Genomic DNA, 115,343 nt, shown 5'->3' with positions numbered 1-115,343 from the left:
GAGTCGGTGCTGATGCGCTACCCGAACCGCATCACCCTGTGCATCTCTTCGCAGTGCGGCTGCGGCATGAACTGCCCGTTCTGCGCCACCGGCCAGGCGGGTCTGACCCGCAACATGTCCACCGCCGAAATCCTGGACCAGATCGTCCAGGCTAACCGCGTCATCGCGGAAGGCGGCCTGGGCGGGCAGAAGCATCCGGACGAGCGCGTGGGCAACATCGTGTTCATGGGCATGGGCGAGCCGCTGGCCAACTACAAGCGCGTCATGAACGCGGTGCACCGCATGGTCGCCGACGTTCCCGAAGGCTTGGGCATGAGCGCCCGCGGCATCACCGTCTCCACCGTGGGCCTGGTGCCGGCCATCCGCAAGCTGGCCGACGAGAACGTTCCTGTCACCTTCGCGCTGTCGCTGCATGCTCCGGATGACGAGCTGCGTGACGAACTGATCCCGGTGAACTCGCGCTGGAAGGTCGACGAGGCGCTGGATGCCGCCTACGACTACTACGTGAAGACCGGACGCCGCGTCTCCATTGAGTACGCGCTGATCAAGGACATGAACGACCACGAGTGGCGCGCCGAAATGCTTGCCAAAAAACTCAATGCCCGCGGCCGCGGCTGGGTGCATGTGAACCCGATTCCGCTGAACCCGGTGCCGGGCTCCATCTGGACCCGCAGCGAGCCTGACATCACGTCCAAGTTCGTGCGCCGCCTTGACGAGCTGGGCGTCCCAACCACGCTGCGCGACACCCGCGGCAAGGAGATCGACGGCGCCTGCGGCCAGTTGGCCGCCGACGGCGACAAGTAGTTTTATACAACAATGGCAGGGCAGAAGATTAATTCTTCTGCCCTGCCATTGTTGTTGCTGCGGAAGGGGTCTACTTCTCCACGGTGATCTTCAGATCCTTGGATTCTTCCTTGTAGGTCTTCTTTGAATCCTTCATTGCGAGCCGGGAGTAGTTCGCGGTGAGGTTGTCGGTGGTTGGATTCGGGACATAGTAGAGGCACCATCCCTCGGTGCTTTCGCCCTGGCGCACTGTTCCCATTGGAGTCAGCCCGGCCTTTTCCATTGCCTTCTTCTGGATGCTGGTTGAATCTCCGCGAGGGTATGGCGAGTCGGTGGAAGCCAGCTTGGTGTTGGTGCAGGAAGTGCCGTTGAAGTACTTGTCGCCGGCGGTGACCTTGTACTGTACTGCGACGTAGGTGTCCTTGCCCGGTGCTTCGGCGAATTCACCTTCGCCCTTGAAGTCCAGGGCGACCCCGGTGACCTGGAACTTATGGCCCATGACGGTGTCGGTGTAGCTCGGAGAGGTCGCCTTGTAGATCTTCAGTTTGCCGTTGTCCGCCTGCTTCGCATCAGCCTCGGCGGACTCAGTGCTCGATTCGCTTGCCGACTCGGTGGGGGAGCTGCTCTCGGTCGGGGAAGCATCGGTAGTCACGGGGCTTTCCGAAGTCGTCGAGGAAACAGTTGGCGAAGGAGTCGTGCTTTCACCAGCTTTATCCCCGCTGCCTGAACAGCCTGCCAATGCCAGTGCAGATGCCAGCGCCAGCGAAGTGAAACCTAGTGCTTTGGTACGTTTCATGTTTCCTCCAACGAGTAAGATCGTGTCGCAATTATTCATCTCAATGGATGGAAGCGATAAATTGATCTTACACACAAGAGAACTGTGATTGATCTATTTCGCAGATATATTAAAAGAAAATTTCTGCTGGATCCCAAGTGGCAGGGAAACCTAGAAGCCAACGTCCTGGGCGGCCTTGAGTGCTGAGGTGATTGCCGAGCCAAGGCCAAGAATGAAGCACAGAATTTCGACAAGGATCAGCAGCGGATGAATGGTGAAAATCCCGATGGCGGCCAAGGCGGCGCCGAAGAAGCCAAACACCGAAGGACGGTAGGCAGCTTCGTGTCCGGCCTTCCAAGCTTTGTCAGACGCTAATAACGCAGGGAAGCGGTAACCCGCAAGATGGTTTTGCGTCAGTTTTCCCGAGGCTGCCGCCCGGCAGGAGACTGCCGAGAAGAACAGCACCAGAGGCATGATTATGATCAGTGGAAGTAACCCGTTGGGTATCTGCATGGCGTTCACCGGCTTCTCTAACTTTGCTGCCTAGTGCCAAGGTAACGCCGGGTGAAGTGAAACAGCTATGAATATTAATGGCCAATCGTTGCATCTGGATGCTAAATGGCTGGAATGTCAGCGCCACAGGTAAGGTTCAGGTATGGCAGTCTCAGACCCACTATTTCTCGACAAGACCAACCCCGAATTGTGGAACTCCATTGGGAAGTTCGCCAATCAGGTCACCAAGTCCTACCAAGCGGCCGGCATTAGCGACCGCATCGCAGAACTCGTCAACCTCAGGGTTTCGCAAATCAACGGGTGCGCTTTTTGCCTTGACTTACATGCCCGCCGCGCCATGGCCGCCGGTGAGAGCATGCAGCGGATCAACCTGTTGAGCACGTGGAATGAGTGCGGAGGGCTGTTCGACGAGGAAGAGTGCGCAGCCCTTGGCCTGGCCGAGGCAGCCACCGATCTGCCAAGCTCTGAAGAACGCGTTGCCGCCGTGGCCACCGCACGCTTGGTGCTCAGCGACGAGCAGGTTGCCGCAATCCAGTGGATTGCGGTGGCGATGAATGCCTTTAACCGCATCTCGATCCTTTCGCGCCACCCCGTCAAGGAGCGCGAACTGGGGAAGTCGGCCAAGTAATGAAGGTTTCACAGCGCGGCCAGGTGCCACCGTTCGAGGTCATGCAGATTGTCGAGGAAGTTGCGCACCTGCGTGCCGCCGGGCATGACGTGATCTCGCTGTGCGTCGGGGAGCCGGGCGGCGGGGCACCCACGGCAGTTAACCAGCTGGCCGCTCAGCTGCATGAGCAGGGTGCCGACTTCGGCTACACGGCGACTGCGGGGTTGGCGCAGACCCGAGAGGCGCTGGCTTCACACTACTTCCGCAGCTATGGCGTTCAAATTCCGGCACGGAATTTTGTCATGACGACCGGTTCTTCCGGAGCGTTTCAGTTGGCCTTTCTGGCGGCCTTCGACGCCGGAGACAAGGTAGCGCTGGCGCGTCCAGGCTACCCGGCCTATGCGAATATCCTCGGAGCGTTGGGGCTGGATGTCATAGACCTTCCTACCGGTCCCGAGCAGAGATTCCAGCCAACAGTTGAAATTCTTGAACGGGCCTATGCCGAACATGGTGGTCTGGACGGGCTGGTGATTGCCTCTCCGAACAACCCCACGGGAACCATGTTCAGCGCCCAAGAGCTGGAGGCGTTGAGCGACTGGTGCGAAGAACACCAGGTGCGCCTGATCAGCGATGAAATCTATCACGGTATCGAGTTCGTCTCTGAGCGGCGGGGACACACCTCATGGGAGTTTTCCCGCAACTCGATCGTCGTTTCATCATTCTCCAAGTACTGGGGCATGACCGGATGGCGCCTGGGATGGATGATCGTTCCTGACGACCTCGTGACAACGGTCGACGCGTTGGCCTCCAACCTTGCCCTCTGCGCGCCGGCCCCTGCCCAGTGTGCAGTGGTAGCGGCGTTTGAGCCTGCGAGCATCGCGGAGGCCCAGCGCAGGGTCGCAGATTTTGCCGCAACGCGCGACCTGGTTTTGGGAAACTTCGACAAGTTCGGAATTGAAGAGGCTGCCCCGGCCGACGGGGCCTTCTACCTCTATGGCCGGCTCGGTCCGAAAATCCTGGATCGTTTTGGCTCTGCCAGTGCATTTTGCCGCGCAGTCCTGGAAGCTGTGCATGTCGCGTTGACTCCGGGCGGCGATTTCGATCCCTTTGAGGGCCAGCACTTCATTCGCCTGTCGTTCGCGGCAGGCTATGACAGGGTGGCCGAGGCACTTGAACGCGTCGACGGTTTTATCTCCCAGTCATTGCAGCCTGAGCATTAACTATTACCTGATCAGCCAGTAGCCAGCCACCGAAAGGACGGCTGGCTACTGACGTTAATGCGGACCTTGCGAACGGAAAATCCGTCTCCAAAAAAACTTTCAAAACCATTGTCAGCGCTTTGCAGTGTTATGTACCATTTTACATGTTGTGATCCAACTTACTCTCACAAGCGTCTTACCTCGATGCGACATCTTCGAATGCTCAGAGGAAATCTATGGAAACACTTACCGCGATCAGCGATGGATTATGGAACCCCATGGCGTATTTCGCCTTGGCTGTCGGACTCTTCTTCACGGTTCTCACCTACGGCGCGCAGTTCAGGCTGCTGCCCCATACGCTCACGCTCATCTTCAAGCCCAAGGTTGACGACTCTGGCATTGCGCCGCTGCAGGCGCTGCTGTTGACCATCGCCTCACGCGTCGGCGTGGGCAATATTGCCGGCGTGGGCACCGCCATCGCCGCCGGCGGACCCGGCGCCCTTTTCTGGATGGTCGTCTGCGCACTGCTCGGCGCTGCCAGCTCCTTTGCCGAATCCTGCCTGGCTCAGGTGTTCAAGCGCAAGATTAACGGCGAGCACCGCGGAGGCATGCCCTTCTATGTGAAATTCGGCCTGCGCATCAAATGGCTCGCCGCAACCCTCGCTGTCATGACGGCGGTGGGATATGGCGTCGTTTTCCCCGGCGTCCAGTCCAATAACATCGCCGCCGGGATGAAGAACGCCTTTGGGGTCTCCCCATGGGTCAGCGCCGTGGTGGTGACGGGCATTCTCGGCGTGGTGATCTTCGGAGGTACCAAGCGCCTAGTCAAGGCGGTGGACCTGATGGTGCCGTTCATGGCCCTGGGATACATTCTTGTTGCCTTGATCGTTGTCTTTGCGAACTTCACCGAAATCATCCCAGCGCTCCAATTGATCTTCGAAAGCGCTTTTGGTCTACATGAAGTGTTCGGCGGCATGGCCGGCATGGCCATCGCCTGGGGCGTGCGCCGCGCAGTATTCTCCAATGTGGCAGGCGTCGGCGAGGGTACCTATGGCTCGGCCGCCGCTTCGGCCAACCACCCGGCGACCCAGGGCCTGCTGCAGGGATTCTCCATCTTCATCGACACCGTGGTGGTCTGCTTTGCCACGGGCATCATGATCGTCATTACCGGTTCGTATAACGTGTTGTCTTCCAGCGGCGGCACGGTCGTTGAAAACCTTCCGGGAGTGGAGGCGGGAGCCGGCTACACGCAGAACGCCGTCGACCAGGTGCTTCCGGGCTTTGGCCCAAGCTTTGTCGCAGTGGCGCTGTTCTTCTTCGCCTTCACCACGCTGGTGGCCTTCTACTATATTGCGCATACCAATCTGGTGTTCCTCTTTGGCAGGGAGCCGGGCAGGGTGATGGCGCTGCTGCTCAAGCTCGGCATGCTGGCGATGACCTTCTACGGTTCGGTGGAGTCGGCCGCCGTGATCTGGACGCTTGGCGACATCGGCTACGCATCGCTGGGCTGGGTCAATATGGTCTGCCTGCTGTTCCTTGCGCCGATTGTGCGCAAGGTGATCCGCGACTACGACCGCCAGCGCAAGCTGGGCGTGGAGGTCCATTTTGACCCTCGGCCGCTGGGCATCGAGGGCGCGGAGTACTGGAAGGTGCGCTCGATCGAGCGCGAGCGCGGCTATGCGACGACGGAGCATGCGCCGCTTTTGGATAGCGAGGACCGCTGACGGGAAAGCGACAAAAATAATCAGCTTTTTCTATTGCACTGTAAAATTGTACATAGTACCTTTGGTGTAGCGGATCACAAACAAAGCTCCCGGTGGCGAGGTGCAGCCCCACCGTCCGCAACATGAACTTCATTGAAAGGAAGAACAAAGATGTCTCAGACTCGCAAGCCATGGCAGGGTGTACACGTTGCCTCCTCGCTGCAGTTCAACGAAGATTTCAGCATTGACTACGACGCCTTCGCAGAGCACGTGGCATTCCTGGCAGCCAACGGCTGCGACGGCATCGCCCCGAATGGTTCGCTGGGCGAGTACCAGGCGCTGAGCGAAGAAGAGCGCGCCCGTGTCATCACCACCGCCATCGACGCGGCCCCGGACGGCTTCACCGTCATGGCAGGCATCGGCTCCTACGGCGGCCTGCAGGCCCGCCACTGGGCTAACCAGGCCGCAGAAGCCGGCGCCTCCTCGGTCATGCTGCTTCCGCCGAACATCTACCGCGCCAACGACGACGAAGTCGTTGAGCACTACCGCCTGGTCGCCGAGGTGGGCATCCCGGTGGTTGCCTACAACAACCCGATCGACACCAAGGTGGACCTGACTCCTAAGCTGATTGCCCGCCTGTTCGAGGCCGGCTACATCGTGGGCGTCAAGGAATTCACCGGCGACGTGCGCCGCGCCTACGAAATCAGCGAGCTGGTCCCGGAACTGGACCTGCTGATCGGCACCGACGACAGCGTGCTGGAAATGGGCGTCGCCGGCGCTGTGGGCTGGGTATCGGGCTACACCAACGCCTTCCCGCAGACCATGATGGAGCTCTACCGCCTGTCCACCAGCGGAGACTTGAACGACCTGGAGAAGGCCAAGTCCCTCTACCGCGAATCGCACTCGCTGCTGCGCTGGGACACCAAGACCGAATTCGTCCAGGCCATCAAGCTGTCCATGGACCTGGCAGGCCTGAAGGGCGGCACCTGCCGTCCGCCGCGCGGCCCGCTGAGCGCCGAGTACCACGCTGCAATCACCGCAGACACCGAAGCCGCCCTGGCCCGCGGCTACAAGTAAAGAGCAGCACTTGCCCAGCCGGTGCCATGAAGATGAGAATTCTTTGTGGCACCGGCGCCGCCCACCAATCTCCAAAGGACGTCAATGCGCACCACCCGTGTATTCCACGCTGTTGATTCCCACACCGAAGGCATGCCCACCAGGGTCATCACCGGGGGAGTGGGAACCATTCCGGGCAAGACCATGGCTGAACGCCGGCTTTGGTTCATGGAAAACAGCGACCACATCCGTAAGCTGCTGATGAACGAACCACGCGGGCATGCGGCCATGAGCGGCGCAATCCTGCAGCCTCCCACCCGCGAGGATGCAGACTACGGCGTGCTCTACATTGAGGTTTCTGGCCTGCTGCCGATGTGCGGACACGGCACCATCGGCGTGGCCACGGTGCTGGTGGAAACCGGCATGGTGGAGGTGGTTGAGCCGGTCACCGATATCCGGCTGGACACCCCTGCCGGCCTGGTGGTCGCCTCGGTCCAGGTTGAAGATGGGCACGCTAAAGCGGTGACCATCCGCAATGTGCCGTCCTTCGTAGACCGGCTGGATGCCACCGTCCAGGTTCCCGGCTTTGGGGAAGTGGGCTACGACCTGGCCTTCGGCGGAAACTTCTACGCCGTGGTGGACCTGGAATCCCTGGGCCTGCCCTTCGAGCGGGAGAGCAAGCAGCAGCTGGTCGAGGCCGGGCTTGCCATCATGGAAGCCATCAACCAGCAGGACGAACCGGTGCACCCCGAGCGCAGCGACATCCGCGGCTGCCACCACGTGTACCTCAAAGCTCAGGGTTCCAACGCGCAGCACTCGCGCCACGCGATGGCCATCTACCCCGGCTGGTTCGACCGTTCGCCCTGCGGCACCGGAACCAGCGCCCGCATGGCCCAGCTGCACGCCCGCGGCGAGCTGGCCCTGGAGACCGACTTCCTCAACGAGTCGTTCATCGGCTCGCAGTTCACCGGCCGGCTGGTGGGAACGACCACCGTCGGGGACAAGGAAGCGGTGATCCCCACCGTCACCGGACGCGCCTGGGTCACCGGCACCGCACAGTACTTCTTGGACCCCACCGATCCGTTCCCGGAAGGATTCATCCTATGAGCCTGCCCTACCTTGATGCAGACACCCTGTACTCCCAGATCGGCCCCGCCGCCGCGGTGCAGATCCTGGGCGATGCGCTGGCGGCGGGGCTTGACCCGGAAGCCGATTCGCCCCGCCTGTTCGCGCCTACTCAGCGCGGAGAATTCCTGATCATGCCGGCGCTGGGTACCGAGCGCAACGGCGTGAAGGTGCTGACTGTCGACCCGCAGAACACCGCCGTGGGGCTGCCGAAGATCCAGGGTTCCTACCTGCTCTTCGACGCCGCCACCAGTGCAGTGATCGCGGTGCTGGACGGCACTGCCCTGACGGCCCTGCGCACCCCGGGCACCACCGTGCTGGCACTGCGCGAAATGGCCAAGGCCACGCCGTTCTTCAGCGCCAAACCGCAGGTATTGGTCTACGGCACCGGTATCCAGGCCAAGAACCATATCCGCTACTTCCATGCCCTGTTCGGCCAGTCCGAATTCGTGCTGGTAGGCCGCGCGCTGGCCAAGGCCCAGGCCGCGGCCGCAGAGCTGGCGGCCGAGGGCATCTCAATTCACGCCGAGGAAGACCCCGCGGTGGAGGAAGCGGATGTCATCATCTGCGCCAGTTCCTCGCCAGCTCCGCTCTTTGACGGTGCGCGGGTGGCGGGCCACGCACTGGTGGCGGCCATCGGCCAGCATGGGCTGGAGCACCGCGAGCTTGATGCGCAGCTGATGCTGCGGGCTGAGGTCATCGTGGAGGGCCGCGCCTCGGCGCTGCGCGAAAACGGCAACACCGTGGATCTGCACGCAGGCGGCCAGTGGCTCGGTCCCGCGCCGCTGAATGTCAGGGAACTGGCGGCGGGCCAGTTCACGCGTACCAAGGGCAGGCCAGCGGTGTACACCGGGGTGGGCATGGCCTGGGAGGACCTGGCGATGGCCAGTGCCGCTGTGGATTTATGCAATGTAGCATTGCAGTAAGTTGACAGTACCTATGGATGGGGAGCCATGAACGCCTTAGCGCTTGAACCACTGAATGAACGCCGCAGCCTGCGCGAAACCGTCGCGGAGAAGCTGCGCGCCGCCATCATCTCCGGAGACCTGGTCGAGGGCCAGCTGTACTCGGCGCCGGTGCTGGGCGAGGCGCTGGGCGTCTCCGCCACCCCGGTGCGCGAGGCGATGATGGACCTGACCCGCGAGGGCCTGGTGGAAACCATCAAGAACAAGGGCTTCAGGGTCACCGGCATGACCGACAAGGAACTTGAGGACATCGCCGCGATCCGCCTGCTCATCGAGCCGGAAGCCACCAGGCTGGCCGCCGAAAACCACAAGGCCGCCAACATCGACAAGCTCTCCGCCATGGCCCAGGACATCATCGCCGCCGCCGCGGCGAATGACATTGACGGCTACCTGAGCGCAGACCGCGCCTTCCACCACGAACTGATGGGACCCTGCGGCAACGCCGAACTGGTGGACCTGGCCACCAGCTACCGGATGCGCACCCGCCAATACGGGCTCAAGTCCCTGATGCGCGAGCGCAAGCTGACCACCATGGCCGCCGAGCACCTGGACATGGTCAAGCTCATGAAGAAGGGCGACAGCGCCGCCCTGCACACCCTATTGATCAAGCACATCTCGCACGCCCGCGGTTTCTGGAACGTCGGAGACCCGAACGACGAGGTCAAACGCAAGGACTAATGAATGGCACAAGGCAGTGACGTTCTCATCATCGGCGCCGGCATCATCGGCAGCGCCATCGCCTACTTCGCCGCCAAGCAGGGGCTGGGCGTCACGGTGCTCGACAGCGCCGGCCCCGCCTCCGGCACCAGCTCGCGCTGCGAGGGAAACATCCTGCTGTCCGACAAAGAACTGGGCCCAGAGCTGGAACTCTCCCAGTACTCGCTGGGCGTCTGGAAGAACGACCTGGCCGAGTTCGCGCAGCTGTGGGAATTTGAAGCCAAGGGCGGCCTGGTGGTCGCCTCCAAGGAATCCTCCCGGGCCTCGCTGGACCGGCTGACCACTGCCCAGCGCAGCAACGGAGTCACCGCCGAAATCCTCGACCGCAGCCAGCTGGTGGACGCCGAACCGCATATCAGCCCCGAGGCGCTGTCCGCCGCCTACTACCCGCAGGACAGCCAGGTCCAGCCGATGCTCGCCGCCTCCTGGCTGCTGCGCCTTGCCTGCGATGCTGGGGCAAGGTTCGTGCCCAACGCCCGCGTCACCGCCCTGCACCAGGAGCACGGACGGATCACCGGGGTGCGCAGCACCGCCGGGTTCTTCGCCGCCGGCAGCGTCGTGAACGCCACCGGCACCTGGGCCTCGAACATTGCCGGCATGGCAGAGGTGGCGGTTCCGGTGAACCCGCGCAAGGGCTTTGTCATGGTCACCGAACCGCTGCCGCCGAAGATCTTCCACAAGGTCTACGCCGCCGAATACGTGGACAATGTGGGCAGCTCCGATGCGGGCCTGCAAAGCTCCCCGGTGGTGGAGGGCACGCCTGCCGGCTCCATCCTGATCGGCTCCAGCCGTGAACGCGTGGGCTTCGACGGATCCGTGAACCTGGAGGCGCTCAAGGCGATGGCGAACAACGCCATCAACCTCTTCCCCTTCCTGCGAGATGTCAAGATCCTGCGCCACTACCACGGCTTCCGCCCCTACTGCCCAGACCACCTTCCGGTGATCGGCCACGACGAGCGCGCGCCTGGCCTATGGCATGCAGCCGGCCACGAGGGCGCCGGCATCGGCCTGTCGGTGGGCACCGGCAAGCTGCTGGCCCAGGCGCTGGCAGGCATGGACACCGACATGGACCTTTCCCCCTTTGCGCCGCACCGCTTTTCCAACCAGCCGCTCGTGAGCAAGGAGTCGTGAAACCAGTCGTGAAATCAGTGGAAAACCCCATCACCATCAGCGTTGACGACGCCCAGCTGACCGTCGAGGCTGGCACCACCGTGGCCGGGGCGCTGATCGCCCATGGCATCACCGCCTGGCGCAGCACGCGGAAAAACGAACGCCCCCGCGGGCTGTTCTGCGGCATCGGCGCCTGCTTCGACTGCCTGGTCAGCATCGACGGGCAGCCGAACCAGCGTGCCTGCATGGTGCGGGTGTGCGAAGGCCAGCAGGTAGACACCGAGACCGCCAAGGAGCGCCCATGAGCCAGAAGATCCATGTGGCAGTCATCGGAGCCGGGCCTGCCGGACTGGCCGCCGCCGCCAACGCCTTGGCCCACGGAGCACAGGTCACCTGCATCGACGCCAATGACCAGCCTGGCGGCCAATACTGGCGCCACCGCCTTGAACAGCCGGGAAGACAGCCAGGCGTACAGCCGGATTCCACCGGCCACCACGACTGGAAAACCTACCTCTCGCTGCGCGCCGCCTTTGACGCGGGCATCGCCGCCGGAACCCTGGCCTACCTGCCCAACACCCAGGTGTGGATGGCGCAGCAGCGTGAAGATGAGCGCATCACCCTGCAGCTGACCAGCGCCACCGCCGCCGGGACGCAGGCCCCGGCCAGCACCCTGACCGCAGACCGGCTGGTGGTGGCCACGGGCGCCTACGACCGGCAGATCCCGATCCCCGGATGGGACCTTCCCGGAGTCATGACAGCAGGAGCCGTGCAGGCGCTGATCAAGGGGCAGGGAGTGCTGGCAGGACAGCGGATCGTGCTCGCAGGCACCGGACCCTTCCTGCTGCCCGTAGCCAGCAACGTTGCCCATGCCGGCGGCAGCGTGCTTGCCATCTGCGAGTCAGCCGACCTGAGCGGATGGCTCAAAAACCTGAAAGCCCCGCTGGCGGTGCCGGCCAAGGGCATCGAAGGAGCCGAATACATCTGGGACCTGCTGCGCCACCGCATTCCCTACAAACGCAGCACCGTCATCACCGCAATCCACGGCGCCGAGAAGGTGGAAGCAGTGAGCATCGCCCGCACCGACAAGACCGGCGCTGTCATCGCAGGCAGCGAGGAGCGCATAGAGAACGTCGACTGCGTGGGCCTGGGCTTCGGCTTCACCACCCAGCTGGAGCTGCTCACCGCCTTCGGCGTGGCAACCCACATGGACGTGGACGGCTCACTGGTGGCAGATGTGGACGAATTCCAGCTGACCAGCGGAGCCAACGTCCTGGCCGCCGGGGAAGTGACCGGCATCGGGGGAGCGGCGCTCGCCGTGGCAGAAGGAACCGTCGCCGGCTACCGTGCGGCGTTGGGCTCCGGACAGGCACCGCAGCAAAGCGAAGTGGCCAAGGAACTGAAGACCATCTCCCGGCACCGCGCCTTTGCCCGCGCCATGCACCAGGCCCACCAGGTCCCCGACTACTGGAGCGGGAACCTGGAGGAAGACACCGTGGTGTGCCGCTGCGAGGAAGTCACCGCCGGGGAGATCATCCAGGCCCGCGACGAGCTCAAGGCAGTCGATGCCCGCAGCATCAAGTCGACCACCCGTGCAGGCATGGGCTGGTGCCAGGGAAGGGTCTGCGGCTACGCGGCCTCCTGCCTGGCCACCTGTGGGGACAAGCATGAAGCCTTTGCCCAGTCAGTTGCCAATACCTATAAACGACCAGTCTCCATCCCGGTTCCGCTGGGTGAAATTGCAGACCTCGAAGATTCACCGAAGGAGTAGCACCATGCCTCAGACCACGATTGAACAGACCTCAGCAGCGCAGCTGGAACAGATCCTCGACAATGCCCAGAAGGCCAGCGCACAGTGGGCGCAGACTCCTGCCGCCGAGCGCGCAAGGATCATCGAGCATGCAGCCGCAGCCCTGGAAGCCGCCGGGGATGCGCTGGTTGCCCTGGCCATGGAAGAAACCAACCTTCCCGAAGCCCGCCTGCGCGGGGAGCTGAAGCGCACCGCGTTCCAGCTGGGGCTGTTCGGCGAAACCATCCGCGACTGCGCCTGCTTCGATGCCCGCATCGACCACGCCGACGCGCAGTGGCCCATGGGCGCAGCCCGCCCGGACCTGCGCCGCATCCTGATTCCGGTGGGCCCGGTGCTGGTCTTCGCCGCCAGCAACTTCCCCTTCGCTTTCTCCGTGGCAGGCGGCGACACCGCCTCCGCGCTGGCCGCCGGCAACTCAGTGGTGCTCAAAGCACACTCCGGCCACCCGAAGCTCTCGCAGGCCACCGCCTCCATCTTCGCCGCCGCACTGGAAGAAGCAGGTGCACCGGAAGGTCTCTTCTCCATCATCTTCGGCACCGCCTCGGGCAGCGCCGCGATTGAAGACCCGCGCATCAAGGCTGCCGGATTCACCGGGTCGATCCCCGGCGGCCGCGCGCTGTTCGACAAGGCCAACGCCCGCCCGGAGCCGATCCCGTTCTTCGGCGAGCTGGGCAGCAACAACCCGGTCTTCGTCACCGGCTCCGCCGCCGCGGCGAATGCCGAGGGCATCGTTGACCAGTTCATCGGCTCCTTCACCATGGGCGCCGGCCAGTTCTGCACCAAGCCGGGCACCCTGGTGGTTCCCGAAGACTCGAACTTCACCCAGATCCTCGCATCCAGGCAGCTGCCAGCGGTTCACAAGCTGCTCAACGAGCGCATTGAAGCCGGCTACCTGCAGATCCTGGCGCAGCTAAAGGCCCATGCCGGCGTCGAGGTCCTAGCCCAGCACCCAGAGGCGGAGAACGGCCAGATCCAGCCCACCTTGCTGGTCGCCACCGGCGAGCAGCTGCTAGCCGACCCGCAGGCGCTGCAGGAAGAATGCTTCGGCCCAGCGGCACTGGTCGTGACCTACAAGGACGAGGCCCAGCTGCTTCAGATCGCCGGCAGCTTCTCCGGGCAGCTCACCGCTACGATCTGCGGCGAGGAAAGCGACAATGTGGCGCAGCTGCTGTTCACGCTGCAGAACAAGGCAGGCCGCGTGCTGTGGAACCAGTGGCCCACCGGAGTCTCGGTGACCTACGCCCAGCAGCACGGCGGACCGTACCCTGCCTCCACCGTTGCCAACTCCACCTCGGTGGGAACCGCCGCGATCACCCGCTTCCTGCGCCCGGTGGCCTACCAGGGCTTCCCACAGAGCCTGCTGCCTGCAGCACTACGGGATGATGCGGAAGGTACTGCGTTGCTGAACGGGCAGCGCCGGTAGCTGTTGCAGTGCCCTTCGAAGGGCATGCCAACCATAGGCACATAGCCAGTGATTGGCATGCCCTTTTGCTATTCGACGCTGAACTGCAGCCGGTGCCATCCGGAAGATCCGTTGGGGGCCGGGGCAGCAGTAATTTCGCTCTGGAGCTCGCCTTGGCTATTGGTTGCCCGAACCGTCGCGGTGTGGTTGCCAGGTGCTGCGCCTTTCCATTCATAGCGCCATTGGCGCCAAGTATCGACCGAGACGTCGGTGGAGAGGGTTGCCTCCTGCCACGGCCCGCCGTCAATGCTGATTTCAACCTTGGAGATGCCGACATGCTGCGACCATGCGGTTCCACCGAAGACAATTGGACCTGAGGGGAGCTTTGCGAATGAGCGTGGGGTTTCTATTCGTGAAGACATCTTGATCGGGCCTTTCGCGGACCATCCCCGAGTGGTCCAATAGGCGGTTTTGTCCTGGAACCTCGTCACTTCAAGATCAACCACCCATTTAGTCGCAGAAACATATCCGTAGAGGCCGGGGACGACCATTCTCGCGGGAAATCCGTGCTCCAAAGGGAGAGGCTCATCGTTCATGCCAATAGCCAGGAGTGCTTGGCGGTTGTCTGTGAGGATCTCCAGGGGAGTCGAAGCGCTGAAGCCGTCGATAGATGTGGAGAGCACCATGTCGGCACCCTGTAGTGGTTTGGCCCTGGCTAGCAGATCTCTGAGCGGGTAGCCCAGCCACTTGGCGTTTCCAATCAAATCCCCGCCGACAGGGTTGGAAACGCAGGTCAGTGTCAGATAGTGCTCCACAAGGTCCATGCCCAGCAGGTCGCTGAAGTTCAGCGAGTATTCCTCTTCCACCATGCCGTGGATTCGCAGCGTCCACTGCTGTGGATCGATTTTTGGAACTGAAAGCGCAGTATCGATGCGATAGAAGTCTTTGCTGGGAGTTAGGAAGGACGATACTCCCGGGATGTTCATATCGGCGCCGCTTGGCAGGGGAGCGGCTTTCATTTTTGCAGGCGGCAGCCCCAGTGCGGAGCGGGCCATCTCAGCGACGTTGCGGGCGCCTCGGAGCGCCTGTGTGGAACCTGCGGCGAGCAGCCCGACAGCCACAGAACCTGCCGCCGCGAACATGAATCGCCTGCGTGAAATCGCTGGCGCCGCTGAGCCCTCCTCTGGCGGCAGAATGCTGTCGGGAACCAAAGCAACCAGCATTTTCAGGGTTCCGAGTCCTAGGACCGTTCCGATGAGGGTCGGTACTATGTCCTGCAGCGAAGTCGCCGAGCGGCTGAGCACAGCGACGCCGAGGACCGCCGCGAGAATGAGAACCGCAATAGTTGCAGCAGCCATGCTGCGTCGAGCGAAACGTCCTATCAGTGCTGCAAAGAGCACGGCCGCTACGGACAAGACACCAAAAAGAAACAGCTTGTCATTGGTTCCGAAAATGTTGATGGCTAGATCTTTGAGCCAACCAGGTGTGAAATCTATGATCGCTGATCCGAGTGCAACCAACGGTGCGCTGGCCGTTGCGTAGAACGTTGAAACGGCATGAGCAGTGGTGAAGAGAACGATGGCCGAACTGACGCCGGCCAATGGATAAAGCCATGCCGAGCGACCATGCCTACTCGATGCATTCTTCATAGGACTCAACCCCTGTCACTTGATGCGATGTGTTCTTGTCTATCGGCCAGAACACCGGACGACTGGTATTCGGAGTCGTCCGGGTTCTGGATTGGGTCGATCAATAGCCGTGGATATCTGCGCGTTTATGGATAGTTAGAGAGTTTGCAGCATGATCGGTTGAGTTGTCGGGGTTGGAGAGCCGGAAGCTGGTTCCACCGTGATGCCGAAGTGTGTTGCGCCCTGCATCGGTTCGGCAATCATCATGGTTTCAGTGGCTTTCACATCATGAATCATTCCGGCGGAGGCTGCACCCTTGTCGGAGATGATCCACAGTTCATAGGCCTTGCCTTCGGGAAGTTCAGGCATTCCAGCGGTAGATACTGCCATCAAGCCTGATTGGGCAGAATAGGTAATTCTTACAGTTGCTCCGTCTTCGAGAGTTTGAGACTTAGATTTCATATCGGGAGCGCTCATGATTTGACGCATGTCATCGCGTTCGCCGCTTATGGCCTGCATCTGGGCATCAAGCTGCTTCTGCTGCGCATTCAGGTTCCAGGCAACAGCACCCAGTGAACCGGCGGCAAGCAGAAGAACCCCAGCGGCCAGCGCGAAGAACTTCTGGGACTTTCCGCCTCCCCGTGGCAGTTCGCTTTTGTGTGCTTCTGCGGCATGAGGATCTGATGCAGGCGAAGCCGATTCGGACTGCACCAGCGGGGTAGGCGGCAGTTGTTCCACATCCTGGATGGCATTCATGATGCTGGCTTTGAGTCTGTCAGGCGGCTGGATGGCCGGTTCGCTCAAGCTGATTTGAGCCGCAGTATCCTGAAGATCATCAAGTTCTTGACGTGCTGAGTCGCTGGTGGCGGCGTAGCGGAGCACCTCTTCGCGTTCAGCATCAGTCAGCGCGTTCAGGGCGAAACTGCTCAGTAGTTCATGCTCATTTTTTTCCATCACGCGACTCCCATCAGATCTCGTAGTTTCTTCATGCCATCTCGTATGCGCGTCTTGACCGTACCGACCGGAAGCTTGAGATGATCAGCGATTTCCACATGCGTTAGTCCATTGAAATAGGCCAGGTGGATGGCATCGCGTTGTGCTTCGCTGAGCTCCCCCATGGCTTTGATCATACGATGACTCTCATCAAGCAGGACTATGTGTTCTTCCACGCCCTCGTAGCTGGCTTGGAAATTCTGCATGCCGATTTTTAGATCGCGGTCGCGGCTGGCTTGGCTCGATCGAATGCGATCGACAGCGCGCCGGTGGGCAATGGTCAACAGCCATGTAGCGGCGGAAGAACGGTGTGGATCGAAACGGGCAGCATACTGCCAGGCTTCGACGAAGATCTCTTGGGTTACTTCTTCGCTTTGGGCCTCATCACGCAGCAGACGCCGGACTAAGCCATAAACTCTGGGGGCAAGCAGGTCGTACAGTTGTGCGAATGCTTCAGCTTGGCCCTGGGCAACTTGAATCAAAAGATCTTCCGCAGTCGTGGAACCAGCTATAGGTTCACTTGATCGATTCGGAATCATGGGCTCAAGGTTCTCACAATGTCTAAGGATCGCATGCTGAGTTCAGCAAGCTTTGAAGTTGCTCTAGCGCTGCAAGAGCGAAGGCTAGGGAATGGGCGGCGGATTTATGCCGGCCGCCCAGACCCTAGCGGTTTCATCTCGTTGGGCTGAACTGCTATTTTGATGGCGGCATCAGCACCGAGTCGACCAGATACACCGTGGCGTTGGCAGTCTGCACTCCGCCGCAAATGACCTTTGCATCGTTGACCATCAGGTCATCGCCGCTGCCGCTGATCTTGACGGCATCTCCTTCTACGGTCTTCACCTCGCCCTTCAAATCATCAGGCGAAATCTGGCCTGGAACGACATGGTAGGTCAGCACCTTGGTCAGCATGTCCGCGTTTTCTACGACCGCCTTCAAATCTTTTTCAGGCAGTGCCTTGAACGCGTCATCGACCGGTGCGAACACAGTGAACTGATCGCCGTTCAACGTATCAACGAGGTTGACGTCCTTGTTCAGCTTGCCGGAAACTGCCTTGGTCAAAGTGGTCAGCAGAGGATTGTTCGAAGCGGCGACCGCTACAGGGTCCTTGGCCATGCCTGCTACGGAACCTTCGCCTTCAGGAACTGCCTCAGCGTAGGCGGCGCACCCGGTGCCGACCAGATTGGCGGCAGGGTCCATTGCCGATTCTGAGGCCATGCTCGAACTATCGGACATCGCAGAGCTGCTCGGTGCCATGCTCGATTCGGAAGAGCCGGTGCTCTGCGATGCATCGGTGTTGCTGTCCATTGAGCAGGCGCTGAGTCCGAAAGCGGCTACCGCTGCAATCGAAAGAAGTCCCACCATCCTGCGTTGTGTGTTTTTCACGTCGATCTCCTTGCCTCGCGGCCCGTGGGGCCAACCGATGAACCAAACCCTTTGGTTTGGGCTGTCACGAGGTATTCGGGGCGCGCAGTATTGCGGATTGGAAATTGCAGAACAATTTTTTCGGCGAGACTTTATTCTGAATGACTGCACCAGCTGCCTGGCATTCAACGGCGCAGCCAATACAAAGAAGCTGTGCGGACAACCACCTTGAGGGGGTTGTCCGCACAGCTGTCAGGTTAATGACTAGGCGGTGCGCACCCGCGCATCCAGCCGGGTGTAGGCGATGTCGACAAGGATGTTCGCCACCGCGACGAACAGGCCGCCAAGCAGCACCACGCCGATGATCACCGGGCGGTCCTGGGTCTGGACTGCCTGCACCGCCAGCGAACCGACGCCGGCCAGGCCGAAGACCTGCTCGATGACGATCACGCCGCCGAGCATCACTCCGATGTCGATGCCCAGCTGGGTGACCAGCGGGGTCATCGCGCTGCGGAACGCGTGCTTGTAGATCACCGACTGCTCGCGCACGCCCTTGGCGCGGGCAGTGCGGATGTAATCCTCGCCGAGCACCTCAAGCATCTGCGCACGGGTCAGCCGCGCATAGACCGCCGCGGTGACCAGCGCTAGGGTGATCCACGGCAGGACCAGATGCCAGGCCCACTGCACCGGGCTCTGGGCCAGCTCGATGTATCCGCTAGGCGGGAAGAGCAGGAAGCCTGCCTTGGCCGGCAGCGAATACAGCGTGTAGAGCAGGATCATGCCCAGCACGAAGGTGGGGAAGCTGATGCCGGTCATCGCGAAGCTCTGCCCGATCCGATCGCGCAGGCTGCCGGGCTTGCGGGCGGAGGCCACGCCCACCGGGATGCCGATCAGCAGCCAGAGCACCATCGCCCCACCCACCAGGGACATGGTCACTGGCAGCCGGTCGAAGATCAGCTCGGTGACAGGCTGCTGGGAGCGGTAGGAGAATCCCAGGTCTCCGTGCAGCAGCCGGGAGGCGAAGTCCAGGTACTGCTGGTACAGCGGCTGGTTCAAGCCGAGGGTGTCGCGGATCTGCGCGAGCAGCTCCTCGGTGGCCTTGTCTCCGGCGATCGCCCGGGCCGGGTCGCCCGGGGCCACGAAGAAGAGCAGGAAGACGAACAGGCTGAGCAGGAACAAGACCAGCAGCCCGAAGCCCAGGCGCTTGAGAAGGAACATGAACATTTTTACTTGGCCTTTCTGCGGGTGCGCGGATCCAGTGCATCGCGCAGCCCGTCGCCCAGGACGTTGAACGCCAGGGTGGTGAACAGCAGCGCCAGGCCCGGGAAGAGCACCAGCCACCAGGCGGTCAGGTAGATGGAGTTGCCGGAGGCCTCGGCCAGCATGCCGCCCCAGCTGGCATCAGGTGGGACGATGCCCATGCCCAAAAATGACAGGGTCGCCTCGAAGACGATGGAGCTGGGGATCATCAGCGTTGCGTAGATGATGATCGGGGCGGCCAGGTTGGGCAGGATGTCGCGGAAGATGATGCCCCAGTGCCCGGCCCCCAAGCTCCGGGCGGCCTCCACGAATTCGCGCTGGCGCAGGGCGATGACCTGCCCGCGGATCACGCGGGCCAGCGAGGTCCAGGAGAAGAACACGATCACCCCCACGCTCAGCGGCAGGCTGGCTCCGAGGACCGACACCAGCGCCAGGGCGGCGAGCAGGAAGGGCACGGACATGACCAGATCGATGCAGCGGCTGAGCACCGTATCCACCTTCCCGCCGAAGTACCCGGCCACCATGCCCACCATGATGCCGATGCTGGCCGCGGCCAGGGAGGCCACCACGCCGACGATCAGCGAGACCCTTGCGCCATAGGCCAGGCGCACCAGCACATCGCGGCCCAGCTGGTCCGCGCCCAGCCAGAATTCTGTGCCCGGGCCCACCGGCACGCCGGCCGGGGTCAGCCCGGTTTCGCGGAACTGGTCGTTGGCCGGGTGGCCGGTGATGCCCGCCAGCAGCGGGGCGGCCAGCGCAAAGAGCACCAGCAGCACCAGGAAGCTGGCGGCGATTAGCGAGGCGCGGTCCTTGAGCAGGTAGTCGACGGTCATGCGCAGCGAGCTGCGCTGTTTCACCTCCGGGGCGGCGGTTGCCGCGGCCGGAGTCAGTGTATGTGCGCTCATTCTCAGCTCCTTGCGCTGGCGGCCAGCAGGGTCTTGGTGAAGTCGGTCTGCGGGTTCTCATAGAGCTGCTGCGCGCCGGCAAGCTCGATGATCTGCCCACGGTCCATGACGGCTACCCGGTCGGAGATATGGCGCACCACCGACAGGTCGTGAGAGATGAAGATGTAGCTCAGCCCCAGTTCGCGCTGCAGGTCGGAGATCAGGTTCAGGATCTGCGCCTGCACCGACACGTCCAGCGCTGAAACGGGTTCGTCGAAGAGCACCACCTTGGGCTTGAGCGCCAGGGCCCGGGCAATGCCAATGCGCTGGCGCTGCCCGCCGGAGAACTCCGAGGGGAAGCGGTTGTAGTGCTCGGGATTCAGCCCCACCAGGTCCATCAGCTCGCGCACCCGGGACTTGAGCTGCTCGCCGCGCAGGTCCGTGTGGATCATGAATGGGTCGGCGATGATCGAGCCCACCCGGCGCTTGGGGTTCAGCGAGCCGAAAGGGTCTTGGAAGACCATCTGCACCAGGTGCCGCGCCTGCTTCCAGGATTCGGTGTTTGGCGCCCCGAGCTCTTGGCCCTCGACCAGCACGCTGCCTTCCTGCGGCTGCAGCAGGCCAGCAATTACGCGGACCAGGGTGGATTTTCCGCAGCCTGATTCTCCCACCAGGCCCAGTGTTTCGCCTTCAAACAGCTGCAGGTCAACGCCCTTGAGCACGTTCACCTGGCGCTTGTGCGGCCAGGAGCCAGCGCTGAATGACAGCTTGATGCCCTGGGCGCTGATAATCGGCGGCGCCCCTTCCTGCTGCCCGGCGCTGCGGGCGATAACCGGTTCGGGCGCAGCCAGCTCGGTGTCCGGGTGGAAGCAGGCTGCCAGCCGGCCGGACCGGTGCTCTTCAAGCGGTGGCAGCGTGCCGCGGCACCGCTCGTCGGCCAGCTCGCAGCGCGGGGCGAAGGCACAGCCGGTGGGAGGGGCCAGCAGGCTGGGCAGCGAACCGTCAATGGGCCGCAGCCGGTGCTCGGTGTTGTGCACCGAGGGCGTGGCCGCCAGCAGCCGGGCGGTGTAGGGGTGCGAGGGGCTGGTGAAGACCTCGTCCGCCGCACCGAGTTCCATGCAGGTGCCCGCGTAGAGCACCATCATCTGGCTCGCCACTCGGGAGACCACCGACAGGTCGTGGGAGATCATAATGACCGTGGTGTTCAGCTCCCGCTGCATGGAGCTAAGCAGGTCCAAGATCTGCGCCTGCACCGTGGAATCCAATGCGGTGGTCGGCTCGTCGGCAATGATCAGCTCCGGTTGAAGCAGCAGCGCCATGGCGATCATGATGCGCTGGCGCATGCCGCCGGAGAACTGGTGCGGGTAGCTGTCGGCTCGGCGTTCGGCGTCCTTGATGCCTACCTTGCGCATCATGGAGATCGCCCGGGAGCGGGCCTCGGATTTGGGCACCTTCTGGTGGGTGGTGATCGCCTCAACTAGCTGCTGGCCCACTGTGTACTGCGGGTGCAGCGAGGAGAGCGGGTCCTGGAAGATCATGCTGATCTTCGCCCCGCGGATCCTGCGCAGCTCCTCGGCCGGCAGCCCGATCAAATCCCGCCCGTTGAACAGCGCCTGGCCGCTGAGCTTGGCTCCGGGCACCAGGCCCAGGATCGCCTGGACCAGCACGGATTTGCCGGAGCCTGATTCGCCGACGATCCCGAAGAAGTCGCCGGCTTCAACACTGAAGCTGACATCGCGCACCACATGCAGGGTGCCGTCAGCGGTGGGGAAGGAAACGCTGAGGTTTTTTACTTCAAGCAGCGCCATGACTAGTCCTGGACCCAGACATTGGTCCAGTCGCCCTGGGTGGCCAGAGCGTAGGGCTGGAAGTTCTGCACGCGCTTGGAGTGGTAGAGGCGGGTGGTCGGGGCCGCGACCGGCACGATGATCGAATCGCCCATGACGATCTCATCCACCTGCGCCCACAGCTCCTGGGCCTTGGCGGCATCCGGCTCCTGGACCGCCTTGGCAGCAAGCTTGTCGGCTTCCTTATTGTCATAGTTGGTCAGGTTGTAGGTGCTTTCGGTGCCGTTGTAGGTGAACAGCGGCTGGAAGACCGAGCGGGCGGCGCCGCCCTGCCAGTCAGGGCTCCAGCCCATCGGGGCGATGTCCCATTTACCGGCTTTGGTCTCCTCGCGGTTGACGAGGAACTCGGTGTAGTAGTCGGTCGGGCTGACCGGGATCAGCTCGATCTTGATTCCTGCCTTCTCGAAGCCTGCCTGCAGGGTCTGGGCGATCTGCGGTTCGATGTCCTTGTTGCGGTATGGCATCTTCAGGGTGATGCCGTCCGGGTAGCCTGCCTCTGCCAGCAGCTTCTTTGCCTTCTCCGGGTCTCCCTTGTGCCCTTCGGTGGGGTAGAGGTCGAAGTCGTGATAGCCCAGCACGCCCGGGCCGAAGATGCCGTTCTGCACCTTGGCCACTGCCTCGCCGCCCAGGGTCTGGACTACCGATGCCTTGTCGGTGGCGTACTGGATGGCCTCGCGGACCTTCTTATCCGCCAGCGCTCCGTCGTTGCTCGGGGAATCCACGTTGATCCACAGGAACGGGTTGACCGAGCCGGCGTCGACGGTGGAGAAGTCAGGGTCCTTGGCCGCCGCCAGCTGGGCTGCCACGGAGGGGGCCAGGCCGGTGTCGAAGGACATGTCCAGGGTGCCTGCCTGCAGCTGCTGGGTCACTGCGTCGGCGCTTAGGCCCATGGTCATCTCGATGGAGTCCACATTTGCCTTGCGCAGGGTGTCGGTCTCCGGCTTCCAGGCTTCGTTGCGCACCAGCTTCAACGACTTGTCAGCGGTGTATTCCTCGACGGTGTAGGGGCCGGAGGCCACGAAGTTCTCGCGGTACTCGGGGGAGTCTGGCAGGTAGTCGAGCACCTCTTCTGGGGCAGGGGTGGCGGTGGCAAGGGTCAGCATGTAGATGAAGTCGCCTGCCGGCTCCTTGAGGTTGAACTCGACGGTGCGCTCGTCCACCGCGCGCACGCCGGGCAGCTTGGCGGAGTTGATGTACTTGGCCATCGGCTCCGGCTTCGCCTCGATCTTGGCGAAGCCTGCACAGTATTCGTCCATGCCGGTCAGCAGGGTCTGGAAGTAGCCGAGCAGCGGGCTGGAGCGGTAGGGGTTGCACAGGCGCTTGAAGCCGCGCACCACGTCTTCTGCGACGATCTGGCGCGGGCCGTCGGCGGCGTCCCAGTTGGCGCCTTCCTTGATGGTGAAGGTGTAGGTCTTGCCGCCGTTGGTGGCTTCCGGGACTTCCTCGGCCAGGTCTGCCTTGACCTGGATTCGGGTGTTCTCATCAGTGGATGCCTCGTAGCTGAGCAGCTGGCGGTTGGTGGCGCGGATGAAGTTCTGGGTGGGCACGTAGGAGGTCAGTGCCGGGTCGAGGTGGTCGTTGTCGCCGTTGCTGCCGACCTTCAGGATGCCGCCTTTCTGGGCTTCTCCGGTCGGGGTCGAGCTGTTGCCCGTATCGATGGCGCAGCCCGAGAGCAGGACCGCCGAGGCGGCGAAGAGCGAGAGCGGAACCATAAGGCGTTTTTGCGGTGTCATCGGGTCCTCCAAGGGTGTGTGGGTTGGCTCACAGGATGGTGATCGAAATCCAGATTAGCACCATTGCACTGTTACTTGGGCTGATCATTCGAAAATTGCACGGCGTAAACCTGACGCGCCTGTCGGGGTGGCGACAATTGCTCAAAAACCATTGCAGAGCCCAGTCGGCGTGGCCTAGCGTTCAACCTCATGGGGCCGTGATGCACATCGCATTTGCGGAAGTAAATCTACGAAAGAAGAACTCAATGCAGGGTTTGTCATCATCAGCACCGGTGCGGCGCATTGCCGCCGCGGTGTCCATCGCAGCACTGGGACTGTCGCTGACCAGCGGCGTCGCCCCGGCGATGGCACAGAAGCCAGCCGCGGACCAGGGCGCGGACAAGGCACAGTCGGTTCCGGCTCCAAACTTCATCCAGGGCGAGTATTCGCCGGAACTGGATCCGGTGCTCGGCAAGAACGAGGCTCCGCGTCCGCTGGTGGACATGAAGCTGGTTGAAAAGAACCAGAAGGAAAACCAGAAGCTCGAAAAGAAGGACAAAAAGGCCAAAAAGGCCAAGGCAAGCACTTCCGGCCCGGAGAACGCAACCGGCGCGGCGGGCGAATGCAGCCCCGGAGCCATTGGAAACCAGAGCGGCTCGGGCCTGGTCCAGGCCATCAAGGCCGCAGATTTCAACTGTGTGAACTCGCTGTTCAACGCCACCGGCACCACCGCGAAGGACCTGTTCAACCAGGCAGACATGCTCACCGTGGCCCAGGCGTTCAAGAACGACGCCGCGAACTACGACGGCAGCAACTCGGCCTCCACCTTGCAGCTGGTGCTCTACCTGCGCGCCGGCTACTTTGTGCAGTACTACCAGTCGGACACCGTGGGCAGCTACGGCCCGGAGCTCAAGGCCCTGGTAGGCGATGCACTGCAGGCATTCTTCGCCAACCCGAAGTCCCTGACGCTCAATGAAGACAGCGCCCAGGTGCTCGGCGAATCGGTGACGCTGATCGACTCCTCAGAGAACAACGCCCGATTCCTCGGCGTGCTGGTCGACCTGCTCGAAGGCTTCAATGCCGAGCGCGAAGCCAGCTGGAACTTCCGCAACGCCACCAACAACGTGTTCACCGTGCTCTTCCGCGGCCACCAGTTCGACGGCTTCTCCGAAGCAGTTGCTGCCAACCCGCAGATCCTTTCCACCCTGCATGATTTCGCAGTCAAGCACCTCGACTTGATGGGCACCAACAGCGACTTCCTGGTCGCCAACGCCGGCCGCGAACTCGCACGCTTCCTGGGCGACGAACAGCTGAAGCAATCGGTCAAGCCAAAGGTCATCGACCTGCTTTCGCGCACCTCAATGACCGGGGATACCGCGAAGCTCTGGGTTGGCCTGGCGGACATGGTCAACTACTACGACGAGGGCAACTGCTCGGACTACGGAACCTGCGACCTCTCGGGCAAGCTGCGCACCGCCGTGCTCAGCCAGAACCGCGAATGCAGCACCAGCATCAAGTTCAACACCCAGTCGGTGAGCAACGAAGAATTCGATGAATCCTGCACCTCGCTCAAGGAACAGGACGAGTACTTCTACAAGGCCGCAGGCACCAAGACCCCGGTAGCGGACGATGTGAACACGAGCATCGACGTGAACGTCTTCTCCTCCAGCAGCGACTACCAGACCTATGCCGGCGCCATCTTCGGCATCGACACCAACAACGGCGGCATGTACCTGGAGGGCGACCCGAGCCAGGAGGGCAACAAGCCTGCATTCATCGCCTATGAGGCCGAATGGCTCAAGCCCACCTTCCACATCTGGAACCTGAACCACGAGTACACCCACTACCTCGACGGCCGCTTCGACATGTACGGAGACTTCGGCGCCGGACTGACGGTGCCGACCATCTGGTGGGTTGAAGGCTTCGCCGAGTACGTGAACTACGGCTACCGCGGCGAGGACTACACCGCTGCGAACCAGCTGGCCGCGCAGAAGACCTACAAGCTCAGCGAGATCTTCGACAACACCTACGAGAACAGCGACACCAACCGCATCTACCGCTGGGGCTACCTTGCGGTGAACTTCATGCTGAACAAGCACCCGCAGGAAACGCAGACCATCCTCGACTTCTACCGCCAGGGCAAGTGGCAGGAATCCCGCAACTACCTGAAGAACACCATCGGCACGAGCCTTGACGCCGAGTTCTCCACCTTCCTGGACGGCTGCGCCAACGGCGAATGCAAGCCGAGCGTGCCAACCGACCCGGTGGACCCAGTGGATCCGACCGATCCTGAAACCTGCACCGAAACCACCGGCCAGGCGCTGACCTCCAGCTGCACCGCGAAGAACCTCTCGGGCACCAAGGACAACCTGAACTACTTCTACATCTACGTTCCCGAGGGCACAAAGGAACTGCAGATCAACACCAGCGGCGGCACCGGCAATGCAGACCTGTTCTACAGCCCCTGGAACTGGGCCGGACCGAACCACCACAACTACCGCTCCACCGAGTCCGGAAACAACGAGTCGATCACCGTTCCGAACCCGCCAGCCGGCTACAACTACATTTCGCTGAGCACCAACGACGCCTACTCGGGGGTGAGCCTGAAGGCAACCACCCGCTAGAGAACTGAGTAATGCCCCGCACCTCAAGCTATTGCTTGAGGTGCGGGGCTTCTTTGCGTTGAGTTCCTCAAGCGTCAATGCCGTGATGACAGGTCTGAAGGAGATCGCTGTGCCATGGGAGGGATGGGTGGCCACCTAATTTTTAGCTTGACTCTGTGAATGTTCTGGCATTTTCCATGGGTTGGCTGTTTTGGTGGTTAGAGTCAATTTGTCGACCACTCTTCTCATGCCGATGGGATTGAAACATGGCTACGGTGATTGTCCACGCAACCATCACACTTGACGGGTACATGGCTGACCCTGAGGGTGGTGTGGACTGGATGTTTGGCCGTCCTTCCGCACCTGAGGATGACTTAGTCGTTGCCTCCGTCATGAGTCGAATCGGCGCTATTGTTGGCGGCGCAAATCCAACGCAGACGATTGAAGACGGTGAAATTCCCTATGGCGGAATGCTTCAGGTGCCGGTTTATCTAATGACGCACACTGCCACGGCACCGGTAGAACGCGACGGCATCACTTACACGTTCGTTGTTGATGACATTTCCGGTGCCGTTGCATCAGCTAAACGGGATGCTGGAGACGGAATCGTCAGTTTGTTGGGTGGGAAGATTTCCCGGCAGTGCCTTCTGCTTGGATTGGTTGACGAACTGCACCTTGATATCGCTCCAGTACTGCTTGGCAATGGGATTTCCTTGTTTGCAGGTTTGGGAAAACGTATTGAACTTGAACGGTTGGAAACTTCGGCTTTCGCAAGTGAGACCCACCTGATCTACCGTGTGCTTCGCTGATTTTCAGGCGCAGGCACTTCTCCTCACTTTTTAACGTCGTCAAGTCAAACGGAGGCTCGACCATGTTGCTCGAGCCTCCGATTATCTGGGTAATAAGGATCAAAATTTAATGCTGCAGCGGACCGCCGAGTGCATCCAGATTCTTCAGCAGGCGGCGCAGCACCGATGGATCGTTGATCCCGTCGTGCTCATGCTCATTGGTCACCCAGGCATGCAGATTGCCCACCTTGGACGCTGTATCCAGGGATAGGCCGGCATCCACATACATGTCGTCGTGGTAGACGGCCGCGGCGATCGGCACCTGGTTGGCTGCCAGCTTTTCGCGGTCGTAGATCTTCCGGTGGGTGCGGCGCACCGCCAGCTCCTTGACCGCAGGCAGGAAAGGCCGTAGCAGCTTGGTTTCCTCGAAGGTCCAGCGGAACATCATCTCCCCGGTGAACAGCAGAGGCTGCGCTTCGGTGGAGAACTCCGGATGAAGCTCCAGCTCTGCCTCGGCCGCGAAGCGTGCAGCCCCGTTGGCCCCGTCGCCGTAGATGTCTTCCTGCAGCACGGCGAACAGCGGGTTGGAGGCGAAGCTGGTGCGGTTCTGGACTTCCTGCAGCAGCGCATTGCTGATGTTCGTACCGTCTGCCGAGAGCTCCAGCAGCCAGTGCAGGCGCTCGAAGCCCGGTCCCATGCCGAAGTCGATGCCCAGCGACTGCAGCCTGCGCACGGTGAAGCGGTCGCCGTCCGGCAGGAAGTATTCGCCCTCGTTCAGCGTGCGGACAAGGTTTTCCACGCGCTGCCGGTCAGCCGGGTAGAGCTTGTAGAACTTCTCATTCTTGGCCCGCACCCTGTTGATGGTCCGCGCGTATACCGAGGCCGCGCAGGGATACAGGCTGGGCAGTCCGCCAGTGATCAGGCAGCCGGCCAGCGCCTCGGGGAAGAAGCTGAGATAGCTCAGCGTGAGAAACCCGCCATAGCTTTGGCCCAGGGTGACCCATGGCTTGGAATCGTAGCCGTGGATGCGGATGGCTTCAGCATCGCGGATGATCGAATCTGCGCGGAAATTCTCAAGGTAGGCAGCGCCCGCCTCTCCGGAGTCGAAGCCGTCGATGACCTGCTTGGTCACCGGGGTGGAGGCGCCGGTGCCGCGCTGGTCCATGAGGATCACGCGGTAGCGTTCGAGCACTACCGACAGCCAGCCGGAATCCCCGATGGGGCGTGGACCGGCCCCGCCGGGTCCGCCCTGCAGGTAGATCATCAGCGGAAGTTCTTCGTGCTCGCGGTGGGTGGCGGACACCTCGCGGTAGAACACGGTGATGTGCTCGCCGGCGGGGTCTTCCCAGTTCAGCGGGACCTGGAGCGAGTAGTCTTTGAAGTGCCTGCCTGCCACGGTGCAGCTGGCGATCAAGGTTGGGTTCATTTCACCCCTGCCAGCAGGTTCAGCCCGTCGACGCTCGCGGCGCCCGACTGGATGACGGTGCGGTGCTGGTTTTCGGAAACCAGATAGTCAAGGTCCTCGCGCGGATCCCCGTCGAGCACCAGCAGGTCGGCGATCTTCCCGGCGCCCAACTGGCCGATCGAGTCATTGCCGATCAGCTGCGCATTGACCGAGGTTGCAGAACGCAGCACGTCGTCCACGGTGGAGGCGGCCGCCTGCAGGGCCAGGCCGTGCAGCTGCTCGTCGCCCAGCTCGCCCATCAAATCGCTGCCAAAGCCCACCTTGACCCCAGCAGCCAGTGCATGGCGCACGGCTTCTTGCCCGCGCTCGAGCACGATCCTGTTCTTCTGCTGGGAGACCTCGGCCAGACCCAGTTCTTCGCCGCGCGAATCCATAGCCGCATAGGCGGCAAGGGTGGGGACCAGGAAGGCGTCGTGCTCGGCCATGAGCTTGGCGGTGTCTGCATCGAGCAGGTTGCCATGCTCGATGCTGCGCACCCCGTTTTCCACCGAGTGGCGGATGGCTGGAACCGAGTAGGCGTGCGCGCAGACATAGGAGCCACGGCGGGCGGCCTCGGAGGTGATGGTGCGGATCTCCTCGGGGGAATACTGCGGAATTTCCAGCGGGTCGGTCAGCGAGATGACCCCGCCGCTGGTCATGATCTTGATGGCGTGCGCCCCGGTGCGGAAGGCATCGCGCACCGCTACGCGCAGGGCGTCTGGCCCGTCGACGATCCGGCACATGTGCCCGTGGGTGAAGCAGGAGTCAAGGTGCGCCTCGCGCGGGTCGCCGTGGCCGCCGGTCTGGCTGAAGGCAGGCCCGGTGAAGTAGTAGCGCGGGGAGGCGAAGAGCTTCTCCTCGATGGCCCGGGCCAGGCCCAGGTCTCCGCCGGCCACGTCGCGCACGGTGGTGAAGCCGCGGCGCAGCGCATCGGCCAGCCGGTGCGAACCTGCCAGTGCCGAATAGGACAGCGGGCCCAGCTCATTGTCCAGCCCCTGCAGGGCCACCGCGTAGGCATGGAAGTGGGCGTCGATCAGCCCGGGCAGCACGCAGCGCCCTGCGGCGTCGATCACGGTGCCCTCGGACTGGTCTCCGACTGCAGTGATCACGCCGTCGGCGACGGTGATGTTGGTGGGAGCGTCGAGGAACTGCTGGCCGTCGAAGACCAGCGCATTAGCCAGCGTATAGGTGCTCATGCGTTGGCTCCTTTCATTGCCTGGTTCATCCAGTTCTGCAGGCCGGCCGCATCCAGCGGCAGCTCGGCGGAGAGGTTCTCATAGCCGTTTGCGGTGATCAGCAGGTCGTCCTCGATGCGCACGCCCAGGCCGCGCAGCTCCGGCGGGACCAGCTGGTCGTGGGCGTGGAAGTAGAGGCCCGGCTCCACGGTGAGCACCATGTTCTCTTCCAGCGCCGCGCCCTGGTAGTCCTCGTAGTGGGAATGCGAGCAGTCGTGCACGTCTAGGCCTAGGTGGTGGCCCACGCCGCAGACCAGCCAGCGGCGGTGCTGCTGGCCGGTGGGGGAGAGCGCCTCATCCACGGAGACCGGCAGCAGGTCCCAGTCGCTTAGGCCCTGGGCGATGACCTCCATGCAGGCGAAGTGGAAGTCGCTGAAGGAATTGCCCGGGGCCAGCGTGGCAAGGCCTGCGCGGTGCGACTTCTCCACCAGGTCGTGCACCAGGCGCTGGGGCTCGGAGAAGGAGCCGGCTACCGGGAAGGTGCGGGTGACATCCGCGGTGTAGCAGGAGCGTTCCTCCACGCCCATGTCCAGCAGCAGCAGCTGGTCTTCGCTCACCGGTCCATCGCAGCGGGTCCAGTGCAGGGTCGGCGCGTGGATGCCGGCGCCGATGATCGTCGCATAGCCCGGGCCATTGCCGTAGGTGCGGGCCACACGGTCGAAGGTGCCCTGCAGCCAGCGCTCGCCGCCTTCGGCGATTGACTGCGGGATGGCCGCCAGCACCTGGCGGAAGCCCTCCACTGTGTGGTCCACCGAGGCGCGCAGCTGGCCGATCTCCCAGGCGTCCTTGACCATGCGCAGCTGCGAGAGTACGCGGCGCAGCACCGGTGAATCCTGCGCATTCAGCGTGGCCAGCTCGGAGGCCTTGGCGGAGCCTGCAGCGGCGAAGGTGCCTGCGCGCACAGCAGTTTCCAGCTCGGTGATAGAACGAACGGGAATGCCCAGGGCAGCGCTCCACTGAGCGGTGTTGTGGCTTGGGCCCACCCACAGTTCACCATGGATGGCATTGGAGAAGAAGTCAGCGGTGCCAGGGGTGAATGGCACCGGCAGGAACAGCTCAAAATCGTGGCCGTGGCCGGTTGGATGGCCCACCAACACTGCATCCTCGATCTGTGCGTTGATCAGGTAGACGAAGTCTGAGTGCGCACGGAACTCGTAGTAGCAGTCATTGGAGCGCACCGGTGCGGAGCCTGCAAAGACCAAGATGCCCTGGCCGGGGAAGGCCTCCGAAAGCTTTTCGCGGTGGGCGGCGGCGGCCGCCGCCGCGTCGGGTGCTACCGGAGCCGGCAGATCTGGCGTGGCCCAGCCGGTGGCCATGAAGTCGACGAAGGGTTGGCTGGAGGCCAGCCGCGGAATCGCGTTCTCCCCGTTGGACGGCGCCGGCATGGACTTGGGCAGTTCTGCACTCATGTTCGTGGTGCTCCTTTGACACGTAACTTTGCTGGGTGCTGGTTCCGGTGGAAACCAGCACTTTTAGCTTTTCACGTTCAAAGACCGTTAGGTGTGTAAAAGTGCTGTCGTAAAACCGACACGTCGTTAACTGCCCTGTCGGCTCGCCAGCGCTAGCTGCTTTCGGGCCTGTCGACAAACAGGTGGCGAGCGCTGATGGCGCCGAGCTGGAAGCGGCTTGCGGCGCCGAAATTGCGCTGCAGGTTTTGGATCTTGCGCTGCACTGTGCGCACGCTGACACCCAGGGCGCGAGCCACTGACTCGTCCTTTTGCCCGGCGGCCAGCAGCCGAAGGATCTGGATTTCGTCGTCTTCAAGGATGGTGCCGGTTTCAAATTTTCGGTTGCTTACCTGCAGGGCGTTGTCCCAGACCTTGGCGAAGGCGTTGTTGATGAACTCGGCCAGCACCGGCGAGGTGAACTGCACGGCAAGATAGTCGGAAGGAGAGGATGTAGAAGTGTGGACGATGAACTCTTCGCGGTCTCGGATCAGCAGCCGGTTCGTGAAGTTCGTCGAGACCCTGGCATTCTCGCCCTGGCGCACCGATTCAAGCATGGCCCGGGTGAGGTCTTCGCGCTCGAACACCACCGGATCGTAGACCACGCGGAAACGCACCCCGCGCTTGAGGGCACCCGGCTGGGACTTGGCTTGGGTTTCAGCCTGGGGCGGGCGCTCTCCGCAGTCCAATGCGTCGATCGAGTGGACCGCCTTGTCCTGCATGGCATTGAAGGTGTCGATCAGATCGCTGCGGGTATAGATCAGCCTCATCGACAGGCCATCGACCTGCTTGACCGCGCCGGAACTGGAGTCGTGGTTTTGGCGCAGGTCATCAGCCAGCGAGGCAAGCTGCTGGGCAATGAGTTGCAGGGAATCGGCGTCCATAAATCGCTGGTACCTCTGAAATCTGTGGGTGATGGTACTTGAATCATGGCACAGAAATTTAGGCCTGCAGGGGCAGTGATTCGGCCGTTTTATGACAACGCTGTCGTAAAAGCGACGGGCAGGTTCTCCACAATTGGATGCCTGCATCGGCCGCCGTGTGCGGTACGGGCCAAGACTTGAAGGCAACCGGGAAAGATCCTGGCTGAAGCACAGATGGCAGAAAGAGGAGAAGAAACATGCAACAACTGCCGGATCCTGTGGACCACGAATGCCTGCCCTGTTATCTCTACCGGGTAGGGGTGGACCACCCCTGCTATGGAGATCTGCGGGCCTTGAAAAACTATCGCGACCTCAGCGCGCCGCGTGCCACGGCGCTGGAAAAGAAGATCGTTCTGCTCGGAGGCTACTGCGATTGCGAGGTGCTGCTCAACGCCTTTCGCCCCATCACCAGGGAAGCCGCGCTCGCCGTGGACCATGAGAAGGAAATGGTGTGTAAAGGAACGCGCCGCGGGAGCATTCAGCCCTGCGAGCAGTGGGCGATGCGCCGCGGCGTGCAATGGGGAGGTGGACGGTTCCGTTCCCGCAGTGCCTAGAAATCAGTCTTCGGCAAACAACTTCGGCGTCGATTTTTGTCTCCACCAGAAACTTGGTTGCAGACCAGCAAACTCCTTTTTGGCTTTGTGCAGGAGAGTTGTACCAGTTGGGAAGGGGTCGAAATCAGGAGGCATTCCACCCCGAAAGACGGCCTGCTGGCAGCCTCCCGGTCAACAACCGACGGATCTATCGGACAGCCTCGCGGGCAAAACTTCGCTGAGGTCTTGGAGGCATATTTGTGCTTGCGGCAAGTATTACACCCAATGACGCACCACATGTTGACCTTCAAATAAGTAAGTAAAGATTAACGTTATAGATCTTCGTGAGACGCGACACCTGCCGAATGCAAGTAGATTGATGAAAAAATGCCAAGACGCAACGATTTCATAGCAGTAACTCAAGGAATATTGGCGCGGGCGAACTTCGGATCAGCTAAGAATTTTAAGTCAGACAACCATTTCTTAATTAGGTAAGCCTCATGTAATGTGTCTTTTCGTGATCGTTCGCAGCGATCACAGAAGCAGACTTTTGAAAGGTAACGCCATGGGACTGCCCCTCATATCCTCCTACCGACTGCCGGCCGAAGACTTGCCTGTACCTCGTGTGAACTGGAAGGCTGATGCCTCTCGTGCGGTGTTGCTGATCCACGACATGCAGCGCTACTTTATCGATGCCTTCGACCAGGCAGACCCGCAGTCGCAGATCTGCCTGGCGATTGAGAACATCCGCACGCTCAGAGATGCCGCCGACGAGGCAGGAATCCCAGTGGTCTACACGGCGCAGCCTCCCAACCAGCGCCCGTCGGACCGGGCACTTCTCACAGATTTTTGGGGAGGCGGGCTGACCGATGACGGCAGGGAAGAAATCACAGCGGACCTGTCGCCCCGCGAATCGGATACTGTGCTCACGAAATGGCGCTACAGCGCATTCGCCAAAACAAAACTGCAAGAGTGGATGCACGAAGCCGGGCGTGACCAATTGATGATTACGGGCGTTTACTCGCATATCGGCTGCCTGACGACCGCGCTGGATGCGTTTATGCGCGATGTCCAGCCATTCTTCGTTGCTGATGCGCAGGCCGATTTTTCCCTCGACGAACACCTGATGGCAATTAACTACGGTTATGGCCGCTGCGCTTCGGTGGCAAGCACCCGGTCAATCGTCGATCAGCTCCAGGAATCGATGGCAACGGCGCTGTGAAGCATCGAACTGAACCCCGGTTGGTTGTCGTGACGGGAGCCGCCGGTGGTATCGGCGCTTCGGTAGCCGCGAGGCTGGAGCAAGCTGGCTACTTCGTCCTTGGCACCGATCGAGTGGGAACCGTGGATCTTCAAGCAGACATTTCCGCTGACGACGGTTTAGCTCAACTGGGCGATGCAATTAACTCCCGCATCGCGCAAGGACACATCCTGCATGGATTGGTGAATGTAGCTGGAATTCTACGCAGCGGGCAATTGCTTGACTTGTCTGTTGACGACTGGGATGCGATGCATGCGGTGAACACCCGCTCAGTATTTCGGACCACGCAATTGGTCGCGAGGCTCATGGTCAGGCAGCAAGAACACGAAGCAGGAAATTCGCGCGGCATTGTCACCATCAGTTCAAATGCCGGAACAACTCCGCGGTACAACCTTGGAGGATATTGCGCGTCAAAGTCGGCGGCTACCATGACAACCCGGTGTTTCAGCATTGAACTTGCAAAGCACGGTATCAGGGCAAACATCGTCAGTCCTGGGTCAACAAGAACCGAGATGTTGCGTGCGCTCAATGGCAGTGAAGATACTGCCAAGCAATCGGTCCTCGGCGATCCAGCGAACTTCAGGCACCCGATCCTGCTGGGAAGAATCGCAGATCCGGAAGACATCGCGGATTCTGTCGAATTCCTCTTGTCGCCGCGAGCCAAACACCTCACTGGCGCCGAACTAGTTGTCGACGGTGGGGCAACCCTTCCCTGATCTCGACGCAGATCTACAACCAAACTTCTCGATTTTGAGGACCCAAGCTCATGAACGCTCAGCTCTTGTCGAGCCAGCACGAACCAAATACCCGCGAATCAACAGCTCAGGGACTTTCCCCGAGCGGTGGGGCTTCGTTTCGCTTCGCATCCTATGGCCGTGCCATTATCGGCCACGGCCGGAAGGCAACCCTCGATGTCCAGCGGGTCAAACGCCTAGGCCTGGGAGCAGCAGCACGACAGCTGCTTGCCGAGCAGTCCTCCGGAAGCATTCTTGCAGGCGTCATCCCCTTTGACAGCTCCCAGGCACCATTCCTATTCGTCCCAGAATCCTTTGACGAATTATCAATGCGCGACGTGGCCAGAGCGGACTCTGAGCCCCCAGCGGTCACACAGGTTCTTGGAGAGTACAACCCGGATTTCATCTGCGCCGTCGGCGCGGCGATTGACGAGATTAGGACAGGAACCGTCAGCAAGGTAGTTCTTTCTAGGACGCTTGAAGTACTCGCCGACGGAAACTGGAATCCGGAAGCGATCTGGAGAAGGCTCTACGACCAAAATCCGGCAGGACACAGCTTTGAGATCGGACTTCCGGATAATGGCGGAAGCATCGTTGGCAACAGTCCAGAACTCATTGCAGGAGTTCGACACGGACAGCTCACCAGCCACCCATTGGCTGGCTCCGCTCCGCGCATGGCAGAAATCAGCGAAGATCAAGAAACTGCCGCAACCCTGGCCCGGTCGCCGAAGAACCTGTCGGAGCACGACTTTGTGGTTAACCACATTGCCCAGACACTGCGCAGCGTGGCCACCAATTTGCGCGTTCCCGCGCGCCCGGACCTGCTGGCCACCGGCCGCATGTGGCACCTGGGAACCATGATTCGGGCCGACCTGTATAAAGGGCTCGGCTCGCTTGACGCGGCGTTGGCAATCCATCCAACGCCTGCCATCTGCGGCTCACCCACCGCAGAGGCACGGAACCTGATCGAAGAATTGGAGCCCGCCCCACGCGGCTTCTACGGAGGGCTTGTCGGCTGGATGAACCAGGACGGCGAAGGCGAGTGGGCGTTGTTGCTGCGCAGCGCAATACTCAACGGTGCCAGCGCGGTACTTCACGCGGGCGCTGGAATCGTTGCCGATTCAGATTCCTTCGATGAACATGAGGAAACCGCTGCAAAGTTCGGGACCATGCTCAGCGCACTGGGTATTGACACGAGGGTACGCGCTGCATGAATCACCAGCCACTAGCCGCTGCCGATCCGCTGCTTGCCGGTGTGAAGCCGTATCCGGCCGAATTTGCTGAACGGTATATTGCCGCAGGCTACTGGGCAGAGCGCACACTGGATCAAATTCTGCGTGAAACCGCCGTTCGACGGGCCGGGCATCCTGCAGTGATCGATCGCGGGCGCCGCGTTTCCTATGCCGAACTGGTCAACCGAATCGATGTTTCGCAAACAGCGCTTTCGGCCTGCGGCATTGCTCAGGGCGAGAGGGTGATTATCCACGTCCCCAACGTGCTTGAGTTCTTCGACGCCGTCTACGCCGTCATCTCTATCGGTGCAATCCCGGTGTTCGCGGTGCATTCGCACCGTGCCAGCGAGTTGGAACACCTTGCCAATTCTTCTGGCGCCGTGCTGTTGCTGACCAGCCGCCAGATCCCTGCAGCGGACCCGCAGGCCATTGCTTCGCAGCTGGCAAGCCGGCTGCCCGGGCTGCGTGTGATGTATGCCGAGGACCTCTATGAGCGCGGGCTTCACCTGGCATGCAGCGGCTGGGACGTTCCCCGCCAGGGCTGCCCTCGGCCAGCGCATGCGGCGGCTTTTCTGCAGCTGTCTGGAGGCACCACCGGCAAGCCGAAGCTGATCCCTAAGACCCACCGCGACTACGCCTACTCCTTCGAACGATCGGCGCAGATCTGCGCCCTTGGCGATCACACCGTATACCTCTCGGGCATTCCCCTGGCACACAATTTCGCCGCCAGCTCGCCGGGCTACATGGGGGTATTCGCCACGGGCGGGACGGTGGTCTGCGCCCTGGACGGCAGTGCTGAACGGGTCTTCGAGCTCATCGCCGAGCATCGGGTCACCATGGTGGCGGCAGTTCCGCCGCTGGCGCAGGCATGGCTGAACTCCAACGTGAAGCACCAGTACGACTTGTCCAGCTGGAAGCTGCTTCAAGTCGGCGGCGCCAAGCTCGCCCGCGCGGTGGCAGTACGCGTCGAGCAGGAACTGGGGTGCACGCTGCAACAAGTTTTTGGGATGGCCGAGGGCTTGGTCTGCTATACCCGGCTGGACGATGATCTGGAGACCATCGCCTCGACCCAGGGCAAGCCGATGAGCGACGCCGATGAAGTCCTGGTGCTCGATGCCCAAGGCAATCCTGTGCCAGAAGGCACGCCGGGGAATCTGTGGGTGCGCGGACCATATACCTTCAGGGGCTACTACAACAATCCAGAAGCCAATGCAGCCAGCTTCACGCCCGACGGGTTCTATGGTTCAGGGGACATTGTGGTGCGCGATGCCCGGGGCTACCTGAGCGTAGTCGGGCGCACCAAGGACGTCATCAACCGGGGCGGCGAGAAGGTCAGCCCCGAACAGATCGAGGCGGTGCTATTGCGCCACCCAGCGGTGCACGATGCATCGGTCATCGGCGTTCCGGACGAATTACTGGGCGAACGTACCCATGCCTACGTCGTGCCGCGCGAGATTTCACCGCCGCCGCGCGCCAAAACGCTACGTGCCTGGATGCGCGGAGAGCACATTGCGGACCACCACATTCCAGACATGATCACGGTGGTCGAGTCGCTACCCACTACCCATATCGGCAAAATCAGCCGCAACACGCTGGGTTCCAAAGCAGCTGAACTTCAAGGAGAATCATGAACCAGACGCAGGACAACAACGAACCGGACTACGACGTTGTAGGGCTGGGCTTCGGACCGAGCAACATGGCACTGGCTGCGGCCATTGACGAGCACAACGCTGCGGCGGGCGCCTCGGCACAGCTGCGTGCGCTCTTCCTAGACCGGGAACAGCAAACTGGGTGGCACAAGAACTTGCTCTTCGAGGATGCCAGCATGCAGGTGGCCTTCGCCAAAGACCTGGTCAGCTTCCGCAACCCGACCAGCGAGTTGTCGTTCTTGAACTTCCTGCATCAGCACGGACGGCTCGCGGACTTTTTCAACCGCGGCTCCATGGCCCCGCTGCGCATCGAATTCGTCGCCTATCTGCGCTGGGCAGCGCAGCAGCTGGCGCACTACGTCAACTATTCCTCCGAAGTGGTCCGAGTGGTTCCGCAGACCAGCTCCGGGCGCATTACCGGATATGAGGTAGACATCGCCGATGCCAACGGGGTGCGCACCGTCACCGCGCGGCACGTGGTGCTGGCCGGAGGGCTGCAGCCAACCTTCCCCGCCGGTGTGCGGTCAGGGGCAAGGGTCTGGCACAGCGCCGAATTCCTCGAGCGGGTTGCGAACTTTGAGGCCTCCAGCGTCCGCTCCGTGGCGGTCATCGGTGGCGGACAGAGCGCGGCGGAAGTCATTGAGCAGATGTACCACCGCTTCCCGCAGGCCCAGATCCATTCGGTCATCTCCCGGTTCGGGCTGATCCCATCTGACGCCTCGGCCTATGCGAATCGAATTTTCGACCCGCTGGCGGTGGATGAACAATTTACGGCGGAGCCTCAGGTGCGCCAGGCGCTCACCGACGTTCATCGCAATACCAACAACTCCGTAGTTAATCCCAACACCATTGCAGCGCTCTACGACCTGGAGTACCGCGATCAGTGGCTGGGCACCGAGCGCCTGAACTGGCACCGGGCAGCACGCGTGAAAGCCGTTCGCGAGGACTACGAATCCCGCACTGTGCACCTTGAACTGCACGAGGGCCTGGGTGACGGCCCCGGTTTGCTGGAGGCAGACGTGGCGATCTTCGCCACCGGCTACCGCGCCTTGGACCCGACGACCGTTCTTGGCTCCCACGCCGGGATTCTGGTCCGCGATGACCAGGGGCGGCCCAGCGCACGCCGGGACTACAGTGCACACACAGTGCTGCCCGATGACGCGAAGCTCTTCCTGGTGGGACAGACAGAACATCAGCACGGGATCTCTGCGACGCTGTTGTCGAATATCGCAGTTCGTGCAGGGGAGATCCTTGAATCCATCCTGAGCGCGGGCCAGGGCACCGCGATGCAAGCCGAGATCCGAAAGGCCAGCGCATGAGCACCCCGGCACTGACCGAAGCACGCATCTTTGCCGAACTTGCGACCTGCGCCGGACTGCCGGTGGACGAAGTCGAACCCGGCGATGCGCTGGCGGACCTGGGCATCGATTCAATCCGCTTGATGTCCCTGGTGAACAGCTGGCGCGCCGCCGGCGCAGCGGTCGACTTCCCGCGGCTTGCTGCCAGCGAAAGCGTCGAAGCACTGGTCGCGGCCGTGCTCGGCGCAGTTTCCAGCAGTTAACCCCACCCGCTCAGCAGCACCCTCAAAGGACCGAATATGACCCTCGCCCCCGACACAGTGAAAACCTACCCGCTGACCGACGCCCAGCGGGGCATCGTCCACGCCGAACTCGCCGCGCCGGATACCGCCGACTTCTCCGTGGGAGATGCGGTTGTTTTCAGGGGACGCATCTCCGCCGCCGCGCTGGCGGAGGCGGTGCGCAGCACCCTGGACGAGGTGCCCTGGCTGGCGTGCCGCTTCGACGTGCAGCAGATGGCGCTGGTACCGGATTGCATGCCACGGCGCCCAGCGGCCCCTGGGCTGCTGCCTTCGGGGGTGCTGCGCGGGGAGCTGACAGGAGATTCCGACAAGGTGCTGGCCGATGCACTGCGTGCAACGCACCTGCCGCGAATCACGCTCGACTCCCAGCTGCTGCGCGAACAGCTGCTGCTGACCTGCGCCGAAGACGACGTGCAGCCGGTCGCGGTGTGGGTGCTGGCGGCGCACCATATCCTCATCGACGGGTACAGCATCTCGCTGCTCGCCCGACGGGTGAGCGAACACTACACAGCTCTGGTGCAGGGGACCGAACCTGCCCCGGCGCCGTTCACGCAGCCCGAAGCGGTCCGCCGCGGTGAAGAGCAATACCACGCATCGAACGCGCTGGCGCGCGATGCGTCCTATTGGCATGAACGCCTGCAGCCGGCGCAGGGGGAAGAATACCGACCGACCCGGCTGGCTGGCCTGCTCGGTGCCGCGGGGCAACGCCCTGATGCAGCAGCAGTGCAGCGGCTGCGCATCAGCGGTCGCCCGCTGGATCTTGGCCGGTTCGCCGCCCCGAATGCGGTGCAGGGCCCCGGTACCTGGGCCGACGCCGCGATTGCAGCCCATGCGTTGCTCGCCGCGCGGCTGACCGGCTCCACCCGTGCGGTGCTCGGCCTGCCGGCAATGAACCGCACCGGGGCCGCCGCATTGTGCCCGGCACCCACCATTAACGTGTTGCCGCTGGTGGTCGATATCGACCCCTCGGGCAGCATCGATACGCTGCTGGAGGAAGTGTCCGCAGCCCGGGCCAAGCTCACGGTCCACGGCCGCTACCGCGCCGAACAGCTCATGCGCGATTTGTCGCTGGTTGGCTCGGATACTGCCCTGACAGCCAGCGAAATCAACATCAAAGCCTTCGACGCACCGCTTGAGGTGCCAGGCGGAACCGTGGCGCTGCACGCCCTGTCCGAGGGGCCGGTGGATGACATCTGCCTGAACCTGCTGCCCGATTACCAGGCGCAGAAGGTCACCGCGGTGCTCACAGCTCCGGCCGGAACGCTGGCAGTAGCCGACGCGGCGGTGCTCCTTGAAGCCTATGGGCTGCTTTTCGAGCAGCTTGCCGCCGCCCCGGGGACCACACCGCACACGGCCTTGATGCTGTCGCCGCAAGTGCAGCGCGGCCCGTTGGCCGGTGCGCCGGCCGCCGAGGCCGTCCCGCCGGTGCTTGAAGAACTCTTCGCCGCCAGCGTGGCGGCCACCCCCGAGGCCCCCGCGATCACCTGCGAGGGCATCACGCTGAGCTACCGCCAACTGTCCCTGCGCGCCGACGCGGTGGCAGCTGGGCTGCTGCGGGCAGGGATCGGTCCCGGAGGCTATGTGCTGATCGCCCTGGAGCGTGGCATCGACTATGTGGCGTCAATCCTGGGGATCGCCGCGGCGGGCGCCACCAGTGTTCCGCTTGACCCGAACGCGCCGCGGCAACGCAACCAGCGCATCGCCGCCAGGCTTGCGCAGCTGGAGGAGAACCCGCCGCTGGTGCTCAGCGGCCAGGCCGAGCACTGGACAGGATTCAGCGTGCTGGACCCAGCGCAGCTGCCGCCAGCAGGCCTTGAACTGCAGCTGCCGGCGGTGCCGCGCAGCACCCCCGGCTACCTGCTGCACACCTCTGGCTCCACCGGCGAACCCAAGGCGGTGGTGGTCTCCCGCGAGGCATTTTCCCACTGGGCCGGGTACCACCGGCACGCAGGCTTCTTCAATGCGGGCGTGCAGCGCATTGCCCAGTCGCTGCCGCTGCACTTCGACGGCGCCTGGTGCACGCTGCTCGGCGTGGCGCTGGGCCACCACCTGCACCTGATCAGCCACGAGAGTGCCAGGGATCCCCAGCAGCTGGCAGCTCAGGTGCGCGAGCACTCGATGACCTGGATGGACATGACCCCGTCACTGGCGGCTCCGTTGCTTGACACCGGAGTTTTCGACCCTGGCACGCCGGTGCGCAGGCTGTCGGTGGGCGGTGAAGGCTGCAGCCAGGTGCTCTGGGAGAAGCTGCGCGGGCTGGGCCATCTGGTGGTTGAGAACCTCTATGGGCCCACCGAGTTCACCGTTGACGCGCTGGTGGCCAACGTCGCCGACAGCCCGGATGTGGTGGTTGGCCGCCCGCTGAACGGTCTGAAGGCCATGGTGCTTGACGCGTCGCTGCGTCCGCTGCCTGCAGGACTGCCAGGGGAACTTTACCTCGCAGGCCCGCAGGAAGCGCACGGCTACCTGGGGCAGGGTGCCTTGACGGCCGCCCGCTTTGTCGCGGACCCGTCGGCCACCGGCACCCGGATGTACCGCACGGGGGACCGCGCGGTCATTGGACACGACGGGCTATTGCGCTTCCTGGGCCGCGAGGACTCACAGGTAAAGATCCGCGGCTACCGGATCGACGTGGGGGAAGTGGAAAGCGCGCTGGCTACCCTGCCCGGCGTCGCACACGCGGTGGTCCGCGCCCGCGGTGCCAGGCTGCTGGCCTGGGCGGTGGCGGGACAGGAGTTCGACGCGGCAGGCTGGCGCGAGGCACTGGGCCAGATTCTGCCGCCGCAGATGATCCCACACGCGCTAGGAATCATCGAGCAGCTGCCGCTGGGCAGCACCGGGAAGCTCGATGAAAAACAGCTGCCAGATCCTGCCGCCGGTGCCGCCGCGCCAGCTGCGCCGCTCACCGGCAGCCTGCAGCAGGCGGTGGCAGCGGCCATGGCTGAGGCGCTGGGGATGCAGCCGGAGCAGCTTGGCCCCGACTCCGACTTCTTCGCCCAGGGTGGGGACTCGATCACCGCCATCGCGCTGGTCTCCGGCCTGCGCGAAGCCGGATATTCCTCAAGCGTCGGAGAAGTATTCGCCCTGCGCACCATTGCCTCGATTGCCGCCGCAGCCACCGTGCTGTCCGCCGGCCCGGAAAATCCCGCCGCGCAGCGCCCCGAGCTGGTGGCACTGGAGGACGGGGCCCGCGACAGGCTCGCCGCGATGCTGGCCCGGCGCCGACCGCGCCGCTGAGAACCATCCCGATAATCCCTTCAGCCCAAAGGATTGAAATGACCGAGCTGACCAAATCCACCACCGAGCAGGTGCTCTGGTGGCCCACCACCGCCCTGCAGCGCGGCCTGGTGGCCCACACGCTGATCGCAGAAGACTCAGGGCATCACAGCGATGACCCGTATATCGGGCAGACCCGCATCCGGCTGGACGGCGAACTGCGGGAGAACGAAGCCCGCAGCGCCACGCTGAACCTGCTGCGCCGGGTGCAGAACCTGCGCGCAGGCTTCTTGGTGGATGATACCGGTGACCCGGTGTCCTTTATCGAGCCATTCGATGAGAGCCTGGCCCAGCGGGTCTTCTCAGTTGGACCCGATGCGAAGCGCCTTGCCGCGGCAGACCTGGCAGAAGGATTCAACCTGGCCGATCCGCCGCTGCTGCGGATGGCCCTGGCAAGCGCCGGCGGCACCGAGCACCAGTTGATCATCACTGCCCACCACACGGTGCTTGACGGATGGTCGATGCCGCTGCTGCTGGGCCAATGGCTTCGCGAACTGGCTGCATTGCGCGGCCAGCGGCCGCCCGCACAGCTGCCCGCGGCCACCGGTGACTATGCCGAACACCTGCGCTGGATCGCCGGAGCTGACAAGACTGCGGCCGGAAGCTTCTTTGCCAGGACCCTGGATCATGCGAACACCGGGCCGCGCCCGCACTTCATTTCCGCTGCCCTGACCTCAGGCGCGCCGGTGCGGCGCCTGCACCGCGAGCTTCTGGAAGACACCGTCGAACAGCTCGCCGCCACAGCCAGGTCCCGCGGATTCACCTTGGCGACGGCGCTGCGCACCGCATGGTCGGTGGCTGCAGACTTCGTGGCTGGCAGCCGCGGCAACGCCTTCGCGGTGCCGGTGGCGCTGCGCGACCCGGCACAGCCCGATGCCCAAAACGTGTGCGGCATGCTCACCGAGACAGTGCTGTGCACCGCCGGCTACCAGCCTGAAGACACCCTGGCCACCGCCGCCGCCAGCCAGCAGGAATGGTGGAACCAGAGCCTGGAACACCAGCACCTCGGGGTCCCGGGCATCGAACGCGCGCTGCAAGGGGAAACGGAACTAGCCTGGTCGCTGCTCAGCTTCGAAGCGGCAGGAAACCGGCCGGAATTTGGGATCGACGGGCTGGATGCGGTGCTCGAATCCACCAAGGATTCAAGCCACTACCCGATCAACGTACACGTGGTAGCGGGAGCCAGCTGGAGCATCGAGCTGGAATACGACGAGCGGGTTGCGCAGCATGCAGCGCAGGCGCTGGCCGACGCGCTGCTGCGTGCCCTTTCAACGCTGGCGGCAGGAGGTGAAGCCATCGCCCGGCTGGAGCTGATGGATCCGGAAGTGGTCAGTAGTTTCGAGTCCTCCGGCCGCCACTACGAGCCCGAGCAGCCGCTGCTGCCGCAGCTCTTTGCCCGTCAGGCGGCCGCAACACCGCAGGCTCCAGCGCTGATCTGCGCGGGGGACAGCTATAGCTACAGCCAGCTGGATGAACTGGCGGCCCGGGCCGCGCAGCGGCTGAACGGGCTGCTTGACAGGGCTACCGGCGAGCCGATTCTGGCGCTGCGCCTACCGCGCGGGCTGCAGATGGTGGTAGCCCACTTGGCGGCGCTGCGCACAGGCATCACGTTGATGGTGCTGGATTACCAGTGGCCCCAGGCCCGCGTGCAGCGCGCCCTGCAGCTGGCGCGTCCGGCGCTGATCTGGGACAGCGAAGGGCCGCGCCAGACCGGGCTGGGACAGTCGGCGACCCCGGTGCCTGGCGTGGTGGAGCCGGGGCACACCGTGGGCATCGTGTTCACCTCCGGATCCACCGGAGAACCAAAGGGCGTTGCCATCTCGCACCGCGCCCTGGCGGCGCTGTTTGCCCGTCAGCAGTGCGAGCTCTACCCGCACGGGCGCACCGTGCAGGTGGCGCATACCTCGGCTTTCCACTTCGACGCGCACTGGGACGCATTCCTTGCGCTGTTCGCCGGGCATACCCTGCATGTGCTGAGCGAAGACGAATACCTGGACCCGTTTGCCCTCGCCGACTACGTGGAAACTGCGCAGATCGGCTACCTCGACTTCACCCCGACCCTGTGGAATGCGGTGATTTCAAGCGGTGCAATGACACGCCTGCCGGAAATCTGCGTGGCCGGCGGGGAGAATTTCCCGCCGGCCCTGTGGAGCCGCATGGCGCAGCTGGCCCGCGAATCCAACGCTTCGGTGTACAACCTATACGGTCCCACAGAGGCGACGGTGGATGCGCTGGCCGCGTCGGTGGCTGACTCGCAGAAGCCTGTGGTGGGCCGCCCGGTGGGGTCAACCGGTGCACTGGTGCTCGACTCGATGCTGCGCCGGGTTGCCCCCGGCACCGTCGGCGAACTGTACCTGGCAGGCCCGCAGCTGGCCGACGGGTACCTTGCCCGTGGCGCGCTGACCGCCGCCCGCTTTATCGCCCACCCCTTCGCCTCCGGGCAGCGGCTGTATCGCACGGGCGACGCCGCCAGCTGGGGCCTGGACGGGCAGCTGCTGCTGCTCGGACGCACTGACTCCCAGATTTCATTGCATGGGGTGCGCATCGAGCCAGGAGAGATCGAGGCATTCCTTGCCAGCCAGCAGGCGGTGCGCCGCGCCGCGGTGCACAAGGTCACCGATCCACGGCTGGGCGAACGGCTAGTGGTCTGGGTGGTCCCGGAGCAGACCGGCCGCGTGAGCGATGACCAGCTCGCCGCGCAATTGCGCGATGCCTGCGCGCAGGGCCTGCCGCGGGCCATGGTGCCCGCCGCGGTGGTGCTGCTGGAGCAGCTGCCGCTCACCGGCAGCGGCAAGCTGGATCTTCGTGCCCTGCCCATGCCAGATTTCGGCGTGCCGGCACCCGGCGCACCCGCCGCTTCGTCTCCGGAAGCAGCAAGCGCCGAACTTGCCGCGGTGCTCCAGGCGGTGCAGCGCGTGCTGTCGCTGGCACAGGAGCCGACGGCCAGCGACAGATTCATGGCCCTAGGAGGGGACTCGATTTCCGCCATCCAGCTCGTGGCGGCGCTGCACCGCGAAGGCTACTCAAGCTCGGTGCAGGCCCTGCTCGCCGCGGTGAACCTGGGGCAGATGGCTGCCGGATTGCAGCCGCTGGAAAGTGCCCAGGACCCCATCCCCGACGCCGGGGCCCACAAGGAATCCCGGCTGGCTGCGCTTGGTGCGCAGCGCGGCCGCGCCCTGGCGGCCCAGGCGGCGGCAGTGGGCTGCACCGCGGTAGACCTGTGGGAACTGACCCCGACGCAGTTGGGCATGGTCCTGCACCACGAACGCGAAGCGGATGGAAGCTTCCTGACAACCACCCGCTGGTCGATCACCGCCGCGCAGGCCCACCAGCTGCCCACCGCGGCGCAGGTTGAACAGGCGCTGGACGCCCTGGCCCAGCGCCATCCGCAGCTGCGCGGCATCCTCTTCCAGCATGATCTTCCCGCTCCGCAGCTTGCCATCATGGACCGGGCCAGATGGCAGTTCGAAGCGCTCGACCTGCGTGGCGCAGCAGATAACGAAGCAGCGGTGCGCGCCGATCAGCAGGCGCTGCGCGCGGCGTCCATGGACCTGGCCACCGGGCCGCTGGTCCGCGCCAAGCTGCTGCGCACCTCGGATACCTCATGGGAGCTTCTGGTGCTCATGCACCACCTGCTGGTGGACGGCTGGTCCACCGCGGTGCTCACCGAAGAACTGCAGGCGCTGCTGGAGGGCGGTCCCCTTGCCCACGCCGCGCCGATGACAGGTTACCTGCGATGGCTGCACGCTGTGGAAGAAGACTCCTCAGAGCTTCAGGCCCAGTGGCGCAACGAGTTCGCCGGCTTCGGCGAGCCGACGCGGCTGCAGGACCTGATCGAGGAAGGCAGGGGAACCGTGCGCGCCACCGCCAGCCTGGAGCAGTCTGCGGCGCAGGAACTAGCTGCCGTGGCCCGCGCTGCGGGCTGCACCCTGGCAGATGCTGCGCAGGCAGCGTGGGCAACGGTACTGGCTGCACTGACCGGCACTCCCGACGTGGCACTGGGTGCCACCCGCTCCGGGCGCGACGCCCAGGTACCGGGGATTGAATCAATGGTGGGAATGTTCATCACCACCGCCCCGGTCCGCTTGCAGCCGACCCCCGGTGCTGCCGCCGCCGACCTGTTCTTAGAGGCTCGCCGGCAGAACATCGAACTGGCCCGGGCCGCCCACCTGGGCATGGGGCGAATCAAGGCGGCGCTGGGCGCCGAGCCTTTTGACACGCTTTTGGTCGTGGAGAACTACCCGGACCGCACCCCGGCGGCAAATTCAGGGGTCCAGGTCAACGCCGCGGGCGGCGAGGACGGCACGAACTATCCAGTGTGCCTCACCGTGACGCCGGGGCGGCAGCTTGAGCTGGAGGTGGAACTGAACGGCGGGGACCCGCTGGCCGCGGCGGCATTGGCGGCGGCGGTGCGCACCGCGCTCGCCGTGCTGGCCTCAGGCATCCAGCCGCAGCCTGAACTGCTGGGCCTTGAGCCGCTGCGCCGCCAGCTGGCTGCGCCCACCGCACCGAGGCAGGCCGCTGCGCCGAAGACACAGCCGGGCCACGACATGGCACAGGCAGACCAGCATCGCACGGGCAAGGCCGCACAGGCCATTGCACAGGTGCTTGCGCTGCCTGCGGTGGACGCCAACAAGGACATCTTCGCCCTGGGCGCAGACTCGATGGCCGTCATTGCGCTGATCGGGGCCCTGCGCTCACGCGGGCTGGTCATCACCCTGGCAGAGATCTACCGCAACCCCACCGCCGCGGCGCTGGCGGCCGCCGCGGCAGATGCGCCCGACGCCCACGCACTGGAACTGCCCGACTCCGGAAAACTTGAGCCAACGCCTGCCATTGCCTGGTACTCGGAGCTATTGCGGCGCACCGGCGCCGACGGACGCGGATTCCAGCAGCTGCGGGTGCTCAATGTTCCGGCAGAGCTTGATCCTGCGCAACTGGAAGCCGCGCTCAACCAGCTGGCCGAACTGCACCCGGCACTGCGCCTGCGTGTGGACGCCGAGTCAGCGACGGTCATGGACCATGCGAAGATCCCGCTGGCCACGGTCGATGAGCACGCCGGAGAGGAAGAATTCGTGCAGGCCCTGCGCGCAGCCTGCCAGTGGATCGACGAGCGCGCTGGAAACGTCGCGGCAGCGGTCTACCGCAGGTCCTTCAGCGGCTACGGGAACTTGGCGCTGGCGATCCACCATGTGGCGGTGGACATCTACTCCTGGCGTCTGCTTACCGAGGATCTGCGCCGACTTGTCGAAGGCCTGCCCGGGCAGCAGGCCAGCGGAAGCCTGCGCGCGTGGGCCGCCGCGGTGAACCAGGCGGCCGGCACCCTGGCCGAAGACACGACGCTGCGCGAACGCTGGCTGTCGGTGCTGGATGCCGGCGGGAACAGCCAGGTGCACTACACCGATTGTGCAGCGCTGGGATCCTTGGCAGACACCGAGGAAATCGTGCACACCCTTGAGCCTGAAGCCACCGAAAGGCTGCTCGCCCTGGGCGAGGGCTACGGCATGGACACGGTGCTGCATGCGGCGCTGTGCGCCGCGATCCGGGAGAACGAGTCGGTGGTGCTGGAAGCCGAAGGCCACGGCCGACCGGCAGGCACCCGGTTCAACGACGCCCGGGACACGGTTGAGGCCGGCTCGATGACAGGCTGGTTCACCGCCACCTGGCCGCTGCGCCTGAACGGCGAAGGCCAGCAGAAGGGCCCGGAGGCGTGGCTGCGCGCAGCCCGCGCGGCGGCCGCCTCGATCCCCGCGGATAGCGCCAGCTACGGCATGCTGCGCTACCTGCCAGGTCCGGCCCGCGCTGCGCTGGAAGCCGCGGAAACCCGCGCCCGCCCGCAGCTGCTGGTCAACTACCTTGGCCGCGATGCGCTGCGCGAAGGCCCCTGGCAGCCGGCCGCCGACGCGGCGGCGCTGGAAAGCGCGCTCGGCCTGCACCACCGGCTGCCTGCCACCCACCCGGTGGAGCTCAACGCCTATGTCAGCGACGCGGCAGACGGCCCCCGGCTGGTGCTGCGCTGGCAGCTTGCCTGCCCCAACGCTGCCGGGCGGGCGCTGCCGGGCGCGGCGCTGGAGGCCCTGGGCCAACTGGCGGCAATTCAGGCCCCGCAGCGCACAGCGCCAGGGGCGCTGCATGATGTTGTGGGCTTGGGAACCGAAGAAACCTCGGCGCTGCTGGCAGCGCGCCCCAGCGCGCAGGCCATCTGGCCGCTGACCGGAGTCCAGCAGGCAATGGCGGTGCATGCGCACAGCGCACCGAGCGACAGCTACCTGTCATTGGCAGGCCTGGAACTGTTTGGAACCGTTGACCTCGCGGTATTGCGCCAAGCGCTGGAGGCGCTGGGAGCTGCCCATCCGCAGCTGCGCGGCACCGTGTACTGGCCGGCCGATGGCGCCCCGGTACTTGTCCCGCTGGCGGAATTTGCTGCCCCTGTCACCACGCTGCACCGCCCGGGACTGGGCCTTGAGCAAAGAGAGGACTGCGCGCAGCTGGCCCGAAACGCCCAGATGCAGCAGGGCTTCGATCTTGAACACGGTCCGCTGCTGCGTGTCGAACTGATCGACTTCGGGGAACACCCGGTGACCGGCGAGCCGCACAGCCAGCTGATCATCGCCAACCACCACTTGCTGCTTGACGGCTGGTCCATCCCGCCGCTGATCGATGAGCTGTTCAGCCATTATGCACACTTCGCCAAGGGCGGGGCCGCCGCGGCGCCGGTGCACCCGGCGGGCAGCGGCTACGACCGATTCGCCCGGCTGGTCATGACCCGCAAGGATCAGCAGCGCATCGAGGAATGGCGCCGGCGGCTGTCCGCGGGCACCGCAGGACATGTGCTGCGCCACCGCGACGCGAAGAACACCGCAGCACCCTCGCTGATGGCGCACACGATGGATGCGCCGCTGCACCAGGCCCTTGTCAAAAGGGTCCGCGGCGCCTCTGCCACGGTGGCTGATGCGCTGAATGCCGCCTGGGCATTGGTGCTCGGAGAACTGCTGCAAACCCAGCATCCGGTCTACGGAACTGTCAGCTCCGGACGCAGCATCGAGGTCCCGGGCATCGCCACGCTGCCGGGCATGTTCATCGACACCCTGCCCATGGCAATCAGCCTGGAGCAGCAAAACTGCGCTGAACTGCTTTCAAGCGCCCACGCTGCTGGCGGGCGGATCATCGAATCGGCAGGCGTGCCGCTGGCCGGCATCACCGGCGCACTGGGCGTCGGCACGCTCTTCGACACGCTGCTTGTCATCGAGAACTATCCGCAGACCGATGACAGCACGGAGCCAGGAGCCCCGCGCATCGGCAGCATCCACTCACAGGATGCCACCGAATACCCGCTGGCAATCAGCGCATCCATCGCCGACACCCTGCAGATCGAGGTCGAATACGCGGCTGAGATCCCGCGGGAAACCGCCGGGCAGATCCTCTCTGCACTGGTGGTGGCGGTCGAATGCATCGCCCTGGGCACCGAGCTGTCGGTGCTGCGCGAGCTGCTGTCGACGCGTCTTGCCCCGGCACGCGGCGCGCTGGCGCGCATCCAGTTAGAACACGCCGGAGCCCAGAACGCCGATGCGGCGGCGGTCGCGGCGGTGGCCGGAGCCTTCGCCCAGGTGCTTGGCCTGCCCCAGGCAACCGGACAGACCGACTTCTTTGCCGCCGGCGGAGATTCGATGAGCGCCATGTCCTTGCTGGCGGCCCTGCGCCGGGCCGGATACACGGCAACCATTTCGCAGGTCTTCGCCAACCCCCTCGCCGCCGAGCTTGCCGCGGTGGCGCGCAAAGCGGCCGGCGCAGCAAAGAACAGCACGCCTGCACCGAATGCCAAACCAATGATCACCCTCGATGGGGCCTCGATGGCCTCACTGACCAACTTGCTGAAGGACAACTAGTGACAGCGCCAACCACCGAAGCCAGCCACGACGAACCGGAAATCATCGACGTCCTGCCCCTGGCTCCCCTCCAGTACGGCCTGCTCTTCCATGCGCTGGCAGACCCTGAAGCCCTGGACGTCTACACCATGCAGTCGACCTACCGCTTCGCCGCGCCGGTGGACGTGACGGCCCTGCGCACCGCCTGCGCCACCCTGCTCGAACGCCATCCGATCCTGCGGGCCGGATTTGCCCATGAGCAGTTCGACACCCCGGTGCAGTTCATCCCGGCGGCAGTGCCCCTGCCGTGGCGCGAGCTGGACCTGTCGGGGGCGCCGGCGGCGCAGCGCGAGCTTGAACGCCTGCAGGTGGATGAACGCCAGCAGAAATTTGAGATGAGCCGCCCGCCGCTGATCCGTTTCGCCTACGCGGACCTTGGCGAAGACGGTGGAGCGTTGGTCGTGACCAACCACCACATCTTGATTGACGGCTGGTCCGATGCGCTGCTGGTCACCGAACTGCTGCGCCACTACCGCGCCGGCGGGCGAGAGAAGAGCCTTGGCGAACCAGCCCAATTCCGCCAGTACCTGCAGTGGCTGCAGGACCAGGACACCGAGGCGGCGCGGGGCACCTGGCGCGGGCAGCTGGCGGGTCTTTCTGGCGGCACGCTCGTGGCGCCCCCAGCGGCGCAGCGCGCGGCGGTGCTTCCGGAAGTTGTAGAGCAGCAGCTGCCCGCGGGGCTGAGCGACGAGCTGATCGCCCTGGCCCGTTCAGCGCGCGTATCGATCAACACCGTGTACTCGCTGGCCTGGTCGCTGGCGCTGCGCCGGCTGACGGGCCAGGACACCGTGGTGTTCGGCTCCACGGTGTCGGGCCGCCCGCCGGAGCTTTCGGGGGTGGATGAGATGATCGGGCTGTTCTTGAACACCGTCCCGGTGGTCACCGAACTGGATCCGCATACCCAGGTGGGCGACCTGCTGCGCCAGGTGCAGAGCCGCCAGGGCGAAAGCCTGCAGGCCCAATTCGTCGGACTGTCAACCATCCAGCAGGATGCCGGGATCGGCGCCCTGTTCGACACCCTGTATGTCATGCGCAACACCCCGGAGGACGACCAGGAGCTGGACACGCTGAGCCAGGACACCGGCCTGCTGGAGATCGACGGCGGAGACGCCACGCACTATCCGCTGACATTCATCGTCCATCCCGATGAAATCTACCGGCTGATCCTCGCCTATCAGGGCGAGTGCTTCTGCGCCGACAGCGCCCAAGAGATTGTGGATTCGGTGATTTCCACGCTGGGCGCCCTCGCGGCGCATGCAGACCAGCCGCTGGGCACCGCGCTGGCCGCGGTGAACACCGTCGGACGGCCTGCGATCCTGGCCGGGACCGACAGGCAGCTGGCTGACGCCTCGCTGGTCCAGCTGCTTGAGCGCACGGCAGCAGCCCACCCGGAACGCCCGGCGCTCATCGATGGCCCGCAGGTGCTTGACTATGCCGGTTTGTGGGCAGAGGTTTCTTCGATTGCTTGCTGGCTGTCAGGGCAGGGGATCGGTGCGGGGTCGAAGGTAGGCATCGGCCTTGAGCGCTCGAACCGGTTCGTGACCTCGATCTTCGGCATCCTTGCCACGGGGGCCGCGTATATTCCGCTGGATGCCGCCTACCCGGATTCCCGGGCGGCGAAGATGTTCGCCACCGCGGGGGCCGACGCGGTGCTGCTGGAACCTGGTTCGACACGCGATGCCGCGCAGCTGGCGGCCTCAGGGGCCCGGGTGTTGGTGCTCGACGAGACGGCGCTTGGCCACCGGCCGATCTCCGCCGCGGCGCTGAATCCCGGCTATTCGCATCAAGACACCGCCTACTTGATGTTCACCTCCGGCTCCACCGGCGAACCCAAGGGGGTGTCGGTGCCGCATCGCGGGCTGGTGAACATGCTGGCAAACCACCGGCGCGAAATCTTCGACCCTGCCATCGGCCGGGTGGGGGACCGCGCGCTGGCGGTGGCGCACACCGTCTCCTTTGCCTTTGACATGTCATGGGAAGAACTCTTCTGGCTCATCGAAGGACATACCGTACACGTCTTGGACGAATCGCTGCGCCGGGATGCGGAACAGATGGTTGGCTACCTGCGTGAAAAATCGGTGGACGTCATCAACGTGACACCATCGGTGGCCTCGGCGCTGCTTGCCGAGGGCCTGCTGGAAGAGGGGCAGCACCACCCGGCGCTGGTGCTGCTGGGCGGCGAGGCGGTAGGGGCCGATGTCTGGGAGGCGCTGCGCAACGATCCAGTATCAGAGGGATACAACCTCTACGGCCCCACCGAATACACCATCAACGCCCTGGGCGCTGGCACCGATGACAGCAGCGTCCCGGTGGTGGGGGCGCCGATCGAGAACACCAGCGCCTGGGTTCTTGACAGCGCGCTGCGCCCGGTGCGCAATGGCACGCCAGGGGAGCTGTACCTGGCCGGCGCCGGGCTGGCGCACGGGTATGTGTCCCGCCCGGCGCTGACAGCTTCGCGTTTCGTGGCGAGCCCCCATGGCGAGCGGGGAAGCCTGATGTACCGCACTGGCGACATCGTTTCCCTCGACTCCTCCGGCCAGCTGCACTTCCATGGCCGATCAGACTCACAGGTGAAGATCAGGGGATACCGCATCGAACCTGGAGAGGTGCAGGCGGTGATTGCCGCCGACCCGCGCGTGGCCAGCGCAGCGGTGCTCGCGCGCCGCATGCCCCAGGGCAATGTGGCGCTCATCGGCTACATCGTCCCGGCGGTTCCTGCAGCGGAAAACGAGGACCGGGACCGGATGACGGAGGCGGTCAAGGCGCGGGCACGCCGCGAGCTTCCGGACTACATGGTGCCAAGCCATCTGGTGGTTATTGAGAAACTGCCGCTGACCTCGAACACGAAGCTCGATGTGGCGGCGCTGCCGATGCCCGCACCGAGCTCGGGACGTGCCCCTGAGGGGATTGCCGAAAATGCGGTAGCCGAGGTGTTCAGCACGGTGCTCGGTGTGGAAAACGTCGCCGCCGAGGATGATTTCTACCTGCTGGGAGGCGACTCGTTGAAGGCGATGCGCGCGGTTTCGCTGCTGCGTGCGCGCTTTGATGCGCCGTTGACGGTGGGCGCCCTTGCCGCTGCCCCGAGCGTTGAATCCCTCGCTGCAAAACTGTCGGCCGGCACCGATGCGTCATTCGACGTGGTGCTGCCGCTGAGCGGCCCCAGCGTGGGCAGCGAGGCGGCCGCCCCGCTGTACTGCTTCCATCCGGCAGGCGGCCTGGGCTGGAGCTATGCGGGGCTGGCGGGGCATCTTGGCCGCGGGCGCGAAATCATCGCACTGCAGTCTCCGCGCCTCACCGGCCCGGCGCCGCGCGACATGGCTGCGCTGCGCGATGCGATGGTCGCGCACATCCGTGCCCGGCACCCGCACGGCCCGTACCACCTGCTTGGCTGGTCTTTCGGCGCGCACCTGGCGCACATGGTCGCCGGGGTGTTGGAAGCCGAGGGTGACCAGGTGCTGACCTTGTCGCTGCTGGATGCCGACGCGGTGCACGCCACGCCGCAGCAGGGCACTGCACCGGATGACGCGGCGGGCCTGGAGCAGGAGGCGCTGAACTTCCTGCTGGCAGGAGCGCTGCGCGAAATTCCGCATTGGCTGGAAAGCCCCTACCAGCGCGATGACGTGCTTGAGTTCTTGGCCGAGTCGGGCGGGGTGTGGAGCCACTTTGCCAGCGACAAACTGGAGGCGATTCTCGACGCGTACAGTTACAGCGTCTCGGTGCTTCCAGGCGCCCGGTATGCCCGGGTAGAGGCAGCGACAAGACTCTACACGGCAACCATCAGCCGCCATGGCGTGCCGGCTTCCGACCCGTCGGCGTGCGCTGAAGGCTGGGCCGAATATTCGACCCGAAGCTTCGCGCAGCACCTGGTTGAAGCAGGCCACCACGAAATGACTTCTCCCGCGGCCCTTGGCGTGATCGGCCCGCAGCTGCGCGCCGACATGTCAGCTGCGGAGCAAGACCGCGCCTGAGCGCAGAACGCGTCCAAGCACACACCATCCACCTATACCCATTTTTAATCTACCCAAGGAGCACAGCTCATGAATCCATTCGACCGCACCGACGGCAGCTTCCTCATCCTCGTCAACCACCTGAATCAGCACAGCCTCTGGCCCGAATTTGCGCAGATCCCCGACGGCTGGACCCAGGTCTTCGGCCCAGCGAGCCTGGAAGCTGCCAACGAGTATGTTCAGACCCACTGGACCGACATCACTCCTCGGGAATCAGCCCTGTGATTCAATGGCTGCGCCGCCACGCCATCGATCTGGGACCACTGCGCAGCAGTCGGTCGTTTTCGGTCATTTTTTGGGGGCGGCTGGTCTCCATTGCCGGGATCGGAGTGTTGAGCACGGCAATCCCCTTGCAGGTCTATTCATTGACCGGATCCTCGGTCCAGGTAGCACTGGTCGCCACCGTCATGGGACTTGCAGGCTTTGCCGGGGCGCTCGGCGGCGGATTGCTGGCAGACAGGCTTGACCGACGCAGGCTGATCCTCGCTGCGCGCAGCGCAGCCATCGTTGGATTCATCCTGCTGGCCGTCAATGCGTTCCTGGCTGAACCGCACCTTGCGGCATTCCATATTGCCGCGGCGGTTGACGGATTGGCCGGCGGGATCAGCGCGACTGCGCTGTCTGCCGCGGTCCCGGGCACCATTGCGTCCGAAGAGCTGCCGGCTGCCAGCGCGCTGATGGCAGTCAGCCTTGATTTGGGGATGGTGTTTACCCCCGCGCTGGGCGGATTGCTGTACTCGGTCATTGGGCCTGGGTGGCTGTATATCGCGGTGGTGCTCGTCAGCGTGGCGAGCGTTGCCCTTTTATGGCGATTGCCATCGCTGCATCCTGAAACCCAGGCGCCCGAGGGGCCGGAAGTGCCCGCGTGGCAGGCTGGATTCTCCGGGGCGCTGCGGCATACCGTGGCGCAGGCGTGGGAGGATACCAGGGAAGGAATTGGCTATGTGGCCCGGGACAGGATCATCGGTCCAATCCTGCTGCTTGGCTTTATCCAGTTGTTGTGCGCCTCGCCGTATGTGCTGATTCCCGAGTTCGCCGAGCGCCAGTTGGGACTGGGCCCCGAAGCTGCGGGGCTGCTGTACTCGGCCCCTGCGGCGGGCGCACTGCTTGCCTCATTGACCAGCGGCTGGACCGGAAGGGTTCGATCAGTTGGCGCAGTGCTGCTGGTCGTACTGTGTGCCGCGAGCCTTGGGGTGCTGGCGCTGGGACTGACAAGTTCGCTGCCGCTGGCGTTGGCGGCCATGGCCCTGACCGGAGCCGGTGACGTGCTCGCCGAAATTTTCCGTTATGCGATTATTGCCCGGCGGACTCCTGACCGGCTGCTGGGGCGTGTCAGCGCAGTGTGGAGCGCACAGGGCACCGTCGGGGATACCCTGGGCGGGCCGCTGCTATCGCTTCTGGCCAAGGTGCTGGGGCCCGGCGGGGCCATGGTTGCAGGCGGCGCCATGGCGTTCGTCGTCAGCTTGGGGGTGGCTATTTCGGGGCGGCAGCTGCGCGAATTGCAAGCGCACCCCTCGGAGCTTGAATCGGTTGATGCCCAGCGGTAGCCGGGGCCGGATGCTGGCTGGGCACGATTCAGCGGACCAGGTCCTGGAGCGTGAGCTGGCGCACCGGCAGCGGCCTGGACGCTGCAAGCGTACCGATGTGCTCCGGGCCCAGTTGGAGTTCGCGCCAGGCCAATTCCTGACCCCCCGCGTGCGCAATCTTTACCCGCGCCCAGCCCTTCAGCCCCTGGGATGCACCCAGCGCATCGATGCTGGAGGGGGCTATGCGAAGTCCGATGCCAAGGGACTTCAACAGCGCTTCCTTGGCTGAAAACGCGTTCAGCCGCAGCTGGTCGGGGTTCTCTGCTTCTGCAAGCAGGGCTTTTTCTGCCAGGCTCAACACTGTGTCGTCGAAGCCTTCGAAAATGCCAGTGGAGTTGAGCGATGGACCGCGTTCCACGTCGACGCCCAGCAGCAGCTGCGCGGGAGCCACCGCCGCGATCACCAGTTCGCGGGTGCGCGACATAGATAGTGTGCGCAGTGCATGGCGCGGCTGTCCATGGTCGGAAGGTCCGCAATCAGGGCAGTGGCGGGTGATGTCCAACGCTGCCGCCTGGCCGAGCCCGACGCCTAGTTCGTGAGCCAAGAGCAGCCGGAGCAATGCACGGGAGGAGAGCAGGGCTTGGGCATCAGCAGGGAATTTCAGCTTTCGCGCCGCGGATGCTTCGGCACCCAACAGCTGCTCGTAGCCGCCCAGGCCTTGCACCAGTGCTGTCACCTGCTGCGGGCTGGCGGACAAAAACATGATGGTCCGTGGTTGTTCGGGGGAATGCACAGGTTCAAGACTAGGGCCTTGGGCGGGAACTCGGCTCATTCAACCCATCGATTACGAATGAAATTCTATGCGTTTTTGAGTTAGGTTAGCCTATGGTAATCTTGCTGGAGGTTGCCACCGAGGGCAACGTCACATTCATTCTGTTCGATGATTTCGAAGGCACTCGCACATGAAAATCACTGCACGTACTCGCTTTGCCGCCGCGGCACTGTCCCTTGCACTGCTCGCCACTGGCTGTGCTGCTGGCTCCAATGCCAGCAGCACAGCCAGCCCGGTCAGTGAAGCATCAACACCGTCAGCGAACGGCACCATTGCCGTCGATACAGCCTTCGGGGCCGTTAACATCCCTTCCGATCCGCAGCGCGTGGTAGCGCTTGAAGGTGGCACGGTGCCAGCGGTGGAAGCCGGGCTGGCCCCACTGGCCACTGCAGGCGATTCCTATGACGACTCTTTCGGCGATGTGAAGCTCTACGATGCCGTAGCCGACCTGCCCTCCGTCCTGACCCCGGATGGGTGGGACTACGAGCAAATCGTCGCATTGAAGCCGGATTTGATGATTGGCTTTGTCCGTGGCGGTGACGACGCCTCCGAAGAACTCAGCGCCGAGAAAAAAGCCGAGTTTGAAAAGCTGAACGCGATCGCGCCCACCGTGTTGATCCGCACCAACGGCTCGGCAGGAACCCGTGACGCCTCGTTGACAATGGCTGAAATCCTAGGCAATGGTGAAAAGGCCAGGGCCGAGAAGAAGGCCTATGAAGACAAGGTCGCTCAGGTCAGGGCGGACTACGCCTCCCAGTTGGCGGAGAACAAATTCGCCGCAGTGGATGCATACGAGGACGTTACCGTCTACTCCAAGATCTCCTGGATTGGCAAGATCCTGGACGACTTGAAAGCTCCAGCGGTAGACGTAGTGAAGGCTGAAGACAGCGAGAACGGCGTATTTCTTTCATTCGAACAGCTGTCCAAGATCGAGGACGCGACGGTGATCTTCTACCCGGAATACACCGACGGTACATCCGACGCACTGACGACCTTGGAAGGCAAGGCAACCTGGACCTCGCTGCCGGCGGTCAAGGACGGGCATGCGGCGGGAGTGACGCATTTCTTCCCTGACAACTATGGCGCCGCCGTGCGTGTGGTTGAACAGATCGAAAAAGTCCTCAAGGGACTCTAATCCCGCCCCGTCCGCTCTCTTTGCACACTAAGGACCCCGCAGTGATTATCACTACCCACGATCCAATGTCCGGCGAACTCATCACACCGGATGAGGAAAACCATAAGAACGCAACATACACCCACCCGCTGATGCCACGGCTGGTCACCGTCGAATCGGTAACCCCGCTCACGGCGCGCATGGTGCGCATCCGCGTGGTCGGCGAGGACCTGAAGTCGCTGCGCAGCGTTGCGCCCGAGGACCATGTCAAGGTGTTTTTCGACCGAGACGCTCAGGGCGCTCCGGTGCTTCCGGGGGTGGTGGGCGACCGCTGGGTGGACGGACGATCGATGACAAGCCGTGACTACACGATTCGAGACGCCAATCCGGCCGAGGGCTGGATGGATCTGGACTTCGTGCTGCATGACCACGGCGTCGCAGGCCGCTGGGCAGGTACAGCGCAGCCGGGCGAGCAGTTGGCCCTGCTCGGGCCGCGCGGTTCCTTCCGGGTCAAGGATGTTTTCGACTGGTATGTGCTTGCTGCTGACGAAACCTCCCTGCCAGCCCTGGCCCGATGGGTTGGCGGGCTGCGCCCCGAAGCAAAAGTCTTCGCTTTCGTCGAGGTCAATGACGGTGCCGACGAGATCGAGCTTCACAGCCCAGCTGATCTGACGGTCACCTGGCTGCATCGCAACGGTGCACCCGCCGGCGGCACAGACCTGTTGGAGCAGGCGGTGAAGTCTCAGCAGCTGCCTAGCGGCGAAGGCTTTGTCTGGGTGGCGGGGGAATCGATGTCCATCAAGCCGCTACGCCGATACCTGAAAAACGATCTGGGACTGGACCGCGACAATTGGGACGTCGACGGCTATTGGCGTCGTGGCCAAGCCGATCACGACCACCATCACGACGAGGACTAGCATGGCAGCCGGCCTGTACCAGGACCAGGCGGCGAACCGGCCGGCTCTGCGGAGCCTGCCGGTTTTCCTCGTCTGTGCGATATTAATGCTCATGGCCATTGCTGCCAGCCTGTTTTACGGATCCCAGCCGGTGCTGGCTTCCGAGGTTCTGGCCTATGTGGGCGGACAAAATGGGAATGTCAGCGAGCCCAGCGCATCGGTCATGTCGCTCAGAGCTCCGCGCACCGTGCTCGGACTGATCTGCGGAGTCGCCTTGGGCATTGCAGGCGCCCTGTGCCAGGCGCATACGAGAAATCCGCTGGCAGATCCGGGATTGCTCGGGGTCAGCGCCGGAGCCGCCGCCGGCGTGGTATTCGCGATCAGCGTTCTAGGCCTGGGCCTGCCATCGCAGTACACGGTCTTTGGCATGGCAGGCGGGCTGGCCGCGGGCTTGGTGGTGCTGGGACTTGCCTCGCGGATCAGGGTCACGAATTCGGCCACCAGCCTGATCCTTGCTGGCACCATCATTACCGGCGTTCTCAATGCCATATCCAGCACCGTAGTGCTGATCGACAAGGTCACCATGGACAAGTTCCGCTACTGGACCGTCGGCTCGTTGTCCGGAAGGGATGCTGCGGTGCTCTGGGATGTCGCCCCCTGGCTGCTGCTGGGCCTGCTGCTGGTGGTATTCAACGCCCCCTCGCTGGATGCGCTGGCCCTGGGGGAAGATGTGGCCTCGGCGCTGGGACGCAATGTCGGCCGCGACCGGATTATTGGATTGCTCGCCGTGGTGGTGCTCGCCTCAGCCGCCACCGCATCCATGGGAGCCATCGCATTTCTGGGACTTGCCGCGCCGCACCTTGCCAGGCGCATCGGGCCCGGCGGGCTTCCAAGCATTGTTGCTCTCTCAGGGATGCTCGGTGGGGTGATCATGCTGCTGGCAGACACCGCCGGGCGCCTGGTGCTGCCCACCAGCGAACTCAGCGTTGGAATCATGCTCTCCATTCTCGGCGCCCCGTTGTTCGTTGTGATCGCGCGTAGTTCGCGGATGCGGAGGGCACATGATAGCCACTAGATTTTTTATCCCAACGGCCAGGCAGAGCCTGCCGTCCAAGAATTCCGCCCGCATGAAAATCTGGCGCGAGGTGTTGTGCTGGGGCGTGCTGATTGCCGCCGGAGTTCTCCTGCTTGCAAGCAGCCTCGGGCTCAGGCTCGACGTCGGCCAGTGGTGGCTGGCTGTCACCGGGCAGCTGGATGCGGGAACGATGTTCTTGGTGCGGGACCTGCGCGGACCGCGTGTCATGGGAGCGGTCGTGGTCGGAGTGGGATTCGCAATAGCGGGTGCGATCACCCAGGCTGTGCTGCGCAATGTGCTGGCAAGCCCTGACATCATCGGCGTGACGGCCGGCGCCAGTTTGGGCGCGGTAGCTTCGATTGTGGGTGCGGGCATGTTTCCGGCACTGTTGCTGCTGGGCCCATGGAGGCTGCCGATTTCAGCGACGTTGGGAGCGCTGCTGGCAGGCGCGATGGTGCTGCTCTTTTCCTACCGTGGCGGGATCAGTTCATTTCGCCTAGTTTTGGTGGGCCTTGGCGTGAACGCGGGGCTGGGTGCGGGTGTCAGCTGGTTGCTGCTGCGCGCGGAACTGCCTGATCTGAACAGCGCCATGATCTGGATGACAGGCAGCCTGTCGCTTGCCACGTGGGATCTCTTGCGGCCGGTGGTCATGGCAGTGGTGCTTATCGGCGCAGTGTTGATCTTCCTGGGGGCCCGATGGCTGGATGTTCTTGACCTCGGTGATGATCTTGCGGCGGCCCTTGGGCTGCGAGTTCGTTCGGTGACTCTGCTGCTGGGGCTTTCGGTGCTGCTTGCTGGGGTCACCGTGGCTGTTGCAGGACCGGTTGGCTTCATCGCCTTCGTTGCCCCGCAGCTTGCCCAGCGGATGTTTGGTACGACGCATCCAACTCCTGGCAGGGCTGCACTGACCGGTGCAGTGCTGATGCTGTTGGCGGATCTGATCGGGCAGAACCTGTTCCCCGTTCTGCTGCCCGTAGGACTTGTGACGTCAATTGCGGGGGCGCCGTTTTTGGTGTGGATCCTGCTGATACTTTCGCGTAAACGCAGTTGAGCCCGCAGCGATGCCTAGGAAAATTCTTCTAGGCACGTAAGCCGGTAGTGCAAGACGTCGGTGATCCGCGCCGGGCCGTACTGATAGGAAAAGGCCGCGGCACCAACCTCATGGAAAGAGGTTGGCGCCGCGGCCTCTTGTGCTTAGATCAGTCTTCGACGGTGTTCTTCTTCTTGGAATTGCCGCGAGCCTTGAGCAGCTCGAAGCCGATCGGGATGACCGAGATCAGCACGATAACGATGAAGATGATGTCGATGTTCTTGCCGACCCATTCAAACTGGCCCAGCCAGTAGCCCAGCAGGGTGACGCCGATGCCCCAGAGGGCCGCTCCGACAAGGTTGAACAAAACGAAGGTCTTGTGGTTCATCTTTGCCACGCCGGCGATCACCGGAACGAAGGTTCGCACCACTGGGACGAAGCGGGCAAGGATGACGGCGCGGCCGCCGTACTTGTTGAAGAATTCATGGGCGTGCTCGACATTCTTCTGCGAGAAGAACCGGGAGTCGGGCTTCTTGAAGATCGCTGGTCCACTCTTGCGGCCGATGATGTAGCCGGTCTGGTCGCCGGCGAAGGCGCAGACGAAGATCGCCGCTGCGAAGAGCCACAGCGGTATGTGGATGGTGCCGGTGGCGATGAGCATGCCTGCGGTGAACAGCATCGAGTCGCCGGGCAGGAAGAAGCCAACCAGCAGGCCGGTTTCGGCGAAAACGATGCCGCAGACCAGCAACAGGACCCAAGGGCCCAGCGCAGGGTCGTTGAGGAAGACGGCAGGGTTCAGCCAGTCTGGCAGGAACGCGGCGCCGATGGTTGGATGAGCCAACTCGGTCACTGTCGAAAGAAGAGAAGAATGATCTAGCACGGTAGAAGCCTACGGGATTTCGCTGTGAGTTTCCCCGTCGGAACAGCCACCGCAGGCGCGCCAATCCGGGCGATTTCCAGAATATACCCCGCTGACCGGCTCATTTTCTCAAGCTGGATGATTCATGGACGGATACATAGCGAAGCCATTGAACTGGCTGTTCGTAGCCAAGCTCACATTCATGTCATGGCAGGAAGCGGCGACCCATGACAATCGTCATGGACAAGTCGTGACAATCCGCTCTTCGCAGGGCAGCTGAAAATCACCAGACTTGAAATATGGAAACACTGAACCGAACCGAAGCAGTAACGCTGACGGGTTTGCACAAGACCTTCACCACCTCGCGGACCAAGGTTGAAGCGGTGCGCGGGGTGGAACTGGGCATCGAGACCGGGCAGATCGTTGCCCTGCTCGGACCCAACGGAGCAGGAAAGACCACCACGGTGGACATGATCCTGGGACTGAGCCAGCCAACCAGCGGCAAGGTCGAGGTCCTCGGGTTGGACCCGCGCAAGGCAGTCTCCTCAGGCCGCGTCTCCGCGGTCATGCAGACCGGCGGGCTGCTGCGCGACATGACAGTGCTGGAAACTGTGCGAGTCATCGCCGCCATGCACCAGCGGCCAGAGCGAGTGGAAGCAGTCATGGAACGCACCGGCCTGTCCGGCATTGCCAAGCGCAGGGTCGGCAAGTGCTCGGGCGGCGAGCAGCAGCGCATCAAATTCGCGCTGGCGCTGCTGCCGGATCCCGACGTGCTGATCCTCGACGAACCCACCGCCGGCATGGACGTCATGGCCCGCCGCGAATTCTGGGCGACCATGCACGAGGAGGCAACCGGCGGGCGAACCATCATTTTCGCCACCCACTATCTGGAAGAGGCGCAGAACTTCGCCGAACGCACCGTGCTGATGAGTGGCGGACGCGTTGTTGCCGACGGGGCCACCGAGGAACTGCGCAAGCTCATCTCCGGGCGCACCATCAGCGCCACGCTGCCCAATGAACAGGCAGTCGTCCAGGCGCAGCGCTTCGACCCATCCATCAGCATCGCCGAACGCAACGGCCAGCGGATCTGGTTCAAGTGCGCGGACTCCGACGCCTTCGCCCGGGCACTGCTCAGCGACTACGGGGCCTGGGACCTTGAAATCTCCGCCCCGAGCCTTGAAGACGCATTCATCCAACTCACCAAGGACGCATCATGATCGCCACCTATATCCGCGTTGAATTCGCCCGGCACATCCGCGACGGCTACAACCTGATCTTTGCCCTGCTGCTGCCGGCGGCCATGTACTTCCTGTTCGGCAACATCCCCAGCTACACGGAGTTCGACCTGGGCAGCGGCAACGTGAAGTTCTACCTCATGGTCTCCATGGCCGCCTATGGCGCCGCGGTCAGCACCGTGGCCATTGCAGGCACTGTCGCCACCGAAACCATGCAGGGCTGGGGCCGGCAGATCGCACTGACCAAGATGCCGCCGGCGGCCTTCGTCACCAGCAAGATGATCGTCGCGGCCACGGTGGCGGCGGCCTCCGCGGCGCTGGTGTTCGCACTGGGCTCTGCCACCGGAGCCAGGGTCACCGAGGGCTGGATCTGGAGCGTGAGCTACCTGATCATCCTGGCCGGCGCCATGATCTTCGCCTGCTACGGCATCGGCGTGGGCATGGTGTTCAAGTCAGAGTCGGCCCTGGGCCTGGCCAGCGGCCTGATGGTGTTCTTCGCTTTCTTCGGGAATGTGTTCATGCCGCTGGAGGGAGGCATGCTCGACGCGGCCCGCTTCACCCCGATGTATGGCTACGTGGCGCTGGCCCGCTACCCGCTGCTCAAGGACATCCCCGCCGGATATGACATGGCGCCCGACGCACTGTGGATCCCAGTGGCTAACCTAGTGGCATGGGCATTGATCTTCGCAGTCTTCGCCGTCGTGGCAATACGCAAAGCCAAGGCGCGCCAGTAATGCAGCATGACAACGGCCCCACGGCCCTGGAACAGGCGCGCTGCGAGTTCGACGAGCAGCCTGCCTTCTGGGACAAGTGGGGCTGGCTGGTGTCCGGGGTATGGATCATCTTCCTGATCTTCCCGGTGCTCGACCTGCTGCTCGACGACTACCCGCTGCCCACCCGGATCATCGGACTGGGCTTCGTGGTGCTTTTCGCGGCCATCTACCTGAGGGCCTATGCGCGGTACAGCCGCGTGGTCGGCGAAGGCGGCACCACCGAGGCCCGCGCGCTGGTCTACTACGCGATCCTCTGGGCGATCACCCTGGCAGGCATCCCGGTGATTGGGCTGACCGCCATGGGCATCTTCCCGTTCCTGACCTCCTACTCGGCGTTCCTGCTCACCCGCAGGATCACCATCGCCACCTACACGGTGGTGACCGTGCTCTGCTTCGCCCTGCCGATCATCTACAACAACTTCGTTGACCTGATCTTCCTAATCGGCCTGAACCTGGTGCTCATGGTGGTCTATGCGGTCACCGTCGCGGCGATCACCCGCTCCGCCGCCGCGGAGAAGATCCGCGCCGACTACCTGCTGGTGGCCGAACAGGAACGCGTGGCACGGGACGTGCACGACGGGATCGGCCATTCGCTCACTGCCCTGAACCTCAAGGCCCAGCTGGCGCTGCGGCTCATGGACGCCGGGAAGTACGAGCAGGCCCGAGGCGAGGTGCAGCAGCTAAGCGAACTGGCGGTCACCGCGCTGGACTCGGTGCGCACCACCGTGCACGGGCTCAGCCGCCAGGACCTGGACACCGAACTGGTCGAACTGCACAAATCCTGCACCGACAACCACCTGGACTTCACCGTTATCGGGCAGGTGGAGGACATCCCGCTGCCCTGGCGCTCGCACGTGGCATGGATCCTGCGCGAAGCGGTGACCAACGTGCTGCGCCACGCCCACGCAGGGTCCGTGGCCATCAGGCTCGATGAACGCTTCGTCAGCGTGGACGACGACGGAGACGGCATCCAGGGCAATGAAAGCGGGCACGGGATCCGCGGCATGGCCGAACGCGCCAGATTATTCGGCGCCAGCGCTACAGTGGGAGCATCCGCACTGGGCGGAACCCAGGTACTGGTGACATTTGCAGCGAGGAATGAGAAGCCATGATCAAGGTGCTGATCGCCGATGACCAGCATCTGGTGCGCGGGGCGCTGGCAGCCCTGCTGAACCTGGAAGAAGACATCGAAGTGGTGGCCCAGTGCGCCGACGGCACGGAAGTCGCCGCGGCGCTGGACGCCACCGGAGCCCAGGTGGCGCTGCTGGATGTGCAGATGCCGCGGCTGGACGGGCTGCGCACCGCACAGCTGCTGCGCGAAAGCCACCCGGAGGTCAAGATCCTGATCGTGACGACCTTCGACCGCCCGGGCTACTTCCGCCAGGCCTTTGAAGCCGGGGCCAGCGGATTTTTGGTCAAGGACTCCCCGCCTGCCGAGCTGATCGCCGCGGTGCGCCGGGTGCACAGCGGCGGCAAGGTGGTGGACCCCGCGATGGCGATCCTCAGCGTCGAAGCTAGCAGCAATCCGCTGACCGAACGCGAACGCGAAGTGCTCTCTCTGGCGGCCACCGGCGCGCCGGTCTCGCAGATCGCCGCCAGCGTGCACCTCTCGGCGGGCACCGTGCGCAACCACCTGTCCAACGCGATCGGCAAGACGAACACCGCCAACCGCATCGAAGCCGCCCGCGCGGCCAGGGAAATGGGCTGGATCTAGCGGGTGGCAAAGTGCACGACGACCCCGATCATCCACACCGAGGACGCCAGCAGCACGCAGCCAAGCTCGATGACAATGCCCAGGCCCAGGGCCTTCAGCGCCGCGGCGGAAGAACCGACCGCACCCTGCAGCTCGCCGCGACGCAGCGATTCTCCGATGAACAGGCCCACCGCGAATCCGATGAACAAGCCAGCCACCGGAATGAGGAACGCGCCGACCACGGCTCCGATGAGTGCGACGAGGATCGAACCGGTAGGCACCTGGTGCTCCTTGAGCTTTTTGCCGGTGAGCACTGCAGAGGCAGACCAGCCGATCACCGCCAAGCAGATTCCGATCCCGGCGGCCCACCACGCGGGGGCCGAACCGAGCATCCACGCCCAGCCGGCAAGGGTGGCGATCGCCAGCAGCGAGCCTGGCAGCACCGGGAAAATCGTGCCCAGCGCCGCAACCACCAACAGAAGGCCGGCGACAATCGTTGAAATAATCTGTGCATCCACGTAGCCAAGTGTGACACGGTGGCACTAGAGAACAGCAGCGAAGCGCGGGGGAGAACCATGAGCACCAAGCCAACACCGAACATCGAGGTGCACCGCCGCAGCGGCACGGCCACCGTGCTCCTGCAAAACCCCGCCCAGCGCAACGCACTGACCAAGGAGATGTGCCTGCAGCTGGTCGGCGCGCTCGCCGGCCTGTCGGCAGACCCGGACGTCGACGTGGTGGTGCTGCGCGGAGACGGTGCGAACTTCAGCGCCGGCATCGCCATCGACCAGATGGAGCAGGTGCTCTTCGACAGGGACCAGGACGGGGATCTGGTCAACCACCTTGATCTGCTCGACCGCACGCTGCGCGAATGCGCGAAGCCCACCATCGCTGCGGTGCAGGGACTGTGCTTCGGCGGGGCCTGGCAGGTGGCCGCGGCCTGCGATATCCAGCTGGCCAGCAATGACGTGGCCGTCGCCATCACTCCTGCCAAGATCGGCCTGGTTTTTCCCCGCGCAGGAATCGAACGGCTGGTGCAGCGGGTGGGAGAGGACCGGGCCAAGTACCTGCTGCTGACCGGTGCGAAGATTACCGCCGCGCAAGCCGATGCGTGGGGACTGTTCACGACCGTGGTGCATGCAGAAGAGTTCGAGGACCAGCTGGCGGCTCTGATTGCACAGCTGCAGGCCAACTCGCCCTATGCGCTGCTGCGCATGAAGGAAGCACTCAGCCTGGCCGCCCAAGGCATTGATCATCCCGGCCACGACCAGTGGTGGGCGACGCTGTGGGAGGAAAACGCTGCGAACCCGGATCTGGTTGAGGGCAGGGCAGCATTCCTTGAACGGCGCCCCGCGCGCTTCGGTGAAAGCACCGGAGAAAAATAAAAGGAAAAATAAAGGGAACCGAAAACCTCCCGCGGACATTCCAGGGTATGAACAACGATGTGCCGGACACCGACCGGCAGCTGCTGGCCCAAGCCCTGGCAGGGCACGGGAACAGATTCGGTGAGATCTTCACCCGGCATCGGGACCGAGTGTTCCGCCATGCCTACGGAGTTCTTCAAGATGCGTCTTTGGCAGAGGAAGCCACCGCGATGGTCTTCTACGAGGCCTGGCGAAAACGCGAAAGCATCCGCTTGGTGGATGACTCCTGCCTCGCCTGGCTGCTGGTCACTACCAACTACACGCTGCGCAACCAGAACCGGCAGCAGCGGCGCTACAAGCACTTCCTGTCCCAGCTTCCGCCACCGGCCAAGGTCCATGACTTCGTTGAAGAACTCACCGATGATTTGGCGACCTCGCGGCAGGCTGAGCAGATCCGCGCAGCATTCAGCCAATTGAGCGCCGCCTCGCGCGACGTGCTCACGCTGTGCATTATCCAGGAGCTGTCGGTGGCCCAAGCTGCGCAGGTGCTGAAGATCCCGCAAGGCACTGTGAAGTCAAGATTGTCACGGGCCAAAACCAAACTGGCAGGCTTGCTGGCGCATACCCAGCTGCCGTCGACTCCCATTCCTTCCTTGTCCGAAAGGTCATCGAGATGAAAACCCCAGTCTTCAACCAAGAACGATCCGATGAGCTGCAGGCGCAGCTGGAACACATGGCAAACATGGACGCGGTCGGTGCACGCTCGGCAAAGACTTCCTCTCGGCCGCGGCGAGTACGGCGCAACACGGCATGGGGATTGACTGCCACGATGATCGTGGCGTTGACCGCAACAGCAGCGATTCAGCAAAGCGCATCGAGCGCACAAGCCACAGAAATCCTCCATGGGCTATCTAGCATTGCCAAGAATTACTCGGATGTTGTGCCGGACAAGAATGAATTTCTCAAGGTGGAAACCCACGGATTTTGGCTGGCATGTACAGCAGCTGATGATGGCAGTGAACACTGTGTCCCGGACGAGGAGAGAGTCATCAACTTCTACAAGCCAGGAAATGCAAAGGCCCAGTGGGCTTTCGAATACATTGCGCATGGCTCACCCAACGATGTCCAGCGAGCTGTGGATGGCGCATTCGAATCTGGCGATTTTTCCTGGCTGAATACGATGCTCAAGCAAGCCACGAGCGGGCAGACACTTTATGACTATGTAGATTCAACGTACAGCGGAGGCTCGCTATCCCGGGACGAGAACAATTTCGTTCGACTGACGGACGCGTTGCGTACTGGTCTGGTTCCCGCCGCGCAACGCGGAGCCTTCTATGACGCGCTGTCTAAAGTTCCGGGAGTAACCGCTACTAAAGACGTGACGACGAAAGACGGGCGTGTTGGCGTATCAATCGGCCGTACAGAACCCCTGCGTATGGGGATGCGAGAAGAACTGATTGTTGATCCTGGGACCGGCCAGATTATTGGAAGCCGCGACATCTCAACGGCCGCAATTTTGGGATTTGGGAAAAACGAAGTGACTGGGCAGAGCTATATCAAGTATTCCAAAGTTGATTCTGCCCCGGAATCGACACGAACTTCGACCCATCCTGACCAAGAAGAGGGAGAGACCAATCCCTAGGACTCAAGACAAGTGACAGAAAGAAGGTGCATTCTGCATGAGCAAAATGCACCTTCTTTCGCTACAGCTACTTGTCGGAATGCTTTGCCACCAGCTCGCGCTTGAGGATTTTGCCGCTTGGCCCCAGTGGGAATTCCTGCACGATCTCGATGATGCGCGGGTACTTGTAGGCCGCGATCTGCTCGCTGATCCAGGTTTGGATTGCTTTGGCATCCAGCGTGGAGCCAACCTGCAGGGTTACGGAGGCTGCAATTTCCTGTCCGTGGGTTTCATGCGGGATGCCGTAGACGGCGGCATTCGAGATTTCCGGGTGGCTGATCAAGACTTCTTCAACCTCGCGCGGGTACACGTTGTAGCCGTTGCGCAGGATCATGTCCTTGGTGCGGTCCAGGATGCGAACGTAGTCATCCTCGTCCTTGGTGCCCAAATCTCCGGTGCGGAACCAGCCGTCGACTACAGCTTCCTTGGTGGCTTCGGGGCGGTTGAGGTAGCCGGCGAAGAGGTTGTGGCCGCGCACTACGATCTCGCCCAATTCGCCGCGCGGCAGCAGCTTGATCGAATCCGGGTAGGCGGGATCGGCGATCTCCACGTCCACACCCCAGATCGGGGTGCCGACAGTGCCCGGCTGCGGAGTGCGGCCCACATGGTTGAAGCAGGCCACCGGCGAGGTTTCGGTCAGGCCATAGCCCTCGTGGATCGGGGCCCCGAAGCGCTCCTCAAAGGCCGACAGGATCGAGACCGGCAGTGAGGCTCCGCCGGAGATGGCAAAGCGCAGGTTCTTCGGGGATTCGCTGCGCTTCTTGCCTGCTTCGAGCAGCGCAACATACATGGTGGGAACGCCGAAGAAGATGTTGATGTCCTCGTCCAGGACCAAGTCGAGCGCGCCTTCTGCGGTGAACTTCGGCAGCAGCATGATTTCTGCACCCACGCGCAGGCCTGCGTTGAGCACCGTGGTCTGGCCGAAGGTGTGGAAGAGCGGCAGCCCGCCGAACAGCCGGTCGCCGCGGCGCATGTCAATCGTGTCCAGCAGCAGCGTGTTGGTCTGCTCGACCAGTGCAATGTGGGTGCCGAGCGCTCCCTTGGGCTTGCCGGTGGTTCCCGAGGTGTACAGGATCGTGGCGATGTCTTCAGGCTTGCGCGGCAAGTAGGTGTCGATTGGCTCGGCCTGGGCTGCCAGGTCTTCAAGCCTGGTGCTTCCCAGCTCTACCGGGGCGAGCACGCTCAGGGTGTCGATGCCGGAGTTCAGTGCTCCGGCTGCGCCTTCGCCCAGCAGCGGTGCGGCGCAGACCAGCAGCTTGGTACCCGAGTCTTCCAAAACATAGGAGATCTCATTGCGCTTGAGCAGGGCATGGATTGGAACCACGACGGCACCCAGCGACAGGATCGCATAGTAGACGCGGGCAAAATCGGTGACGTTGGGAATCAACACTGCCACCCGGTCTGATTCGCCGATTCCCTGGTTACGCAGCGCGCCGGCGTAGGCCCGGGTTTCTTCCCAGAGCTGGCCGTAACTGGTGCTCTGCCCATTCACTGTCACTGCTGGCAGGTCCCGGTGGCGTTTGGCGCTTTCAGCGAGGATTGCGGCTACGGACAGCGTGACGTTGGACGTCGAAGAAAGCATGGGAGGCTCCTGATTTCAGCGCAAAATGCGAGTGTGTGCTGTGTCACAAACAACTTTAGTGGAACTGCGTATCAATTCAAGGCATCTAGTTTCGTTTTGGGGAAAGAAGCTGGGAAAATCTGCCGTTGCTCCCAAGGGGCCGCAAGCCTAAACTCGGCCTTAGGAACTTGATCATTGATGAAATCGGGTTTGTGATGCCGGGATTTGAGCCGCCAGCTGCGGAGCCCTGTTGGGTTGACCTGCTGACCAGCGACGTGGAGCGGGCCATCGAGTTCTATGGTGCATTGTTTGGCTGGGAGCCCAGCGAAAAGTCGAGAAATTCAGCGGTGGTGGAAATGCGGCTTGACGGCAAGCCGGTCACCGGGCTGCTGCATAACGACCAGGTGCACCAATTGGCTGACGTATGGACCACCTATCTGAATGTTGCAGACATCCACGCCGCGGTATTTTCGGTCCAAATGCACGGGGGAGTGGTGTATCTGGAGCCAACCGTCACCGAGCATGACGGCACGGTTGCCGTAGTGGGTGATCCCAGCGGTGTCGGTGTTGGCCTGTGGCAGTCAATCCACCCAATACTGACCACCGCCACGGGCCGGCCTGGAACCCGGATCTGGAACGAATTGCACACCACGTCATTTGCCGCAGCCACCCGCTTCTACCGGGCGGCCTTGGCTTGGGAGCTGTACCCCATTTCGGACACGGACCAGTTCCGGTACCAAAGCTTCAGGCAAGGGGCGGACGCCAAGGCAGGAATTTTCGACATCTCAGGCCAGAACGACCCCGAGCCGGGTTGGCGCACCTACTTCGCGGTGGCCAACGCCGATGCGACGGTAGAACTGGCAGTGAAACTTGGCGCACAGATAGTCCGCGCCGCCAGCGACTCGCCCTTCGGGCGCATGGCAGTAATCAAAGACCCCACAGGTGCTGAATTCTCAATAATGCAAACCCTGCCGCGGAGCTAGGCGCAGCTAGGGGCGCTTCCACTCATAGGGCGTGGTTGTCGAGACTTTGAGCAGACCGTTGCGTTCCAGAATGGGCCTCGAGTATTCCGTGGAGTCGCTGTGGACGTATTTATAACCTGAATCAACTGCTGATTTGGCCCGGATGGATGTCAGCGCGCGGTAGATGCCGCGGCTGCGGAATTCCTTGAGCACCCCGCCGCCCCACAGCCCTACGAACTGCGTGCCGCGCACCGGTTCCAGCCGGCCGGCTCCGACCATGCGCCCGTTGACGCTGGCAACCCACAGCTGCATTCCGTCCTTGGTCGCCAGCCGCGCACTCAGCGACTGGGCAATGCGTGGATCATAGGGTTCCTCGAAGACCTCGCTGAGCATCGTGGACATGGCGATGACATCGGCTTCGCTGGTGATGGAACGAAGCTCCACGCCGGGCGGGGTTGGTTCCTCCGATACCAGCGATTCCAGCGGTCCGATCATGATTGATTCAGGTTCTTGGGCAATGAACCCGTGGGCGACCAGCTGGCGGTCGAGCCCCGGGGCGATGTCGTGGCCGCGGGTTTTGAATTCCACGCTGGTGATCTGCGGCTGGGCTTTGAAGTACTCGAGTGCCGGAGCAACAAGATCGGCCAGGGGGATGGTTTCGGAGCCGTCGAAGCGCGGGTAGGTGATGAAGCCCTGGCCTCCGGCAAAGGTGACCAGGCGCAGCGTTGACAGCATCTGGACATGCAGGGCGCTGGGGGTTTCGGCATCGGTGCGGAGCTGTTGATCGTAGAGCGCCAGATAGGCGGCTGAATCCGTCATGTGAGAATTCTAAGATTAATTATTTGTCGTGTGCTGATATCTTTGCGCTTCAGATATATCAGTGACACACTCGAATCACTGAGGATTGTAGGCAAGGGAGCATAATGGGACGCAAGATCGTCCGCCGGCGCGTGGTTCGCGCTACCCGAGATGGAGTAGTCCGGGCGCGGGAGGAGAAATTGGCCGGCGAGGAACCTCTTGAGATCCGCTTTGGCCATACCTCGTTCACTACTTCCATGCGCACCCCGGGTGACGACTTCGACCTGGTGGCAGGCTTCCTGCTTGCCGAGGGGATCGTCGCCAAGCCGGAGCATCTGGTGGCCATGCGCTACTGCATGGGCACCGACGAAGAGGGAAACCAGACCTACAACGTCATCGAGGTGCAGCTGGGCTTCGGCGCGTCAGCCCCCGATCTGACGGCGGCGCGCAATGTGGTCACCAGCTCTGCCTGCGGCATCTGCGGCACCAACTCCATCGACGAGGTGCGCAAGAAATCTGTTTTCACCCTTGAGCCCTCGATGGGGCGAGTTGAATTGGATACGCTGTTGGATATGCCGGATACCCTGCGTGAATCCCAGCAGCTGTTTTCAACTACCGGCGGCGTTCATGCCGCCGGGCTGTTCTCCACTGCCGGCGAACTGCTGATCCTGCGCGAAGACGTTGGCCGGCACAACGCTGTGGACAAGGTGCTGGGCGCCGCGCTGCGCGAGGGCCGGCTTCCATTGCAGGATACGGTACTGCAGGTCTCCGGGCGGGCTTCTTTTGAGCTGGTGCAGAAGGCCGCGATGGCAGGCATTCCGGTGCTGACGGCGGTCAGCGCGCCATCGTCGTTGGCGGTTGATCTGGCGGATGAAACCGGGTTGACGCTTGCTGCGTTCTCGCGCGGGCACAGCGTAAATATTTATACGCATGCGGATCGCGTCGTCAGCGCGTAGCATTAGACTTATATATCAGTGACGCGGGTCACGAATTCAGACCTGAAAATATGGAGGACCGTTATGCATCGCCCCGCTCCCGAGCAGGACATCAATGAAAACGACCTGAAGGTCAGCGAGCCAGCTCATGCAGCGGCTGGGCTAAAGGCAGTCATGGTTTCCATGGAACGCGGCTTCGTGGAGGCAGGTCCGAGCAGGACCCTGCGCTCCATGCTGCGCATCAACCAGCACGACGGGTTCGACTGCCCAGGATGCGCTTGGCCTGAATCCATCACCGGCAAGCGCAAGCCTGCCGAGTTCTGCGAGAACGGCGCCAAGGCCATCGCCGAAGAAGCCAGCGCCCGCACCGTCACCCCCGAGTGGTTCGAGCAGCACCCGATCTCCGCGCTGCGCGACAAGACCGAGTACTGGCTGGGCAAGCAGGGGCGCATCACCAACCCGATGATCATCCGCGAGGGCGAAACCCACTACACCCCGATCAGCTGGGCCGACGCCTTCTCAACCATCGCCGAGCATGTGAACGCCACGACGCCGGATCGCTGCGTGTTCTACACCTCTGGGCGCACCGCCAATGAAACGGCGTTTATCTACCAGCTGCTGGCGCGTTCGCTGGGCACCAACAACCTTCCGGACTGCTCGAACATGTGCCACGAGTCTTCGGGCGTCGCACTGGGCCCGACCATCGGCATCGGCAAGGGCACCGTGTCCCTGGAAGACTTCGACCATGCTGAAGCGATCTTCGTTGTGGGCCAGAACCCCGGCACCAACCACCCGCGCATGCTCTCCGCGCTGGCCGACGCCCGCAAGCGCGGGGCCAAGATCATTGCGGTCAACCCGCTGCCGGAGGCAGGCTTCTTCGGACTGAAGGATCCACAGAGCGTCAAGGGCCTGTTGCTGGCCAAGCCCGAGCCCATCGCCACGGACTTCCTGCAGATCAAGGTCGGCGGCGACCTGGCGCTCTTCCAGGCCTTCGGCCACCTGCTCTTTGAATTCGAGGAGCAGAACCCGGGCAGCGTGGTGGACCGCGAGTTCATCGAGCGCGCCACCGACGGCTTCGAGGCATACCGCGAAGCGCGCAAGAGCATCGACTGGGAAGCCACCGAAACTGCCACCGGCCTGACCCGCGCCCAGATCACCGAAGTGGCCAAGGTGCTGGCCAAGTCCAAGGCGACCATCATCTGCTGGGCGCTGGGCCTGACCCAGCAGCCGCACTCGGTGCCGACGCTGAAGGAAATCATCAACCTGCTGCTGCTCCAGGGCAACTTCGGCAAGCCGGGCGCCGGCGCCTGCCCGGTGCGCGGCCACTCTAATGTGCAGGGCGACCGCACCATGGGTATCTGGGAGAAGCCGACCGAAAAGCTGCTGCAGGCACTGGATGCCGAGTTCGGCATCGAGTCCCCGCGCGCGCACGGCTATGATTCCACCGAAGCACTGCACGCCTTCGAGAAGGACGAGATCGACGTCTTCGTCTCCATGGGCGGCAACTTCGCGCTGGCCAACTCGGACACCGAAGCGCTGGAGGCTGGAATGCAGCGCGCCAAGCTGACGGTGCACATCTCCACCAAGCCGAACCGCTCCCATGTAGTCCACGGCAAGACCTCGCTGATCCTGCCAACCCTGGGCCGCACCGACAAGGACGACAAGCACCCGGGTGGCGCGCAGTTCCTTTCGGTGGAAGATTCGATGTCAGTCATCAAGTCCACCCGCGGACGCCTGACTCCGGTCTCCGACCACCTGCTGGCCGAACCGGTGATCGTGGCCCGCATGGCTCAGGCGATCTTCGGCGACGACCACCCGGTGGACTGGCGTGCCATGTCCGAGGACTACGACGTGATCCGTGACCACATCGAACGCGTACTGCCGGGCTTCGAGGACTTCAACACCCGCGTGCGCGAGAAGAACGGCTTTGTGCTGCCCAACCCGCCGCGCGATACTCGCTCCTTCGCCACCGACATCGGACGCGGCCGCTTCACCGTCTCGGAATTCGAGGCGCTGGAAGCGCCTGAAGGCCACCTGATCCTGCAGACGATGCGTTCCCACGACCAGTACAACACCACGTTCTACGGTTTGGACGACCGCTACCGCGGCATCAAGGGCGGGCGCCGGGTCATCCTGATTAACCCGGAGGACCTGGAGGCCACCGGCTTCAAGGACCGCGATCTGGTGGACGTCATCTCGGTGTTCCAGGGCACCGAGCGCCGTGCCAACCGCTTCCGCCTGGTGTCCTACCCGACGGCCAAGGGCTGCGTTGCCGCGTACTACCCTGAAGCCAACGCCCTGGTGCACAGGGATCTGGTGGCCCGCGAATCGAATACGCCGGGCTTCAAGGCCATGATGGTGCGTTTCGTCGAGCACACTCAGGATCCGGGGCCGACGCTGGACAGCTAGGAGCCGGTGCCGGGGCTGCGGTGCGAAATTGGGCGAGTAAATCATATGTATAGCTACACTAAGCGCTTGACGTGATGCACCTCGCTCTGCAAGATCGCCCTGCGGTGGATTTGGCTAACCAAAGTGCGTCAGACTTAAAGGATGTCGCGCTTCGTCATTGGTTCGGAGCAGTCACCCGAATCCCACTGACGAAAGAGGTCACCCATGAGCGCTGCCAAAAGCACTGCAGCCCCAAGCACCAGACCCGAAGATGAGCGGCTTTCCCCTGGCCGCACCATCGCCTACGGATTTCAGCATGTTCTGACCATGTACGGCGGCATCATCGCCCCTCCTTTGGTGATGGGCGGCGCCGCCGGCATGGACACCGCGCAGATGGGCGTGCTGGTTGCCAGCTGCCTGTTCATCGGCGGCCTGGCGACTTTCCTGCAGACTCTTGGCATCCCATTCTTCGGTGCGCAGCTGCCGCTGGTCCAGGGCACCTCCTTCTCCGGCGTAGCAACCATGATCGCCATCCTGAACAAGGACGGCGGCATGCAGGCCGTCTTCGGCGCGACCCTTGCCTCCGGCGCCATCGGCATCCTGCTGGTGCCGTTCTTCGCCAAGCTGCTGCGCTTCTTCCCGCCGGTGGTCACCGGCACGGTCATCACCATCATCGGCATGTCGCTCTTCCCCGTCACCGCTGACTGGGCCATGGGCGGCGCCGGGGCGGAAGACTACGGATCGCTGAAGTACATCGCCCTGGCGGCCATCACCCTGCTGATCCTCCTGGCGCTTACCAAGTCGGGCGTTCCAGCCCTGGCGCGCCTGTCGATCCTTCTCTCCATCGTGCTGGGCACCATCGTTGCCGCCTTCATGGGGTTGACCGACTTCTCCGGAGTCCTCGAAGGCGACATGTTCGCGTTCCCAACGCCGTTCGCCTTCGGCCCGCCGATCTTCAAGGTGGGCGCCATCATCTCCATGATGATCGTCATCCTGGTGACCTACACCGAAACCACCGCCGACATGTTGGCAGTGGCTGAAATTACCGGTTCCAAGGTGGACGCCCGCCGCATCGCCAACGGCCTGCGTGCAGACATGCTGTCCTCCACCGTGGCCCCGGTCTTCAACACCTTCACCCAGTCTGCCTTCGCGCAGAATGTGGGCCTGGTGGCTATTACCGGCGTGAAGAGCCGCTTCGTCGTGGCCGCGGGCGGCGGCATCCTGGTGGTCCTCGGCCTGCTGCCGGTGCTGGGACGCGTAGTCGCTTCCATCCCTGTTCCTGTTCTGGGCGGCGCCGGCATCGTCCTGTTCGGCTCCGTCGCCGCGGCAGGCATCCGCACCCTGGCCAAGGCCAAGGATGACAACATGAACATGGTCATCATCGCCACCTCGCTGGCTTTCGGCAGCATTCCTATGGTCAAGCCGGACTTCTACGACCAGTTCCCGGACTGGGTGGGAACCATCTTCCAGTCCAGCATCTCCTCGGCAACTATCATGGCCGTGCTGCTGAACATCATCTTCAACGAGTTGAGCTTCGGCAAGAAGAAGGCGATCTCCCCGCGCACCATCCACAAGTACCAGTTCGATGCGCTGTCCGACGGCGACAAGGTGGTCGACGGAAAGCTCTTCGACGGCCAGGGACTTGAGGTCCGGGTCATCGCCGAAGACCACGGCCAGGCCGGCGACAGGCCGATGCCGCCGCTGTAGCCGCAGCAAACTAGGCAAGCGAAGCCCGCCGCTTCCCCCTTTTCGGGGGAAGCGGCGGGCTTCGCTTAATGCATCTAACCGCTCACTTGGTGAACTTGGCTTCCACTACCGCATGCGGTTCACCCTGGCCAGCGGTTTCGTTTTGGACACGCAGCTGCAGGACTGACTTGTCGGCGGAGTTCGTGTAGGTGACAAAGACCGAACCGGCCCCGGCATCCTGGGCTGTGCGCTCCCAATTCGGTCCGCCCTTTGGCGCATACTGCTTCAGGGCGGAAATGACCTCAGGGGTCGCCAACTGGTTCATCCGGGCCTCGTCGCCGGCTCCCCAGGCGCGCACCAAATCATTGGCATAGTCCGTGGCATCGCTGGGAATCGGCACTGCCTGCGTGGCCGAACTGCTTGGCGCGGCAGTTGTCGGAGAGGTGGTGGATGTCGGGGAAGGGGTGGGCGTCGGAGAAGGCGTGGGTGTTGTGCTGCTCGGAGCCGGCGTTGCCGGAGTCGACATCGAGGGCGTTGGGGAAGTGGTGTTCGGCTCGGGCGAGCTATTCGAGCAGCCCGCCAGCAGCAGCGCAGCCAATCCTATGCCGCCGATGGCGGCTAGCTTTCGTGGTCTCGTGGACATGATGACCCTCCAGGGGCAAAGTCGCAGTTGAAGTTTTCGGGTGGCTCGGATCAATAGCTCATCCGCCCCAAAAATCCGCCCACGACTGATCGTCCTCCCGGTGACGGGCAGAGGCAATGCTTCTTACAGGACACATAATCGATCCACAGTTTCAATTGCGCTCCGGATGGAGAAGGCCTAGCGGAAGTCTTGCTCCAAGACTTTGATGGCGGCTTTCCATGACGTTGATGATCTGTATATATGCACTATATGGAATCTATTGTCATCAGCTGTTCCGTAACTTGGTCTGCTGGAGCGCAAAGCAGGTATTTCCCTAAAGCTGTGGCGTGGCTCACAGATTTAGTGCTAGCCTCTTCTGTGTCTAAGGCGGGCGCCCGGAAATCGGGTCGCTATCTACCTGGCGTGTACTGATGGAATCAGCAGATAAGCGATGCGTCAGCCGGGTGGAGTTCTAGACCTGCGCGGCGTGCTTATCCGAAAGCTTTGAGGAGCTACGATGCACGAAACGACAATCGGCCAAGAATATCTGGCAATGGCCGTAGAAATTGCCACCCGCAATGTCCATAATCAGGGAGGGCCCTTCGGCGCCTTGATTCTGGCACCCGACGGCCAAGTCTTTGAAGGTGTCAACCGCGTCACCGCAACCAACGACCCCACCGCCCATGCTGAGGTGGTAGCCATCCGCGCGGCGGCCACCGGCCTGGGGACCTTCAATCTCAGCGGCTGCGTGCTCTACACCAGTTGCGAACCCTGCCCCATGTGCCTTGCCTCGGCTCTCTGGGCTCGCGTTGAGCGCGTGGTCTTCGCCGCCGACCGCCATGATGCGGCGGCCGCGGGATTCGACGACGCGGTCTTCTATGAATACTTCGAGCCAGACTCTGACAAGGCCTTGATGCCGGTAGTCCGAGACGCCAGCACCAACGACATCCGCCTGCAGCCATTTGCCGCATGGGATGCGCTGGAATCCCGCACCGACTATTAGGCGGACCGGATCATGACTGCGAACCAGACGCGTGTTGGCGCCGCGCAGCTGCCGTCACAAGGACGGACTTCCCCATCACCATCCGGCCCCCGCCAGGTGCTTGATGGATTCTTCAAAATCACCGAACGCGGCTCAACACTAGCCCGCGAATTCAGGGGCGGGGTCGTCACCTTCTTTACGATGGCCTACATCGTGGTGCTCAACCCGCTGATCCTCGGCGGATTCAGCGCCGACGCCGCCCCGGTGGACGTGGTGGGAGGCTGGCTTCCCGCCGGCCACGTCGGCGCAATGACCGGCCTGACCGCAGGGGTGATGACCATCCTCTTCGGGATGATCTCCAACCTGCCTTTCGCCCTGGCCGCAGGCCTCGGCATCAACTCCTTCCTTGCGGTTTCGGTCATCCAGGATGTCACCTGGGCCGAGGCCATGGGCCTGGTGGTGATCAACGGCGTGCTGATCGTCCTGTTCGGGATGACCGGCATCCGCACGGCGATCTTCCACGCAATCCCCAAGGACCTGAAGGCGGCGATCACCGTCGGCATCGGCCTGTTCATCACCTTCATCGGGTTCGTCGACTCCGGCTTCGTCACCCGCACCCAGGGCGGGCCACCGGTCCAGCTGGGCGATGACGGATCCATCGTTTCGATCCCCACCATCCTGTTTGTGGTCGGCCTGCTGATCATGGGCGCGCTGGTGGCCCGCGGGGTGCAGGGAGCGATCCTGATCGGCATCATCGTGACCACCGCGATGGCAATGCTGGCGGAGAACATCTTCCACATCGGAGCAGCAAGCGCGGACAACCCCAACGGCTGGCACCTGAACACCCCGGTGCTCTCGGGGCAGATCGCATCGATCCCGGACCTGAGCCTGGCCGGCGAGTTCGACATCTTCGGAGCGTTCTCCCGCATCGGTATCCTTGCAGGCACCATGCTGGTCTTCACCCTGGTGTTCACGAACTTCTTCGACGCCATGGGCACCATGACTGGCCTGGCGAAGAACGCGGGGCTTGCCCGCAAAGACGGAACTTTCCCGCGGCTGAAGTCGGCCTTCGTCATTGAGGGCATGGGCGCGGTGCTCGGCGGCATGGGCTCCTCGTCCTCGAATACCGTCTACGTCGATTCGGCGGCGGGCATTGGCGAGGGCGCGCGGACCGGGCTAGCCTCGGTGGTCACCGGCGTACTGTTCCTGGGTTCCATGTTCTTCACCCCGCTGACCTCGATGGTCCCCATCGAAGTCGCGGCGGCGGCTCTGGTGCTGGTTGGAACGATGATGTGCGCGCAGATCCGGGAGATCAACTTCAAGAAGTTCTCCAGCGCTATGCCGGCGTTCCTGACGCTGATCACCATGCCGCTGACCTATTCGATCGCCAATGGCATCGGGGCTGGCTTCATCGCCTGGGTCTTCGTCAACACTGCCGCCGGTCGGGCGCGCAAGATCCACCCGCTGATGTGGGTGGTTGCCATTGGGTTCCTGGTCTACTTTGCCCGCGGACCCATCACGCTCATGCTGAGCTGACCGGTTCACAGTCGGGCCGCAACGGCCCCAAATATGATACAGTTCACATTCGATTCGGTTGTTGCAACCGGGATTCACAACCTTCATGGAGGACCCAAAATGGGTGGATTCGAAGTTTGGGCCAAAGGACAGATCGCCCACGGAGAATAGGGGCCGCTAGGCCCATGGGCCAACGCACAGCCCGCGCCGTGGCGCGCGCGGCGCGGGCAACCATTCTTCTTTTTCATCCATTCAACATGCACCCGTATTTCTCGGGTGTAGGAGGTACGAGGCCATGAGCGCCCCGGAAACAACTGAAACCCGGTGTGTCATCACCGTCAACGGCAAAGCCGTTGAATTCACTTCATCCCCGCATACCAATGCACTTGATTTTCTGCGCGGAACGGGGCTCATCGCCAGCAAGGAAGGCTGCGCCGAAGGCGAATGCGGCGCCTGCTCAATCCTCGTAGCCCGCCCCGACGGCGAAGAAGGTTCGCGCTGGACCGCCCTGAACGCCTGCCTGCTGCCAGCCGCCGCGCTGGACGGCCAGGAAGTCGTCACCGCTGAAGGCCTGGGCGGCGAAGCAGACCTGCACCCCGTCCAAGAAGCCATGGCATCCGCCGGCGGCTCGCAGTGCGGCTACTGCACCCCGGGCTTCGTCTGCTCCATGGCCGCCGAATACTACCGCCCGGAACGCGGAGAGGACCAGCCGCACGAGGACGGGCACCAGTGCGGCCCCAACGGCTTCGACCTGCATTCGCTCTCCGGCAACCTCTGCCGCTGCACCGGCTACCGCCCAATCAAGGACGCCGCCTACTCGCTGGGCAGCCCCACCCAGCTCGACGAACTGGCCGAACGCCGCGAACACCCGGCCCCGGCACCCGCCGCCACCGACCTGCACCGCGCTGACACCCCCGACGGAAAGCTGGGCCGCTACCGCCGCCCGGCCAGCCTGCAGCAGGCGTTGGAAATCCTCGCCGAAGAACCGGAGGCGCAGCTGCTGGCCGGCGGCACCGACTGGGGCGTAGAGGTCAACATCAAGGGCGCCCGTGCCCGCAACCTGATCGCCATCGACCGGCTCGAAGAGCTGCGCCAGATCAGCTTCACCGACGACTACGCCACCCTGGGCGCCGCCTGCACGCTGAGCGAACTTGAACGGCAGCTGGCCGGGCGCATCCCGCTGCTGGGGCAGCTGTTCCCGCAGTTCGCCTCGCGGCTGATCCGCAACGGCGCCACCATCGGCGGCAACCTGGGCACCGGATCCCCAATTGGCGACACCCCGCCGGCGCTGCTCGCGCTGGAGGCGGAACTCGTGCTCAGCTCGCTGGAAGGCGAACGCGTGGTGCCGCTGCGCGACTACTTCACCGGCTACCGCCAAACCGTGCGCAAGCTAGGGGAGCTGATCAGCGCCGTCCGCATCCCGCTGCCGCTGGCGCCGCTGACCAGCTTCCAGAAGATCGCCAAGCGCCGCTTCGACGACATCTCCTCGGTGGCCATCGGCTATGCGGTGCAGGTGGAGGACGGCATCATCACCCGTGCCAGCATCGGGCTGGGCGGCGTGGCCGCCACCCCGCTGCGCGCCAGCGCCACCGAGGCAACCCTGGTGGGCAAGGCCTGGACCCTGGAAACCATCCGCGCCGCGGCCTCCGTCATGGCCGCCGAAGGCACCCCAATGGACGACCACCGCGCCAGCGCGCGCTACCGCAGCGCCATGCTGGGGTCTTCGCTTGAAAGATTCTTCGCCATGCACTTGAAGGAGGCGCGCTAGCAATGAGCCAGCTTTCACAACGCCCTGATTCGCCGATCGTCGGCGAATGGCACCCGCACGAATCCGCCAAGGCCCATGTCACCGGCGGCGCCTACTACACCGACGACCTGGTGCACCGGTTCACCGGGGTGCTGCATGCCTTCCCGGTGCAGTCGACCACCGCCCATGCGAAGCTGCTGGACGTGGATGCCTCCGGCGCGTTCGCGGTTCCCGGAGTCGTGGAGGTCATCACCGCCAAGGACATTCCTGGAGTGAACGATCAGGGCGCCAAGCACGACGAGCCGATGCTGCCGGTGGACGAGATCATGTTCTACGGCCAGCCCATCGCCTGGGTCCTGGGCGAGAGCTTGGAAGCCGCGAAGGCCGGCGCCGCCGCAGTGGCAGTCGAGGTCGAGGAACTGGAATCGCTGGTCACCATTAAGGACGCGATCGCCGCGGGCAGCTACCACGGCATCGCCCCGACCATCGACAAGGGCGACATCGACGCCGCCTTCGCGGATGCCGCCCATGTGTTCGAGGGGGAGTTCGAGTTCGGCGGGCAGGAGCACTTCTATCTGGAAACCCAGGCCTCGCTGGCCTATGTGGATGAGGGCGGGCAGATCATGATCCATGCCTCTACCCAGCACCCCACCGAAACCCAGGACATCGTCTCCCACGTGCTGGGCATCGACGCGAACAACATCACCGTGCAGGTCATCCGCATGGGCGGAGCTTTTGGCGGCAAGGAGATGCAGCCGCACGGCTACGCTGCGGTGGCAGCCCTGGGAGCGTTGAAGACCGGTCGTCCGGTGCGCGTGCGCCTGGACCGCACCCGCGACATCACGATGACCGGCAAGCGCCACGGCTTCAACGCCACCTGGAAGATCGGGTTCACCGCCGAGGGCAAGATCCTTGCGCTGGATGCCACCCTGGTGGCCGACGGCGGGTGGAGTCTTGACCTCTCCGAGCCGGTGCTTACCCGCGCCCTGTGCCATATCGACAACTCCTACTGGATCCCCAACATCCGGGTCCATGGGCGCGTTGCCAAATGCCACAAGACCTCGCAGACAGCCTTCCGCGGCTTCGGCGGCCCCCAGGGCATGCTGGTCATGGAGGACATCCTGGGACGCGTGGCCCCGAAGATGGGCTTGAGCCCGCGGGAGCTGCGGGCCAAGAACTTCTATGAAGAGGGCCAGGACACCCCCTACTACCAGCCGGTGCGCCACCCGGACCGCATCCGCGCCGCCTGGGAGCAGGCCCTGCAGGATGCGGACATAGCTCGCCGTGAGGCCGAGATTGCCGAATTCAACGCGAACAATGAGCACAGTAAGCGTGCGTTGGCGTTGACCCCGGTCAAGTTCGGCATCTCCTTCAACCTCACGGCGTTTAACCAGGGCGGCGCGCTGGTGCTGGTCTACAAGGACGGCTCGGTGCACGTCACCCACGGCGGCACCGAAATGGGCCAGGGCCTGCACACCAAGATGATGCAGGTTGCAGCCACGGCCTTGGGCGTACAGCTGTCCAGCGTGCGGATCGCCCCGACCCGCACCGACAAGGTGCCGAACACCTCCGCCACCGCCGCGAGCTCCGGCAGCGACCTGAACGGCGGCGCCATCAAGGATGCCTGCGAGCAGATCCAGGCGCGGCTGGCCCAAGTGGCCGCCGGAATGCTCGGGGTGCCGGCCCACGAGGTGCGCTTCAGCCGCGGAGTGGTCAGCGGGCTGGGCGCCGGGAAGACCGTGAGCTGGGAAGAAGTGGTGCGCACCGCCTACTTCCAGCGCGTGCAGCTGTCGGCCGCCGGCTTCTACCGCACAGAAGGCCTGCACTGGGACCTGAGCACCATGACGGGATCCCCGTTCAAGTACTTCGCCTATGGCGTGGCCGCCAGCGAGGTGGAGGTCAGCCGCTTTGACGGATCCTATGCGCTGCGCCGCGTGGACATCGTCCACGACGTGGGAGATTCGCTCTCCCCGCTGATCGATCTGGGCCAGATCGAGGGCGGGTTCGTCCAGGGCGCCGGCTGGATGACCCTGGAGGATCTGCGCTGGGACAGCAGCGACCGCCCGACCCGCGGACGCCTGGCCACCCAGGCGGCCAGCACCTATAAGATTCCGAGTTTCTCCGAAATGCCGGAGATATTCAATGTGTCCCTACTGGAAAAGGCGCATGAAGAAGGCGCGGTCTACGGCTCCAAGGCCGTGGGCGAGCCTCCCTTGATGCTGGCTTTCTCGGTACGCGAAGCCCTGCGCCAAGCAGCTGCCAGCTTTGGCCCTGCAGGGCATAGCGTGGACCTTGCCTCCCCGGCAACGCCGGAGGCAATGTTCTGGGCCATTGAAGCCGCCCGTTCGGCGGTTGTGGACCACGCTCAGTCATGAGCTGGTTGGATGAGCTGCTGCGCTTGCGCGCGGCAGGTTTGCCATCCGTGATGGTCACGGTGAGCGCGGTGCGCGGACACGCACCGCGCGAAGCCGGGGCCAAAATGGTGGTCAGCGAAGAATCGGTGAGCCACACCATCGGCGGCGGCAACTTGGAGATGGTGGCCATTGAGCGCGCCCGGCAGATGCTGCGCGAAGGAGCAGTTAAGCCGGAGGTTTTGAGCCTGAGGCTCAACGACAAGGAACGCAGCCGCTATGGGCGGCAATGCTGCGGAGGAGAGGTGAGCATATTGCTTGAGCCGATGCCGGCGCCGCCGGTAGTAGCGATCTTCGGCATGGGGCATGTAGGCCAGGAGCTTGCACGCATCCTCGCCCGGCAGGACATTGAACTCTACGTCAGCGATTCGCGTCCCGAACAGATCGAATCCCTGGACTTCCTGCAGCCGGCCCAGGCGCGGATCCATCCGGTGCCAGCCCTGCTGGGGGAGGAGCTGATCGGCACGCTCCCGGCCGGGGCGCATGTGCTGGTCATGACCCACGACCATTCCGAAGACTTCCACCTGTGCGACGCGGCGCTGGGCCGCGAGGACTTGGGCTCCATCGGGCTGATCGGCTCCAGCGCCAAATGGCGGCGCTTTGAGAAGAACCTGTCTGCCATGGGCCACGCGCCGGAATCGGTGGCGCGGATCAACTGCCCGATCGGCATTCCGGAACTCGGCGGAAAGCACCCGGCGACCATCGCCGTCAGCGTCGCCGCGCAGCTGCTTCAGCAGTTCAGCGTGAAGGCCGCAGCCCGAGAGGCCAATGCCGGACAGGCAGCAGTGTCCTAACCGGTTGCGCCAACAGAAATGGCCGCTGCCGCATCCCCGATGGGGAAAGCGGCAGCGGCCATTGGCGTGCTGAGCTTAGTGCTGGTTGCCGTTGTTGAAGTGGTAGCCGCCCTGGCCGTTGTTGCCCTGGCCGTTGGCGCCTGGACCCTTGGCATCGGTGCCCGGCTCAACGTGGTTGGTCTTGGTGTGCACGATGTCGTAGTAGACGCTGGTGTCTGCAGCGTTAGGGAACACGCGGTAGGTGAACACGTTCTTGGTCAGCTCGGTGATCGGGACAACGCGCTGGAACAGGACGGCGCCTGCATCGTTCTTGGCGTTGATCCAGCGCTCGGTGCCCTCGGCGTTCACGGTCCAGTCGCCCTTGAGCTTCGGGCTGTTGTCCAGGTTGTACATGGTGTAGCTGCCGTCGGCCTTGAAGTAGGCCCAGCCGACGAAGCTTGCAACGGCCGGGTTGTCCAGGGCAACGCGGTTGCCGTCCTGGTCGACAGCGCTGGTGGTCTTCCAAGCGGTAGATGCCAGGGTCTGCGAAGGAGTCATGGTCTTCCACGCTGCTGCGGTGGTGGAAACGAAGCCGTCCTGGGCAGGAGCTGCATTGGCAGGGGCGGCGGCGAAGGCCGCGCCGGCTGCGACGGCAACTGCAACGGTGGACATGGCAACACGGCGGGAAACTGAGGAAATGTTCATGCCTTCAAATCTACGGATCGCCAAAACAGCACGCATCATCCGTTTGGCTATACCTTCGGTGGCTTGTCGGCTGAAGGCGGGTGATGCCCTGCCCGTGCTGAGTGTTTCAGCTGCGGGCAGGGCGTGCGGCTACTTGCCCTTGTCGCCGCCGACCATGGTGATCGGCTGGACTCCGCCGCCCGGGAAGCAGCCGATCGGGCTTTGGCCCGATTCGGCGACAATGTCCAGGCACTTGGACGTCAGGGTTTCCTGGGTGATGGAGCGTTCGAGGATCTTGTTGGCCTCGGCTTCCGCGGTGCTGGTCTGCTTGCGCTGCTGGGCTACACGGGTCTTCGCGGCCTCGGCCTGCAGCTCGTTGATGCGGTTCTGGGTCGGCTCGTCGAAGTTGATGATCGGCAGGGTGACCGAGCGGATGTCGATCTGGGTGCCGACCTTCTCCTGCATCTTGGTCTGCACCGACTTCGACAGTCCTGCCAGGTCCTGGCCGCCCTTGGCCGGGTCGTTGTAGGTCAGCGGATCATATTCGGACATGACCTCGTTCAGCGCCGCGCGGAAGTTGCGGTCCACCAGGTTGGACTGGATGCCGTCGAAGGTGCGGTAGTCCAGGAACACCGACATGGCGTCGTCGGTTTTCAGCTGCCACTGGATGGAAGCGTCGACGTTGGCCTTGCCGTTGTTGCCCAGGCGCACGGGGATGGCGCTGTCATTGGAGTACACGTCGTTCTGCACCGAACCGTCGAGCTTCTCCACGGTTTCCCATGGGGCCTTCAGGTGGAATCCGTTGCCGACCACAGCGGTCGGCTTGCCCAGGGCAATCTTCACTCCCACGGTGCGCGGCTGGACGATGGTAGTTGATGCAAAACCGAGGACGACCAGCGAGAAGGCCAGAATGCCGAACGCGCTGAGCTTCAGCCCCTTCTTTTCCCTGCCTGGCTTGCTGCCCGAGGCTGCAAGGAACAGGAAGATCGAGATCAGGATTCCAATGCCGACAAGTACTGTAAGAAACATGTCCTTCTTCCGTTTGTGATGATTACTTAAAGTCTAAACGGTGTAATTTCAAAGCACTAAACGGAGTCGGCAGATGAACTTGCGGGTACAGCAAAGGCCGCGGGTGAACCCGCGGCCTTTGCCCGATGGAGCTTACTTCAGGTGGTCTACCAGCTGCGAAGCGATGCCGTTGTAGGTGCCTGGGGTCAGCGACTGCAGGCGTGCCTCGGCCTCTGCCGACAGGCCGAGCTCACCGACGAATTCCTTCAGGCGGGCCGCATCCACGCGGTGGCCGCGGGTCAGGTCCTTCAGGCGCTCGTAAGGGTTGTCCATGCCTTCGACGCCGGCGATGGCCTCGGCGCGCATGACCATCTGGATGGCCTCGGCGAGAACCTCCCAGTTGTGGTCCAGGTCGTCGGCCAGAACTGCCTCGGCGACGTCCAGACGGTCCAGGCCCTTGGCGACGTTGGAGATCGCCAGCAGCGAGTGGCCGATGGCGGTGCCGATGTTGCGCTGCGAGGAGGAGTCGGTCAGGTCGCGCTGCCAGCGGCTGGTGACCAGGGTGGAGCCCAGGGTGTCCAGCAGGCCGTTGGAGATTTCCAGGTTGGCTTCTGCATTCTCGAAGCGGATCGGGTTGACCTTGTGCGGCATGGTCGAAGAGCCGGTGGCGCCGGCCACTGGGATCTGTGCGAAGTAGCCGATGGAGATGTAGCTCCAGACATCGGTGCACAGGTTGTGCAGAATGCGGTTGAAGCGTGCGATGTCTGCGTAGACCTCTGCCTGCCAGTCGTGGGATTCGATCTGGGTGGTCAGCGGGTTCCAGGTCAGGCCAAGGTGCTCGACGAAGGACTTGGAGACCTGCTGCCAGTCGGCGGTTGGCACCGAAGCGTAGTGGGCGGCGTAGGTGCCGGTGGCGCCGTTGATCTTGCCCAGGTACTCGGTCTTCTCGATGCGGTTCAGCTGGCGGGTCAGGCGCCATGCAAGAACTGCCAGTTCCTTGCCCAGGGTGGTTGGGGTCGCCGGCTGGCCGTGGGTGCGCGAGAGCATCGGCACGTCGCGGGAATCCTCGGCCATCTTGGTCAGCTGGGCAACCAGGTCGCGGGCCGCCGGCAGCCATACCTGCTGCACGCCGCCCTGCACGCCCAGTGCGTAGGAGAGGTTGTTGATGTCTTCGGAGGTGCAGCCGAAGTGGACCAGCGGCTTGAGGTGGCCCAGGCCGATTGGCTCAAGGCGGTTGGCAATGTAGTACTCCACTGCCTTCACGTCGTGAACGGTCACTGCTTCGATCTCTGCCAGTTCCTTCACGGAATCTGCGTTGAAGTCGGTGACGATCTTTCGCAGGGCGGCCTTCTGTTCATCGGTGAACGGGGAGGTGCCCGGCAGTACGGAGTTATCGGTCAGGTGGATCAGCCATTCAACTTCAACGTGAATGCGATCGCGGTTCAAAGCCGCCTCGGACAGGTAGTCGACCAGCGGAGCCACGGCGGCGCGGTAGCGTCCGTCGAGGGCAGTCAAAGCCAGTGGTTCATTAGCAAGGGAAGTGCGCGCAATCTCAGCCATGGCACTATTCTTTCATCCCTTTTGCCCACATCACACTTTTTACGTCCCCGGCCCATCCACAATCGGTCCCCAATCTGCATCGGCAGCGGCTGGCGGCCAGCATTCTGAAGACCTACCGGCATCTTGCCGATGCTCGAACGGCACACAACAAAGGGGCAGTCATGATGTTTCAGGCAACACTGGATTCGGTGGCATTCCAGCTCTCGGATACGAAGAAGACGACGCGATTCGCCATTGGCCAGCTGGCCCAGATCAGCGGGTTGACTTGGAGGTCTGAGGCGGGCCAGGCGTTCAGTGCCCAGGTGGGGGAGCTGAGTGGACGCCTTGAGGCACTTGTCGGCGTCCTGCTGGACGCGGAGTCCTATCTTTCCCTGGCCCGCAATGAGATCTATGCGCTGGAATCCAAGATCAATGCCGAGCGAATGGCTGGGTAGCCATGGGATATGACGTCAATTACAACTCGGCTGATTACGCGGATGCCCAGGGAATCTGCCAGCAGGTCTATGCCCAGCTCCAAGAGGTCGAATCGAGCCTGCTGCGCGCCGCCGTCCAGTCCGACCAATGCCAGAACGACGTGGCTATGCAAAGTTCCGCAGCGGGGCTGTCCGCCCGCAGCTACTTTGCGGCTCAGCTGGCAGGCTGCCTGCGCCGGGGCTACCAGCATGCGGCCGAGTCGGTGATTGAGGCCAGAAGACTGGCCGAAAGGGTTGCCGCGGCAATAGAGAACTACGAGTATTCCGAAGCCTTGATCCAGAAAATGGTGCTGGCCGAATCATGGAAAGAAATCGGTGAAGATTTCTTCACCCAGAGCATGAACAATGCCAACAGGCCTCCGACCGAAACTATGCAGTCGCTGCTGCGGATGCTCATGGTGCTCAATCCGTGGAATATCGTGGGCACCGACAGCAACCCGCAGGAGCTGGTCACCGAAACCACCCGCGAGCTGACCGGAATGATCGAGTCCGCCGGGCCGCAGCGCAGCATTGAGCTGACGCGGATCCAGGAGCAGGAAAGCATTGAAATCGACGGCACGCTGGACAGCTATACGCAGCTTCACCGCCTGCTGAATGACGGCGGAGAAAACGAGCACAGCAAGTTCATCGTCGCGCAGGTGGACCCGAACAAGTACATTGTGATCATTCCCGGCACCCAGGATGGTTTGGGTGGCCCCAACCCCTTTGACACCATGGGCATCGTCGACGCCTTTGGCCGCGACTCGGAAAACTACGTCGGCCCGATCTCCGATGCCTTGGAATACTCGGGCGCCGGCCCCGACGACGAGGTGATTGTCACCGGGTACTCGCAGGGCGGGATCCATGCCGCCAATCTGCTCAAAAACCGGTTGATGCGCAAGAAGTTCAAAATGACCAAGGCCATCACCTTCGGCTCGCCAATCGGCGGCATCGATCTTCCCGAGGAAGTCAGGACCCTGTCCCTGGAAGACAAGAAGGATATGGTTCCCGGAACCGATGGCCGCGGCAACAAGGTCACGGAGCGCCAGATGACCGTCAGCTTCGATGGCCCGCGCAGGCAGATCATGGACCAGCTGCCCCAGGACGGCATCTTTGGCGCACCGCATTCATTGACCAACTACGAAGACCATGTGCGCGAGCTGCAGCAGGAGCCGACGCCGGAAATCAGGCAGCAGCTCTCGGAGTTCACGCTGCCCACCGGCCCGCTGGCGTTTCGGCGCTTCACCATCGAGCGCAGGGCCGAGCGCAAGCCGAAGGGCAAAGAAAAGCGGCGGGAGGATCTGGATCATCAGATCGCCCCGCCGCACTAGCGGCAATGCCTATCGGTTGTCGCGGTCGACGAAGAGGCCGAGCAGCGCGGAAACGATGGAGATGATGATCGTTCCGACGATGGCATCCCACCAGAAGTGGTCGATGGTCATCGTTGCCGGGGTGAACTGGGTGATCCACGCGGTGAGCATCAGCATCAGCGCGTTGATGACAATGGTGAACAGCCCCAGGGTCAGGCAGGTGATCGGCAGCGAGAGGATCTTGACCACTGGGCGGACCAGCGCGTTGACGAAGCCGAAGATCAGGCCGACGACCAAATAGGAGATGATCAGTCCGACGGTGTCATTGCCCACAGCATCAATGTGGATGCCGGGTACAATCCAGACCGCGGCGGCAAGGGCCAAGGCATTGACAACGACTCGAAGTAGGAAGCTCATAGGGACACTTTCGCACAGAAATCTGAGCCGATGTTGAAAGCACGCTGGGTGCGTTCGGGGCTACGCTTTGATGTATGACTGAGAACCCTGTGACCCAAGACCAGGTGCAGCCACGTCCCATCGTTGCACGCCTGCCAAAGTATGCCGCCGGAAAGCCTCCGGTCCAGATCGACGGACTGACCGCTTATAAGTTGTCCTCGAATGAAAATCCCTTTGGACCGCTGCCTCAAGTTCACCAGGCAGTCATCGATCAGAGCGCGCTGAACCGCTACCCTGATTCGCTGTCGACCAAGCTGCGCGAAGCGCTGGCCGGCTACCTGGATGTTCCGGCGGAGGACATTGTCACCGGCGCCGGCTCCCTCGGCGCGCTGGTGCAGATCCTGAACACCTTTGCCGGCCAGAATGAAGACGGTGTCCAGGATGAAGTGATCTTCGCCTGGCGTTCATTCGAGGCCTACCCGATCCTGGTGCAGACCGCTGGAGCGCTGCCGGTGCAGATTCCGCTGCTGGAAGACGGCCGCCACGATCTTGAAGCCATGATCGAGGCAATCAACGAGAACACCTCGGTGATCTTGCTGTGCACCCCCAACAACCCGACCGGCCCCATCCTCACCCAGGAGGAGGTCGACGACTTCATCGCACGCGTTCCGCGCAATGTGCTGATCGTCCTTGACGAGGCCTACATCGAATTCGTCCGCGACGAGCGTTCGGTCAACGGCGTGGAAACCTACAAGGCGAACCCGAACGTGATCCTGCTGCGCACCTTCTCCAAGGCCCACGGCCTGGCCAACCTCCGGGTGGGCTACTCGGTGGCGCATCCGGAAATCACCGACAACCTGCGCATCATGGCCACCCCATTTGCCGTGTCCACCGTGGCGCAGGATGCCGCGGTGGCATCGCTGGCGCATATGGACGAGGTGCTGGCGCGCGTGGATTCGCTGGTTGCCGAGCGCGAGCGCGTGGTGGTAGCCCTGGCTGAACAGGGCTGGAAGATCCCTGCGACCCAGGCGAACTTCGTCTGGCTGCCGCTGGGAGAGAAGACCGCAGACTTCGTTGAACGGGCTGAACAGCGTGCGCTGTCGGTGCGCGGATTCGCCGGTGAAGGTGTGCGCGTTTCCATCGGCGAGGTCGAAGCCAACGACCGCTTCATTGCGCTGTGCAGCGAATCACTTGATTTGGCGCAAGGCTAAACAAGGCGGTTTTCTCGCGTTTTAACAGGCAAACACTATAGGCTTGGAAACTGGACAAGCCGCTATATGTCCCATGCGGAATGTATTCCGTGTGGGGCATATTTATGACCAAAGGATGATTTATGACGCGTGCTGTGACCGAGGAGGACCTGGTTCAGATCCTGACGCCGGATGGACAGCGGCTGGCTCATGACATCTACGACGCCTACCTGGCCGACGTTGATGCGGATATGCTGCGCAGCTTCTACCGCGACATGGCGCTGACCCGCCGCTTCGACCAGGAGGCCACCGCCCTGCAGCGCCAGGGACAGCTGTGCCTCTGGGTTCCGGTGCGCGGCCAGGAAGCGGCACAGATCGGTTCGGGGCGTGCCACACGTCCGAGCGACTACATCTTCCCGACCTACCGCGAGCACGGCGTCGCCCTGACCCGCGAGGTCTCCTTCTCCGAGATGCTGCGCCTCTTCCGCGGCATCTCCGGCGGCGGCTGGGATCCGCGGGAAAACAACTTCCACATGTACACCATGGTGCTCGCCGCCCAGTTGCCGCATGCGGCAGGCTACGGCATGGCGCTGAACCTGGAGCAGCACGGCTGGGACGAAGCCAAGCGCGCTGCCGAGGGCGGGGCAGTGGTTGCCTACTTCGGCGACGGCTCGTCCACCGAGGGCGAAGCCCACGAATCGATGGTCTTCGCCAACTCCTTCGACGCACCGGTGGTCTACTTCTGCCAGAACAACCAGTGGGCCATCTCGGTTCCCTTCGAGGTCCAGTCGAAGGTGCCGCTGGTTCAGCGCGCCGCCGGCTACGGCATGCCGGGCATCCGCGTGGACGGCAACGACGTGCTTGCCGTGCTGGCAGTGACCCGCTGGGCGCTGGAGCATGCGCGCAGCGGCAAGGGTCCGGTCTTCATCGAAGCGGTGACCTACCGGCTCGGCGCCCACACCACGGCGGACGACCCCACCAAATACCGCTTGAGCGAAGAGGAAAAGGCCTGGGCTCCCAAGGATCCGCTGATCCGCCTCGAAACCTACCTGCGCGAAAACAAGCTGGTGGACGACGAATTCTTCGAGCAGCTGGCGGTAGATGCCGACGCCATGGCGGCCAAGGTCCGCGAAGATGCCATGGCCTTCCCGGTCCCGCCGCTGGCCAAGTCCTTCGAACAGGTCTACGCCCAGGCCCACCCGCTGATCCAGGAAGAACTGGACTGGCATCTTCAGTACGAAGCAGGATTCGCCGATGCGGCGCAGGGAGAGCACTAAATGACCACCACCATGACTCTGGCCAAGGCCATCACCGCGGGCCTGGACAAGGTCCTTGAAGGCAATGACAAGGCCATCTTGATGGGCGAAGACATCGGCAAGCTCGGCGGCGTCTACCGCATCACCGAAGGCCTGCAGGCAAAGTACGGCGCCCACCGCGTGATCGACTCGCCGCTGGGCGAGGCGGGCATCGTCGGCTCCGCCGTGGGCATGGCGCTGCGCGGCCACAGCCCGCTGGTGGAAATCCAGTTCGACGGCTTCGTCTTCCCAGCCTTCAGCCAGATCACCACCCAGCTGGCCAAGATGCACGCACGCTCCGAGGGCCGATTGACCACCCCAGTGGTCATCCGCATCCCCTACGGCGGCGGCATCGGCTCCATTGAGCACCACTCGGAATCCCCGGAAGCACTGTTCGTGCACACCGCGGGTCTGCGCGTGATCACCCCCTCCAACGCAAACGACGCCTACTGGATGATCCAGCAGGCCGCCGCCTGCCCGGACCCGGTGATCTACTTTGAGCCTAAGCGCCGCTACTGGCTCAAGGGCGAGGTGGACACCGAGACCCCGGCACTTGACGCCTTTAAGGCGCAGGTGGTGCGCAGCGGAGACGACGCGACCATCGTCGCCTACGGCCCGCTGGTGCCCGTCGCCCTGGCGGCCGCCGAGGCGGCGCTGGAAGACGGGCGCTCCATCGAAGTCATCGACCTGCGCTCGCTTTCGCCCATCGACTTCGACACCATCACCGAGTCGGTGCAGAAGACCGGACGGCTGATCGTGACCCACGAGGCCCCGACCTTCGGCGGCCTGGGCGGAGAGATCGCAGCCCGGGTGACCGAGCGCGCCTTCCTGTCCCTGGAAGCCCCGGTGCTGCGCGTGGGCGGTTTCCACATGCCGTACCCGATCTCCAAGGTCGAATCCCAGTACCTGCCGGATATCGACAAGCTGCTTGAAGCCCTCGACCGTTCCTTCGCCTACTAGGAGCCGAAAATGACCGTCTTTAACCTGCCCGACGTGGGCGAAGGCCTCACCGAAGCCGACATCGCCTCGTGGAAGGTCGCCGTGGGCGACACCGTCGAGGTCAACCAGATCTTCGTGGAAATCGAAACCGCCAAGTCCCTGGTGGAACTGCCCTGCCCCTTCGCCGGAGTAGTCACCGCGCTGCACGCGGCCGAGGGCGACACCGTGCTGGTGGACACTCCGCTGATCACCATCGACCAGGACGGCAACAAGCCTGCCCCGACCGGCACCCCGGAACCTGCCGAGGCGCTGGCCACCGCCGCCCCGCAGGCCTCTGAGGAACCCGGCCCGCTGGTCGGTTCCGGCCCGACCGCCGACTCCTCGGTGCGCCGCGCCCGCACCAACCGCCCCAAGCCTTCCAGCGACCCGGCCCAGCTGCGCGCCTCGCGTGCCTCGGCGCTGACCGAGGAAATCTCGCGCCGCGCAGCTTCCCTGTCCAGCGCACTGACCCGCGAGGTGGACAAGGCCAAGCCTGCCGTGGCGAACTTCGTGGACCGCGTGCTGGCCAAGCCTCCGGTGCGCCGCCTGGCCAAGGAGCTCGGCGTGGACATCAACGACGTGGTGGGCACCGGCTCCCAGGGCGAGGTCACCCGCGAGGACGTGAACAGCTACCAGGCACAGCGCGAAGCGGAGCACGCAGCCGCCCCGACCTACTGGGCCCACGGCGAGCTGGCCGACGCCCGCACCGAGCGCACCCAGGTGCGCGGGGTGCGCAAGGCCACCGCCAAGGCCATGGTGGACTCGGCCTTCACCGCCCCGCACGTGTCGATCTTCGTGGACGTGGATGCCAGCCGCACCATGGAATACGTGGCACGGCTGAAGAAGTCCCGCGACTTCGAGGGCATCAAGGTCTCCCCGCTGCTGGTGCTGGCCCGCGCCGTCATTTGGGCCGCGGCCCGCAACCCCTCGGTGAACGCCAGTTGGGTAGAGACCGAGAACGGCGCAGAGATCCACCAGAAGCGCTTCATGAACCTGGGCATCGCCGCAGCCACCCCGCGCGGCCTGCTGGTGCCGAACATCAAGGACGCCCAGGACTTGAACATGCGCGAGCTGGCCACTGCCCTGAACGAGCTGGCCACCACCGCCCGCGCAGGCAAGACCAAGCCGGAGGACATGCGCGGCGGCACCCTGTCGATCACCAACATCGGCGCCCTGGGCATCGACACCGGCACCCCGATCATCAACCCGGGCGAGGTGGCCATCGTCGCTTTCGGCACCATCCGCCAGAAGCCATGGGTCGTGGACGGCGAGGTAGTTCCGCGCTGGATCACCACCCTGGGCGGCTCCTTCGACCACCGTGTGGTGGACGGGGACCTCTCGGCCCGCTTCATGGCCGACGTCGCCTCCATCCTGCAGGAACCAGCCATGCTGCTTGACTAGTTTCAAGCCGCCAGCTCCAAGCCCCGCCGCCTTCAAGCGACGGGGCTTGACTGCTTTAAAAGCGTCGATTGGTATAATCGGTAGACTATGAATCTTTCGCCCGCCGGCATCCCGCGGCGCCTTCTGGCCTCGCTGCTGCTGACCTTCCTGCTGTTCAGTTCAAGCTTTGCCGCGCCCGCGCTGGCGCAGGGAAGCGACGGCGAGGAGCAGAACTTCCAGCCGATCTATCCGAGCAAGCCCAGCACTGCGCCCAAGGACGAGAAGGACGAGAAGGACATTGTCCTGCCCGACATCGTCGCCGAAGACGGAGATTTCCACCTGGCGGTGATCGACTCGCAGCAGAAGAAGATCGACAACCAGAAAGTCCTGGACGGTGTCCGGGAAATCATGGGACAGACGAACGCCAAGCTTGTGGTGGGCGTGGACGGGCCGAAGAATACCTGGAAGGGCGGCGCCGCGCAGTTCATCCGCGGTATGACGCTGTTCGGCCCCACCTCCTACCTGCTGCTGCACGACGACTGGCCCGACACCTCCGATAAGGTGGGCCTGATCCAGGACGGATGGATCGTCATCGGGCTGGTGCTTCCCACCGACGACGGCGCCGGGGGAGAGATTGCCATCGACAGGGCCTGGAATGTGCGCGGAGACCGCAAGGCGGCGCTGGAGCACAGTGTTGAAGCGCTGCGCCCGGCCATGGACCAGCAGAACTACACCCAGGCGGTCATCGAAGCGGTGCGGGCGACCACCGAAGAGCTGAACGCGCCCAAGGACTATTTCTCAAAGATCACCCCGAAAACTTCCGAGGGCAAGAAGATCCTGGCGGTCTCGGTGCTCGGTGGCCTGCTCGCCCTGACAGCGTTCATCTATTCCACTAGCCGCATCCGTGCCGCACGGCGCACCGCCGAGCAGCGCCGCCAGAAGCGCGGCCTCCAGTTGCAGGAGCGGCTGCGCAGCCAGTCCCAAAAGCTGGCCTCCGCAAGGCTGCCGGAGCTCCAGCTGCCCGCCGACAGCCTCGCTGCAACCCGCGGCGCCCAGTTCCTGGCTGCGGTGCCCTCGGTCATCGAGGAGGCCCGGCAGGCGGCCGACGGCGTAGTGGAAGCAGCTGGCGTCAGCGCCGCACAGCTTGAGCGGCTGGAACAGGCCAGTACCGCGCAGGACACGCTGCTTGACGCGTTCACTGCCCTGGACGGCCTGCTGGGGCACGACAAACCAGACCACCGCCGGTTCAGTTCAACAATTTCCGCCCACAAGGAACTGCTGGAAAGCTGCGCGCTGTTCATGGACGACGCCAAGGCCTCCGCGCTGCCCGCCGCCCCGCAGCTCAGGGCGCATCTGGTTACCGACACCAACGCGCTGCTGGAGGCGCGCCAGTGGCTGAACTCCCCGAAGTTCCGCACCGTCGAACCTGCCGCGATGCTCCAGAACCTGTGGCAGTTGCGCATCTCGCTGAACGCCACGCTGCAGTCCCTGGCGGAGCAGGCCAAGGCGCAGGACATCAAGCTTCCGCAGGAGATCACGAAGTATCTGAACGGACCGGCCACCGGCACCGCGCAGCGCCTCGACGACATCGCCACCCTGGAACACGCCGCGCAGTGGGTGCAGCGCTGGAGCACCGGGCGGCAGAAGGACAGGGCATGAGCCGCAGGCGCCAGTACACCGACTCCCAGGGCCGCAGGCTGCGCCGCCCGCAGTCGTGGGCGCTGATTCCCGCAGTGCTCATGGCGGTGCTCACCACGATCACCGCGGCGGTCGGGATCAACACTTTTCTTGAAGCGCAGGAAACCGGCCAGCCTCGCTATGAGGTGAAGATCGTGGTCGAAGGCACCCAAGACTGGAACATCAGCCAGCGGACCGTCGACGCGGCCATGGACGCTCCGATCCTCTCGCACCAGCCGCTGACGCTGACGGTGACCGACCGCTTCCTCAGCGGCGACGAGCGCCTGCGCGGAATCCTGCCGGGCAAGGACATAGTGCTCAGCACCCAGCTGGAGAACAAGGATCCGGCCGATTCAACGCCCGAATACCGCTTTACCGGCACCGCGGTGCGCGCAGATCTGGCCGAGGCCCGCGACCACAGGGCCTATGAAGAGCCGCTGGATGTCAGCTTCGAGATCGACAACGCGTTCAGGGACAACCTGGGGCTGGGCCACGGCCCCAAGGCAGTGGTCGCCGCGGCGCAGCGGGCGGCGATCGTGCTCTACGATCCTCCAAACACCAACCCGGTGTTCTGGATTTCGCTGATCGGCCTTGGCGCCTCCGCCACCGCGGTCTTCCTGCTGCTCTCCGTGCGCTACTCCCTGCGCTGGGAAGCCAAGCACCGCCGGCTCGCCGCCGCCCAGCGCAAGCTCGCCCGCGTGGTCCTGGACCTTGAAGCGCTGGAAGCAACCTACTACGCCGCGCCGGCCAAGGACCGGCCCGAGGGCTTCAAGAACTCGTGGAACCAGCTGCGCAAGCTGTCCCTGGACCTGGCGCGCAGCGAGGACCCGCTGGTTGCCGCGCTGTTCTCCCGCAGCAGCTGCTTCACCGAACAGACCGCCAAGCAGCTGGGCGAATTCGAGGCGGCGGCCCGCCGGCTGACCAGCCTCTCCGACGCGCTGATGGGCGCCGGCTCGGTCCACGCCAGGCTGGCCGGCACCGGCTCCACCTTCGACCAGCTCAGCTCGCCGGTCAACGAGGCGCTGAACCGGCTGCTGATCAGGCTGGAACAGGCCCCGGGCCAGATGGTGGCGAACGCTGATATCGAGGAGCTGCGCGCCGCCTTGGGACGGCTGCTCGACGCCGCGTCGGGAGATGCGAAGAACCACCAGGCGATTGCCGCCTGGCATGAGGCGGAGCAGCAGATCGTCGCCCTGGCCATCAAGCTCAAGAAGCAGCTCTCGCGCTACCCGCACGGCAAGGTTCTCGCCCCGGCACCGGCGGCCCAAGACTACCTGGAGCTGAAAAAGTCACTGGGGCTGGATGCCTCTGCGGCCAAGGACGGCTATGCCAATGCCGCCTACGTTGACGCGCTGGTGCGCTCGATCACCGGCGATACCCTCGAATCCGACAGGCAGGCGCCGCAGAAGAAGTCGGCGCACCGCAGGATCGACGCGCTGTACCGGCCCCGCGGCGTGCTACTGGCACTCGGCCTGGCAGGGGTGCTGCTGGTGGGCATGATTCCCGCCGGCATCACCGCCGCCCAGCTGACCGGCGAGCCCTTTGCCGACCGCGAAGGCACCGGCCTGGGCGCGAACCTCCAGATCGACGATCCCAGCGGCGAGCTGTCGAACACCGAAATCATCAGGTATGTTGACAGCGACTTCCCGGTGCCGACAAATATGGTGGTTGCCGTCCGCGATGCCGAGGCCTACCTGAAGCTGAAGACCGAGCAGGGCGCTGACTACCGCACGGCGCAGCCGAAGAGCATCTTGGACGCGCTGCACCGCATCAAGCAGGAGTTTCCTGCACTCTTGAACCCGGAAACCAAGGAGCTGAACAGCGGCACGGCGATCATCCCCGTCTTCTACACCGATGAGGGAACCGCCATCGTGCCCGGGCTGATCAGCCCCGAGGTCAGTGCCGGAAAATACACCATCGGCGGCTCCTCGAACTGGGAGTACGGAAGCATCTATGAGAGCAAGTATCCGGAAATCACCATCGCCCACGCGGTGGACGACTATGCTGTCGGGCTTGAGCACAACGGATTCGAAGAGGACACCTCGGTCAGCTTCGGTCAGCTGTTCTGGCTGTTCACTTGGCTGTTCTTCTTCACCGTGCTCAACCTGGCGCTCGGCGTCCGGTTCCTGCTCACCGCCTCGGGCTCCCTGGGCCGGTTCGGGCGGGGCACCGCCGAGCTGCGCGGCGCCTCGGCCAAGCTCGAACGCCTGCTCATCGGCCTGGACGATGCGCAGATCAACGCGGTGGCGGTGCTCGGAGCCTCGAAGAACGGCGAGGCGGACGACGCAGGCCAGCGGCTCTTCGAGCGTGCGCTGGCCATGGCGCTGCGCGAGGAGCGGGAACTGGAAGCAACCCCTGCCATTGAGCGCCTGCGCCGCGGCTTCAGCGCACGGGTGGCGCACCTGGACCACCTGGCGGATGTGCTGGCGGACCGCGATGCGGATGTGGCTCGCAGGGCCCAGGCCCTGATCAGGGCAACCCGCGGGGCCGGCGGCGACGAGCCGAAGGATGTTGCGCTGCCCGGCGAATAGCCTGGTGCCAGCGGTGGGCTACCGGGGGTCCAAGGCCAGGTGCATGTGGATGCTGTGCTCGTTGGCAACATAGTTGCCATAGGGCGGGCAGGGGAGGAATCCGGCGGACCGGTACATGGCCCTGGCCGGTGCGAACAGCTCATGCGTCCCGGTCTCCAGGTACAGGTCCGCCAGCCCGGAAACCGTTGCATGAATGATCAGATGGTTCAGCATCAGCCGCCCAATGCCCCGGCCGCGGACGTGGGCTGCAGTACGCATGCTTTTGAGCTCCCCCTGGCGGTCGCCGAAAAATGCCACCGCACCCAAGGCTGCCGGAACACCATCGACCAGCGCGGTGAACAGATGCACCTCGGGGGTCTGCAGCCCTGAGAGGTCCAGCGCATGCCGTGCATCCTCCGGAGCCGTCGGCGCCATCTCGTCTAGATGGTCCTGGACCAGGGCAACGACCCTGGCATCTGTTAGATCTGCGGGGACGATCACTGTGCTCACGGGTTAAATCTAACCCCGACGCCTGGGGCCAGAAAATATTATGGACACAGCTGTCACACTCGGGCCAGCTGGTGCGACGTACTCTTGTAACGAGATGACAAGGAGTCAATCATGCGCATGAATCTGGGCCAAACCCACGCCAAGGGCTACGCGGCAGTGCTGGGGATGGAGAAGTACGCTTCATCCAATGTCCCGAAGGAACTCTACGAGCTGGTCAAGCTGCGCGCCTCGATCCTCAACGGCTGCTCCTTCTGCACCGACATGCACTCGCATGACGCGATGGAAGCTGGAATCAGCACGGCCAAGCTCTTCGCCGTGGCCGCCTACAACGACTCCCCGCTGTTCAGCGACGCGGAGCGCGCGGCGCTGCGCCTAACCGATGAGGTGACCCGGCTGGATCCTGCCACCGGCGTCACCGACGAGGTGTGGAATGCCGCGGCCGAGGAATTCAGCGAAGAGGAACTTGGCAACCTGATCTTCGCCATTGCGACGATCAACGTGTGGAACCGCATCGCCATCACCACCCGGATCGAACCGCCGGTGCGCTAGTGGCAGACACGCTGCAGGCCTGGGCCGACGAACAGCCGCGGCTGACCATGCTCGCCTACAACATGCTGGGCGTCTGGGCCGAGGCCCAGGACGTGGTCAGCGCCGTGGGCGAGCAGGTGCTCGGCGCCAAGGAGGTGCGCAACCCGGCGGCCTACCTGACCACGCTGACCACGCGCCGGGCCATCGACGTGCTGCGTTCGGCTAGGGCCACGCGCACACAGTACATCGGCCCGTGGCTGCCCGAACCAGTGGATGAGCGCACCCTGCCGGAGGATGCGGCGATCCGTTCCTCGATGCTGCGCGTCGGGCTGCTGCACATCCTTGAGCAGCTTCCCGAAACCGCCAGGGCCGCCTATGTGCTGCACCATGCCCTGGGCTATACCGCGCCGCAGATCGCCCAGGTGCTGGGAAGCACGCCGGCGGCGGTGCGGCAGATGCTGCACCGCGCCAAGGCTAAGCTGGATGCCCAGCGCGCCACCGAGCACGACCCTGCCAAGGTCGCCGGCATGCTCGACCGCATCATCGAGGCAATCAACAACGACGATGCGGCCGCGGTGGCTTCCCTGCTGCACGATGGTGCGGTGCTGTACAACGACGGGGGAGGAATCATCTCCGCCGCCCGCAACCCGGTCTTCGGCTCGGCGAAGGTCACCCGTTTCCTGCTGGGCGTCGCCCAGCGCAATCCGGGGCGGGTCCTGGAGCGCCGCATCGTCAACGGGGAGCCTGCTGTGCTCTTCACGCTGCCCTACCGCACCGATCTTTTGGGCCTTGAGTTGGACGATGGCAGGATTCGCACGCTGTGGCAGATCTGCAATCCGCACAAGCTCGGCTCCCTTGGACTTGATGCTTAAAGGGGGGCGCCGCCAGCAGATGCTGGCGGCGTCCTCATTTCCTAGCCCAGAAGTTCGGGCAGCTCGCCCGGGTCCTGGCCGAGCACATGCTCGGTGAGGAAGTGTTCAACTACCTGGTACCAGATCTTCGCGTGCTGCGGGGAGAGGATCCAGTGGTTCTCGTCCGGGAAGTACAGGAAGCGGTGGTCGGTGGAGCCGTCCTCGCGCTGCGGCAGGCCGGAGTCCGCCTGCAGCTCGTACCACAGGCGCAGCCCCTCGCCGATCGGCACGCGGTAGTCCTTGTCGCCGTGGATCACCAGCATCGGGGTGACGATATTGCCCACCGAGTGGTGCGGCGAGTTCACTTCGATCATCTCCGGGCTCATCTCGCGGGTCCAGTAGAAGGAGGCGTCGGTAGTCTTGCCGAAGCCCTCCAGCGCCCACAGGCTCGCGTGGGTGACGATCGCTTTGAACCGGTCGGTGTGCCCGGCCACCCAGTTGGCCATGTAGCCGCCGAAGGAGCCGCCCATGGCCGCGGTGCGGGTTTCATCGATGTCCTCGCGGGCCTCGGCGGCGTCAGTGATGGCCATCAGGTCGGTGAACGGCTCGAAGCCCCAGCGTCCCCAGCCGCGCTGGATGAACTCCTGGCCGTAGCCGGTGGACAGGGCAGGGTCCGGCAGCAGCACCGCGTAGCCCTTGGCGACCAGCAGCCACGGGTTCCAGCGCCAGCTCCACGCATTCCACGAGCCCAACGGGCCGCCGTGGATCCACAGCAGCAGCGGCGCCTTCTCCTGGGCATTGGCCCCTTCGGGCAGAGCCAGGTAGGCACGGACGCTCGCGCCGTCGACCTGTGTGGTCACTTCTTCCAGGGTGCCGGGAAGCTGAGGGCGCGGCGCAGGGGCCGGCAGGGCCAGCGGCTCGTGGGCATGCATCAGGTCGATGGATATCGGCTCGGCAGGGTAGAGGTAGCTGGCGCGCAGCGCGTAGGCGGTGCGCGAATCGGGGCTGATCTGGATGTTGGAATGTGCGCCGTAGTGGGTCAGCGCGGTGATCGAGTCGTTCTCCAGCTGCAGCCGGAACACCGGGGCGTGGCCGTTGTCGTCGGCCACCAGCAGCAGGGAATGGCCGTTGGGCACCCAGTACACCTCATTGGCCCAGCGGTCCCAGCCCACCGCGATCTGGTGCGTTTCGCCGCTGCCAAGGTCCATCAGCCACAGCTGCGGGATCGGGGCACTTTCGGGGGTGGTGCGGTTCCAGCGCACGTAGACCAGCCGCGCCGAATCCGGGCTGATCTTGCCCAGGGTGTACTCGTAGTTCTCATCCGGTGCCAGCAGCATTTCCTTGGCTCCGGTGTGGGTATCGATGCGCATCAGGCCGCTGGCCTGTGAAGCGCGCCCCTCGGCCACCTGCCATTCGGTGATCAGGAAGTCGCCGTTGGCTGCGACGTCGAAGGAAGTTTCGGCCAGCTCACCGCCAATGCCGGCGGTGAGGTTCTTCAGCTCGCCCTTCTCCTCGCTTCCGTCCTCGGGAAGTTCGGCGGCGTAGAAATGCGGCACCGACGGCCCCAGGTCGTGGTCCCAGAAGCGCACCGGGTAGCCGGTGTGCAAAATGGCGGCCACCTTCTTGTCTTTGCGGCCCTTGCGCAGCTCGGCTTCGGCTTCCAGGTCCTGCACCCGGCTGTGGGCCTGGGTTTGGATGACCAGGCTCCCAGCATGCTGGGCAACACTGATCTGGCCGATGCCAGCAGGGTGGGTGAGCACAGCCCTGGCCTCGCCACCTTCAGCCGGAAGCAGCCACGCTTCAGACACCGCATCGTCCTTGGAAGAACGCTTGGCATTGAACAGCAGGTCGCCGTTGGCGGCGAAGACCGGCTGCGATTCTCCGTGTTCGCCGAAGGTCAGCCGCCGGGCAGGCTTCTGGCCCTTGGGATCAATCTCCCACAGTGCCGAGGTGTATTTGGTGCCGTCCTCATCCAGCGTGCTCAGGGTGGTGACTAGGCGGTTGCCGTCAGGCGACAGGGCCAGCGAGCCAAGGCGCGGCAGCGAAATATAGGCGTCTAAATTATGAAATGAATGCTTAGAGTGTTCCACCTCACACACTATGCCATGAATTGATTCCAGGCTCTACAGATTCTGGAAGGTTGACGAATTTATGAACTCTTCGGAAATATTCGGCTCAAATATCAAAAGCAATTTGGCGAAACCATAAGATATGCCTATGACAAAAGTGAAAGCCCTCAGTGCGAGCGCTGTCTTGCTCGCTGTGGCACTTTCCGGTTGCGCCACTAATGCGCAGCCCCAGGGGGAATCAGCCCCTGCCTCCTCGACCGCTTCGCCAAGCGCGGAGGATGCCGCAGTGGCGTCGACTCCGGCGGCCGAGGATGAAGCATCTTCATCCCAGGCAGCGCCTGCCGATGGACCGGTGGTTCCAGGCATGGCCTATGGGCAGATGCCAGATGTTCCGCTGTTTGAAATCCCTGATTTGGGGCTCATTGAGCAGTCGATCAAGGGAGTCACCAAGGACCTGACGAAGGAACTGGCGTCCTACCCGGGCCTCAAGGTCAGCGCGGCTCGCTGCGATGACAGCGGCGTGGTGATCTCAGGCGAGGGTTCAGCAGTACTCTATGGCGGCGGAGGTGGAGTTTTCCAAGGCACCGACCACAGCGTCGTTGATGCAGGCGACGGCTCTGGAACCTATGAGCTCAACGGCCAGTCGGTAGTCGTCGGTGGAGACGGCTCGGGCGTCTTTTCCTCCGGCGACCTGTCGGTGACCAATGCCGGGGATGGTTCCGGAACTTATAACGACGGAAATATCAGCCTCGTCATTGATGGCCGAGGCGGCGGCACCTATGCAGCCGGGGATGTATCCATCGTCAACGCCGGCGACGGGTCGGGTACCTATAGTGACAAAGAGCAGTCGATCACCAATGCCGGCGACGGTTCGGGCGTCTACTCGGGCTACGGCATCGACATCGTCAACAATGGCGATGGCACCGGGCTTGTTGATGGCAATGTCGTCGACATGGAGCCGCTGGACAAGGTGGCCAAGCTCGGCAAGTTCCCGCCGATGGGTGCAATGAAGCCGGTGAAGGGCTGCGGCACCGTGATCTCCTTGGAGTCCGGCGTCCTCTTCGACGTCGATGAATATGCAATCCGCGATGATGCTCAAGCGACCTTGAAGTCTGTTGCCAAGGCGCTGAATGACGTTGATGCAGGCAAGGTCAGGGTGCAGGGCCATACCGACAGCGTTCGCGACGAAGCCTGGAACCAAACCTTGTCGGAAAACAGGGCCGATGCAGTGGTTGACCAGCTCAAGGACCTGGGATCCACCGCAGACCTTGAAGGCGAAGGCTTCGGGGAAACGCGGCCGATTGCCAATAATGACACGGCGGCAGGACGGCAGCTGAATCGCCGCGTCGAGATTTTCATTCCAACCGCCTGATGCCATCGGAGCACAAGCGCCGCGTCCCGCAGCAGTTGAGGGGCGCGGCACTGGCTGTTGCCAGTGTGCTGATTGGTGTTCCGCTGGTGCTGGCTGCATGGATCGCACTGCTTTTCGCCGCGGAGCGTCTTCAGATTGCGGCGGCACCCCATGTGCTGTTCGCCTGGCTCCTGAGCCTGCTGGTTTCAGCGGTGCTGTGGCCGATGAGCATGCGCGGAATGCGCCGCTATTTCTGGGCTTCAAGGACCGCAAGTCCAGGCAATGTTCCCTCCTGGGGGTCCCAGCATTTCAAAGCCGAACCGCGACAGCGGCTGTCGCCGGGGCAGCGAGGCGCCAGGGCTGGAGCTGTGCTTGTGGGCATGGGCAGCTTGCTGCTGATCTGCGGCCCGGGGGATATCAGCAGGTCGGTGCTTGAAGGGCTGAACGTCATTGGCGGCGAATCCGGCTCATGGTGGCTGGCGGTGCAGCTTGGCACATGGCTGCTCGCGATGCTCGCTTTCCTGCCGACCTTATGGATCACTGACCGCCGGCTGAAGAAGTCGGAGGCTGATTCGACGCGGCGGCAGGACCTGCTGCTGGAGCAGAACTGGTGGCTTTCGGCGGCGACCAGCTGGGCCATCTGCGTGATGATGGGATTGATATTTACCTGGCTGGCTATCGACAAGCTGGGCTGACTCGGGTGCAACCAATTTGTAACCAAGGTGTAATAACCCGTCTCTATCTTTCCAGATCCATTTCAAGCATGGTGGATTATGGAAAGGATCTGGATATGAAAACCAGTTGTCGAACCCTCAATATATTTGTCATTACCGCTTCACTTGCCCTGCTGTCTGCAGGGTGTTCAGCTGTGGAAGATGAAGAAGTTCCAAAACCTTCTGCCTCCGGCACCACGGCAACGCAGACCCCTGCAACAAGCAGCTCGCCGTCAAGCCAAAGCCCCGGCCCGAGCACTCCAGCTGCAACGCCTGCTCACAACGTGGATACTTCCGACTGGAAGCAATTTGCCTTCCAGAACCTCAGCTTCAAGTATCCGAAAACCTGGGTCATATCGGCCGAGGACTGCAAAAATTGTTCACCGGAAACGGCCAACCCCTACACCCAGTGGAACGTCATCACCGACCACGGCTTCATTGTGGCAACCTTCAATGCCAATGACGCCTCTGACACCGACGGCGACATGGACAGCTATCAGCGCACTGTCCTTGAACGCATCGAACACGACGGCAAGTTCGCCACCGATACGGTTTTCATGGCTGAGCGTTTTGTCTCCACGGCGCCGGGCGATGGGGTGAAGACCCATGACAGCTTCGTCATGTTCGTCGGCGACGCGCAGCGGGTAGAGGACCGCGGCAGCCAGCCAGCAGTCAGCGTATTCCATCCCACCAAGGACCAGTACGCAATGTTTGAATCAACCACCCAATTGCCGGAAGCAGTGGGCATTGACCCGGATGACGTCGATGAACAGGCAGCGCAGCTGATTCTTGAATCTCCCGAGTACCAGCAGGTTAAAGCAATGATGCTGAGCCTGGAAACAACAACAGCAGGGAAGTGAAAGTCATGAGACGCATCCTCGCCGCTGGACTGCTCGGCAGTGCGCTGGCACTCAGCGCCTGCACCGCCGCTGATCCGAGCCCGGCACCGACACCCAAGAGCGAGCCGACAACGCAAAGCCCCACCCAGTCTCCGAAACTGGCAGACGCTGAGCTGTTCCCCATCGACAACAATCAGGTCTACCTTGAAATCCCCAAGGACTGGAGCTTCGATACTCCCAGCTGCAAGACCGACTGCTCCGAGTGGGACCAGATCGAGTTCTATGACGGCGAGAAAAACCACGTATTGACGCTGCTGCCCAACACCGCCACTTCAACCGACGGCGACATGAACCTCTATGACCGTAAGGTTCTGATGCGGACTGAACAGCCCGACCTCAAGGTTCCAGGCTTGGACTATATTCCGCGTAGCGTCATCGCCGAGTACTGGAGAGCTGAAAACCAGGAAACATCCAAGAAGGCCACCGGTTTGAGCATTGCGATGGTCGACGACGAGATTCTTGAAAAGAGCGGCAAGGAGCCTGCCCTGTACTACTTCAAGATGAACGACGAGAACTGGCCGATGTTCTTCGTCGATTCCTCCTACCTGTACAAGCGGATCGGATCGAACCCCAGAGAACAGGCGGCCGCAGACTTCGTGGCCAGCGACGAGTACGCGCTGATCGAAAAGATCATGCTCACGGTGCGCACCGCAGGAGGGTAATGAATCAAGCAGGGAATGGAGCACACGCAAAAACAGCGGCCCGGGAAAATCCCGGGCCGCTGTCATGAGATGCGCTGGTTAGACCAGATCGCTCTGTTCTTCAGCATGCTTGCGCGCGGCGGCGAGCTCGTTGATCCGGCCGCGGCACAGATACCAGCCGCCGATCAGCAGAGGAACGATGATCGCCAGCGAGGCGATCGTCCAGGTGCCCACCGGGTTGTCGAAGGCCATCATGACCAGCACCGCGGCGAGGAACGCCAGGGTGACCCATCCGGAAATCGGAGCCAGCGGCATGCGGAAGCTCGGACGCTCCATTTCACCGGCGCGGGCCTTCTTCACCAGGGCCATCTGGCACAGCACGATCATGCCCCACGAAGCCAGGATGCCCACGGCCGCGAAGTTCAGCACGATCTCAAAAGCCTGGGCCGGAACCACAGCGTTGAGCACCACGCCGAACACTGCCACCACTGCGGTGATGACAATGCCGCCGTAAGGCACGCCGGACTTGTTCATGCGTCCGGCAAAGCGCGGAGCTGAGCCGTTCAGCGACATCGAGCGCATGATGCGGCCGGTGGAGTACAGGCCTGCATTCAGCGAGGACAGGGCGGCGGTGAGAACCACCAGGTTCATCACTACGTCCATGCCCTTGACGCCGATGGAGCCGAAGAAGGTCACGAACGGCGATTCACCAGCAGAGTATGCGGTGTATGGCAGCAGCAGGGAGAGCAGCACCAGCGAGCCGACGTAGAACACGGCGATGCGTACGATCACGGTGTTGATCGCCTTCGGCATGACCTTCTCAGGATTCTCGGTCTCGCCTGCGGCGGTGCCGATCAACTCGATGGACGCGTAGGAGAACACCACGCCCTGCATCAGCACCAGCACCGGCATGAGCCCATTGGGCAGCAGGCCGCCGTTGGCGGAGAGGATCGAGAAGCCGACCTCATGCCCGTCCAGCGGGGTGCCGAAGATGACGAAGTAGCAGCCGATGACCAGGAAGGCCACCAGGGCGACGACCTTGATCAGCGCGAACCAGAATTCCATCTCGCCAAAGGCCTTGACGGAGATCAGGTTCATGGTCAGCACCAGCGCCAGGGCCAGCAAGGCCCACAGCCACTGCGGAACCGAGCCGATCCAGGCGACATATTTGCCGAAGAAGGCCATATACAGCGCCACCGCGGTGATATCCACGATCGCGGTCATGACCCAGTTCAGCCAGTACAGCCAACCGGTGGCGAAGGCCGCCTTCTCGCCGTAGAACTCGCGTGCGTAGGACACGAAGGATCCGGTGGAAGGGCGGTGCATGACCAGTTCGCCCAACGCACGCAGGATCAGGAAGGCAAAGAAGCCGCAGACCGCGTAGCTGATGACGATGCCCGGCCCTGCCTGGGCCAGGCGTCCGCCGGCGCCCATGAACAGGCCGGTGCCGATGGCGCCGCCAATGGCGATCATCTGCATCTGCCGCGAGGACAGGCCCTTGTGGTAATCCGAGTCGCCGGCGGTCAGCGCTGCTTCGGTGGTGGTGTTCTCCATAGATTTCCTTTTAGTCGGAGAGGTTGGCCAGGCGCTCTGGGGAGAGCAGCTCGTTCAGGTCCTCGGCTGAAAGCAGACCGCGTTCCAGGACCAGCTCTGCCACGCCGCGACCGGTGTGCAGTGCCTCCAGGGCGATCTGAGTGGATGCTGAATAGCCCAGGCGTGGGTTCAGCGCGGTGACTAGGCCGATGGAGTTCTCCACTTCGCGGCGCAGTGCTGCTTCGTCAACGGTGATGCCGTCGATGCAACGTTCAGCCAGGGTCAGGCAGCCATTGGTCAGGTGCTTGAGCGAAAGGCTGATCGAGTGTGCGATGACTGGCTCGAAGGCGTTGAGCTGAAGCTGTCCGCCCTCCGCAGCCATGGTCACAGTCAAATCGTGGCCGACTACCTGGTAGGCAATCTGGTTCACCACTTCTGGAATAACCGGGTTGACCTTGCCCGGCATGATCGAGGATCCGGACTGCACGGCAGGCAGCTGGATGTCGTTCAGGCCGGCGCGGGGACCGGAAGACAGCAGACGCAGGTCGTTGCAGATCTTGGAGATCTTCAGCGCAACGCGCTTGAGCACGCCCGACAGGTGCACGAAGGCTCCCACGTCACTGGTTGCCTCGATCAAGTCCGGGCTGGTGGTCAGCGGCAGGCCGGTCAGCTCGCGCAGGTGGCGGCAGGCAGCCTCTGCGTAGCCGGCAGGGGCGTTCAGCCCGGTGCCGATCGCGGTGGCGCCGAGGTTGATCTCGGTGACCAGGGACAGCGACTCTTCCAGACGGGCCCGGTCTTCGCCCAGGGTGACGGCCCAGCCGCCGAACTCCTGGCCCACGGTCATCGGCACAGCATCCTGCAGCTGGGTGCGGCCCATCTTGACCACGGTGCGGAACTCGGCGGCCTTGGCGAGGCAGGAGTCCTGCAGCACCTTCATCGCATCCAGCAGCGGCTGGGTGGCGAAGTGGGTAGCCATGTTCACGGCGGTCGGGTACGCGTCATTGGTGGACTGCGAGAGGTTCACATGGTCGTTCGGGTGCAGGTACTGGTACTCGCCCTTGGCATGGCCCATGATTTCCAGCGCCAGGTTCGCGATGACCTCGTTGGCGTTCATGTTGGTGCTGGTGCCGGCACCGCCCTGGATCGGGTCGATGATGAACTGGTCATGCAGCTCGCCGGCGGCGATGCGCTCGCAGGCTGCATCGATGGCTTCGGCGCGCTCTGCGTTGAGCAGGCCGAGTTCGCGGTTTGCGCGGGCCGCAGCCTGCTTCACGTGCGCCAGTGCACGGATCAGGTGCGGGTTGCTCGACAGCTGGGTTCCGGTGATGTCGAAGTTCTGCTTGGCGCGCAGGGTGTGCACGCCCCAGTAAGCCTCGACTGGAATCTCCAGATCGCCGACCAAATCATGCTCTACGCGAGTTGCGGTGAGCTGTCCCATTCGGATACTTCTCCTGAAATGTTGTGTGGATAAAAACTAGAGTGCTGCCAGGGTGCCGACAGGCTTGCCGCCGCCGAAGGCAGGGGAGGAGAACAGCTCCTCGGGCACCTGCGCATGCTTGGAGAGCAGGGCCGCGGTGATCGGCATGCGGGCGCGGTCGCCGCCGTCGGCGATCTTCACCGCCAGCGCGGTGCCGTCGGCCAGCGCCACTGCCTGGATTCCCTCGAAGCCGTCCTTGGCGATGGAGCCCGGCACGCCGCGCATGAAGTCGGTGACGTCGCGTCCCTCTCCGGCCACCAGTTCCGGGTAGGCGCTCATGGCCGCAGCCACGCGGGCCTCAGGGGTTCCGGCCTCGGCGGTGGCCAGGCGGGAGAAGCCGCGGGCCAGGCCTGCCAGGGTCAGGCGGTAGACCGGGGTGCCGCAGCCGTCGGTGCTCACGCCGCTGATCTTCTCGCCGCACAGGTCTTCGACGGTGTCCTGCAGCAGGTCCAGCAGGTGCTCATCGTGCAGGTAGTCGGCGGTGTTCCAGCCCTTGAGCTTGCTCAGCGACACGAGCGCCGCATGCTTGCCGGAGCAGTTCTGGGCCAGCTGGTTGGCGGTGCCGCCGGCGGCGAGGTAGGCGTGGCGCTCGGCCACGCCGTAGGGAAGATCGGTGGAGTTGCCCAGGTCGGCGGCGCTCAGCCCGGCGGCGGCCAGGGTGGAGAGCGCTACGTCCTGGTGGCGCTGGGCGCCGGAGTGGCTGGCGGCGGCCAAGGCCAGCTGCTCGTCGGTCAGCTCAAGGCCTGCGCGCAGCATGCCCACCGCGAACAGCGGCTTGAGTGCGGAGCGGGGGTAGAACGCGGCCTGAGTGTCGCCCAGGCTCTCGATGATCCGGCCGTCCGCGCCCAGCACGACGGCCGAGCCGTAGTGGATGGATTCGACTGCGTCGCCGCGGGTGGCAGCCACCAAAGGGACATGCTGCGGCAATGGCTGAACGGGAATCTGCGTCACTAAATGCTCCTGACAATGGTGGAAACTGCATCTTGGACCGCCGAGAGATGGGCGGTCATGGCCGCGGCGGCGGCCTGGGGCTTGTTGTCGGCGATGGCCTGGTAGATGGCGCGGTGCTCGTTGTTCGACGGCGTGCGGCGCCCTGCGACGAGGTTGACTGTCTCGGACTGGCGGGCCATGGCCTCGCGGATGTCGGAGACCACCTTGTTGAATACGGAGTTCTTGCTGGCCAGGGCCACGGCCGCGTGGAAGGCGGTGTCCAGGTCCACCCAGGCGGCAGGGTCGTCTTCGTGTTCCATCTGCTCGATCAGGCCGCTGAGCCTTTCAAGGTCTTCGTCGCTGCGGCGTTCGGCTGCCAGCGTGGCCGCCGGGACCTCGATGTGCGGGCGTGCCTCATGCAGGTCCTCCGAGGAGAAGGTGCCCAGCACCAGTTCCTGGGTGGGCTGGTGCGAGATGACAAAGGTGCCGCGTCCGGTTTCGGTGCGGGTCAGGCCCAATGCGGCGCTGGAGCGCAGCGCCTCGCGGATGACCGAACGGCTCACGCCATAGTCGGCGGCGAGGGCGGCTTCGGAGCCGAGCTTGGTGCCGATGGGGATTTCTTGGGCTTCAATGGCGGTGCGGAGGGCATGAAAAACTGCCTCGGCAGCGGAGCGACGCTCAATTCGCTGCTGTCCGGGTGTCCAGCTGTCTGACAGGTTCACGCTTATGAGTGTGGCAGTGTGACCTGCCCTACGTCAAGTCCAAATTTTCACGGTGGAAAAGCGGCAGGTCACAAAGAAAATTCCCGACAGTCGGCGGCTCCTTACGAAGCAATCGGCTACCGGGAATTCTGGAATATCTAGTCGTTCTCCACCTCGGTGGAGATCATTTGGAAGTCGGGCCCCAGTTTGACTTCAGCCTCACGGCCGTCGTTGAACTTCACCTGTGCCTCGTAGTAGGCGCCGCTGTCATTAGTAGTGGAAATAGATGCGATGGCCGCACCCTTTCCGCCGGCGGCGGTGGCGGCGTCGAGCGCCGCCTTGGTGACATTGGGAAGCTTGGAAAGTTCCAGTACTGGATCCGAATCGTCCTTGTCCGGGGTTTCCTTGCTCACCGTGACCTTGTTGTCGCCGTCGACCTTGACCTCGGTGGAGCTCTTGTCCTTGAGCTGTACGTCGACGTCATAGCCGGTGCGGCCGACCTCGATGGAGGTAACGCCCTTCGCATCGGCGGCGGCCACGGCTGCCTGCGCCGCCTTGGTCAGCGCTGTTGCGTCCGATGGCAGTGCGGCGGAGGATGCCGGATCGTCATCGTCGTCGTTCTCCGGGGTATCTGCGACCACCGCAAGGTCTACCGAAAGGTTGACATCGGTGTCCTTGCCTCCGCCTAGATCCACGCTCACCTCGTAAGCCACGCCCTTCGAGTCGCTGCCGGATACCGAGTCGACGGTTCCTCCCTTGGCGTTGGGCGCACCAAGCGCGGCCTGGAAAATTGCGTCGAGCTTGTTTAGGTCGATGACATGGTCGTCGAATTTGTCGTCGGAGGATTCGGTATCTACGGTGGCCGTTCCATCTGCGGCTACGAAAACATCCGTGTCGGTGCCATCTTCCTTCTGCACCTCAACCTCGAAACCGCCGCGTTCGGATTCGATGGAGGTGACACTCTTGGCGCCGGTCTGGGACAGCGCTTTCTCGGCGGCGGTTTTGAAGGCGGCAGCGCTGGTATCCTGCTGAGCCGAGGCGGAGGAAGTCGTCGATGACTGTGCTGATGCTGAAGTCAAGGAACTGGAGCCGGAAGCAGAGGCGCCGGCATCCGAGTCGGAGGAGCCACAGGCACTAAGACCCAGGGCGAGAAGCGCAGCTATGGAAAGGCCAGCGACTTTCATGCCGGGCTTAGGCATGATGGTTTGGGGCTGTCTTTGCGTGAGATCTGATTTCATGGCCTAAGTTTGCCACGACATGTATCTATTTAATCTGAAAAATACCGAAGAAAATTCAGCTTGATTGATGCTGATGGGAAGACCTCGCAGGATCACGGTTGGCTCATGATCCCTTCAGTCTTCGGTGCGGTTTTTGTGCGACTTTGTTACGTATTGCAAGCGACTTAAAGCAAGATATCCTGCCTGCTATGGAAAGCAGACAGGATATCTTGCGATCAAACTAAGGAATGGTGATGACCTGGCCTGCGTAGGACAGGCCGCCACCGAAGGCGAACAGCAGCGCCTTGGAACCCGAAGGCAGCGGCTCGTCGGAAGCCATCAACTTTGACAGGGCCAGCGGCACCGAAGCGGCCGAGGTGTTGCCGGAGTAGACGACGTCGGTGGCGACGCGGGCATTCGGTGCGCCGATCTTCTCAGCCAGCGGTTCGATGATGCGAAGGTTTGCCTGGTGCAGGATGATGCCGTCGATTTCTTCAGGCTTCAGGCCCGCGCGGTCGATGATCTTCGAGGCGATCTTCGGCAGCTGGGTGACGGTCCAGCGGTAGACGCTCTGGCCGCTCTGAGCGAACTTGGAATTGTTCTCCGCCTCGATGCGCACGGCGTCGGACAGCGAAGGAACCGAGCCCCACACCACAGGGGAGATGCCGTCTTCTTCCGAAGCGGTGACGATCATTGCGCCTGCGCCGTCGGCGGTCAGCACGCAGGTGGTGCGGTCGGTGAAGTCGGTGTAGTCGGTCAGCATTTCAGAGCCGATGACCAGTGCCTTGGTGGCGCTGCCGGTGGCGATGGCGCCCTGGGCCAGCGCCAGCGAGTGGGCGAAGCCCGAGCAGGCGGTGTTGACGTCGATGGTGGCAGGACCCTGCTCCATGTTCAGCGCGTTGGCAACACGGGCCGCCATGTTCGGCGAACGGTCGGTGGCGGTGCAGGTGGCAACGATGACCATGTCGATGTCGCCGGCGTCGATGCCTTCTGCGTTCTCCAGCGCCATCTTCGCTGCCTTGATGGCCATGGAATCCACGGTTTCAACACCGGTGCCCCAGCGGCGCTCCTCGATGCCTACGCGTCGCACGATCCATTCATCGCTGGTTTCAACGAGCTTTTCCAGCTCGGTGTTTGGCACGATGCGCTCTGGCTGGAAGTGGCCAAAAGCGACGACTTTGCTGCCGGTCATGGATTTTGCTCCTTGGTGGATTCAATACTGCCTCTATCAAGATTAGTCGTTTTAACGCCTACTTGCCGTTCACATACTGCAAATGACATATTTCGGCGCCCGATGTTCGGAATGCGAATGAGCGCTGTTGATGCGAACTTCATGAGTTGTCGGCGAACTGTTCACCTGTTGTCCAAGAGCGTGCAGTGCAATGGATCCAACGAGCAGTCATGGAAGGGCGGGACGATGGACGATGGATTGCATCTGGTGCATCTAAGCGACACCCACCTGACTGCCGGGGGCAGGCTGCTGCCGGCGGGCATCGATCCGTGGGCCAAGCTGGCCCTGGCGTTGAGCGCCGCCGGAGAGTACTCGCCGGACGCTGTGCTCATCACCGGAGACATCGCCGACCGCGGAGATGCCATCCACGCTGATGCGGCGAAAATTCTGGCCGAGGCCCAGTTCCGGCTGGGCTGCCCGATCATCACCATCCCCGGAAACCACGACCCCTCGGGTTCCATCGACGCGCGGTTCAACACGACCCGCATCTCCACCGGTCCGCACCCTGCGAACACCGTCCATGAAATCAACGGGCTGCGCGTCATCGGGCTGGACAGCGCCGGATTCCAGCAGGCCCAGGGCGAACTGGACGCGGCCCAGCTGCAATGGCTGCGCCAGCTGCTAACCGGCCCCGCGCCGCAGGGCACCTTAGTTTTGCTGCACCATCCGCCGCTGGAGTCCTTCTCTCCGGTACTGGCAGGCCGCGGGCTGCGCAATGCCCAAGAACTGAACTCGGTGATCACCGGCAGCGACGTGCGGGCGGTGCTGTGCGGGCACTACCACCAGCTCGGCGCCAGCCAGCTGGCAGGCACTCCGATCTTCATGGCCCCCTCCACCGCGTTCAACATGAATCCGCTGTCGCCGACGCAGATCGTGGAGCAGCCTGACGCGTGGTTCTCTGCGCTGAAGATTACTGCCGATGCGGTGCTCTCTGTGCCGGTATCAAGCAGCTACGCGCACTCGCCCAGCGCAGCTGCACAAGCCTACTTATCCCTGCGGCCCAGCTGAACACGTCAGCAGGCCGATGAATGAAGGCCGCCGGACACAATCTGGCGGTGTGGAATGAAAGAAGAAGAAAATGAACGCCTCAAAAATCATCCTCGTCCGCCACGGACAGACCGAATGGAACAAGGCCGGACGCCTGCACGGACGCAGCGACCTGCCGCTGAATGAGACCGGAATCCAGCAGGCCCACCTGCTGTCCATGGAGCTGGGCACCGGCGGACCGCTGGACGCCGTATATTCCTCCCCGCTGTTCCGCGCACTGCAGACCGCGCAGATCATCGCCAAGAACCTGCAGCTGCCCAAGGTGCAGGAAAACCCGGAGCTGAGGGAACGTGAATTCGGCGAATCCGAAGGCAAGCTCGTCAAGGACCTGGACGAAGACCAGCGTGCCCTGCTGATGAACCTCGGCGAGACCGAGGAACACCTCATCGAGCGTGCAGTCAACGCACTGTTCAAGATCTCCGCGCAGCACCCGAACCAGCGGGTGCTGGTGGTCAGCCACGGAGCATTGATCCGCAGCGTCATGTCCCACCTGACCGGCATCGACCAGCCGGATGTGGCCAATGCCCAGGTCTTCGAGCTCGATCCGGCGCTGCTGGCCAACCAAGTGGCCCGCCAGCCGCTGTGGCATTAAGATCCTCCACCAAAAATGCTGTCGGGCTGCTGGTTTCAACCAGCAGCCC

The 115,343-nt window shown here is 63.4% G+C and carries 94 protein-coding genes (1 of these 94 running past the window's edge); 62 read left to right on the top strand and 32 right to left on the bottom strand.

The window, feature by feature from the left end:
* Positions 1–804, top strand: partial view of a 23S rRNA (adenine(2503)-C(2))-methyltransferase RlmN gene (gene rlmN, locus AUR04nite_RS02335; protein WP_246055289.1) — the 3' portion only. 495 nt of this gene lie to the left of the window's left edge; 804 of the gene's 1,299 nt are visible here — the last part of the coding sequence; its start codon lies beyond the left edge, outside the window; its stop codon occupies positions 802–804.
* Between the two features lie 70 nt (positions 805–874).
* Here rlmN and AUR04nite_RS02330 read toward each other — a convergent pair whose 3' ends face one another.
* Both AUR04nite_RS02330 and AUR04nite_RS02325 read right to left on the bottom strand, forming a co-directional pair.
* Positions 875–1,579 (bottom strand): hypothetical protein, encoded by a 705-nt coding sequence (locus tag AUR04nite_RS02330; RefSeq protein ID WP_141361557.1) that lies wholly within the window; start codon positions 1,577–1,579, stop codon positions 875–877.
* A 150-nt stretch (positions 1,580–1,729) separates the two neighbouring features.
* Entirely contained in the window at positions 1,730–2,071 is a 342-nt protein-coding gene (locus AUR04nite_RS02325; RefSeq protein ID WP_246055322.1) for an SdpI family protein, read from the bottom strand.
* Between the two features lie 142 nt (positions 2,072–2,213).
* Here AUR04nite_RS02325 and AUR04nite_RS02320 point away from each other — a divergent pair, with 142 nt between their 5' ends.
* The 11 genes from AUR04nite_RS02320 to AUR04nite_RS02270 all read left to right on the top strand — a co-directional run bounded on the left by AUR04nite_RS02320 (position 2,214) and on the right by AUR04nite_RS02270 (position 13,783).
* Positions 2,214–2,699: a carboxymuconolactone decarboxylase family protein gene (locus AUR04nite_RS02320; protein ID WP_141361548.1), complete on the top strand. Its 486-nt coding sequence runs from the start codon at positions 2,214–2,216 to the stop codon at positions 2,697–2,699.
* Entirely contained in the window at positions 2,699–3,898 is a 1,200-nt protein-coding gene (locus tag AUR04nite_RS02315; protein ID WP_141361546.1) for a pyridoxal phosphate-dependent aminotransferase, read from the top strand. The genes AUR04nite_RS02320 and AUR04nite_RS02315 overlap by 1 nt, the downstream gene beginning before the upstream one ends.
* A gap of 215 nt (positions 3,899–4,113) precedes the next feature.
* Positions 4,114–5,601, top strand: a complete 1,488-nt coding sequence (locus AUR04nite_RS02310) for an alanine/glycine:cation symporter family protein (protein ID WP_141361544.1) — start codon at positions 4,114–4,116, stop codon at positions 5,599–5,601.
* Positions 5,602–5,751: 150 nt separating this feature from the next.
* On the top strand, positions 5,752–6,657 hold the full coding sequence (locus tag AUR04nite_RS02305) for a dihydrodipicolinate synthase family protein (protein WP_141361542.1): 906 nt from the start codon (positions 5,752–5,754) through the stop codon (positions 6,655–6,657).
* An 84-nt stretch (positions 6,658–6,741) separates the two neighbouring features.
* Entirely contained in the window at positions 6,742–7,743 is a 1,002-nt protein-coding gene (locus AUR04nite_RS02300; RefSeq protein ID WP_141361540.1) for a proline racemase family protein, read from the top strand.
* Positions 7,740–8,687, top strand: coding sequence for an ornithine cyclodeaminase family protein (locus AUR04nite_RS02295; protein ID WP_141361539.1), 948 nt, complete (start codon positions 7,740–7,742; stop codon positions 8,685–8,687). The genes AUR04nite_RS02300 and AUR04nite_RS02295 overlap by 4 nt, the downstream gene beginning before the upstream one ends.
* A gap of 27 nt (positions 8,688–8,714) precedes the next feature.
* Entirely contained in the window at positions 8,715–9,404 is a 690-nt protein-coding gene (locus tag AUR04nite_RS02290) for a GntR family transcriptional regulator (protein ID WP_141361537.1), read from the top strand.
* A gap of 3 nt (positions 9,405–9,407) precedes the next feature.
* Positions 9,408–10,574, top strand: coding sequence for an NAD(P)/FAD-dependent oxidoreductase (locus AUR04nite_RS02285; protein WP_141361535.1), 1,167 nt, complete (start codon positions 9,408–9,410; stop codon positions 10,572–10,574).
* 8 nt (positions 10,575–10,582) lie between these two features.
* Positions 10,583–10,858, top strand: coding sequence for a (2Fe-2S)-binding protein (locus AUR04nite_RS02280; protein ID WP_246055287.1), 276 nt, complete (start codon positions 10,583–10,585; stop codon positions 10,856–10,858).
* Positions 10,855–12,321, top strand: coding sequence for an NAD(P)/FAD-dependent oxidoreductase (locus AUR04nite_RS18390; protein WP_141361533.1), 1,467 nt, complete (start codon positions 10,855–10,857; stop codon positions 12,319–12,321). The genes AUR04nite_RS02280 and AUR04nite_RS18390 overlap by 4 nt, the downstream gene beginning before the upstream one ends.
* 4 nt (positions 12,322–12,325) lie before the next feature.
* The gene (locus AUR04nite_RS02270; protein ID WP_141361531.1) at positions 12,326–13,783 is read left to right on the top strand and encodes an aldehyde dehydrogenase (NADP(+)); all 1,458 of its coding nucleotides are present in this window, start codon (positions 12,326–12,328) and stop codon (positions 13,781–13,783) included.
* A gap of 68 nt (positions 13,784–13,851) precedes the next feature.
* On the opposite strand, the gene AUR04nite_RS02265 is transcribed toward AUR04nite_RS02270, so the two are convergent.
* The 8 genes from AUR04nite_RS02265 to AUR04nite_RS02230 all read right to left on the bottom strand — a co-directional run bounded on the left by AUR04nite_RS02265 (position 13,852) and on the right by AUR04nite_RS02230 (position 23,472).
* Positions 13,852–15,411, bottom strand: coding sequence for a molybdopterin-dependent oxidoreductase (locus AUR04nite_RS02265; protein ID WP_141361529.1), 1,560 nt, complete (start codon positions 15,409–15,411; stop codon positions 13,852–13,854).
* Between the two features lie 135 nt (positions 15,412–15,546).
* Positions 15,547–16,344 (bottom strand): anti-sigma factor, encoded by a 798-nt coding sequence (locus AUR04nite_RS02260; protein ID WP_141361527.1) that lies wholly within the window; start codon positions 16,342–16,344, stop codon positions 15,547–15,549.
* Positions 16,344–16,922, bottom strand: coding sequence for an ECF RNA polymerase sigma factor SigK (gene sigK / locus AUR04nite_RS02255; protein ID WP_141361525.1), 579 nt, complete (start codon positions 16,920–16,922; stop codon positions 16,344–16,346). The genes AUR04nite_RS02260 and sigK overlap by 1 nt, the downstream gene beginning before the upstream one ends.
* Positions 16,923–17,076: 154 nt before the next feature.
* The gene (locus tag AUR04nite_RS02250; protein WP_407646642.1) at positions 17,077–17,769 is read right to left on the bottom strand and encodes a fasciclin domain-containing protein; all 693 of its coding nucleotides are present in this window, start codon (positions 17,767–17,769) and stop codon (positions 17,077–17,079) included.
* 243 nt (positions 17,770–18,012) lie between these two features.
* Positions 18,013–18,966 carry an ABC transporter permease gene (locus AUR04nite_RS02245; RefSeq protein ID WP_246055285.1) on the bottom strand — a complete coding sequence of 318 codons (954 nt, stop codon included), beginning with the start codon at positions 18,964–18,966 and terminating at the stop codon, positions 18,013–18,015.
* Positions 18,967–18,974: 8 nt separating this feature from the next.
* A complete protein-coding gene (locus tag AUR04nite_RS02240; protein ID WP_141361521.1) occupies positions 18,975–19,913 on the bottom strand; it encodes an ABC transporter permease in 939 nt (312 codons plus the stop codon).
* Between the two features lie 2 nt (positions 19,914–19,915).
* Positions 19,916–21,700 (bottom strand): ABC transporter ATP-binding protein, encoded by a 1,785-nt coding sequence (locus AUR04nite_RS02235; protein ID WP_141361519.1) that lies wholly within the window; start codon positions 21,698–21,700, stop codon positions 19,916–19,918.
* A gap of 2 nt (positions 21,701–21,702) precedes the next feature.
* The gene (locus AUR04nite_RS02230) at positions 21,703–23,472 is read right to left on the bottom strand and encodes an ABC transporter substrate-binding protein (protein ID WP_141361517.1); all 1,770 of its coding nucleotides are present in this window, start codon (positions 23,470–23,472) and stop codon (positions 21,703–21,705) included.
* A gap of 245 nt (positions 23,473–23,717) precedes the next feature.
* On the opposite strand from AUR04nite_RS02230, the gene AUR04nite_RS02225 reads away from it, so the two are divergent.
* Positions 23,718–26,075, top strand: coding sequence for a M9 family metallopeptidase (locus tag AUR04nite_RS02225; protein WP_170184050.1), 2,358 nt, complete (start codon positions 23,718–23,720; stop codon positions 26,073–26,075).
* A gap of 245 nt (positions 26,076–26,320) precedes the next feature.
* On the top strand, positions 26,321–26,863 hold the full coding sequence (locus AUR04nite_RS02220) for a dihydrofolate reductase family protein (RefSeq protein ID WP_141361513.1): 543 nt from the start codon (positions 26,321–26,323) through the stop codon (positions 26,861–26,863).
* A 106-nt stretch (positions 26,864–26,969) separates the two neighbouring features.
* Here AUR04nite_RS02220 and AUR04nite_RS02215 read toward each other — a convergent pair whose 3' ends face one another.
* The 4 genes from AUR04nite_RS02215 to AUR04nite_RS02200 form a co-directional block, all read right to left on the bottom strand.
* A complete protein-coding gene (locus tag AUR04nite_RS02215) occupies positions 26,970–28,268 on the bottom strand; it encodes an alpha/beta fold hydrolase (protein WP_141361511.1) in 1,299 nt (432 codons plus the stop codon).
* The gene (locus AUR04nite_RS02210) at positions 28,265–29,482 is read right to left on the bottom strand and encodes a metal-dependent hydrolase family protein (RefSeq protein WP_141361509.1); all 1,218 of its coding nucleotides are present in this window, start codon (positions 29,480–29,482) and stop codon (positions 28,265–28,267) included. Before AUR04nite_RS02210 ends, AUR04nite_RS02215 begins: the two co-directional genes overlap by 4 nt.
* Positions 29,479–30,930: an aminopeptidase P family protein gene (locus tag AUR04nite_RS02205; protein WP_246055283.1), complete on the bottom strand. Its 1,452-nt coding sequence runs from the start codon at positions 30,928–30,930 to the stop codon at positions 29,479–29,481. Before AUR04nite_RS02205 ends, AUR04nite_RS02210 begins: the two co-directional genes overlap by 4 nt.
* Before the next feature lie 152 nt (positions 30,931–31,082).
* Positions 31,083–31,850: a helix-turn-helix transcriptional regulator gene (locus AUR04nite_RS02200; RefSeq protein WP_170184049.1), complete on the bottom strand. Its 768-nt coding sequence runs from the start codon at positions 31,848–31,850 to the stop codon at positions 31,083–31,085.
* 236 nt (positions 31,851–32,086) lie between these two features.
* On the opposite strand from AUR04nite_RS02200, the gene AUR04nite_RS02195 reads away from it, so the two are divergent.
* The 12 genes from AUR04nite_RS02195 (at position 32,087) to entS (ending at position 55,653) form a co-directional block, all read left to right on the top strand.
* Positions 32,087–32,443 carry a DUF2695 domain-containing protein gene (locus tag AUR04nite_RS02195; protein ID WP_141361505.1) on the top strand — a complete coding sequence of 119 codons (357 nt, stop codon included), beginning with the start codon at positions 32,087–32,089 and terminating at the stop codon, positions 32,441–32,443.
* 544 nt (positions 32,444–32,987) lie between these two features.
* Positions 32,988–33,644 (top strand): isochorismatase family protein, encoded by a 657-nt coding sequence (locus AUR04nite_RS02190; RefSeq protein ID WP_141361503.1) that lies wholly within the window; start codon positions 32,988–32,990, stop codon positions 33,642–33,644.
* Positions 33,641–34,399, top strand: a complete 759-nt coding sequence (locus AUR04nite_RS02185) for an SDR family oxidoreductase (RefSeq protein ID WP_218024615.1) — start codon at positions 33,641–33,643, stop codon at positions 34,397–34,399. Before AUR04nite_RS02190 ends, AUR04nite_RS02185 begins: the two co-directional genes overlap by 4 nt.
* Before the next feature lie 50 nt (positions 34,400–34,449).
* The gene (locus AUR04nite_RS02180; protein WP_141361499.1) at positions 34,450–35,631 is read left to right on the top strand and encodes an isochorismate synthase; all 1,182 of its coding nucleotides are present in this window, start codon (positions 34,450–34,452) and stop codon (positions 35,629–35,631) included.
* Complete coding sequence (locus AUR04nite_RS02175; RefSeq protein ID WP_218024614.1) at positions 35,628–37,280, top strand: (2,3-dihydroxybenzoyl)adenylate synthase; 1,653 nt, start codon at positions 35,628–35,630, stop codon at positions 37,278–37,280. Before AUR04nite_RS02180 ends, AUR04nite_RS02175 begins: the two co-directional genes overlap by 4 nt.
* Positions 37,277–38,617 carry a lysine N(6)-hydroxylase/L-ornithine N(5)-oxygenase family protein gene (locus AUR04nite_RS02170; RefSeq protein ID WP_141361497.1) on the top strand — a complete coding sequence of 447 codons (1,341 nt, stop codon included), beginning with the start codon at positions 37,277–37,279 and terminating at the stop codon, positions 38,615–38,617. Before AUR04nite_RS02175 ends, AUR04nite_RS02170 begins: the two co-directional genes overlap by 4 nt.
* The gene (locus AUR04nite_RS02165) at positions 38,614–38,859 is read left to right on the top strand and encodes a phosphopantetheine-binding protein (RefSeq protein ID WP_141361495.1); all 246 of its coding nucleotides are present in this window, start codon (positions 38,614–38,616) and stop codon (positions 38,857–38,859) included. The genes AUR04nite_RS02170 and AUR04nite_RS02165 overlap by 4 nt, the downstream gene beginning before the upstream one ends.
* 36 nt (positions 38,860–38,895) lie before the next feature.
* Complete coding sequence (locus AUR04nite_RS02160) at positions 38,896–42,135, top strand: AMP-binding protein (protein ID WP_141361493.1); 3,240 nt, start codon at positions 38,896–38,898, stop codon at positions 42,133–42,135.
* 38 nt (positions 42,136–42,173) lie between these two features.
* The gene (locus tag AUR04nite_RS02155) at positions 42,174–50,060 is read left to right on the top strand and encodes a condensation domain-containing protein (protein WP_141361491.1); all 7,887 of its coding nucleotides are present in this window, start codon (positions 42,174–42,176) and stop codon (positions 50,058–50,060) included.
* Positions 50,060–54,067 carry a non-ribosomal peptide synthetase gene (locus AUR04nite_RS02150; protein ID WP_170184048.1) on the top strand — a complete coding sequence of 1,336 codons (4,008 nt, stop codon included), beginning with the start codon at positions 50,060–50,062 and terminating at the stop codon, positions 54,065–54,067. Before AUR04nite_RS02155 ends, AUR04nite_RS02150 begins: the two co-directional genes overlap by 1 nt.
* 69 nt (positions 54,068–54,136) lie before the next feature.
* Positions 54,137–54,331, top strand: a complete 195-nt coding sequence (locus AUR04nite_RS02145) for an MbtH family protein (RefSeq protein WP_141361487.1) — start codon at positions 54,137–54,139, stop codon at positions 54,329–54,331.
* Entirely contained in the window at positions 54,328–55,653 is a 1,326-nt protein-coding gene (entS, locus tag AUR04nite_RS02140; protein WP_170184047.1) for an enterobactin transporter EntS, read from the top strand. The genes AUR04nite_RS02145 and entS overlap by 4 nt, the downstream gene beginning before the upstream one ends.
* Positions 55,654–55,681: 28 nt before the next feature.
* On the opposite strand, the gene AUR04nite_RS02135 is transcribed toward entS, so the two are convergent.
* Complete coding sequence (locus tag AUR04nite_RS02135; RefSeq protein ID WP_170184046.1) at positions 55,682–56,395, bottom strand: 4'-phosphopantetheinyl transferase family protein; 714 nt, start codon at positions 56,393–56,395, stop codon at positions 55,682–55,684.
* 199 nt (positions 56,396–56,594) lie between these two features.
* Between AUR04nite_RS02135 and AUR04nite_RS02130 the strand changes: the two genes are divergently transcribed.
* Genes AUR04nite_RS02130 through AUR04nite_RS02115 form a run of 4 tightly spaced genes read left to right on the top strand, consistent with a single transcriptional unit; the run spans position 56,595 to position 60,600 of the window.
* Positions 56,595–57,599 (top strand): ABC transporter substrate-binding protein, encoded by a 1,005-nt coding sequence (locus AUR04nite_RS02130; protein ID WP_141361481.1) that lies wholly within the window; start codon positions 56,595–56,597, stop codon positions 57,597–57,599.
* A gap of 41 nt (positions 57,600–57,640) precedes the next feature.
* On the top strand, positions 57,641–58,495 hold the full coding sequence (locus tag AUR04nite_RS02125; protein WP_141361479.1) for a siderophore-interacting protein: 855 nt from the start codon (positions 57,641–57,643) through the stop codon (positions 58,493–58,495).
* Position 58,496: 1 nt separating this feature from the next.
* Positions 58,497–59,549, top strand: coding sequence for a FecCD family ABC transporter permease (locus AUR04nite_RS02120; protein ID WP_141361477.1), 1,053 nt, complete (start codon positions 58,497–58,499; stop codon positions 59,547–59,549).
* A 52-nt stretch (positions 59,550–59,601) separates the two neighbouring features.
* Positions 59,602–60,600, top strand: a complete 999-nt coding sequence (locus tag AUR04nite_RS02115) for a FecCD family ABC transporter permease (protein WP_170184045.1) — start codon at positions 59,602–59,604, stop codon at positions 60,598–60,600.
* 148 nt (positions 60,601–60,748) lie between these two features.
* Here AUR04nite_RS02115 and AUR04nite_RS02110 read toward each other — a convergent pair whose 3' ends face one another.
* Complete coding sequence (locus AUR04nite_RS02110; RefSeq protein WP_246055280.1) at positions 60,749–61,429, bottom strand: DedA family protein; 681 nt, start codon at positions 61,427–61,429, stop codon at positions 60,749–60,751.
* 308 nt (positions 61,430–61,737) lie between these two features.
* Between AUR04nite_RS02110 and AUR04nite_RS02105 the strand changes: the two genes are divergently transcribed.
* From AUR04nite_RS02105 to AUR04nite_RS02090, 4 genes are read left to right on the top strand one after another with little or no spacing between them, the layout of a single operon-like run.
* Complete coding sequence (locus AUR04nite_RS02105; RefSeq protein ID WP_141361471.1) at positions 61,738–62,655, top strand: ABC transporter ATP-binding protein; 918 nt, start codon at positions 61,738–61,740, stop codon at positions 62,653–62,655.
* On the top strand, positions 62,652–63,407 hold the full coding sequence (locus tag AUR04nite_RS02100) for an ABC transporter permease (RefSeq protein ID WP_141361469.1): 756 nt from the start codon (positions 62,652–62,654) through the stop codon (positions 63,405–63,407). Before AUR04nite_RS02105 ends, AUR04nite_RS02100 begins: the two co-directional genes overlap by 4 nt.
* On the top strand, positions 63,407–64,558 hold the full coding sequence (locus AUR04nite_RS02095; protein WP_170184044.1) for a sensor histidine kinase: 1,152 nt from the start codon (positions 63,407–63,409) through the stop codon (positions 64,556–64,558). Before AUR04nite_RS02100 ends, AUR04nite_RS02095 begins: the two co-directional genes overlap by 1 nt.
* Positions 64,555–65,160, top strand: coding sequence for a response regulator transcription factor (locus AUR04nite_RS02090; RefSeq protein ID WP_141361465.1), 606 nt, complete (start codon positions 64,555–64,557; stop codon positions 65,158–65,160). Before AUR04nite_RS02095 ends, AUR04nite_RS02090 begins: the two co-directional genes overlap by 4 nt.
* Here AUR04nite_RS02090 and AUR04nite_RS02085 read toward each other — a convergent pair.
* The gene (locus AUR04nite_RS02085; protein ID WP_141361463.1) at positions 65,157–65,657 is read right to left on the bottom strand and encodes a DUF456 domain-containing protein; all 501 of its coding nucleotides are present in this window, start codon (positions 65,655–65,657) and stop codon (positions 65,157–65,159) included. The two genes, AUR04nite_RS02090 and AUR04nite_RS02085, sit on opposite strands and share 4 nt — an antisense overlap.
* Positions 65,658–65,714: 57 nt before the next feature.
* Here AUR04nite_RS02085 and AUR04nite_RS02080 point away from each other — a divergent pair, with 57 nt between their 5' ends.
* Genes AUR04nite_RS02080 through AUR04nite_RS02070 form a run of 3 tightly spaced genes read left to right on the top strand, consistent with a single transcriptional unit; the run spans position 65,715 to position 68,145 of the window.
* On the top strand, positions 65,715–66,524 hold the full coding sequence (locus AUR04nite_RS02080) for an enoyl-CoA hydratase/isomerase family protein (RefSeq protein ID WP_141361461.1): 810 nt from the start codon (positions 65,715–65,717) through the stop codon (positions 66,522–66,524).
* A gap of 47 nt (positions 66,525–66,571) precedes the next feature.
* Positions 66,572–67,180, top strand: coding sequence for an RNA polymerase sigma factor (locus tag AUR04nite_RS02075; RefSeq protein ID WP_141361459.1), 609 nt, complete (start codon positions 66,572–66,574; stop codon positions 67,178–67,180).
* The gene (locus tag AUR04nite_RS02070; RefSeq protein ID WP_141361457.1) at positions 67,177–68,145 is read left to right on the top strand and encodes a hypothetical protein; all 969 of its coding nucleotides are present in this window, start codon (positions 67,177–67,179) and stop codon (positions 68,143–68,145) included. Before AUR04nite_RS02075 ends, AUR04nite_RS02070 begins: the two co-directional genes overlap by 4 nt.
* A gap of 67 nt (positions 68,146–68,212) precedes the next feature.
* Here the strand turns inward: AUR04nite_RS02070 and AUR04nite_RS02065 are convergent, their stop codons facing one another.
* Complete coding sequence (locus AUR04nite_RS02065; RefSeq protein WP_141361455.1) at positions 68,213–69,766, bottom strand: long-chain-fatty-acid--CoA ligase; 1,554 nt, start codon at positions 69,764–69,766, stop codon at positions 68,213–68,215.
* 167 nt (positions 69,767–69,933) lie between these two features.
* Here AUR04nite_RS02065 and AUR04nite_RS02060 point away from each other — a divergent pair, with 167 nt between their 5' ends.
* Positions 69,934–70,728: a VOC family protein gene (locus AUR04nite_RS02060; RefSeq protein ID WP_141361453.1), complete on the top strand. Its 795-nt coding sequence runs from the start codon at positions 69,934–69,936 to the stop codon at positions 70,726–70,728.
* A 6-nt stretch (positions 70,729–70,734) separates the two neighbouring features.
* On the opposite strand, the gene AUR04nite_RS02055 is transcribed toward AUR04nite_RS02060, so the two are convergent.
* Positions 70,735–71,526: a GNAT family N-acetyltransferase gene (locus tag AUR04nite_RS02055; protein WP_141361451.1), complete on the bottom strand. Its 792-nt coding sequence runs from the start codon at positions 71,524–71,526 to the stop codon at positions 70,735–70,737.
* Positions 71,527–71,630: 104 nt separating this feature from the next.
* Between AUR04nite_RS02055 and fdhD the strand changes: the two genes are divergently transcribed.
* The 3 genes from fdhD (at position 71,631) to AUR04nite_RS02040 (ending at position 76,535) form a co-directional block, all read left to right on the top strand.
* On the top strand, positions 71,631–72,461 hold the full coding sequence (fdhD, locus tag AUR04nite_RS02050) for a formate dehydrogenase accessory sulfurtransferase FdhD (RefSeq protein ID WP_141361449.1): 831 nt from the start codon (positions 71,631–71,633) through the stop codon (positions 72,459–72,461).
* 63 nt (positions 72,462–72,524) lie between these two features.
* Entirely contained in the window at positions 72,525–74,849 is a 2,325-nt protein-coding gene (locus tag AUR04nite_RS02045; RefSeq protein WP_141361447.1) for an FdhF/YdeP family oxidoreductase, read from the top strand.
* Positions 74,850–75,053: 204 nt separating this feature from the next.
* The gene (locus tag AUR04nite_RS02040) at positions 75,054–76,535 is read left to right on the top strand and encodes a nucleobase:cation symporter-2 family protein (RefSeq protein WP_141361445.1); all 1,482 of its coding nucleotides are present in this window, start codon (positions 75,054–75,056) and stop codon (positions 76,533–76,535) included.
* A gap of 82 nt (positions 76,536–76,617) precedes the next feature.
* Here AUR04nite_RS02040 and AUR04nite_RS02035 read toward each other — a convergent pair whose 3' ends face one another.
* Complete coding sequence (locus tag AUR04nite_RS02035; RefSeq protein WP_141361443.1) at positions 76,618–77,157, bottom strand: hypothetical protein; 540 nt, start codon at positions 77,155–77,157, stop codon at positions 76,618–76,620.
* Positions 77,158–77,653: 496 nt separating this feature from the next.
* Here AUR04nite_RS02035 and AUR04nite_RS02030 point away from each other — a divergent pair, with 496 nt between their 5' ends.
* From AUR04nite_RS02030 to xdhC, 5 genes are all read left to right on the top strand, one after another.
* Entirely contained in the window at positions 77,654–78,139 is a 486-nt protein-coding gene (locus tag AUR04nite_RS02030) for a nucleoside deaminase (protein ID WP_141361441.1), read from the top strand.
* Between the two features lie 12 nt (positions 78,140–78,151).
* The gene (locus AUR04nite_RS02025) at positions 78,152–79,654 is read left to right on the top strand and encodes an NCS2 family permease (RefSeq protein WP_141361439.1); all 1,503 of its coding nucleotides are present in this window, start codon (positions 78,152–78,154) and stop codon (positions 79,652–79,654) included.
* A 274-nt stretch (positions 79,655–79,928) separates the two neighbouring features.
* A complete protein-coding gene (locus tag AUR04nite_RS02020) occupies positions 79,929–81,401 on the top strand; it encodes a xanthine dehydrogenase small subunit (protein ID WP_141361437.1) in 1,473 nt (490 codons plus the stop codon).
* Between the two features lie 2 nt (positions 81,402–81,403).
* A complete protein-coding gene (gene xdhB / locus AUR04nite_RS02015) occupies positions 81,404–83,755 on the top strand; it encodes a xanthine dehydrogenase molybdopterin binding subunit (RefSeq protein WP_141361435.1) in 2,352 nt (783 codons plus the stop codon).
* Positions 83,752–84,585 (top strand): xanthine dehydrogenase accessory protein XdhC, encoded by an 834-nt coding sequence (gene xdhC / locus AUR04nite_RS02010; protein ID WP_141361433.1) that lies wholly within the window; start codon positions 83,752–83,754, stop codon positions 84,583–84,585. The genes xdhB and xdhC overlap by 4 nt, the downstream gene beginning before the upstream one ends.
* Before the next feature lie 75 nt (positions 84,586–84,660).
* Here the strand turns inward: xdhC and AUR04nite_RS02005 are convergent, their stop codons facing one another.
* The 3 genes from AUR04nite_RS02005 to purB all read right to left on the bottom strand — a co-directional run bounded on the left by AUR04nite_RS02005 (position 84,661) and on the right by purB (position 87,816).
* Positions 84,661–85,269 (bottom strand): DUF4822 domain-containing protein, encoded by a 609-nt coding sequence (locus tag AUR04nite_RS02005; RefSeq protein WP_218024613.1) that lies wholly within the window; start codon positions 85,267–85,269, stop codon positions 84,661–84,663.
* 129 nt (positions 85,270–85,398) lie between these two features.
* Positions 85,399–86,277: an SPFH domain-containing protein gene (locus tag AUR04nite_RS02000; protein ID WP_141361431.1), complete on the bottom strand. Its 879-nt coding sequence runs from the start codon at positions 86,275–86,277 to the stop codon at positions 85,399–85,401.
* A 132-nt stretch (positions 86,278–86,409) separates the two neighbouring features.
* The gene (purB, locus tag AUR04nite_RS01995; protein WP_141361429.1) at positions 86,410–87,816 is read right to left on the bottom strand and encodes an adenylosuccinate lyase; all 1,407 of its coding nucleotides are present in this window, start codon (positions 87,814–87,816) and stop codon (positions 86,410–86,412) included.
* Positions 87,817–87,977: 161 nt separating this feature from the next.
* On the opposite strand from purB, the gene AUR04nite_RS01990 reads away from it, so the two are divergent.
* Together AUR04nite_RS01990 and AUR04nite_RS01985 are read left to right on the top strand one after the other, a co-directional pair.
* The gene (locus AUR04nite_RS01990) at positions 87,978–88,250 is read left to right on the top strand and encodes a hypothetical protein (RefSeq protein WP_141361427.1); all 273 of its coding nucleotides are present in this window, start codon (positions 87,978–87,980) and stop codon (positions 88,248–88,250) included.
* A gap of 2 nt (positions 88,251–88,252) precedes the next feature.
* Positions 88,253–89,599 (top strand): alpha/beta hydrolase family protein, encoded by a 1,347-nt coding sequence (locus AUR04nite_RS01985; protein ID WP_141361425.1) that lies wholly within the window; start codon positions 88,253–88,255, stop codon positions 89,597–89,599.
* Between the two features lie 9 nt (positions 89,600–89,608).
* Here AUR04nite_RS01985 and AUR04nite_RS01980 read toward each other — a convergent pair whose 3' ends face one another.
* Positions 89,609–89,995, bottom strand: coding sequence for a phage holin family protein (locus AUR04nite_RS01980; RefSeq protein WP_141361423.1), 387 nt, complete (start codon positions 89,993–89,995; stop codon positions 89,609–89,611).
* A gap of 74 nt (positions 89,996–90,069) precedes the next feature.
* Between AUR04nite_RS01980 and AUR04nite_RS01975 the strand changes: the two genes are divergently transcribed.
* From AUR04nite_RS01975 to AUR04nite_RS01950, 6 genes are all read left to right on the top strand, one after another.
* Entirely contained in the window at positions 90,070–91,185 is a 1,116-nt protein-coding gene (locus AUR04nite_RS01975; RefSeq protein WP_141361421.1) for a histidinol-phosphate transaminase, read from the top strand.
* 122 nt (positions 91,186–91,307) lie between these two features.
* Positions 91,308–92,441, top strand: coding sequence for a pyruvate dehydrogenase (acetyl-transferring) E1 component subunit alpha (pdhA, locus tag AUR04nite_RS01970; protein WP_141361419.1), 1,134 nt, complete (start codon positions 91,308–91,310; stop codon positions 92,439–92,441).
* Positions 92,442–93,419, top strand: coding sequence for an alpha-ketoacid dehydrogenase subunit beta (locus AUR04nite_RS01965; protein WP_141361417.1), 978 nt, complete (start codon positions 92,442–92,444; stop codon positions 93,417–93,419).
* Between the two features lie 9 nt (positions 93,420–93,428).
* Complete coding sequence (locus AUR04nite_RS01960; RefSeq protein WP_141361416.1) at positions 93,429–94,838, top strand: dihydrolipoamide acetyltransferase family protein; 1,410 nt, start codon at positions 93,429–93,431, stop codon at positions 94,836–94,838.
* Positions 94,839–94,925: 87 nt separating this feature from the next.
* The gene (locus tag AUR04nite_RS01955) at positions 94,926–96,476 is read left to right on the top strand and encodes a hypothetical protein (protein WP_141361414.1); all 1,551 of its coding nucleotides are present in this window, start codon (positions 94,926–94,928) and stop codon (positions 96,474–96,476) included.
* Positions 96,473–99,025, top strand: a complete 2,553-nt coding sequence (locus AUR04nite_RS01950) for a DUF5129 domain-containing protein (protein WP_141361412.1) — start codon at positions 96,473–96,475, stop codon at positions 99,023–99,025. Before AUR04nite_RS01955 ends, AUR04nite_RS01950 begins: the two co-directional genes overlap by 4 nt.
* A gap of 18 nt (positions 99,026–99,043) precedes the next feature.
* On the opposite strand, the gene AUR04nite_RS01945 is transcribed toward AUR04nite_RS01950, so the two are convergent.
* On the bottom strand, positions 99,044–99,514 hold the full coding sequence (locus tag AUR04nite_RS01945; RefSeq protein ID WP_141361410.1) for a GNAT family N-acetyltransferase: 471 nt from the start codon (positions 99,512–99,514) through the stop codon (positions 99,044–99,046).
* Between the two features lie 111 nt (positions 99,515–99,625).
* On the opposite strand from AUR04nite_RS01945, the gene AUR04nite_RS01940 reads away from it, so the two are divergent.
* Together AUR04nite_RS01940 and AUR04nite_RS01935 are read left to right on the top strand one after the other, a co-directional pair.
* Positions 99,626–100,063, top strand: coding sequence for a carboxymuconolactone decarboxylase family protein (locus AUR04nite_RS01940; protein ID WP_141361408.1), 438 nt, complete (start codon positions 99,626–99,628; stop codon positions 100,061–100,063).
* Entirely contained in the window at positions 100,063–100,914 is an 852-nt protein-coding gene (locus tag AUR04nite_RS01935) for a sigma-70 family RNA polymerase sigma factor (protein WP_141361406.1), read from the top strand. The genes AUR04nite_RS01940 and AUR04nite_RS01935 overlap by 1 nt, the downstream gene beginning before the upstream one ends.
* A 41-nt stretch (positions 100,915–100,955) precedes the next feature.
* Here AUR04nite_RS01935 and AUR04nite_RS01930 read toward each other — a convergent pair whose 3' ends face one another.
* A complete protein-coding gene (locus AUR04nite_RS01930; RefSeq protein WP_141361404.1) occupies positions 100,956–102,983 on the bottom strand; it encodes a S9 family peptidase in 2,028 nt (675 codons plus the stop codon).
* A gap of 127 nt (positions 102,984–103,110) precedes the next feature.
* Here AUR04nite_RS01930 and AUR04nite_RS18215 point away from each other — a divergent pair, with 127 nt between their 5' ends.
* The 4 genes from AUR04nite_RS18215 to AUR04nite_RS01910 are packed head-to-tail and all read left to right on the top strand — an operon-like array spanning position 103,111 to position 106,587.
* Positions 103,111–104,334, top strand: a complete 1,224-nt coding sequence (locus AUR04nite_RS18215; RefSeq protein ID WP_170184043.1) for an OmpA family protein — start codon at positions 103,111–103,113, stop codon at positions 104,332–104,334.
* Positions 104,334–105,008 (top strand): hypothetical protein, encoded by a 675-nt coding sequence (locus AUR04nite_RS01920; protein ID WP_141361400.1) that lies wholly within the window; start codon positions 104,334–104,336, stop codon positions 105,006–105,008. The genes AUR04nite_RS18215 and AUR04nite_RS01920 overlap by 1 nt, the downstream gene beginning before the upstream one ends.
* Complete coding sequence (locus AUR04nite_RS01915; RefSeq protein WP_170184042.1) at positions 104,924–105,886, top strand: hypothetical protein; 963 nt, start codon at positions 104,924–104,926, stop codon at positions 105,884–105,886. Before AUR04nite_RS01920 ends, AUR04nite_RS01915 begins: the two co-directional genes overlap by 85 nt.
* 5 nt (positions 105,887–105,891) lie before the next feature.
* Positions 105,892–106,587, top strand: a complete 696-nt coding sequence (locus tag AUR04nite_RS01910) for a hypothetical protein (protein ID WP_141361396.1) — start codon at positions 105,892–105,894, stop codon at positions 106,585–106,587.
* Positions 106,588–106,665: 78 nt separating this feature from the next.
* On the opposite strand, the gene AUR04nite_RS01905 is transcribed toward AUR04nite_RS01910, so the two are convergent.
* The 6 genes from AUR04nite_RS01905 to AUR04nite_RS01880 form a co-directional block, all read right to left on the bottom strand.
* Entirely contained in the window at positions 106,666–108,120 is a 1,455-nt protein-coding gene (locus tag AUR04nite_RS01905) for an amino acid permease (RefSeq protein WP_141361394.1), read from the bottom strand.
* A gap of 10 nt (positions 108,121–108,130) precedes the next feature.
* Complete coding sequence (locus tag AUR04nite_RS01900) at positions 108,131–109,537, bottom strand: aspartate ammonia-lyase (RefSeq protein WP_141361392.1); 1,407 nt, start codon at positions 109,535–109,537, stop codon at positions 108,131–108,133.
* Between the two features lie 36 nt (positions 109,538–109,573).
* Positions 109,574–110,527: an asparaginase gene (locus tag AUR04nite_RS01895; RefSeq protein ID WP_246055278.1), complete on the bottom strand. Its 954-nt coding sequence runs from the start codon at positions 110,525–110,527 to the stop codon at positions 109,574–109,576.
* Complete coding sequence (locus tag AUR04nite_RS01890) at positions 110,527–111,228, bottom strand: FadR/GntR family transcriptional regulator (RefSeq protein WP_141361390.1); 702 nt, start codon at positions 111,226–111,228, stop codon at positions 110,527–110,529. Before AUR04nite_RS01890 ends, AUR04nite_RS01895 begins: the two co-directional genes overlap by 1 nt.
* A 137-nt stretch (positions 111,229–111,365) precedes the next feature.
* The gene (locus AUR04nite_RS01885) at positions 111,366–112,445 is read right to left on the bottom strand and encodes a hypothetical protein (protein ID WP_141361388.1); all 1,080 of its coding nucleotides are present in this window, start codon (positions 112,443–112,445) and stop codon (positions 111,366–111,368) included.
* Positions 112,446–112,665: 220 nt separating this feature from the next.
* Complete coding sequence (locus tag AUR04nite_RS01880) at positions 112,666–113,616, bottom strand: beta-ketoacyl-ACP synthase III (RefSeq protein WP_141361386.1); 951 nt, start codon at positions 113,614–113,616, stop codon at positions 112,666–112,668.
* A gap of 117 nt (positions 113,617–113,733) precedes the next feature.
* Here AUR04nite_RS01880 and AUR04nite_RS01875 point away from each other — a divergent pair, with 117 nt between their 5' ends.
* Complete coding sequence (locus AUR04nite_RS01875; RefSeq protein ID WP_170184041.1) at positions 113,734–114,663, top strand: metallophosphoesterase family protein; 930 nt, start codon at positions 113,734–113,736, stop codon at positions 114,661–114,663.
* Between the two features lie 70 nt (positions 114,664–114,733).
* The gene (locus AUR04nite_RS01870) at positions 114,734–115,294 is read left to right on the top strand and encodes a histidine phosphatase family protein (protein WP_141361382.1); all 561 of its coding nucleotides are present in this window, start codon (positions 114,734–114,736) and stop codon (positions 115,292–115,294) included.
* Positions 115,295–115,343: the final 49 nt, after the last annotated feature.

Origin of the sequence: Glutamicibacter uratoxydans (genome assembly GCF_006539925.1) — a bacterium.
Classification (GTDB): domain Bacteria; phylum Actinomycetota; class Actinomycetes; order Actinomycetales; family Micrococcaceae; genus Glutamicibacter; species Glutamicibacter uratoxydans.
This window is presented reverse-complemented; position numbering and strand designations above follow the sequence as displayed.

Excerpts from the sequence above, each read along its gene's own strand:
- AUR04nite_RS02170 (WP_141361497.1), top strand. The coding sequence starts at position 37,277 with ATGAACCAGACGCAGGACAACAACGAACCGGACTACGACGTTGTAGGG.
- AUR04nite_RS01875 (WP_170184041.1), top strand. The coding sequence starts at position 113,734 with ATGAGCGCTGTTGATGCGAACTTCATGAGTTGTCGGCGAACTGTTCAC.
- AUR04nite_RS02035 (WP_141361443.1), bottom strand. The coding sequence starts at position 77,157 with ATGTCCACGAGACCACGAAAGCTAGCCGCCATCGGCGGCATAGGATTG.
- AUR04nite_RS02200 (WP_170184049.1), bottom strand. The coding sequence starts at position 31,850 with ATGGACGCCGATTCCCTGCAACTCATTGCCCAGCAGCTTGCCTCGCTG.
- AUR04nite_RS02165 (WP_141361495.1), top strand. The coding sequence starts at position 38,614 with ATGAGCACCCCGGCACTGACCGAAGCACGCATCTTTGCCGAACTTGCG.
- AUR04nite_RS01955 (WP_141361414.1), top strand. The coding sequence starts at position 94,926 with ATGAATCTTTCGCCCGCCGGCATCCCGCGGCGCCTTCTGGCCTCGCTG.
- AUR04nite_RS02020 (WP_141361437.1), top strand. The coding sequence starts at position 79,929 with ATGAGCGCCCCGGAAACAACTGAAACCCGGTGTGTCATCACCGTCAAC.
- AUR04nite_RS02025 (WP_141361439.1), top strand. The coding sequence starts at position 78,152 with ATGACTGCGAACCAGACGCGTGTTGGCGCCGCGCAGCTGCCGTCACAA.
- AUR04nite_RS02205 (WP_246055283.1), bottom strand. The coding sequence starts at position 30,930 with ATGAGTGCAGAACTGCCCAAGTCCATGCCGGCGCCGTCCAACGGGGAG.
- AUR04nite_RS02220 (WP_141361513.1), top strand. The coding sequence starts at position 26,321 with ATGGCTACGGTGATTGTCCACGCAACCATCACACTTGACGGGTACATG.
- AUR04nite_RS02145 (WP_141361487.1), top strand. The coding sequence starts at position 54,137 with ATGAATCCATTCGACCGCACCGACGGCAGCTTCCTCATCCTCGTCAAC.
- AUR04nite_RS02330 (WP_141361557.1), bottom strand. The coding sequence starts at position 1,579 with ATGAAACGTACCAAAGCACTAGGTTTCACTTCGCTGGCGCTGGCATCT.
- xdhC (WP_141361433.1), top strand. The coding sequence starts at position 83,752 with ATGAGCTGGTTGGATGAGCTGCTGCGCTTGCGCGCGGCAGGTTTGCCA.
- AUR04nite_RS01990 (WP_141361427.1), top strand. The coding sequence starts at position 87,978 with ATGATGTTTCAGGCAACACTGGATTCGGTGGCATTCCAGCTCTCGGAT.
- AUR04nite_RS02285 (WP_141361535.1), top strand. The coding sequence starts at position 9,408 with ATGGCACAAGGCAGTGACGTTCTCATCATCGGCGCCGGCATCATCGGC.
- AUR04nite_RS01965 (WP_141361417.1), top strand. The coding sequence starts at position 92,442 with ATGACCACCACCATGACTCTGGCCAAGGCCATCACCGCGGGCCTGGAC.
- AUR04nite_RS01870 (WP_141361382.1), top strand. The coding sequence starts at position 114,734 with ATGAACGCCTCAAAAATCATCCTCGTCCGCCACGGACAGACCGAATGG.
- AUR04nite_RS02105 (WP_141361471.1), top strand. The coding sequence starts at position 61,738 with ATGGAAACACTGAACCGAACCGAAGCAGTAACGCTGACGGGTTTGCAC.
- AUR04nite_RS02090 (WP_141361465.1), top strand. The coding sequence starts at position 64,555 with ATGATCAAGGTGCTGATCGCCGATGACCAGCATCTGGTGCGCGGGGCG.
- AUR04nite_RS01905 (WP_141361394.1), bottom strand. The coding sequence starts at position 108,120 with ATGGAGAACACCACCACCGAAGCAGCGCTGACCGCCGGCGACTCGGAT.
- AUR04nite_RS02195 (WP_141361505.1), top strand. The coding sequence starts at position 32,087 with ATGCAACAACTGCCGGATCCTGTGGACCACGAATGCCTGCCCTGTTAT.
- AUR04nite_RS02175 (WP_218024614.1), top strand. The coding sequence starts at position 35,628 with ATGAATCACCAGCCACTAGCCGCTGCCGATCCGCTGCTTGCCGGTGTG.
- AUR04nite_RS02245 (WP_246055285.1), bottom strand. The coding sequence starts at position 18,966 with ATGTTCCTTCTCAAGCGCCTGGGCTTCGGGCTGCTGGTCTTGTTCCTG.
- AUR04nite_RS02190 (WP_141361503.1), top strand. The coding sequence starts at position 32,988 with ATGGGACTGCCCCTCATATCCTCCTACCGACTGCCGGCCGAAGACTTG.
- AUR04nite_RS02260 (WP_141361527.1), bottom strand. The coding sequence starts at position 16,344 with ATGGAAAAAAATGAGCATGAACTACTGAGCAGTTTCGCCCTGAACGCG.
- AUR04nite_RS02315 (WP_141361546.1), top strand. The coding sequence starts at position 2,699 with ATGAAGGTTTCACAGCGCGGCCAGGTGCCACCGTTCGAGGTCATGCAG.
- AUR04nite_RS02070 (WP_141361457.1), top strand. The coding sequence starts at position 67,177 with ATGAAAACCCCAGTCTTCAACCAAGAACGATCCGATGAGCTGCAGGCG.
- AUR04nite_RS02290 (WP_141361537.1), top strand. The coding sequence starts at position 8,715 with ATGAACGCCTTAGCGCTTGAACCACTGAATGAACGCCGCAGCCTGCGC.
- AUR04nite_RS02135 (WP_170184046.1), bottom strand. The coding sequence starts at position 56,395 with ATGTTTTTGTCCGCCAGCCCGCAGCAGGTGACAGCACTGGTGCAAGGC.
- AUR04nite_RS02215 (WP_141361511.1), bottom strand. The coding sequence starts at position 28,268 with ATGAACCCAACCTTGATCGCCAGCTGCACCGTGGCAGGCAGGCACTTC.
- AUR04nite_RS02295 (WP_141361539.1), top strand. The coding sequence starts at position 7,740 with ATGAGCCTGCCCTACCTTGATGCAGACACCCTGTACTCCCAGATCGGC.
- AUR04nite_RS01960 (WP_141361416.1), top strand. The coding sequence starts at position 93,429 with ATGACCGTCTTTAACCTGCCCGACGTGGGCGAAGGCCTCACCGAAGCC.
- AUR04nite_RS02030 (WP_141361441.1), top strand. The coding sequence starts at position 77,654 with ATGCACGAAACGACAATCGGCCAAGAATATCTGGCAATGGCCGTAGAA.
- AUR04nite_RS01940 (WP_141361408.1), top strand. The coding sequence starts at position 99,626 with ATGCGCATGAATCTGGGCCAAACCCACGCCAAGGGCTACGCGGCAGTG.
- AUR04nite_RS01900 (WP_141361392.1), bottom strand. The coding sequence starts at position 109,537 with ATGGGACAGCTCACCGCAACTCGCGTAGAGCATGATTTGGTCGGCGAT.
- AUR04nite_RS02180 (WP_141361499.1), top strand. The coding sequence starts at position 34,450 with ATGAACGCTCAGCTCTTGTCGAGCCAGCACGAACCAAATACCCGCGAA.
- AUR04nite_RS02065 (WP_141361455.1), bottom strand. The coding sequence starts at position 69,766 with ATGCTTTCTTCGACGTCCAACGTCACGCTGTCCGTAGCCGCAATCCTC.
- AUR04nite_RS02115 (WP_170184045.1), top strand. The coding sequence starts at position 59,602 with ATGAAAATCTGGCGCGAGGTGTTGTGCTGGGGCGTGCTGATTGCCGCC.
- AUR04nite_RS02210 (WP_141361509.1), bottom strand. The coding sequence starts at position 29,482 with ATGAGCACCTATACGCTGGCTAATGCGCTGGTCTTCGACGGCCAGCAG.
- AUR04nite_RS01980 (WP_141361423.1), bottom strand. The coding sequence starts at position 89,995 with ATGAGCTTCCTACTTCGAGTCGTTGTCAATGCCTTGGCCCTTGCCGCC.
- AUR04nite_RS02225 (WP_170184050.1), top strand. The coding sequence starts at position 23,718 with ATGCAGGGTTTGTCATCATCAGCACCGGTGCGGCGCATTGCCGCCGCG.
- AUR04nite_RS01920 (WP_141361400.1), top strand. The coding sequence starts at position 104,334 with ATGCCATCGGAGCACAAGCGCCGCGTCCCGCAGCAGTTGAGGGGCGCG.
- purB (WP_141361429.1), bottom strand. The coding sequence starts at position 87,816 with ATGGCTGAGATTGCGCGCACTTCCCTTGCTAATGAACCACTGGCTTTG.
- AUR04nite_RS02230 (WP_141361517.1), bottom strand. The coding sequence starts at position 23,472 with ATGACACCGCAAAAACGCCTTATGGTTCCGCTCTCGCTCTTCGCCGCC.
- AUR04nite_RS02080 (WP_141361461.1), top strand. The coding sequence starts at position 65,715 with ATGAGCACCAAGCCAACACCGAACATCGAGGTGCACCGCCGCAGCGGC.
- AUR04nite_RS01975 (WP_141361421.1), top strand. The coding sequence starts at position 90,070 with ATGACTGAGAACCCTGTGACCCAAGACCAGGTGCAGCCACGTCCCATC.
- AUR04nite_RS02235 (WP_141361519.1), bottom strand. The coding sequence starts at position 21,700 with ATGGCGCTGCTTGAAGTAAAAAACCTCAGCGTTTCCTTCCCCACCGCT.
- AUR04nite_RS01885 (WP_141361388.1), bottom strand. The coding sequence starts at position 112,445 with ATGAAATCAGATCTCACGCAAAGACAGCCCCAAACCATCATGCCTAAG.
- AUR04nite_RS02325 (WP_246055322.1), bottom strand. The coding sequence starts at position 2,071 with ATGCAGATACCCAACGGGTTACTTCCACTGATCATAATCATGCCTCTG.
- AUR04nite_RS02130 (WP_141361481.1), top strand. The coding sequence starts at position 56,595 with ATGAAAATCACTGCACGTACTCGCTTTGCCGCCGCGGCACTGTCCCTT.
- AUR04nite_RS02240 (WP_141361521.1), bottom strand. The coding sequence starts at position 19,913 with ATGAGCGCACATACACTGACTCCGGCCGCGGCAACCGCCGCCCCGGAG.
- AUR04nite_RS02300 (WP_141361540.1), top strand. The coding sequence starts at position 6,742 with ATGCGCACCACCCGTGTATTCCACGCTGTTGATTCCCACACCGAAGGC.
- AUR04nite_RS01910 (WP_141361396.1), top strand. The coding sequence starts at position 105,892 with ATGAGACGCATCCTCGCCGCTGGACTGCTCGGCAGTGCGCTGGCACTC.
- AUR04nite_RS02120 (WP_141361477.1), top strand. The coding sequence starts at position 58,497 with ATGGCAGCCGGCCTGTACCAGGACCAGGCGGCGAACCGGCCGGCTCTG.
- AUR04nite_RS02005 (WP_218024613.1), bottom strand. The coding sequence starts at position 85,269 with ATGAACATTTCCTCAGTTTCCCGCCGTGTTGCCATGTCCACCGTTGCA.
- AUR04nite_RS01880 (WP_141361386.1), bottom strand. The coding sequence starts at position 113,616 with ATGACCGGCAGCAAAGTCGTCGCTTTTGGCCACTTCCAGCCAGAGCGC.
- AUR04nite_RS02075 (WP_141361459.1), top strand. The coding sequence starts at position 66,572 with ATGAACAACGATGTGCCGGACACCGACCGGCAGCTGCTGGCCCAAGCC.
- AUR04nite_RS02100 (WP_141361469.1), top strand. The coding sequence starts at position 62,652 with ATGATCGCCACCTATATCCGCGTTGAATTCGCCCGGCACATCCGCGAC.
- AUR04nite_RS01950 (WP_141361412.1), top strand. The coding sequence starts at position 96,473 with ATGAGCCGCAGGCGCCAGTACACCGACTCCCAGGGCCGCAGGCTGCGC.
- AUR04nite_RS02055 (WP_141361451.1), bottom strand. The coding sequence starts at position 71,526 with ATGACGGATTCAGCCGCCTATCTGGCGCTCTACGATCAACAGCTCCGC.
- AUR04nite_RS02305 (WP_141361542.1), top strand. The coding sequence starts at position 5,752 with ATGTCTCAGACTCGCAAGCCATGGCAGGGTGTACACGTTGCCTCCTCG.
- AUR04nite_RS02320 (WP_141361548.1), top strand. The coding sequence starts at position 2,214 with ATGGCAGTCTCAGACCCACTATTTCTCGACAAGACCAACCCCGAATTG.
- AUR04nite_RS02095 (WP_170184044.1), top strand. The coding sequence starts at position 63,407 with ATGCAGCATGACAACGGCCCCACGGCCCTGGAACAGGCGCGCTGCGAG.
- AUR04nite_RS02310 (WP_141361544.1), top strand. The coding sequence starts at position 4,114 with ATGGAAACACTTACCGCGATCAGCGATGGATTATGGAACCCCATGGCG.
- AUR04nite_RS18215 (WP_170184043.1), top strand. The coding sequence starts at position 103,111 with ATGACAAAAGTGAAAGCCCTCAGTGCGAGCGCTGTCTTGCTCGCTGTG.
- AUR04nite_RS02270 (WP_141361531.1), top strand. The coding sequence starts at position 12,326 with ATGCCTCAGACCACGATTGAACAGACCTCAGCAGCGCAGCTGGAACAG.
- xdhB (WP_141361435.1), top strand. The coding sequence starts at position 81,404 with ATGAGCCAGCTTTCACAACGCCCTGATTCGCCGATCGTCGGCGAATGG.
- AUR04nite_RS02045 (WP_141361447.1), top strand. The coding sequence starts at position 72,525 with ATGCATCGCCCCGCTCCCGAGCAGGACATCAATGAAAACGACCTGAAG.
- sigK (WP_141361525.1), bottom strand. The coding sequence starts at position 16,922 with ATGATTCCGAATCGATCAAGTGAACCTATAGCTGGTTCCACGACTGCG.
- AUR04nite_RS02040 (WP_141361445.1), top strand. The coding sequence starts at position 75,054 with ATGAGCGCTGCCAAAAGCACTGCAGCCCCAAGCACCAGACCCGAAGAT.
- AUR04nite_RS02160 (WP_141361493.1), top strand. The coding sequence starts at position 38,896 with ATGACCCTCGCCCCCGACACAGTGAAAACCTACCCGCTGACCGACGCC.
- fdhD (WP_141361449.1), top strand. The coding sequence starts at position 71,631 with ATGGGACGCAAGATCGTCCGCCGGCGCGTGGTTCGCGCTACCCGAGAT.
- AUR04nite_RS02265 (WP_141361529.1), bottom strand. The coding sequence starts at position 15,411 with ATGAAGAATGCATCGAGTAGGCATGGTCGCTCGGCATGGCTTTATCCA.
- AUR04nite_RS02000 (WP_141361431.1), bottom strand. The coding sequence starts at position 86,277 with ATGTTTCTTACAGTACTTGTCGGCATTGGAATCCTGATCTCGATCTTC.
- AUR04nite_RS18390 (WP_141361533.1), top strand. The coding sequence starts at position 10,855 with ATGAGCCAGAAGATCCATGTGGCAGTCATCGGAGCCGGGCCTGCCGGA.
- AUR04nite_RS01985 (WP_141361425.1), top strand. The coding sequence starts at position 88,253 with ATGGGATATGACGTCAATTACAACTCGGCTGATTACGCGGATGCCCAG.
- pdhA (WP_141361419.1), top strand. The coding sequence starts at position 91,308 with ATGACGCGTGCTGTGACCGAGGAGGACCTGGTTCAGATCCTGACGCCG.
- AUR04nite_RS02155 (WP_141361491.1), top strand. The coding sequence starts at position 42,174 with ATGACCGAGCTGACCAAATCCACCACCGAGCAGGTGCTCTGGTGGCCC.